The organism is Pseudarthrobacter sp. 1C304 (assembly GCF_052245515.1).
Lineage (GTDB): Bacteria > Actinomycetota > Actinomycetes > Actinomycetales > Micrococcaceae > Arthrobacter.
In genome coordinates this window covers 114,303-212,310 of record NZ_JBQQCH010000007.1, presented here as the reverse complement: position 1 = coordinate 212,310, position 98,008 = coordinate 114,303, and the positions used below count along the sequence as shown (strand labels likewise).

The 98,008-nt window shown below is 68.6% G+C and carries 78 protein-coding genes and 1 pseudogene (1 of these 79 running past the window's edge); 37 read left to right on the top strand and 42 right to left on the bottom strand.

Translation table 11 applies throughout. The annotated features are described in order from the left end of the window. Window positions 1-149: 149 nt before the first annotated feature. Complete coding sequence (locus tag ACTWQD_RS14285) at window positions 150-1,493, bottom strand: alpha/beta hydrolase family protein (protein WP_443196773.1); 1,344 nt, start codon at window positions 1,491-1,493, stop codon at window positions 150-152. Between the two features lie 193 nt (window positions 1,494-1,686). On the opposite strand from ACTWQD_RS14285, the gene ACTWQD_RS14280 reads away from it, so the two are divergent. The 9 genes from ACTWQD_RS14280 (at window position 1,687) to ACTWQD_RS14240 (ending at window position 12,124) form a co-directional block, all read left to right on the top strand. Then, on the top strand, window positions 1,687-2,175 hold the full coding sequence (locus ACTWQD_RS14280; protein WP_443196772.1) for a hypothetical protein: 489 nt from the start codon (window positions 1,687-1,689) through the stop codon (window positions 2,173-2,175). Window positions 2,176-2,189: 14 nt separating this feature from the next. After that, window positions 2,190-2,696 carry a peptide-methionine (R)-S-oxide reductase MsrB gene (gene msrB / locus ACTWQD_RS14275; protein WP_443196771.1) on the top strand — a complete coding sequence of 169 codons (507 nt, stop codon included), beginning with the start codon at window positions 2,190-2,192 and terminating at the stop codon, window positions 2,694-2,696. A gap of 197 nt (window positions 2,697-2,893) precedes the next feature. Further along, window positions 2,894-4,315: a DUF6421 family protein gene (locus ACTWQD_RS14270; RefSeq protein WP_443196770.1), complete on the top strand. Its 1,422-nt coding sequence runs from the start codon at window positions 2,894-2,896 to the stop codon at window positions 4,313-4,315. Then, the gene (locus ACTWQD_RS14265) at window positions 4,312-5,070 is read left to right on the top strand and encodes an SDR family oxidoreductase (RefSeq protein WP_443196769.1); all 759 of its coding nucleotides are present in this window, start codon (window positions 4,312-4,314) and stop codon (window positions 5,068-5,070) included. The genes ACTWQD_RS14270 and ACTWQD_RS14265 overlap by 4 nt, the downstream gene beginning before the upstream one ends. Window positions 5,071-5,166: 96 nt before the next feature. Next, entirely contained in the window at window positions 5,167-6,267 is a 1,101-nt protein-coding gene (locus tag ACTWQD_RS14260; RefSeq protein ID WP_443196768.1) for a threonine aldolase family protein, read from the top strand. 69 nt (window positions 6,268-6,336) lie between these two features. Further along, a complete protein-coding gene (locus ACTWQD_RS14255) occupies window positions 6,337-6,984 on the top strand; it encodes a DUF3000 domain-containing protein (RefSeq protein ID WP_443196784.1) in 648 nt (215 codons plus the stop codon). Between the two features lie 86 nt (window positions 6,985-7,070). After that, window positions 7,071-8,453: an HRDC domain-containing protein gene (locus ACTWQD_RS14250; protein WP_443196767.1), complete on the top strand. Its 1,383-nt coding sequence runs from the start codon at window positions 7,071-7,073 to the stop codon at window positions 8,451-8,453. Between the two features lie 291 nt (window positions 8,454-8,744). Further along, the gene (locus ACTWQD_RS14245; RefSeq protein WP_443196783.1) at window positions 8,745-9,962 is read left to right on the top strand and encodes a thiolase family protein; all 1,218 of its coding nucleotides are present in this window, start codon (window positions 8,745-8,747) and stop codon (window positions 9,960-9,962) included. Next, window positions 9,959-12,124: a 3-hydroxyacyl-CoA dehydrogenase NAD-binding domain-containing protein gene (locus ACTWQD_RS14240; protein ID WP_443196766.1), complete on the top strand. Its 2,166-nt coding sequence runs from the start codon at window positions 9,959-9,961 to the stop codon at window positions 12,122-12,124. Before ACTWQD_RS14245 ends, ACTWQD_RS14240 begins: the two co-directional genes overlap by 4 nt. A 22-nt stretch (window positions 12,125-12,146) precedes the next feature. Here the strand turns inward: ACTWQD_RS14240 and ACTWQD_RS14235 are convergent, their stop codons facing one another. From ACTWQD_RS14235 to ACTWQD_RS14175, 13 genes are all read right to left on the bottom strand, one after another. Further along, window positions 12,147-13,133 carry a hypothetical protein gene (locus ACTWQD_RS14235; protein ID WP_443196765.1) on the bottom strand — a complete coding sequence of 329 codons (987 nt, stop codon included), beginning with the start codon at window positions 13,131-13,133 and terminating at the stop codon, window positions 12,147-12,149. Between the two features lie 63 nt (window positions 13,134-13,196). Further along, window positions 13,197-14,711, bottom strand: a complete 1,515-nt coding sequence (locus ACTWQD_RS14230) for an ABC transporter ATP-binding protein (protein WP_443196764.1) — start codon at window positions 14,709-14,711, stop codon at window positions 13,197-13,199. Further along, window positions 14,708-15,466, bottom strand: a complete 759-nt coding sequence (locus tag ACTWQD_RS14225; protein ID WP_443196763.1) for an energy-coupling factor transporter transmembrane component T — start codon at window positions 15,464-15,466, stop codon at window positions 14,708-14,710. Before ACTWQD_RS14225 ends, ACTWQD_RS14230 begins: the two co-directional genes overlap by 4 nt. Window positions 15,467-15,495: 29 nt before the next feature. Then, entirely contained in the window at window positions 15,496-16,359 is an 864-nt protein-coding gene (locus ACTWQD_RS14220; protein ID WP_443196762.1) for an ECF transporter S component, read from the bottom strand. A 62-nt stretch (window positions 16,360-16,421) separates the two neighbouring features. After that, complete coding sequence (locus ACTWQD_RS14215) at window positions 16,422-17,453, bottom strand: nucleoside hydrolase (protein WP_443196761.1); 1,032 nt, start codon at window positions 17,451-17,453, stop codon at window positions 16,422-16,424. Window positions 17,454-17,497: 44 nt separating this feature from the next. Then, the gene (locus ACTWQD_RS14210; RefSeq protein WP_443196760.1) at window positions 17,498-18,475 is read right to left on the bottom strand and encodes an aldo/keto reductase; all 978 of its coding nucleotides are present in this window, start codon (window positions 18,473-18,475) and stop codon (window positions 17,498-17,500) included. 82 nt (window positions 18,476-18,557) lie between these two features. Next, on the bottom strand, window positions 18,558-18,776 hold the full coding sequence (locus tag ACTWQD_RS14205; RefSeq protein WP_443196759.1) for a hypothetical protein: 219 nt from the start codon (window positions 18,774-18,776) through the stop codon (window positions 18,558-18,560). A 67-nt stretch (window positions 18,777-18,843) separates the two neighbouring features. Then, window positions 18,844-19,401 carry a hypothetical protein gene (locus tag ACTWQD_RS14200; protein WP_443196758.1) on the bottom strand — a complete coding sequence of 186 codons (558 nt, stop codon included), beginning with the start codon at window positions 19,399-19,401 and terminating at the stop codon, window positions 18,844-18,846. Then, window positions 19,398-19,910 carry a DUF402 domain-containing protein gene (locus tag ACTWQD_RS14195; RefSeq protein WP_443196782.1) on the bottom strand — a complete coding sequence of 171 codons (513 nt, stop codon included), beginning with the start codon at window positions 19,908-19,910 and terminating at the stop codon, window positions 19,398-19,400. Before ACTWQD_RS14195 ends, ACTWQD_RS14200 begins: the two co-directional genes overlap by 4 nt. Before the next feature lie 29 nt (window positions 19,911-19,939). Next, the gene (gene dxs / locus ACTWQD_RS14190; protein ID WP_443196757.1) at window positions 19,940-21,913 is read right to left on the bottom strand and encodes a 1-deoxy-D-xylulose-5-phosphate synthase; all 1,974 of its coding nucleotides are present in this window, start codon (window positions 21,911-21,913) and stop codon (window positions 19,940-19,942) included. Window positions 21,914-22,164: 251 nt separating this feature from the next. Next, window positions 22,165-24,975 (bottom strand): aconitate hydratase, encoded by a 2,811-nt coding sequence (locus ACTWQD_RS14185; protein ID WP_443196756.1) that lies wholly within the window; start codon window positions 24,973-24,975, stop codon window positions 22,165-22,167. Window positions 24,976-25,146: 171 nt separating this feature from the next. Next, a complete protein-coding gene (locus ACTWQD_RS14180; RefSeq protein WP_443196755.1) occupies window positions 25,147-26,490 on the bottom strand; it encodes a class I SAM-dependent RNA methyltransferase in 1,344 nt (447 codons plus the stop codon). Next, entirely contained in the window at window positions 26,487-28,463 is a 1,977-nt protein-coding gene (locus ACTWQD_RS14175; RefSeq protein ID WP_443196754.1) for an APC family permease, read from the bottom strand. The genes ACTWQD_RS14180 and ACTWQD_RS14175 overlap by 4 nt, the downstream gene beginning before the upstream one ends. Window positions 28,464-28,638: 175 nt before the next feature. Between ACTWQD_RS14175 and ACTWQD_RS14170 the strand changes: the two genes are divergently transcribed. Both ACTWQD_RS14170 and ACTWQD_RS14165 read left to right on the top strand, forming a co-directional pair. Beyond that, the gene (locus ACTWQD_RS14170; protein ID WP_066435791.1) at window positions 28,639-29,310 is read left to right on the top strand and encodes a potassium channel family protein; all 672 of its coding nucleotides are present in this window, start codon (window positions 28,639-28,641) and stop codon (window positions 29,308-29,310) included. Then, on the top strand, window positions 29,311-30,069 hold the full coding sequence (locus tag ACTWQD_RS14165; RefSeq protein WP_443196753.1) for a potassium channel family protein: 759 nt from the start codon (window positions 29,311-29,313) through the stop codon (window positions 30,067-30,069). A 28-nt stretch (window positions 30,070-30,097) separates the two neighbouring features. On the opposite strand, the gene ACTWQD_RS14160 is transcribed toward ACTWQD_RS14165, so the two are convergent. The 4 genes from ACTWQD_RS14160 to dut all read right to left on the bottom strand — a co-directional run bounded on the left by ACTWQD_RS14160 (window position 30,098) and on the right by dut (window position 32,692). Beyond that, window positions 30,098-30,856, bottom strand: a complete 759-nt coding sequence (locus ACTWQD_RS14160; RefSeq protein ID WP_443196752.1) for a DUF3159 domain-containing protein — start codon at window positions 30,854-30,856, stop codon at window positions 30,098-30,100. Beyond that, a complete protein-coding gene (locus ACTWQD_RS14155; protein WP_443196751.1) occupies window positions 30,853-31,269 on the bottom strand; it encodes a hypothetical protein in 417 nt (138 codons plus the stop codon). The genes ACTWQD_RS14160 and ACTWQD_RS14155 overlap by 4 nt, the downstream gene beginning before the upstream one ends. Further along, on the bottom strand, window positions 31,262-32,008 hold the full coding sequence (locus ACTWQD_RS14150; protein WP_443196750.1) for a DUF3710 domain-containing protein: 747 nt from the start codon (window positions 32,006-32,008) through the stop codon (window positions 31,262-31,264). Before ACTWQD_RS14150 ends, ACTWQD_RS14155 begins: the two co-directional genes overlap by 8 nt. A gap of 186 nt (window positions 32,009-32,194) precedes the next feature. Next, window positions 32,195-32,692 carry a dUTP diphosphatase gene (gene dut / locus ACTWQD_RS14145; protein WP_443196781.1) on the bottom strand — a complete coding sequence of 166 codons (498 nt, stop codon included), beginning with the start codon at window positions 32,690-32,692 and terminating at the stop codon, window positions 32,195-32,197. Window positions 32,693-32,866: 174 nt separating this feature from the next. On the opposite strand from dut, the gene ACTWQD_RS14140 reads away from it, so the two are divergent. Next, entirely contained in the window at window positions 32,867-33,349 is a 483-nt protein-coding gene (locus ACTWQD_RS14140; RefSeq protein ID WP_443196749.1) for a DUF3093 domain-containing protein, read from the top strand. A 32-nt stretch (window positions 33,350-33,381) separates the two neighbouring features. On the opposite strand, the gene ACTWQD_RS14135 is transcribed toward ACTWQD_RS14140, so the two are convergent. Beyond that, a complete protein-coding gene (locus tag ACTWQD_RS14135; RefSeq protein WP_443196748.1) occupies window positions 33,382-33,681 on the bottom strand; it encodes a DUF4193 domain-containing protein in 300 nt (99 codons plus the stop codon). 321 nt (window positions 33,682-34,002) lie between these two features. Here ACTWQD_RS14135 and sepH point away from each other — a divergent pair, with 321 nt between their 5' ends. Continuing rightward, the gene (gene sepH, locus ACTWQD_RS14130; RefSeq protein ID WP_443196747.1) at window positions 34,003-35,448 is read left to right on the top strand and encodes a septation protein SepH; all 1,446 of its coding nucleotides are present in this window, start codon (window positions 34,003-34,005) and stop codon (window positions 35,446-35,448) included. Window positions 35,449-35,514: 66 nt separating this feature from the next. Here the strand turns inward: sepH and ACTWQD_RS14125 are convergent, their stop codons facing one another. The 3 genes from ACTWQD_RS14125 to ACTWQD_RS14115 all read right to left on the bottom strand — a co-directional run bounded on the left by ACTWQD_RS14125 (window position 35,515) and on the right by ACTWQD_RS14115 (window position 40,306). Then, window positions 35,515-36,765: an alkaline phosphatase family protein gene (locus ACTWQD_RS14125; protein WP_443196746.1), complete on the bottom strand. Its 1,251-nt coding sequence runs from the start codon at window positions 36,763-36,765 to the stop codon at window positions 35,515-35,517. A 1-nt stretch (window position 36,766) separates the two neighbouring features. Next, entirely contained in the window at window positions 36,767-37,510 is a 744-nt protein-coding gene (locus ACTWQD_RS14120; RefSeq protein ID WP_443196745.1) for a DUF5998 family protein, read from the bottom strand. A gap of 111 nt (window positions 37,511-37,621) precedes the next feature. Further along, on the bottom strand, window positions 37,622-40,306 hold the full coding sequence (locus ACTWQD_RS14115; protein WP_443196744.1) for a bifunctional acetate--CoA ligase family protein/GNAT family N-acetyltransferase: 2,685 nt from the start codon (window positions 40,304-40,306) through the stop codon (window positions 37,622-37,624). A gap of 67 nt (window positions 40,307-40,373) precedes the next feature. Here ACTWQD_RS14115 and ACTWQD_RS14110 point away from each other — a divergent pair, with 67 nt between their 5' ends. Together ACTWQD_RS14110 and ACTWQD_RS14105 are read left to right on the top strand one after the other, a co-directional pair. Further along, window positions 40,374-42,905, top strand: a complete 2,532-nt coding sequence (locus ACTWQD_RS14110; protein ID WP_443196743.1) for a DNA gyrase/topoisomerase IV subunit A — start codon at window positions 40,374-40,376, stop codon at window positions 42,903-42,905. Window positions 42,906-42,967: 62 nt separating this feature from the next. Continuing rightward, window positions 42,968-43,486, top strand: a complete 519-nt coding sequence (locus ACTWQD_RS14105; RefSeq protein WP_443196742.1) for a DinB family protein — start codon at window positions 42,968-42,970, stop codon at window positions 43,484-43,486. Window positions 43,487-43,501: 15 nt separating this feature from the next. Here ACTWQD_RS14105 and ACTWQD_RS14100 read toward each other — a convergent pair whose 3' ends face one another. The 4 genes from ACTWQD_RS14100 to ACTWQD_RS14085 are packed head-to-tail and all read right to left on the bottom strand — an operon-like array spanning window position 43,502 to window position 50,807. Next, window positions 43,502-44,497 (bottom strand): GNAT family N-acetyltransferase, encoded by a 996-nt coding sequence (locus ACTWQD_RS14100; RefSeq protein ID WP_443196741.1) that lies wholly within the window; start codon window positions 44,495-44,497, stop codon window positions 43,502-43,504. A gap of 21 nt (window positions 44,498-44,518) precedes the next feature. Further along, a complete protein-coding gene (gene cydD / locus ACTWQD_RS14095; protein WP_443196740.1) occupies window positions 44,519-48,118 on the bottom strand; it encodes a thiol reductant ABC exporter subunit CydD in 3,600 nt (1,199 codons plus the stop codon). Further along, entirely contained in the window at window positions 48,118-49,173 is a 1,056-nt protein-coding gene (cydB, locus tag ACTWQD_RS14090) for a cytochrome d ubiquinol oxidase subunit II (RefSeq protein ID WP_443196739.1), read from the bottom strand. The genes cydD and cydB overlap by 1 nt, the downstream gene beginning before the upstream one ends. A gap of 38 nt (window positions 49,174-49,211) precedes the next feature. Then, window positions 49,212-50,807 (bottom strand): cytochrome ubiquinol oxidase subunit I, encoded by a 1,596-nt coding sequence (locus tag ACTWQD_RS14085; protein ID WP_443196738.1) that lies wholly within the window; start codon window positions 50,805-50,807, stop codon window positions 49,212-49,214. A gap of 264 nt (window positions 50,808-51,071) precedes the next feature. On the opposite strand from ACTWQD_RS14085, the gene ACTWQD_RS14080 reads away from it, so the two are divergent. Next, complete coding sequence (locus ACTWQD_RS14080) at window positions 51,072-51,458, top strand: BlaI/MecI/CopY family transcriptional regulator (RefSeq protein WP_443196737.1); 387 nt, start codon at window positions 51,072-51,074, stop codon at window positions 51,456-51,458. A gap of 6 nt (window positions 51,459-51,464) precedes the next feature. After that, a complete protein-coding gene (locus tag ACTWQD_RS14075) occupies window positions 51,465-52,454 on the top strand; it encodes a M56 family metallopeptidase (RefSeq protein WP_443196736.1) in 990 nt (329 codons plus the stop codon). Between the two features lie 129 nt (window positions 52,455-52,583). Here ACTWQD_RS14075 and ACTWQD_RS14070 read toward each other — a convergent pair whose 3' ends face one another. Together ACTWQD_RS14070 and ACTWQD_RS14065 are read right to left on the bottom strand one after the other, a co-directional pair. After that, window positions 52,584-54,107 carry a M20/M25/M40 family metallo-hydrolase gene (locus tag ACTWQD_RS14070; protein ID WP_443196735.1) on the bottom strand — a complete coding sequence of 508 codons (1,524 nt, stop codon included), beginning with the start codon at window positions 54,105-54,107 and terminating at the stop codon, window positions 52,584-52,586. Between the two features lie 189 nt (window positions 54,108-54,296). Further along, window positions 54,297-56,405 carry a DNA gyrase/topoisomerase IV subunit B gene (locus tag ACTWQD_RS14065; RefSeq protein WP_443196734.1) on the bottom strand — a complete coding sequence of 703 codons (2,109 nt, stop codon included), beginning with the start codon at window positions 56,403-56,405 and terminating at the stop codon, window positions 54,297-54,299. Window positions 56,406-56,643: 238 nt separating this feature from the next. Here ACTWQD_RS14065 and ACTWQD_RS14060 point away from each other — a divergent pair, with 238 nt between their 5' ends. After that, the gene (locus ACTWQD_RS14060) at window positions 56,644-56,865 is read left to right on the top strand and encodes a DUF7455 domain-containing protein (protein ID WP_443196733.1); all 222 of its coding nucleotides are present in this window, start codon (window positions 56,644-56,646) and stop codon (window positions 56,863-56,865) included. Window positions 56,866-57,034: 169 nt separating this feature from the next. Here ACTWQD_RS14060 and ACTWQD_RS14055 read toward each other — a convergent pair whose 3' ends face one another. The 5 genes from ACTWQD_RS14055 to ACTWQD_RS14035 form a co-directional block, all read right to left on the bottom strand. After that, window positions 57,035-58,372: an RNA polymerase sigma factor gene (locus ACTWQD_RS14055; RefSeq protein WP_443196732.1), complete on the bottom strand. Its 1,338-nt coding sequence runs from the start codon at window positions 58,370-58,372 to the stop codon at window positions 57,035-57,037. 272 nt (window positions 58,373-58,644) lie between these two features. Then, the gene (locus tag ACTWQD_RS14050) at window positions 58,645-59,511 is read right to left on the bottom strand and encodes a DUF4192 family protein (RefSeq protein WP_443196731.1); all 867 of its coding nucleotides are present in this window, start codon (window positions 59,509-59,511) and stop codon (window positions 58,645-58,647) included. A gap of 60 nt (window positions 59,512-59,571) precedes the next feature. After that, window positions 59,572-60,039: a DUF4192 family protein gene (locus ACTWQD_RS14045; protein ID WP_443196730.1), complete on the bottom strand. Its 468-nt coding sequence runs from the start codon at window positions 60,037-60,039 to the stop codon at window positions 59,572-59,574. 236 nt (window positions 60,040-60,275) lie between these two features. Beyond that, window positions 60,276-61,607 (bottom strand): MFS transporter, encoded by a 1,332-nt coding sequence (locus tag ACTWQD_RS14040; RefSeq protein WP_443196729.1) that lies wholly within the window; start codon window positions 61,605-61,607, stop codon window positions 60,276-60,278. Window positions 61,608-61,642: 35 nt separating this feature from the next. Next, complete coding sequence (locus ACTWQD_RS14035) at window positions 61,643-62,581, bottom strand: proteasome assembly chaperone family protein (protein WP_443196728.1); 939 nt, start codon at window positions 62,579-62,581, stop codon at window positions 61,643-61,645. 318 nt (window positions 62,582-62,899) lie between these two features. On the opposite strand from ACTWQD_RS14035, the gene ACTWQD_RS14030 reads away from it, so the two are divergent. From ACTWQD_RS14030 to ACTWQD_RS14010, 5 genes are all read left to right on the top strand, one after another. Then, on the top strand, window positions 62,900-64,426 hold the full coding sequence (locus ACTWQD_RS14030) for a leucyl aminopeptidase (protein WP_443196727.1): 1,527 nt from the start codon (window positions 62,900-62,902) through the stop codon (window positions 64,424-64,426). Between the two features lie 247 nt (window positions 64,427-64,673). Further along, the gene (gene lpdA / locus ACTWQD_RS14025) at window positions 64,674-66,059 is read left to right on the top strand and encodes a dihydrolipoyl dehydrogenase (protein ID WP_443196726.1); all 1,386 of its coding nucleotides are present in this window, start codon (window positions 64,674-64,676) and stop codon (window positions 66,057-66,059) included. A 127-nt stretch (window positions 66,060-66,186) separates the two neighbouring features. Beyond that, window positions 66,187-67,941, top strand: a complete 1,755-nt coding sequence (gene sucB / locus ACTWQD_RS14020; protein ID WP_443196725.1) for a 2-oxoglutarate dehydrogenase, E2 component, dihydrolipoamide succinyltransferase — start codon at window positions 66,187-66,189, stop codon at window positions 67,939-67,941. A 172-nt stretch (window positions 67,942-68,113) separates the two neighbouring features. After that, on the top strand, window positions 68,114-68,464 hold the full coding sequence (locus ACTWQD_RS14015; protein ID WP_443196724.1) for a hypothetical protein: 351 nt from the start codon (window positions 68,114-68,116) through the stop codon (window positions 68,462-68,464). 230 nt (window positions 68,465-68,694) lie between these two features. After that, window positions 68,695-69,123 (top strand): OsmC family protein, encoded by a 429-nt coding sequence (locus tag ACTWQD_RS14010; RefSeq protein WP_443196723.1) that lies wholly within the window; start codon window positions 68,695-68,697, stop codon window positions 69,121-69,123. A gap of 122 nt (window positions 69,124-69,245) precedes the next feature. On the opposite strand, the gene ACTWQD_RS14005 is transcribed toward ACTWQD_RS14010, so the two are convergent. After that, the gene (locus ACTWQD_RS14005; RefSeq protein ID WP_443196722.1) at window positions 69,246-72,824 is read right to left on the bottom strand and encodes a S41 family peptidase; all 3,579 of its coding nucleotides are present in this window, start codon (window positions 72,822-72,824) and stop codon (window positions 69,246-69,248) included. A gap of 74 nt (window positions 72,825-72,898) precedes the next feature. Between ACTWQD_RS14005 and ACTWQD_RS14000 the strand changes: the two genes are divergently transcribed. Beyond that, window positions 72,899-73,801: a TIGR01777 family oxidoreductase gene (locus ACTWQD_RS14000; protein WP_443196721.1), complete on the top strand. Its 903-nt coding sequence runs from the start codon at window positions 72,899-72,901 to the stop codon at window positions 73,799-73,801. Between the two features lie 41 nt (window positions 73,802-73,842). Here ACTWQD_RS14000 and ACTWQD_RS13995 read toward each other — a convergent pair whose 3' ends face one another. Next, a complete protein-coding gene (locus ACTWQD_RS13995) occupies window positions 73,843-75,918 on the bottom strand; it encodes a protein kinase domain-containing protein (protein WP_443196720.1) in 2,076 nt (691 codons plus the stop codon). Between the two features lie 100 nt (window positions 75,919-76,018). Between ACTWQD_RS13995 and lipB the strand changes: the two genes are divergently transcribed. From lipB to ACTWQD_RS13975, 4 genes are all read left to right on the top strand, one after another. Next, the gene (lipB, locus tag ACTWQD_RS13990) at window positions 76,019-76,696 is read left to right on the top strand and encodes a lipoyl(octanoyl) transferase LipB (RefSeq protein WP_443196780.1); all 678 of its coding nucleotides are present in this window, start codon (window positions 76,019-76,021) and stop codon (window positions 76,694-76,696) included. Then, window positions 76,693-77,700 carry a lipoyl synthase gene (gene lipA, locus ACTWQD_RS13985; RefSeq protein WP_443196719.1) on the top strand — a complete coding sequence of 336 codons (1,008 nt, stop codon included), beginning with the start codon at window positions 76,693-76,695 and terminating at the stop codon, window positions 77,698-77,700. Before lipB ends, lipA begins: the two co-directional genes overlap by 4 nt. Window positions 77,701-77,788: 88 nt before the next feature. Further along, window positions 77,789-78,550, top strand: coding sequence for a DUF4191 domain-containing protein (locus ACTWQD_RS13980; RefSeq protein ID WP_443196718.1), 762 nt, complete (start codon window positions 77,789-77,791; stop codon window positions 78,548-78,550). 134 nt (window positions 78,551-78,684) lie between these two features. After that, window positions 78,685-79,047 carry a DUF3817 domain-containing protein gene (locus tag ACTWQD_RS13975; RefSeq protein ID WP_443196717.1) on the top strand — a complete coding sequence of 121 codons (363 nt, stop codon included), beginning with the start codon at window positions 78,685-78,687 and terminating at the stop codon, window positions 79,045-79,047. A gap of 232 nt (window positions 79,048-79,279) precedes the next feature. Here ACTWQD_RS13975 and ACTWQD_RS13970 read toward each other — a convergent pair whose 3' ends face one another. Continuing rightward, window positions 79,280-79,717 carry an RDD family protein gene (locus tag ACTWQD_RS13970; protein ID WP_443196716.1) on the bottom strand — a complete coding sequence of 146 codons (438 nt, stop codon included), beginning with the start codon at window positions 79,715-79,717 and terminating at the stop codon, window positions 79,280-79,282. Window positions 79,718-80,014: 297 nt separating this feature from the next. Here ACTWQD_RS13970 and glnA point away from each other — a divergent pair, with 297 nt between their 5' ends. After that, on the top strand, window positions 80,015-81,439 hold the full coding sequence (gene glnA, locus ACTWQD_RS13965; RefSeq protein WP_066435685.1) for a type I glutamate--ammonia ligase: 1,425 nt from the start codon (window positions 80,015-80,017) through the stop codon (window positions 81,437-81,439). Between the two features lie 110 nt (window positions 81,440-81,549). Here glnA and ACTWQD_RS13960 read toward each other — a convergent pair whose 3' ends face one another. Genes ACTWQD_RS13960 through ACTWQD_RS13950 form a run of 3 tightly spaced genes read right to left on the bottom strand, consistent with a single transcriptional unit; the run spans window position 81,550 to window position 85,604 of the window. Next, window positions 81,550-82,911, bottom strand: coding sequence for a glucose-6-phosphate dehydrogenase (locus ACTWQD_RS13960; protein WP_443196715.1), 1,362 nt, complete (start codon window positions 82,909-82,911; stop codon window positions 81,550-81,552). Further along, window positions 82,908-83,837, bottom strand: coding sequence for an SMP-30/gluconolactonase/LRE family protein (locus tag ACTWQD_RS13955; RefSeq protein ID WP_443196714.1), 930 nt, complete (start codon window positions 83,835-83,837; stop codon window positions 82,908-82,910). Before ACTWQD_RS13955 ends, ACTWQD_RS13960 begins: the two co-directional genes overlap by 4 nt. A 33-nt stretch (window positions 83,838-83,870) precedes the next feature. Further along, the gene (locus ACTWQD_RS13950) at window positions 83,871-85,604 is read right to left on the bottom strand and encodes an FAD-dependent oxidoreductase (RefSeq protein WP_443196713.1); all 1,734 of its coding nucleotides are present in this window, start codon (window positions 85,602-85,604) and stop codon (window positions 83,871-83,873) included. A gap of 650 nt (window positions 85,605-86,254) precedes the next feature. Here ACTWQD_RS13950 and ACTWQD_RS13945 point away from each other — a divergent pair. The 7 genes from ACTWQD_RS13945 (at window position 86,255) to ACTWQD_RS13915 (ending at window position 96,280) form a co-directional block, all read left to right on the top strand. Further along, the gene (locus ACTWQD_RS13945) at window positions 86,255-88,129 is read left to right on the top strand and encodes a glycoside hydrolase family 15 protein (RefSeq protein WP_443196712.1); all 1,875 of its coding nucleotides are present in this window, start codon (window positions 86,255-86,257) and stop codon (window positions 88,127-88,129) included. Between the two features lie 134 nt (window positions 88,130-88,263). Continuing rightward, a complete protein-coding gene (locus ACTWQD_RS13940; protein ID WP_443196711.1) occupies window positions 88,264-89,430 on the top strand; it encodes an AI-2E family transporter in 1,167 nt (388 codons plus the stop codon). An 826-nt stretch (window positions 89,431-90,256) separates the two neighbouring features. Further along, window positions 90,257-90,706, top strand: coding sequence for a peptidase inhibitor family I36 protein (locus ACTWQD_RS13935; protein ID WP_443196710.1), 450 nt, complete (start codon window positions 90,257-90,259; stop codon window positions 90,704-90,706). A gap of 242 nt (window positions 90,707-90,948) precedes the next feature. Then, complete coding sequence (locus tag ACTWQD_RS13930; protein WP_443196709.1) at window positions 90,949-92,166, top strand: sensor histidine kinase; 1,218 nt, start codon at window positions 90,949-90,951, stop codon at window positions 92,164-92,166. A gap of 2 nt (window positions 92,167-92,168) precedes the next feature. After that, window positions 92,169-92,909 carry a response regulator gene (locus ACTWQD_RS13925; RefSeq protein ID WP_443196708.1) on the top strand — a complete coding sequence of 247 codons (741 nt, stop codon included), beginning with the start codon at window positions 92,169-92,171 and terminating at the stop codon, window positions 92,907-92,909. A 90-nt stretch (window positions 92,910-92,999) separates the two neighbouring features. Continuing rightward, a complete protein-coding gene (locus tag ACTWQD_RS13920) occupies window positions 93,000-93,770 on the top strand; it encodes an ABC transporter ATP-binding protein (protein ID WP_443196707.1) in 771 nt (256 codons plus the stop codon). Window positions 93,771-93,772: 2 nt separating this feature from the next. Then, the gene (locus ACTWQD_RS13915; protein WP_443196706.1) at window positions 93,773-96,280 is read left to right on the top strand and encodes an ABC transporter permease; all 2,508 of its coding nucleotides are present in this window, start codon (window positions 93,773-93,775) and stop codon (window positions 96,278-96,280) included. Window positions 96,281-96,513: 233 nt separating this feature from the next. Here ACTWQD_RS13915 and ACTWQD_RS13910 read toward each other — a convergent pair whose 3' ends face one another. Both ACTWQD_RS13910 and ACTWQD_RS13905 read right to left on the bottom strand, forming a co-directional pair. After that, window positions 96,514-97,326 (bottom strand): cation diffusion facilitator family transporter, encoded by an 813-nt coding sequence (locus ACTWQD_RS13910; protein ID WP_443196705.1) that lies wholly within the window; start codon window positions 97,324-97,326, stop codon window positions 96,514-96,516. Then, window positions 97,323-97,649 carry an ArsR/SmtB family transcription factor gene (locus ACTWQD_RS13905; RefSeq protein ID WP_443196704.1) on the bottom strand — a complete coding sequence of 109 codons (327 nt, stop codon included), beginning with the start codon at window positions 97,647-97,649 and terminating at the stop codon, window positions 97,323-97,325. The genes ACTWQD_RS13910 and ACTWQD_RS13905 overlap by 4 nt, the downstream gene beginning before the upstream one ends. Window positions 97,650-97,766: 117 nt before the next feature. Here ACTWQD_RS13905 and ACTWQD_RS13900 point away from each other — a divergent pair. Then, window positions 97,767-97,853, top strand: a pseudogene (locus ACTWQD_RS13900) (ATP-binding protein); the annotation flags it as partial. A 111-nt stretch (window positions 97,854-97,964) separates the two neighbouring features. Here ACTWQD_RS13900 and ACTWQD_RS13895 read toward each other — a convergent pair. Beyond that, window positions 97,965-98,008 carry the 3' end of a hypothetical protein gene (locus tag ACTWQD_RS13895; RefSeq protein WP_443196703.1) on the bottom strand. Its footprint extends 649 nt past the window's final position, so only the last 44 of its 693 coding nucleotides appear in the window; its start codon lies beyond the right edge, outside the window; the stop codon is at window positions 97,965-97,967.

Below are 98,008 nucleotides of genomic sequence, written 5' to 3'. Positions count from 1 at the left end.
GAAGCAGCGAGAATCGACATCCCGCCACACACCGAGTCAACGAACTCAGTGCGGGCATTCGAAGGAAACAACTTGACCATGAAACGCTCCATCCATCAGAGCGTTGCAACGACCATATGACTTTGCCCGGGCCACACTGCCGCGAAGTGTCAACTCGGCGGGGCCTGCGCCTCCGGAGTGGGCTGGGAGTCGGGAGTGGGCTGGCCGGGGTTCAGCCTGGGTGCGAGCTGCTGCCCCAGCCACGCAGTGACCAGGCGCTCCCAGCGCTCCGGATCCACATTCCACTCCTTGGTGTGCCGGGCCCGGTCGAAGCTCTCGAAGGTAACCATCTCCGGATTCTTCTCGGCCAGGGCCGCGGACGGGCCGTAGGGGACGTATTCGTCGTCGACGCTGTGGATGATCAGCGTGGGGGTCCGCAGTTCCACCGCACGGGACACCCAGTCCATTGCCTTGAGGTCCACCGGAGCCGCGAGGCCGGTCAGCCGGCGGCCGAGCTTGTGGCTCATCATCAGCTGACCGTACCTGCCCACCGCGGACGGGATCCGGTTGAGCTCGGCGTGGTGGGCCAGCACGTTCACCCAGTTGATGACCGGGGCGTCCAGCACCATGGCCCGGATCAGGGGGTGGTAGCGGGACAGGTCGGCGGTCTGGAGGCAGATGGCGCCGCCCATGGACCAGCCGAACAGCACCACTTCGCGGGCGCCGTGCGCCAGCGCAAACGTGATGGCCGCCTCCACATCGCGCCATTCCGTGGACCCCAGGCCGTAGCGCCCGTCCTGCGCCGAGGGCGCCAGCCCGTCATTGCGGTACGTGATCAGCAGGCTGGACATGCCCAGTTCCCGGGCGGTCCGGACCGCGCGCAGGCATTCCTGCCGGCTCGCGCCGCGCCCGTGCACCATGATCGCCCAGACGCCGGACTCCTGCGGGGCCCGGACCAGCCACGCCGGCGCGGTCCCGCCGTCGACGTCGATGTCCACGTCCTCCGCGGGCAGGCCGATGCCGGCCGGGTCGGGGTAGGCGGCGCCGCTCCAGTAACCCCGGCGCGCCGTGCTGAGGTCGCCGCTGTAGACGGCTTCGACTTCACGCTGGACCGTCCGCTCTGCCGGCGAATAGGACACAATCCGGCCGATCCGGGCGTGACCGCGGCCGCCGTCGAAGAACAGCCCGTAGACACCCTCAACGGTGGCATCAGGCGTTGCCGCGAGGATCACCTGCAGCCCTCCGTCGCGCCGGATCACCGCGAGCACTTCCTGGTCCTCTTCCCGGACACGCGCGGGAGTGATCACCCGGCGGGCGAAATACAGGGCCAGGGCGGAGGAACCTGCGGCGAGCACGCCGGCCGCGGCGCTGCCGCCGATGACGCCGGCCAGGGCCCACTTGGCGGAGCCTGGAACGGACGTCTCCGGCGCAGGGCCCGCGACGGCGCGCGCGGCCCTGCCGCGGACAGCAGAGGTCCGCTGCGGGCCCGGCAAGAGGGGTGAGGATGAAGCCATGGCACCATTCTTACCGAACTGCCCGCCCAACATGGCATCCCGGCGCGGCGGGCCACCGGTCCGGCCAGGTGGCGCGGCCGCCCGCTCCGGCCCGCGGGGCCGCCCGCCGGTCCCCTCAGGGTCGCCCGCTCTTCCCCCAAGGGTCACTGCGCCAATCCGTGCGGGCATACCGGAGCGAGACTAGGCTGGGGGCATGAGTGAACCAATCGTCATTTTGACAGAAGAGCCCCTCGGCGCAGACGACCGTGTGAACATCGAAAGACTGCTGGCCGGAGGTGACGCCCCGCTGGTGGTCCTGGTTCCCGCCAGCACGGAGCGGCATCTGCTGGTGGATTTCCTGGAGAACCTGTCCCTGCTGGAAATCTCCAAGGCCTTCCGCGAACTGACGTCCCATCCCGACCCCGCCGGGGAACGCGCGGAAGCGGCAGAGACCCTGGCGGCCTCGCTCGCGGCACTGGCCGGGCTGGGCAGCGGCGTGACCGGCGAAATCGTCGCGGGCAAGGCCGTCGACAGCATGGTTGCCAAAGTCCGCGAAGTGGGCGCCGGGCAGGCCGTGGTGATCACGCGCCCGCACGCCGTCGCGGACACCTTCCACACCGACTGGGCCACCAAAGCCCAGGACAAACTGGGCCTGCCGGTGCTGCATCTGTACGCCGGATCGGGATTTATCGGGGACTCCTGAGCGTTGTTCATGCTATGAGCATCTTTAGCAACAGGCCCAAGACCCCTCCCGTCGCCGTACCCGGGGGCTCCGCTGCCGGACAGTCCGGTGCCGCGTCCGGTGAACAGGCCCTCGTGGAAAAACCCGACGAGCAGTGGCGCCAGGAGCTGTCGCCCGAGGAGTACCGGGTGCTGCGCCAGGCCGGGACCGAGCGGCCGTACACCGGCGAGTACTGGGACACCCACACCGCGGGCGTCTACCAGTGCCGGGCGTGCGGCACCGAGCTGTTCACGTCCAGGGAGAAGTTCGATTCGCACTGCGGCTGGCCTTCCTTCTGGGCCCCGCTCGCCGAGGGCACGGTCCGGTACATCCACGACCGCACCTTAGGCATGGACCGCGTCGAGGTCCGCTGCGCCACCTGTGACTCCCACCTCGGCCATGTGTTCGAGGGCGAGGGCTACGGCACCCCCACCGACCAGCGCTACTGCATCAATTCGGTGTCCCTCAAGCTGGTCACGGACGACGGCGGCACCGGGCAGTAGCCCGGGACAAACAGCAGTTCCTGCAACGGGCCCGCCAGCAACCAGGCAACTGGAGCTGGCGGGCCTTGCGCAGGTCGTTAGCAATAGTATTTCTTATGCTCGAGCATATTTTGCATTAGGGATCCTGACTCCTTGCTACGCTCGAAGACGACGCTGAAGAGCGACGCTTCCAGCACATAGAAAGGCGCCTGCTGACGATGACTACCACCGCTATCACCACCACTGCCCCGATCTCCGCCAGCTCCCCGGAGTGGCTGCAGCTCAAGGCCGCCGCCGCGGCCCTGCAGCAGCTCCAGGTCAAGGACGGTTCCGTCCCGGAAGCGGCCGATCATGCCGCTGCCGCCGGTCATGTCCGCACCATCACGGCAGCCATCTCAGCCCTCGCTCCGGCGCTGCCGCACGACGCCGAGTACCTCTCCCTGCTCGTTGCGGACTTCGGCCGCTGGGCCGACGGCGGCTTCGGCGTGCCGGACTTCCTCGACTCACTGCAGGCGTTCCAGCCGCAGCAGCACCGGGTCAACGGCCTGCAGCACCTCGTGGTCTTCCCGATGTACACGCAGAACGGCAGCAGCAACCGCCTGGTCGAAGCCGTGCTGATCGAGGTCATCTGGCCCGAGTTCATCGAGGGGCTGGAGGCGGGCGAATACTCCAACAAGCTCTTTGTTCCCATCCGCTTCCTGGACTTCACGCCGGGTTACGACACCAACTCCGCGGTGCTCTTCCCGGAGACCGTGGCCGTCCGCGAAACCCCCACCTTCACGTGGGGCGCCATCTTCGCCGACCGTGAGGCCGCCCGCTTCCGCCGCGTCCTCCGCGCCGCCGCGGACATCACGTCGCTGCAGCTTCCCGAAGACGCGGCCGCACTCCTTGAGGACCAGGGACTGGCCGAGGAAACCTTTGTCATGTGGGACCTCATCCACGACCGCACCCACATGCGCGGCGACCTGCCTTTCGACCCCTTTATGATCAAGCAGCGGATGCCCTTCTTCCTGTATTCGCTGGAGGAACTCCGCTGTGACCTCACGGCATTCCGCGAGTCCGTGAAGATCGAAAAGGACGAAGAGGCAGACCCGGAGGCCCGCCGGCACGCCAAGCTGGTCCAGTACGCCGTCATCTTCGACCGGATCTTCCGCTTCGCCATCACCGGCAGCCGCGTCCGCAACTACGACGGGCTTGGCGGCCAGCTGCTCTTCGCCTGGATGCACCAGCACCACGTCCTGCACTGGACCGACAGCAAGCTCAGCATCGACTGGGACGAGGTGGCCGACGTCGTGGTTGAACTCGGCGCCAGGATCGAGGAGCTGTACTGGCGTTCGATCGACCGCCCCAAGATGGCGCACTGGCTGGCAGCCTACGAGCTGATCTCCGGCACCGTCACGCCCAACCCGGCCTCGGTCTGGGCCAAGGGTCCGGACGCGCTGCCCCTGGCCGGCCCGCCGCGCGGCCTCACCGACCAGGTGCTCGACGACGAGTTCCCGCTGTCCATGTTCTACGAGGCACTCGAGAAGAAGATGCGCCCCGTCATTGAATCCACGGCCGGCATCACGGGCACGTCCGACACGGGCGCGCCGAGCTCGGCAATAAACGCTGCCACAAACGCTGCCATGAACGCCGGATGAGCACCGGTCGTCCCCTGAACGTGCTGGTCACGGGCGGCAGCGGCCCTTCCGGAATCGCCGCCGCCCGTGCCCTGCACCATGCCGGGCACACCGTCTTCACCGTCGGCTCGGATAAGGCCCGGATCGAGGCGGCAGCAGCAGAAGCCGGCGACGGCGTCACGCCCCTGGTGTGCGACCTCGCCGACCTCGCTGAGGTGCGGGCGCTGCACAGCACCGTCCATGCGAGGCTGGCCGGAACCGGCACAACTGTCGACGGGGTCATCCACCTGGTGGGCGGCTGGCGGGGCGCCAAGGGCATTCCGGACCAAAGCGACGAGGACTGGGAGTTCCTGGAACGCGGCGCCATCACCACGGTGCGGAACGTCACCCGGGTCTTCTACGCGGACCTTGCGGCGTCGGAGGCAGGGCGCTTCGCCCTGGTCTCCTCCACCGCCGTGGACAAGCCGACGGCGGGCGGCGCGAGTTACGTCGCCGCCAAGGCCGCCGCCGAAGCCTGGACCCTGGCCGTTGCCGACGGCTTTCACCGCGACCAGTCCGGCCGCAAGCAGGACCCGGTGGAACAGCGCAGCGCCGCGGTGATTTTCGTGGTCAAGGCACTGGTGGACCCGGCAATGCGGGCGAAGTCGCCGGAACGCACCTTCCCGGGCTTCACCGACGTGGAGGACCTGGCAGCTGCCGCCGTCGGGCTTTTCACCTCCCCCGCAGCGGACCTGAACGGCCGGCGGCTGCCCCTCGGCAGCGGCCCCCAGCGCTGACCCCAAGCACTGACCCCGGTCCCGCACTGGCGCCGCAGCACCCCGGGCTTAGCCGTGGGGCCGGGACCTCCTTAGACTGAAAGTGTGAGCAAATCCATGACAAGCACAGTTGACACTGCCCCCGCCACCGCCCCTGCGGCTAACGCAGTGCGGCTCCATGACCCTTCCGTCCGCGGCTTCGCCTCGGACAACTACTCAGGCGTCCACCCGGAGGTGCTGGCAGCCCTGGCCGCTGCCAACGAGGGCCACCAGGTCTCCTACGGCGAGGACGACTACACCGCCCGGCTGCAGCAGCTGATGGAGGAGCACTTCGGGACCGGCATCGAATGCTTCCCGGTCTTCAACGGCACCGGAGCCAACGTGCTCTCGCTGCAGTCCCTGCTGCCGCGCTGGGGCGCCGTGGTGTGCGCCTCCACGGCGCACATCAACATGGACGAGAACGGCGCCCCGGAGCGGATCGGCGGCATCAAGCTGCTCCAGGTCCCTACGGAGGACGGCAAGCTCACCCCCGAGCTGATCGACAGGGAGGCCTGGGGCTGGGGCGATGAGCACCGCGCCCAGCCGCTGGCCGTCTCTATCACCCAGACCACCGAGCTGGGCACCTGCTACACGCCGGAGGAAGTCCGGGCCATCGCGGAGCATGTCCACGCCAAGGGCATGAAGCTGCACATGGACGGCGCCCGGCTGGCCAACGCCGCAGCGCATTTGAATGTGCCGCTGCGGGCCTTCACCCGCGACGCCGGTGTGGACATCCTGTCCTTCGGGGGGACCAAGAACGGCCTGCTCTTCGGCGAGGTGGTCATCGCCCTGAACCCCGCCGCGGCGCAGGGGCTGGTCTACCTGCGCAAGATGAACATGCAGCTGGCCTCCAAGATGCGGTTCATGTCCGCCCAGTTCATTGCCCTCCTGGAGGGCGACCTGTGGCTGCGCTCCGCCGCGCACGCCAACGCCATGGCGTCCCGGCTGCGCGCCGGCGTCGAATCCATTCCGGGCATCGAACTGAGCCAGAAGACCGAGTCCAACGGCGTGTTCGCCATCCTTCCGGCCGGGGTGGCCGACCGGCTGCGGCAGTCCTTCCGCTTCTACGACTGGAACGAGGCGGCCCGGGAGGTCCGCTGGATGTGCTCCTTCGACACCACCGAGGATGATGTTGACTCCTTTATCGCGGCCATCAAGCGCGAGCTCGCTGCCGGCTGATCCATCGACGGCGTCCCCGGCCCGGCGGCGAGCCTGCCGGACCGGGGGCTGCCCCGTGCATAACCTTCCATTGTGAACGCACTCGATCAGGTTCCGGCAGATTTCCTTTTTGCCTTGGGGACCCTTCGGCAGGCACGGACCCGCAGTGAGCTGCGCCTCGAGGAGATCCCGGCACCGGCACGCCTGGCACCGTTCGCCGTCGCCCTCGGGGCAGAGGTTGTGGCTCCCGGCGAACCGGCCTCCGGCGCCGTCCACGGACCCGCCGCCGCAGCCCTGGCCCGTGCAACCGGCGGCGACGACGTCGAACTGGCCACAGGCCGTTTCATCCTGCTGCACGATCCCGATGGCTCGGCCGTCTGGGAGGGCGAGTTCCGGATTGTCACCTACATCCGCGCACAGCTGGAACCGGAAATGGGCAACGACCAGATGCTCGGCCCGGTCGCATGGACCTGGCTGGTGGAGGCACTGCAGGACCATGCAGCCCCCTACCGTTCGGCCGGCGGCACCGCCACACGGGTCCTGTCCGAAAGCTTCGGGACCCTCTCCGACCGGCCCGATTCCATCGACATCGAGCTCCGGGCGTCCTGGACTCCCGCCACCCCGGACATCACCTCACACCTCGAAGCCTGGTCGGACATGGTCTGCACCTTCGCCGGCCTTCCGCCGCTGCCCGACGGCGTCACTCCCCTGCCGCGCTGGCGCCGCGGGCAGGCCTGAGCCGGGACCGGTGTGCCGAACCTCCCGGCCCGGTTTTGGCCATTGCGCGGCCCGCAACACCGTGTTGTCGCTAAACTGAAGTCATCATGAGCCCTCATATTCCGGAAATCACCACCGCGGGCGCGGCCGCCACCACAGTGCCAACCACGCCGGAGGCCGCAGACACCACCGCCCACATCGCAGTGGACGGGTTCGACAGCCTGGTCCCCGAGGTGATCGACCTCGATGCCCCGCGCGACGGTGTGCCGCTCGTCATTGAAACCCAGTCCGGCCTGGAACGCTGCGCCGCGGCCCTCGCCGCAGGGCACGGACCCGCCGGCGTGGACGCCGAACGCGCCTCCGGCTTCCGCTACGGCCAGCGCGCCTTCCTGGTCCAGATCCGCCGTGAAGGATCCGGCACCTGGCTGATCGATCCCGAGCCCTTCGGCAACCTGGCCATCATCAACGACGCCCTGCGCGGGGTGGAATGGATCCTCCACGCAGCCAGCCAGGACCTGCCGTGCCTGTCCGAACTCGGCATGTGGCCGGACAAACTCTTCGACACCGAACTGGCGGCCCGGCTTGCCGGCCTTCCGCGGGTGGGCCTCGCCGCCGTCATCGAACAGCTCCTCGGCTTCGGCCTCGCCAAGGAACATTCCGCGGCAGACTGGTCCACCCGGCCCCTGCCGGAACCCTGGCTGCGCTACGCCGCCCTCGACGTCGAGGTCCTCACCGAGCTGCGCGAGGAGCTCATTGAACTCCTCGTCGCCGACGGCAAGCTGGACTATGCGGAACAGGAGTTCGCCGCGCTCCTCGAGGCCGGGCAGGCGCCGCCGCGCGTCGACCCGTGGCGCAAGACGTCCGGCCTGCACCAGATCCGCGACCGGCGCCAGCTGGCCGCGGTCCGCGAGCTGTGGCTGGAGCGGGACTCGCTGGCGCAGAAGCGCGACGTCGCGCCCGGCCGGCTGATCCCCGATTCGGCGCTGGTGGCCGCCGCCAAGGCCATGCCCACCACCGTGCCGCAACTGCTGGGTACCAAGGGCTTCCACGGCCGCGCCGCCCAGCGGGAGGCGCCCCGCTGGCTGCGCTGCATCAGCACCGCCCGAACCCTTGAGGACCTCCCGCCCCTCCACCTGCCCACCAACGCTCCCCCGCCGCCGCGCGTCTGGGCGGACCGGGACCCGGACGCCGCAGCCCGGCTCGCAACCGCCCGGCCGCTCCTGCAGGCCAAGGCGGAGGAACTCAACATGCCGGTGGAGAACCTGCTGACACCCGACTACCTCCGCCGCGTCGCCTGGCGGCCGCCGGCCGAGACCAGCGAGGAAGGCATCGCGGAGGAACTGGCCAACCTGGGTGCCCGGCAGTGGCAGATAGAGCTCGCCGCTCCCCTGATCGCCGAGGCCTTCCGGAACCCCCAGCCGCTGCCCGCCAAGGAAACGAAGGCGGCCCCCGCCGCCCCCGCAGCCCCCGCCGCGGATACGGCCCACTAGCCGCCACCCGGCGCCCTCGACCTGCGCCCGTCTCCTTCCGCGACGCGGCCGGGCTGATCCTTCCGGGCACTCCTTGCCAGCTATGTTACCGGCGAGTAACATGTTGTTTGATGTCGCCCGGATCCGTGCTGCCCGGCGCGCTTGCGCCCCCGGACAGCACGGCCCCGGCACCCATGTCTCGATGAGGAGTACGACGTGAGCCAGCAGCCCAGTAGCGGAAATCCCAGTGGCGGGACGACCAGCCGCCCCAACCCCCGCAGCGCGGGTCCCCGCACCACAAGTCCCCGCGCCGTGCGCGAGGTCGTCTTCGTAGACGGCGTCCGCACCCCGTTCGGCCGCGCCGGCGAGAAGGGCATCTACGCGGGAACCCGCGCCGATGACCTCGTGGTCAAGTGCATCCGCGAACTGATGCGCCGCAACCCGTCACTCCCCGCCGAAAGGATCGACGAGGTGGCCATCGCGGCCACCACCCAGAGCGGGGACCAGGGCCTCACCATCGGCCGCACCGCCGCCCTGCTGGCCGGGCTGCCGCGGACTGTTCCCGGCTTCGCGATCGACCGGATGTGCGCCGGCGCCATGACGGCCGTGACCACGACGGCGAGCGGCATCGGCTTCGGCGCCTACGACGTCGTCATCGCCGGCGGCGTGGAGCACATGGGCAACCACCCCATGGGAGCCGGCGCGGACCCCAACCCGCGTTTTATGTCCGAACGGATCGTTGACCCGGCCGCCCTCAACATGGGCAACACCGCAGAGAACCTGCACGACCGCTTCCCGGCCATCACCAAGGACCGCACCGACGCCTACGCCGTGGCCTCCCAGGACAAGCTGGCCGCCGCTTACGCCAAGGACCAGATCCAGCCGGACCTGGTGCCCGTCGCCACCATGAAGCCAGGGCAGGGCTGGACGGTGAACACGGTGGACGAACCGCCGCGGCCGGGCACTTCGGTCGACGACCTCGCCGGGCTGAAGACCCCCTTCCGGGCCCACGGCCGGGTCACGGCGGGCAACGCCGCGGGCCTCAACGACGGCGCCACCGCGGCGCTGCTGGCCTCCGCCGACGCCGCCGAAGAACTCGGCCTGCCGGTCAAGATGCGCCTGGTCAGCTACGCGTTCGCCGGCGTCGAGCCCGAAGTCATGGGCATCGGCCCGGTCCCGGCCACCGAAAAGGCCTTGGCGAACGCTGGCCTCGGCATCGACGATATCGGCCTGTTCGAGATCAACGAGGCCTTCGCCGTGCAGGTGCTCAGCTTCCTGGACCACTTCGGCATCGCCGACGACGACCCCCGGGTGAACCGCTATGGCGGGGCGATCGCCGTCGGGCACCCGCTCGCGTCCTCCGGGGTGCGGCTGATGAACCAGCTGGCCCGCCAGTTCGAGGAGGACCCCAGCGTCCGCTATGGCATGACCACGATGTGCATCGGCCTGGGCATGGGCGCCACGGTCATCTGGGAAAACCCGCACCACGCCGACTACACCACCATCACCGAGACTGGAGCCGCAGCATGAGCGCCGCCGATTTCCACAAACTTGCCGAACTGTTTCCGACCGAAACGGTGACCCACTCCTACGTCCAGGACATCCAGCTCCCCGCTGTTAACGGCACCAGCCCGGGCACCTTCGCCCTGGTGACGCTGGACAACGGCCTGGACCACTCCAAACCGACCACGCTGGGCCCCAACACCCTGATCGAGCTCGGCACCGTGCTCGAAGGCCTGCGGGACCGCGCGGCGCGCGGCGAAATCGTGGGCGTCGGTGTCACCGGCAAGCCGTACTTCCTGGTGGCCGGCGCAGACCTGTCCACGGTGAAGTCGGTCAGCGGCCGCGAGCAGGGCCTCTGGATGGCCCAGCTCGGCCACGACGTGTACTCCACCCTGGCCAACCTGGGTGTGCCCAGCTTCGCGTTCATCAACGGCCTGGCCCTGGGCGGCGGCCTCGAGATCGCCCTGCAGTCCACGTACCGCACCGTCTCCACCGGCGCCGGGGCACTGGCCCTGCCGGAGGCCTTCATCGGGCTGATCCCGGGCTGGGGCGGCGTCTACATCCTGCCGCGGCTGATCGGGCCCGAGAACGCCGTCAAGGTGATGATCGAGAACCCGCTGAGCAACAACCGCACCCTGACCGGCCCGCAGGCCTACGAACTCGGCGTCGCTGATGCCATCTTCGAGCCGGCCGACTTCGTCGAGCAGTCCGTCGCGTGGGCGGCCCGGGTGATCGCGGGCGCGGTCACCCCGGAGCGCGCCAACGCCGTCGACGCCGCCGCTGCGGACGTCGCCGACCGCTGGGCCGGGGCCGTCGCCGCGGGCCGTGCCTTCGTCGAGGCCAAGACCTCCAACGCGTCCCCCGCACCGGCCAAGGTGCTGGAGGTGATGGAGGCCAACCGGACCCTGACGCAGGCCCAGTCCGCGGAACTGGAATGCGAGACCCTCGCGGACCTCATGCAGACCGACGAGTTCCGATCCACCGTCTACGCCTTCCTGGACCTGGTGCAGCGCCGGTCCAAGCGCCCAGCGGGCGCCCCGGACCGCAAGCTCGCACGGCCGGTGACCAAGATCGGCGTTGTGGGCGCCGGCCTGATGGCCAGCCAGCTGGCCCTCCTCTTCGCCCGCCAGCTCAAGGTCCCGGTGGTGATGACGGACATCGACGAGGCGCGCGTGGAGAAGGGCGTGGGCTACGTGCACGCCGAGGTGGACAAGCTGCTGGCGAAGAAGCGCATCAGCGCGGACGCCGCCAACCGGACCAAGGCCCTGGTCACCGGCTCGGTCTCCAAGGAAGCCTTCGCGGACGCGGACTTCGTGATCGAGGCTGTGTTCGAGGAGCTCAACGTCAAGAAGCAGGTGTTCAAGGAGGTCGAGGCGATCGTTTCCCCCGAGTGCATCCTGGCCACCAACACGTCCTCCCTGTCCGTCACGGCCATGGCCGCGGACCTGCAGTACCCCGAGCGCCTGGTGGGCTTCCACCTCTTCAACCCGGTGGCCGTGATGCCGCTGCTGGAAATCGTCCGTGCGCCCAGGACCGACGACTCCGTGCTGGCCACCGCGTTCGAGCTGGCCAAGGGACTCAAGAAGTCCTCTGTGCTGGTGAAGGACGCCCCCGCGTTTGTGGTGAACCGGCTCCTGCTGCGGCTCATGGGCGAAGTGACGGCGGCGTTCGATGAGGGCACCCCGGCCGACGTGGCGGACAACGCGCTGCGCCCGATGGGCCTGCCGATGACGCCGTTCACGCTCGGCGCCATGGTGGGGCTGCCGGTAGCCCAGCATGTCCAGGAATCCCTGCACGCCGCCTTCGGCGACCGCTTCCCGGTGTCCGCGAACCTGCAGGCCCTGATCGACAACGGCGTGAGGTCCATCTGGGATCCGGCGTCGGTCAAGGCCGGCCGTCCGGAGATCCCGGCCGAAACGCTGGCGCTGATGTCCTTCGGTGATTCGCCGTCCACGGGCGGGGAGGTGCTGCGCCGCACGCAGGACGCCCTGGCCGAGGAGATCGGCCTGATGCTCGAGGAGGGCGTCGTGGCCGGGCCGGAGGACATCGACCTGTGCATGATCCTCGGCGCGGGCTGGCCGATGTTCCTCGGCGGCATCACCCCCTACCTTGACCGGGTGGGGGCCTCCGAACGGGTCAACGGCAAGAAGTTCCTGGCCCCCGGGGTTGCGTCCGAACCTGCCGCCTGAGCCTGCTCCTGCCGCCCGCGCCCTACCCGGGTGCGGGCGGCAGCGCTGCCTGGCCAGGTCCTGCCGGCGCGGCCGGAACGGCGTCGCCGGCCCTGCGGAAGTGCGGTCCTGACGCGGGAAGCCAGACGAGGACAGCGGCCACCAGGCCGGCGATGAGCGGAAGCCCCTGCGACAGAATCGCGAGAAGAACGGCCGCACCCAGCCCGCCCGGGGCCGGCGGATTGCCCGGGTCCAATGACAAAGTGCCGGCGACCGCGGCAAGCGCGATGAGGCCCAGGCCCGCCGGCGGGATGATCGTCACCAGGGGCCGGACGAACGGCTTTCCCCGCCGGACTTCCCGGGCGCAGGCGATGTCGGCAGCCGCCACGGCCGCCAGGGTAAGCCACAGCACCAGCGCCGGAGTGACGTTCGCGGCCGGATCCCAAAATCCGGCAAGGAGCGCCAGCCCCAGCGCGGCCTGCAGGGTGGCGACGACTCCGGCCACCACCAGGATCCAGGCCGCTGCCGCCACGGACTGTGGCATGCGGCCGGACCCGGAGTCCGCCGGTTTTTCGGCCAGGTTCACCGCCCGCCGGGCAAAAAATCTGTTGGACGGCGGCAGCCACATCAGCACCGTCGCGGCCACAGCGGCAACACCCACTCCTCCCACAGGCGACAGCAGGACCTGCTGCCAGGGAACCTCACCCACGAACGGCCCGCCGCGGACGAACAAGAGCGCCGGAAGAATCACCGCAAGTGCCGTCAGGACAATGCGCGCCCACCGCGCCCCGCGCCGCAGGAGCACCACCAGGACAATACCCATGACGAAAACGGCTCCGCTGGCCAGGTAAAGCGCCAGCGCCGGGAGGTACGTGGCCGGGGCGACCATACCGCCGAAGGCCAGCACCAGCAGCAGACCCAGAAGCGTCCACACTGTCCCGATCCCCCCGAGAATCAGCCAGATGCCGGCTGCAATCTTCAGGACGGCCGGCATGGCGGCAGGTCCGGTGGCGTCTGCTGGGGTGTTCATGGCCCCATGCTGGGCCTCCGGGGAGGCGGGCCGGTAGGGCCGCAAGCCCCCGGCACGCCAGAATCAGGGCTCCCGCAGCGCCCCGCCCTCCAGCACCAGGATGCGATGTGCCGTGGCCCGGGCGAAGACGGGGTCGTGGGTGACCAGCACCACGGCCGCGCCCCGCCCGGCCTCGGCGTCGATGGCCCGGTGCAGGACTTCCAGGGCGTGCCGGTCCAGCCCCACCGTGGGTTCGTCGAGCGCGAGGACGGCCGGGCGGCGGGCCAGAACCGTGGCGAGGGCCAGCAGCCGCTGTTTCGACGCCGGCAGCTCCGCCGGGTGCGTGCCCGCTTCCCCGGCCAGCCCGACGGCGTCGAGGGCGGCGTCAGCGGCGGAGCCCGCTTCCCTGCCCCACAACTTCCGCAGGCCGAAGCCCACCTCCCGCAGCACCGTCCGTTCGAAGAGCTGGTCCCGGGGATGCTGGAAGAGCAGCCCCACCGCTGCGGCCACCCGGCCCGCGGGAAGGCCGGCAATGCTCCGTCCCTGGACGCGGACCTCTCCGGCCAGCGGCTGCAGCAGCCCGTTGACGTGGCGCAGCAGTGTGGACTTGCCGGCCCCGTTGGGACCGGTGATCGCCACAATCTCCCCCGGCCGCACCCGCAGGTGCAGATCCCGCAGCAGCAGCGGCTCCCCCGCGGCGCCGCCTGCCCCGGTATAGCCGAAGCCCAGCCCGTCCAGCTCCAGCACCGGCGCGGCACCGGCGGGCAGGCCTGCCCGGACGGCCGGCACGGTGTGGGTGACCGTGTGGAGCACGGCTCCGCTCCGGGCGAGCTCCGGTGACCGTAGGAGTTCCCGGGGCCGGCCGCCGGCGGTGGCGGTGCCGCCGTCGAGGACCAGCCAGCGCGCTGCGGAACGGGCCAGCCCGTCGGCTGACTGGCTGAGCACCACCACGGCGGTCCCCGCCGCCATGAGCCGGGCCATGAGGTCCCGGACCACGATCACCCCGGCGGCGTCGAGGGAAGCCAGCGGTTCGTCCAGCACCAGCACCTGCGGTTCGGTGATGACGGCGCAGGCGATGGCCAGCCGGCGCAGCTCCCCGCCCGACAGGGTCGCGGGGTCGCGGTCCAGGAACGCCGCAAGGCCGGTCAGCTCCGCGGCACGCTGGACCATCCGCTGCATGTCGGGCCGCGGTGTGCCGCGGTTTTCGAGGCCGAAGGCGAGTTCCTCCGCCACGGTGGAGCGCACCGTGCTGAGCATGGCGGCCGCATCCTGCGGCACGTAGCCCACCCGGTCCGACCAGCCGGCGGGATTGATCCGTGGGTCATCCCCGCCGCCGCGGAACTCCAGCCGCTCCCCGGCCAGCTCGAGCCGCCCGGTCAGCGCTCCGGAGTGTCCGGGCCGGTGCCAGCCGGCCAGCAGCTTGCCGAGGGTGGTCTTGCCGCTGCCGGACCCGCCCAGGACGGCGGTCAGTGTGCCGGCACGGACGCCGAGCTCCACATTCCGCAGCGCGGGGGCCGCGTCGCCATGGAAGGTGAAGCTGCCGATCCGGGCGGCCAGCACATCGCGGGTCCCGACGGCGGCGGGGCCTGTGCCTGTCACAACAGCCCCGGGGCCGGCCACGAGGCTCCGAGCCGGAGGGCCACGGCCGCGGCGGCGAGCACCAGCAGCACGGCCCGGAGCCGGCGCTGCGCGGGCGGATCCGCCACCTGGCGGTAGCTGGTCCGGGGGCCCGGGCGGCCAAAGCCACGGGCTTCCAGGGCCTGGGTCCGGTGCCCGGACTCTTCGAGCAGGCCGAGGACCAGCGGCACCATCTGCACCCGCACCGCGGCCAGCCGGGCCGGCGCTCCGCCGCCGAGCACCAGGCCGCGGGACTCCTGTGCCGCCCGGATGGCGCCGAGCCTGCCGGCCACGGCCGGCAGCAGTGTCAGCGCGGACGCGAGGACGAAGCTGAACTGCGGAGGCAGCCGGCGGGCGGCCAGCGCGGCAGTGAGGTCCGGGGCGTTGACGGTGAAGGAGAAGAGGAGCAGCACCAGCACGCACGCGCCTGTACGGGTGCCCGCCTCCAGGGCGAAGGCCAGGCCCTCCGCCGTCACCCGGGCCGGGCCCCAGGCTGCCAGGACGGTGCGGCCCTCCGGGAAGAACAGGCCGTGCACTAACAGCAGCGACAAACCCAGCGGCAGCAGGACCGCGGCCGCCGCGGTGAGGACGCGGCGGCCGGCGCCGGCCCGCGCGGCCAGCGCCACGGCCGCGGCGGAGACCGCCACGGACAGCGGCCAGCTGCCCGCCGCCGTCGTGATCACGGCGGTGCAGCAGGCGGCCGTGAGCGACGTCAGCGGGTGGAGGGGTGCGGGCATGCGGACAGGCTTTCTGTTCGGTGTACGGATCAGGTGTCCGGCTCCGTTGCTGCCGGGGACTTGCCGGCCAGCACCCGGAAGCGCCGGACGAACGCGAACTGGAAGGTGGTGCGGCGCGGCAGGGCGTAGACCAGCAGGGCGGCGATGGCAAAGACGATGGCCTTGTCCATGGGGTCCGAGATCAGTGCCTGCTTGGTGATGGCAGCGAGGAGGGTGTCGCCCATGGCGCGGAAGGCGCTGACCACCGCGCCGGTGCCGAGGCCCGCGGTGCCGCCGAAGACGAACGCCGCGATCGGGGCGGACACGACGCCTGCGAGGATGCCGGTGATGAAGCCGGCCACGGGAGCGAGGTAGAACCGGCGGAACAGGCCGCTCCGGGCGGCAAGGCCGGCGAGGAAGCCGATCAGCGCGGCCCCGGCCGCGAAGGGCAGCACGGTCGGGTTGAAAAAGGACCAGACGATGGTGCTAAGGGCGCCTGTGGCGGCGCCCGCGGCGGGCCCGGCAAGGACGGCGATCAGGACGGTGCCGATGGCGTCGAGGTAGAACGGCAGCCCCGTGGTGCCCATCAGCTGGCCCAGGACCACGTTCAGGACCAGGGCCACCGGCATCAGCACCAGCGTGGAGGTGGGGAGGACCGGAAGCGCCGCGGCGACCAGCAGGACGGCGCCGAGGAGGAACCCGCCGAGGGCCACCAGCGCCGCCGCGCTGGCGGGACCGTTGGCGATGTCCGCTGGCTGGGTGAGGACCAGGAAGAGGTAGGTGGCCGCGATCGCGGCGGCACCGGCGAGTTCCAGCAGGCAGCGGTTCCGCTGGGCTGTAGTTCTGCCGGCGGCGCTGCCGGCGGAGCCGTCGCCCGGGCCGGTGGCAGGGAGGGTCAGGGACTGCTGTGACATGGGGATGGTCCTTTGGTGGGGGCTGCAACATCCGCCTATGTCACCTCGGCGCAGCTACCATCCTAACCAGTGGCAGGAGTCCCGGCGGACATACGCTCCCGGGCCAATGCCCCCACCGAGGAAATCAGCTCCGCGAAGCACTGCTCCGGGTCGTTGGACGCGACGATCCGGGCGTTGGGCGGCAGTCCCCAAAGGCCACGGAAGTCCGCCACCGTGGTGCCGGTCAGCAGCGGGGACCCGGTTTCGACGTCGACCGTGGCCGGGCGGGCCGTGAACGGCGTGCGTCCGGCGGCGGCGCAGGCCGCGAAGGCGTCATGCATATGGGCGACGTAGCCCTGGTCGTAGAGCCGGTGGAATTCCATGTAGAACCTGATCGCATCCGACAGGCAGGCCACGAGCGGGCTGGCAGAGGTGCTGGGGAGGCCCTCGGGCTGCTCCGGCAGGACCAGTTCGGGCCCGACCCCCGCGGCGTCGCCGAGGCGGCGGAAGTGTTCGGGGCGCATCTCGATCCGCTCGGTCGTCTCCAGCGCGCACACCAGCGGCAGTTTGTCCTCCGGCAGGCCGCGGTACGCGGCGAAGACTTCCTTGGCCGCGTGCGGGTCCACCGAGACGTTCCACTCCGCGGTGGGCGTGGTGTTGCCCTGGTAGAAGAAACTCCCGCCCATGATCACGAGGCCCTTGAGCAGCCGCGGCAGTTCCGGTTCGCGGCGCAGGGCCAGGGCAAAGTTGGTCAGCGGCCCGGTGATCAGCCCGGTGATCTCCCCCGGTTGCGCCCGGACTTCCTCCACCCAGACGTCGACGGCGTGGCGCGGCGAGACCTGCTGCGCGGGCGCCGGCAGCTCCGCGTAGCCGATCCCCTGCGGACCGTGGGTCTCCTCGGTGGTGACCAGCGGGATTTCCAGCGGCACCTCGGCGCCGATGGCCACCTCAATGCCGGCCCTGCCGCACAGTTCCAGCAGCGCCAGGTTGTTGAGCGCCACCTGGCGGGCACCGACATTACCGGCCGTGCAGGTGATGGCCTGCAGGTGGACCTCCGGCCGGGACAGCAGGTAGACGAGGGCCAGGGCGTCGTCGATCCCGGTGTCGACGTCCATCAGGATCCGGTGTCCGGCTGCCGGAGCTCCGGGTGTGTCGGCGCTCAGAACAGTGCGACCTTCGGCGTGCGCGGGAAGAGGTCGTCCAGCTCGGCACGTTCCGCGGCGGTGGGGATCCAGGCGACGGCGGCGGCGTTCTGGCGGACCTGTTCCGGCCGGGTGGCGCCGGCGATGACGCTGCTGACGGAGGGCTGGGCCGCGAGCCAGGAGAACGCCACCTGGATCTCGTTGAGGCCACGGTCGACGGCGAACGTGCTGAACGCGCCCAGCTGGTCCCAGTCGGCGTCGTGGACCAGGTTGGTGCGGGTGTGGCTGAGGCGCGACCCCGCGGGGGCGGTGTCCTTGGCGTACTTGCCGGTGAGCAGGCCGTTGGCCAGCGGGAAGTACGGCAGGACACCGAGCCCGTAGGCTTCGGCGGCCGGCGTGACCTCCTGTTCGGCGCGGCGGTCCAGCAGGTTGTAGTGGTTCTGGCTGGAGATGAAGCGCGCTCCCCCGCGGGCGCGGGCCACGAACTCGGCTTCGGCGATCTGCCACCCGGCGCGGTTGGAGTGGCCGATGTAGCGGACCTTGCCGCTGGTAACCAGTTCGTCGAGGGCGTCCAAGGTCTCCTCGATCGGCGTGAGCGGGTCGGGGGTGTGGAACTGGTAGAGGTCGATCCAGTCCGTTCCCAGGCGACGCAGCGAGGCCTCGGCGGCCTTGATGATGTACCGGCGGGAGCCGCGGGCGCCGAAGTCGTTGCCGTTGGCCCCGCGCATGTCCATTCCGAACTTGGTGCCGATCACGGCGTCGTCGCGGCGGCCCTGAAGGGCTTTGCCCAGCATGGTCTCGCTGAGGCCCGGCTCCTTGCCGTACGTGTCGGCGACGTCGAAGAAGGTGATTCCGGAGTCCAGGGCGGCATGGACGACGGCGTCGGTCCCCTCCTGCGACTCGGTGGCCGTATTGGACCGGCCAAGGTTGTTGCAGCCCAGCCCGACGACGGAGACGGTCAGTCCGGAATTTCCTATGCGGCGGTATTCAGTCATGGGGTTCAGCCTATAACGCCCGGCAGCCGCTTCCGGCTGCGGGCCGGGGCCGCCGGTCTGCCCGCAGGTCTGCCCGCGCGGGTCAGCCCGCGGGCAGTTCCAGGCCGCGTTCGTCGAGGGCATCCTCGAGCTGGGCCAGAGTCCGCGGGCAGATCCCGTGCATCCCGGCAAGCCGGCGCCGGCCGAGCTGCACGAGGTGTTCGAGGGTTTCCACCCCCGCGTGGGCGAGGGACCTGCGTGCCGGGGCCGCCAGGCCGGCCGGGAGCGGTGTGCTGCCTGGGTGAGGGGATTTGCGCGTCATGGCGTTGCCTTCCAGTCGGTTGCCCCCAAACTGATGTGAGCCGTGCCCGGCTCCTTGCAGGTGGTACCTAAAGCGTGAAGCTGTTCGCTTGCTTCGGGGAGTGCTTGAGCTTGAAGGTGTCCTCGCCGAAGGCTGCGGCCCCGATGCTCAGCTTGGTGAAGTCCAGGTCCTCGCCACGGATGCAGACCTTGACGGCGTTCACCGTTTTGTTCACGTCCGGGGTGAGGATGAAGATGTTGAGCTTGGCGTCGGAGAATTCGGAGCGGTCCACGATTCCGAGGCCCCGCCATGCCAGGTGGCTGATCAGGGCGTCCTTGGCTTTTTCCTCGAGGTACCGGTCGCGGCTGGTCCCGTCCTTGGTTTTGAGGGCGTACTGCGCCACCACCCAGAACTGTTCCTCGTCCGGAATTTCGGCGTACCCGTCCTCGGCGCACTGCCCGGCGAAGGCGTCCATGAGCCGCTCCGCGGCCTCGGCGTCGACGGCGTCCGTCTCCTCCGTGGTGCTCTGGTGCCCCACGACGCCGTGGTTCATGACGAATTCGTTGAAGTCCTCGTCAATCCAGGCTTCCCTGAACCGCAGGGTGCCGTCGTCGTCCCGTTTGTAGACCCTGATAATTCCGCTCATGCCCGTCCTCTCCTGAACCATTCGCGGTCTGAGCCGTCGAATGGTGGCTGTTGTGCCTTGACGGCCTGGTACAGCTGATCCGACGCAGCGGTGATCCGGTCCACCACGTCTGCGGGGTAGTCCATCTCGATCCGGTGCTCGGCAAACTCGTCCTCATCGTCGACGTAGACGCCGCGGTCCGCGGTCCGGATGACGTCCAGGTCCATGTCGATCAGGTGGAACTCGGTGACGCCGGGCCGGATGGTGGCCCAGCCGTGGTCCGTCGCCAGGTCCACGTAGACCTGTACGCCGGCGGGGTGGGCGTCGTCGTAGAAGGTGGCCACGTACTCGCCCGTGCGCGGGACCAGCAGCACGGCGTCGGATTCGGCGTAGAACGCCGCGCCCGGGCGGGAGCAGAACTCGTTGGTGCCTTGGAAGATCCACCAGCCGTGGGCGTCCTCGCCCAGATACGTCCCGGGCACCACCCAGTGGGCCTTGCCGTTCCATTTCCGGTTCCGGGCGACCACCATGTCGCCCGGGGTCAGGCCGTCGGGGGTCCTCACAGAATCGGCAGGCTGCCGGTGGTGGGGTGTTCCTGGCCCGGGAGGGGCCGGGCGAAAGGCACCTTGGTCCCCAGGACCTGCGCCACGACGTCGTGGGTGATCTGCTGGGCCGTCAAACCGACCCGTTCGAGTACCTGGCTGCGGGAGCCGTGGACCAGGAACTCCACGGGGAGGCCCACCTCGTTGAGGGCGGTATCCACCCCGGCGGCGCGCATTTCCTGCCGGATCCGGGAGCCGACGCCGCCGGCGCGGACCCCGTCCTCGATGCAGATGACAAGGCGGTGGTGCGAGGCGAGGGCGACCACGGACTGGGGCACCGGAAGGACCCAGCGCGGGTCCACCACCGTGGAGCTGATGCCTTGGGCGCCAAGCCGGTTCGAGACGTCGAGGGCGAGTTCGGACATCGCGCCGACGCTGACGATCAGCACGTCGTTGTCGCTGGCGCCGGCCGGGCGGCGGGCCAGCACGTCCACCCCGTCACTGAGCCGTTCGATGGCCTCCACTTCGGCCCCTACGGTGCCCTTGGAGTAACGGATCACGCTGGGGGCGTCCTCGATGGCGACCGCTTCGCGGAGTTCCTCGCGCAGCCGGCTGGCGTCGCGCGGCGCGGCCAGGTGCAGGCCGGGCACGATCTGCACCATGGCCATGTCCCACATGCCGTGATGGCTGGCGCCGTCGGGCCCGGTGACACCGGCACGGTCCAGGACGATGGTGACCCCGGCCTTGTGCAGGGCGACGTCCATCAGCAGCTGGTCGAAGGCGCGGTTGAGGAAGGTTGCATAGACCGCGACGACGGGGTGCAGCCCGCCGAAGGCCATGCCGGCGGCGGAGGTAAGGGCATGCTGTTCGGCGATGCCGACGTCGAACACCCGCTCCGGGTGCCGTGCGGCGAACTTGTGCAGCCCCACGGGGATCAGCATGGCGCCGGTGATGCCGACGATGTCCTGGCGCTCGTCCGCGATGTCGGCGATCTCGTCGGCGAACACCGACGTCCAGGACTTGGCGCCGCCGGCCTCGGTGGGTTCACCGGTCTCCGGATCGATGATCCCGACGGCGTGGAACTGGTCCGCCTCATGGGCGCGGGCCGGCGCGTAACCGTGGCCCTTCTCGGTCATGGCATGCACAATCACCGGACCGGCGTAGTTCTTGGCCGTGGACAGGGCGTGCTCCATGGCCTGGAGGTCGTGGCCGTCCACCGGCCCGATGTATTTCATGCCGAGGTCCTCGAACATGCCCTGCGGCGCCCACCAGTCCTTGACGCCCTTCTTCATGGCGTGCAGGCTGCGGTACGTGAACTGGCCGGCGGGCCCGCCGTTCTGCAGTTTCCGCCGCCACCAGTCCAGGGTGCCCTCGTAGCCGGGAGCGGCGCGGAAGGAATCGATCGTAGGGCGCAGCGAGGCGAGGTAGTCGGCGAACCCGCCCACGGTGGGGGCGTAGGAGCGGCCGTTGTCGTTGACGACGATCACGACGCGGCGCTTCTTGTCCGCGGCAATGTTGTTGATGGCCTCCCAGGCCATACCGCCGGTGAGGGCGCCGTCACCCACGACGGCGATCACGTACCGGTCGCCGTCGCCGGTCAGCTGCCGGGCGCGGGAGATCCCGTCCGCCCAGGACAGCGAGGAGGAGGCGTGCGAGCTCTCCACGATGTCATGCTCGGACTCGGCGCGGTCCGGGTAGCCGGACAGGCCGCCCTGCTGGCGCAGGGTGCTGAAGTCCTGCCGGCCGGTGAGGAGCTTGTGGACATACGACTGGTGGCCGGTGTCGAAGACGATGCTGTCGCGGGGGGAATCAAAGATCCGGTGCACCGCGATGGTGAGCTCGACGACGCCGAGGTTCGGGCCCAGGTGCCCGCCCGTCTGGGACACGTTGCCGATCAGGAATTCCCTGACCTCGGCTGCCAGCTGATCCAGCTGCGCCTCGGACAACTTGCTCAGGTCCTGCGGATTCCGGATGGTCTCCAAGATTCCCAACGGCCCCTCCTTCGGGTGGTAGACATGCCTTTTAACTCTAACGCCTCCGGAGTGGCCCTGCTGCCGGGACGCGGACGGACTGCGCCGGGCACGGGAAAGCCCCGGACGGTCTGGGACCGGCCGGGGCTTTCGCGTTGTACTGCTGGTTCTCCGCTGGCGCGCGGAGACAACTTCCGCTAGTTCGCGGAGACGATCTCCGCGCCCCCGCGGTAAACCCGGCGGAAAAGCGTTGCCAGGTTCACCACGGGTCCCTACGCGGAGATCTGGCGCAGCACGTACTGCAGGATGCCGCCGTTGCGGTAGTAGTCCGCCTCGCCCGGGGTATCGATGCGCAGGACCGCGTCGAAGGAGACAACCTTGCCGTCTTCGGCGGTGGCGGTGACCTTGAGCGTCTTCGGTGTGGTGCCTTCGTTCAGGGCGGTGACGCCCTCAACCGCGAAGGTCTCCGTGCCGGTGAGCCCGAGGCTGGCCGCGTTCTGGCCGGCCGGGTACTGCAGGGGCAGGACGCCCATGCCGATCAGGTTGGAGCGGTGGATGCGCTCGTAGCTCTCGGCCACAACTGCCTTGACGCCCAGGAGCGCGGTGCCCTTGGCAGCCCAGTCACGGGACGAGCCGGAGCCGTACTCCTTGCCGGCCAGGACCACCAGCGGGGTGCCGGCTGCCTGGTAGTTCTGCGCGGCGTCGTAGACGTAAGCCTGCGGGCCGTCAGCCTGGGTGAAGTCGCGGGTGAAGCCGCCCTCAACGCCGTCCAGGAGCTGGTTCTTGATGCGGATGTTCGCGAACGTGCCGCGGATCATGACCTCGTGGTTGCCACGGCGCGAGCCGTAGGAGTTGAAGTCCTTGCGCTCCACACCGTTGGCCAGCAGGTACTGCCCGGCCGGGGTGTCCGACTTGAAGGAGCCGGCGGGCGAGATGTGGTCCGTGGTGACGGAATCGCCGAGCTTCAGCAGCACGCGTGCGCCGGTGATGTCCTTGACGGGCTCCGGCTGCGCCTTCATGCCCTCGAAGTACGGGGGCTTCCGGACGTACGTGGACTTCTCGTCCCAGGCGAAGGTGTCGCCGGCGGGGGTGTCGAGTGCCTTCCAGCGGTCGTCGCCTTCGAAGACGCCCTCGTAGCCGCGGGCGAACATGTCCTTGTCGATCGAGGAATCGATAACCTGCTGGACCTCGACCGGGTTCGGCCAGATGTCCTTCAGGAAGACGTCGTTGCCGGCTTCGTCCTGGCCCAGCGGGTCGGCGTCGAAGTCGAAGTCCATGGTTCCGGCCAGGGCGTAGGCGATGACCAGCGGCGGGGAGGCCAGGTAGTTCATCTTGACGTCCGGGTTGATCCGGCCCTCGAAGTTGCGGTTGCCGGACAGCACGGCGGTGACGGAAAGGTCGTTGGCCTGGATGGCCTCCGAGATTTCGGCGTCGAGCGGTCCGGAGTTGCCGATGCAGGTGGCGCAGCCGTAGCCGACGATGTAGAAGCCGAGCTTCTCCAGGTACGGGGTGAGGCCCGACTTGTTGTAGTAGTCGGTGACCACCTTGGAGCCCGGAGCCACGGAGGTCTTGACCCACGGCTTCGAGGTGAGGCCCTTGTCGACGGCGTTGCGGGCCAGCAGTGCGGCGGCCAGCATAACGGACGGGTTGGACGTGTTGGTGCAGGAGGTGATCGAGGCGATCGACACCGCGCCGTGGTCCAGCTCAAACTCGCGGCCGTCGGCGGTGGTGACGCTGACCTTGTTGGACGGACGTCCGTTGGACGCCGGGCCGTGCGCGTGCGGCGCATCGTCGGTCAGGTGCGTTCCCGAGGCCGCGAAGGACGGGGCGTCCGACGCCGGGAAGCTCTCGTCGATTGCCTCGTCGACGCTGCCGTTGGCGAGGTCTTCCTTGACGTAGTTGCGCAGGTCCTGGCGGAACTGGTCCTTGGACTCGGTGAGGATGATGCGGTCCTGCGGGCGCTTCGGGCCGGAGATCGACGGAACAACCGTGGACAGGTCCAGCTCGAGGTACTCGGAGAACTTGATCTCGCGGGACGGATCGTGCCAGAGGCCCTGTTCCTTCGCGTAGGACTCCACGAGGGCGACGTTCTCTTCGGACCGGCCGGTGAGGCGCAGGTAGTCGAGGGTGACGTCGTCGATCGGGAACATCGCGGCGGTGGAGCCGAATTCCGGGCTCATGTTGCCGATGGTGGCGCGGTTGGCCAGCGGCACAGCCGCGACGCCTTCGCCGTAGAACTCGACGAACTTGCCGACCACACCGTGCTGGCGAAGCTGCTCGGTGATGGTGAGCACAACGTCGGTGGCGGTGGCGCCGGCCGGGATGGAGCCGGTGAGCTTGAAGCCCACGACGCGCGGGATGAGCATGGAGACGGGCTGGCCCAGCATGGCCGCCTCGGCTTCGATGCCGCCGACGCCCCAGCCCAGCACGCCCAGGCCGTTGACCATGGTGGTGTGCGAGTCGGTGCCGACGCAGGTGTCCGGGTACGCCCGGAGGGCGCCGTCCACCTCGCGGGTCATCACGGTGCGTGCCAGGTACTCGATGTTGACCTGGTGCACGATGCCGGTGCCCGGCGGGACAACCTTGAAGTCATCGAACGCCGTCTGGCCCCACCGCAGGAACTGGTACCGCTCGCCGTTGCGCTGGTATTCGATCTCCATGTTGCGCTCCAGTGCGCCGGAGTTGCCGAAGGCGTCGATCTGCACCGAGTGGTCGATCACCATTTCGGCAGGTGCCAGGGGGTTGACCCGCTTGGGGTCCCCGCCGAGTTCCTTGACTGCTTCACGCATGGTGGCAAGGTCCACAACGCAGGGCACGCCAGTGAAGTCCTGCATGATCACGCGCGCCGGCGTGAACTGGATTTCAGTGTCGGGCTCGGCGCTGGGGTCCCAGCCGGCCAGTGCTCGGACGTGATCGGCCGTGATGTTGGCGCCGTCCTCGGTCCTCAACAGGTTTTCAAGCAATACCTTGAGGCTGAACGGAAGGTTTTCTGCACCTTCAACGGAGTTCAACCGGAAAATTTCGTATTCGGTACCGGCTACATTAAGTTTGCCTTTTGAACCGAAGCTGTCCACAATGCTCATCGCAGGACTCCTCTCGCAACAGTTTCATCTTTGTCGCGCCGCAGACCCCTTGCTAGTTAGGTCATCCTAACTAGTGCCTCGCCTTGTTCGCACAAGGATCAGTACAGGGTGCAGGAGGTCAGCCGTGATTACGGAGCGCGACGTCGGACTACTCCGCCCATCCTAATGGCCTCAGGCCCGGGGAGTCAGCAGCGCCACAGTCTCCATGTGGTGGGTGTGCGGATACAGGTCAAAGGCGCGCAGGCCCAACAGATCCCAGCCGGCCTGCTGGAAGTAGCCCAGGTCCCGGGCGAAGGACGCCGGATCGCAGGACACATAGGCGACGGCGCGGGGGCCGGCGCCGGCCAGCTGGTTCACCACCGCCTTGCCTGCACCGGCCCGGGGCGGGTCCAGCAGGATCGCATCGAACCTGCGTGCCTTCTCCCGCAGCACCCGTTCCACCCGGCCCTGGACGATCTCCACCTGCGGCGCGTCATGGAGGTTCTTGCGGGCGTCCCTGCTGGTGCCCGGCGATCCTTCCACGGACAGGACGGACCCGGTGACGCCCACGGCAGCTGCGAGCGGCGCGGTGAACAGGCCCGCCCCGGCGTAGAGGTCCGCCACCACGGAGCCGGCGTCGAGGAATCCGCCGTCGTGCAGGAATCCGGTGACGGCCCCCACCAGGGTGTCCGGCGCGTCCCGGTGGATCTGCCAGAACCCGTCGCCGGTGACGCGGTAGTCGTGGCCGGCGGCCGTCTCCTGCACGTAGGTGCGGCCCCGAAGGCGCAGGATTTCGCCCTTGACGGGGTCGACGCTGGCCACCGAGACGTCGTCGGGCAGTTGCGCGAGGACCGCGCTGAGCCGCTTCGCCCGGGTTCCGGCGGCGGGGTACAGCAGCACCAGCGGGCGGGAACCGTTGGCCGGGGCGGCCACCTCAACCCGCTCGATGCCCTGCAGGTCGATGTCCCAGAGCCGGAAGGCGTTGATCGCATCGACGGCCAACGGCATTTCCCGGACCGGGAGGACCGTGTCGGAGCGGTGCGCGTGCATCCCCAGCTTCCCGGCCGGGGTCATCGCGAACCCGGCGCGGGTCCGCCAGGCGAGGCCGGCCGCCGCGTCGCCGGGCTCCCCCACGGCTTCCACCGTTACGGGGACGTCGACGCCGGCGAGGCGGCGCAGCTGTTCGGCGAGCACCTCGGCTTTGAGTGTGCGCTGGCGCGGCAGGGAGATGTGGCCGAGTTCCGCACCGCCCACCGGCGGGTGGCGGTGAGACCAGGAGCGTGCGGAATCGGCGAGGTCCCAGAAGTGCGGCACCCGGTCGGGGGACGCCTCCAGGACCTCCACGACGTCGCCGCGCCAGAACTTGGCGTCCGGGCCGGATTCCGTGAGCCGGACCCGGACCTTCTCGCCGGGGATGCCGTGGCGGACGAACACCACACGGCCCTCGTGCCGGGCCACACAGTGCCCGCCGTGGGCCACCGGGCCGACGTCGACGGTCAGTTCAGCGGGGGCTTGCGTCTGGGTGTCGGAGCTCATTGGATGTCCTGCAGTCTCTTGGCTTCTTCGGATGATTTCAGCTGCCACGGCACACTGGCCACCATCACGCCGGGCTCGAAGTGCAGCCGGGTCTTGATGCGCAGCGCGGTCTGGTTGTGCACCAGCTGCTCCCACCATTTGCCCACGACGTATTCGGGGATGTAGACCACAATCAGGTCGCGGGGCGAATCGCGCCGCATGTTCTTGATGTACTCCATGATGGGCGTCACCGTTTCGCGGAACGGGCTGGCCAGCACGGTCAACGGTACCGGTATTTCCAGCTTCTCCCAGTCCGCGACCGTCTGTTCGGTCTCCTCGCTGCTGATGTCCACGGTGATGGCGTCCAGCCGGGAGGGACGCGACGCGCGGGCGTAGGCCAGCGCCCGGAGCACCGGCTTGCGGACATGCGAGACAAGCAGCACGGCGTGCACGCGGGTGGGAAGGGCCCGCGGCGAGGAGTCCTCATCCACAGCGAGTTCCTTGGCCACGTTGTCGTAGTGCGCCCGGATGCTCCACATGATCAGGAACAGCACGAACATGGCCAGCAATGCGATCCACGCGCCCTGTTCGAACTTGGTGATCAGCACGATCAGCAGGACGGTGGCGGTCATGCCGAAGCCGATGCCGTTGATGATGCGTGACTTGAGCATCCGCCGCTTCACGCCGGGGTCCTTGGCCAGTTTCAGCTCCCGGCCCCAGTGCCGGACCATGCCGAGCTGGCTGATCGTGAAGGAAATGAAGACGCCCACAATGTAGAGCTGGATGAGCTTGGTGACATCCGCATTGAACGCGATGATCAGCACCAGCGCGCCGGCGGCCAGCGCCAGCACGCCGTTGCTGAAGGCCAGCCGGTCCCCGCGGGTGCGCAGCTGGCGGGGCAGGTAACCGTCCTGGGCCAGGATCGAGCCCAGCACCGGGAAGCCGTTGAACGCGGTGTTGGACGCGAAGACGAGGATCACGCCGGTGGCGGCCACCACGATGAAGAACAGGACGGACCCGGCGCCGAAGATCGTCTGCGCAATCTGGCTGATCGCCGGACTCTGGATATAGCCCTCCGGCAACGGCTCGCCGTCCAGCAGGAACTCGGTGGCCGGGTCCAGCACGATGTGCACCTTGGTGGCATTGGCCAGGAAGATGATGCCGGCCAGCATGGTGGACGCAATGATGCCGAGCAGCAGCAGGGTGGTCGCGGCGTTCTTGCTCTTGGGCTTCTTGAAGTTCGGCACGCCGTTGCTGATGGCCTCAATCCCGGTCAGCGCGGCGGCGCCCGAGGAGAAGGCCCGCAGCAGCAGGAACGCGCCGGCGAGTCCGACCAGTCCTTCGTCGAAGCCCGGCGCGGGAACGATCGTGAAGGCCGCCGACGGTGCCTCGCCCAGCTGGCCGGTGGCGGCCTGGAAGACGCCTATGGCGGTCATGCCGAGGATGGAGGCCATGAAGATGTAGGTCGGCAAGGCGAACAGCGTGCCAGCTTCCTTGACGCCGCGCAGGTTGACCAGGGCCAGGATCACAACGCCGATCGTCGCGATGGCGGCCTGCTGGCCGTGCAGCGAAGGCACTGCGGTGGTCAGGTAGGTGGCGGCGGAGGACATCGACACGGCGACGGTCAGCACGTAGTCGACCAGCAGCGCGGAGGCTACGGTGAGCCCGGCATATTTGCCCAGGTTCTCGTTGGCGATCTGGTAGTCGCCGCCGCCGGAGGGGTAGGCGTGGACGTTCTGGCGGTAGGAGGCGACGACGGTCAGCAGCACCACCATGACTGCCAGGCCCACCCAGGGCGAAAACGCCACGGCACTGATGCCGGCCAGCGCCAGCGTCAGGAGGATTTCGTCCGGCGCGTACGCCACGGAAGACAGCGCGTCGGAGGCGAAAACGGGCAGGGCGATCCGCTTGGGAAGCAGGGTGTGAGCCAGGTTGTCGTTCCGGAACGGCCTGCCTACCAGCACCCGCTTCACGGCATTGAAAATTGTCGGCACCACACAAAGCTAGTCCGATTCGGACGTGATGTCATGACGGCGGCACTCCCCCCCGCCGCGCCTGTCCCTGCCACGCCTGTCCCTGCCACGCCTGTCCCTGCCGCAAGCGGGGGGGGTGCCGCGGTGGCCGGTAGAGTTTTACCCAGCAGCAGGTCGGGAACAACAGGAGGAACGGTTGGCGCACTTCGTGATTATGGGTTGCGGCCGCGTGGGGGCGACCCTGGCGCACACCCTCGAGGACGCGGGCCACTCCGTGGCCATCATCGACCAGGACGACCGCGCCTTCCGGCGGCTCCGGGCGGGGTTTACCGGACGCAAGGTCACCGGCGTCGGCTTTGACCGGGAAACCCTGAAGCAGGCCGGCGTCGCGGAGGCCTACGCCTTCGCCGCCGTCTCCAGCGGCGACAACTCCAACATCCTTGCCACCCGGGTGGCCCGCGAAACGTTCCATGTCCCGCACGTCGTCGCCCGGATCTACGACCCGGGCCGCGCGGAGATCTACCAGCGCCTGGGCATCCCCACGGTGGCCGCCGTCCGCTGGAGCGCGGATCAGGTGCTCCGCCGGATCCTGCCCGAGCAGCACCTGGCCGGCGACTTCCGGGACCCGTCCGGTCGTCTGGTGCTCGCCGAGGTGGACCTGAATCCCGAGTGGATCGGCCACCCGGTGACCTCGATCGAGAAAGCCGCCGGGATCCGGGTGGCCTACCTGACCCGGTTCGGTGAGGGCATGCTGCCCGTGGCCGGCACCCTGTACCAGGACGGCGACACCGTCCACGCCATGCTGGGTGTGGACCGCAGCACCGAAGTCGCGCACATTCTTGCCAAGTCCCCCGCCAAGGAGTCCTAAGTGAAAGTCGTTATTGTCGGGGCGGGAAGCGTCGGTTCCTCGATCGCGCGCGAGCTGCTGGCCCACAAACACGAAATCCTGCTGATCGATCTCAAGCCCGAGGTGATTGGCCGCAGCGGACTGCGCGGCGCCCACTGGCTGGTCGGGGACGCCTGCGAACTCAGCACCCTGCAGGACGCAAAACTGGAGGACGCCGACGTCGTGGTCTCCGCGACCGGCGACGACAAGGTGAACCTGGTGGTGTCACTGCTCGCGAAGACCGAATTCGGCGTCGGCCGGACGGTGGGCCGGGTCAACAACCCGAAAAACGACTGGATGTTCGATGACTCCTGGGGCGTGGACGTCGCCGTCAACACGCCGCAGCTGATGACCGCGCTGGTTGAGGAGGCCGTGGAGATCGGCGACCTCGTCCGCCTGCTGACGCTGCAGACCGGGGTGTCATCCCTGGTCGAGTTCACGGTCCCCCACGATTCACACGTGATCGGCCTGACGGTGGGCGGCATCGACTGGCCGGAGGATTCCACGCTCGTTGCGATCCTCCGCGACCAGGCGCCCATCACGCCGAGCCGCGATGACGTGCTGGACGGCGGGGACGAGCTGTTCTTCGTGACCACCATCGCGGCCGAGGACCAGCTGCGGGCCCTGCTGTCGCCCGAGTCCCCCGGCGACGGCGAGGACGCTGACGAGGCGTTGCCCGTCACCGCGGACCGGCAGGGCGCCGGCGGGCAGGCGCCCGAGGACGACGGTTTCGACGGCTGACCCCGCCGGGGTCAGCCGTCGGCGGGGGTCAGGTGGCGGCGGAGGCCGGGCGGGTCAGCAGCCAGGCGATCCAGATGCCGAGGATGTACAGCGGCGCCCCCATCAGGAGCCGCGTCGTGGCGAGGGCCGCGAAGCCGTCCTCGCCCATGAAATACAACGGCACTTGGACCAGCAGCCGCAGGGCCAGCACGCCGATGATCACCCACGTGCCGATCTGGTACGCCTTGACCCTGGCGGGGTCTTTCCGCCAGTCCAGGCCCTCATTGCGGATAAAGCCGAAGATCAGCCCGGCGAAGGGCCAGCGCACGGCGATGGAAATGCCCATTGCCACGATGTAGCCGAAATTGGTGAAGAAGCCGGGAACGTAGAAATCTTCGGCCTTGCCCGTGGTGTTGGCCAGCCACGCGGAGACCCCGACGCCGGCAATTCCGGCCAGTGCCTGCGTCAGCGGTTTGCGCTGGATCAGCCGGGCCACGGTAAACGCAGCGGCTATGGCCAGTGCGAACACCAGCGCCAGGGTCAGCTCCCGGGTGATGGTGAACGCGACCAGGAACACCAGGCCGGGAAGGATGCTCTCCGCGATGCCCTGGACCCCGCCGGCGCTCTTGAGCACGTCAATGTTGCCGTTGTGGGACCGGTGCAGCCCGGCCTTGGCCGCGTAGCCTTCGGCGAGCTGCGCCACCGTGGGCTGGGCGTCCGCCGGCTGGACTTCTCCCCGCTGCGCGGCGGCGGGCCGGGCGTCCGCCGCTTCGGGTTTCTCCGGTTCGGGTTTCCGGGGCACAGTCATTGCTCCTCCTGGTGGGAGAGAATCTCATAGCGGGGGTTGAACATGGTGGGCAGGCCGTCGCGGACAGTGACCATGCCCTGCAGGCGCAGTTCGGTGCCGGCCTCGATGCCGGGGATGTGGCGGCGGCCCAGCCACACCACACGCAGCCGGCCCTTGGCCCCGGCGGGCCGCTGGCGCCGGCCATTGGCGGCAGGGCGGGCTGCAGCGGGCTGGGCCGCGGGCTGGGCGGTGACCCTTCGGGTCGGGGCCTGCGGTGCGTTGTGGTCGATGACCACCGCCGTGAACGCCGCCACCTGGTTTGCCGGCGGGTAGGTCACGGACTCGATGAAGCCGTGGCACAGCACGCGGCCGCGGTCCGGCAGCTCCCCCACGGAGACGGAGGAAGCCGGGTCCTTGCGGGGGGCATCAACCAATCTGGGTAGTCTCCGGTCCACGTTCCGGCCGGCTAAGGTCGGGGGCCGACTGCGGCGCGGGTACGGCGTTCTCCTTCGGCAGGCGAAGCTGCAGCAGGTCGCGGGGCGGCATGGGGTTTTCGCCGCGGACCACCACGATCTGCCGGAACAGGCCCTCCAGCCCGGCAGCCGCCTCGCGGTCGACGGCGGCCTCGCCGCCGAGCACGCCGCGCAGGAACCAGCGCGGACCGTCGACGCCGATAAAGCGGGCCACACGGTAACCGTGGCTTCCATCGGCGCTGCTGGCCGGGAGCTTGGCGAGCAACTCAGTACCGAAACCGCCCTGGATCTCCTCGACCTGGCCGCCCTGGCTGCCGACCGACTGGCCGATCTGTTCACGGATTTCGTCCCAGAGGCCCTCGGAGCGGGGAGCCGCGAAGGCCTGGAGCTGGAGGCTGGAGCCGTTCAGGTCCATGGTGACGGCCACGACGCGCTGCGTGGCCTCTTCGACCTCAAGGCGGAGCTGCAGGCCTTCCGAGGGGGCAATCAGCAGTGCGCCAAGGTCCACGTAGCCGTCCTGGTCCTCGATTTCCGAGACATCGAAGGGACCGGTGGCGGCACGGCCGGACGCAGCGGAGGACACTCCGGCAGCGCCGGATGATGCAGTGCCGTCGGCGGCAGCATCAGCAGCTGCCTCCCGGGTCTCCCCGGAATCTGTCGGCTGCTCCTGCTTTGCTTTCCTGCCACGCCCAAAAACCATGGGGTCGTCTCCTTAGTTGTGTTCTCCTGCCGGCCGCGCGCACGTGGCGGCGGCCGCCCGGTGCGCTTCCGCGCACCGGCAGGCGGCCGGTGCGGCCGCGGACGGGTCCTGCTTCAAAATTTCACTGCGTACATTTCCCTGCGTACATTTACCTGCCCAAATACTGCAGGTGTTCAGCGCCGGCGCTTAGACCGGCGCGCCGAACCCGCCGGTGGAGCCAAAGCCTCCGCCGCCGCGCACCGAGCCGCTGAGCTCCTGGACCGGCAGGAACCGGGCGTATTCGACGCGTTGAATAACCATTTGTGCAATTCTATCGCCGCGCTTAAGTTCGATCGCGTGCCGGCTGTCAGTGTTGAGCAGCGTCACCGCAATCTCGCCGCGGTAGCCGGCGTCGACCGTTCCGGGGGCGTTGACCACGGTGAGGCCGTGCTTGGTGGCGAGTCCGGACCTCGGGTGGATCAGGGCCACAAAACCGTCCGGGAGGGCGATGGAGACGCCCGTGGGGACCAGCCTGCGCTCCCCCGGTTCCAGCCGGACGTCCTCACGGGCGCGCAGGTCCGCGCCGGCGTCGCCCGGGTGGGCATACGACGGCGGTTCCAGGCCGTCGTCGAGCATCTTCAGCTGGACCGTCAGTGTGGGCGTTCCGTACTCTGCCGTTTGTGGTGCATCCGGCTCTGTCTCCAGCTCTGCCTCAGGCTGTGCTTCTGCTGCTGTCACAGTCGTCGTTTCATCAGTCACAGTCCCTCACTCTAACGGCAGCGGCGAAGTTCGTCCTAGCCGCAGCCGCCGGGCCGGGCCGCCGCGGCTGCCGCTTTATGCCAAGGTGAAATAGCCCGGAAAAAGTGGAAAGCTGGGCACATGCCCGAATCCAGCGCAGCCGTTCCTGCCCCCAACAGCACCCCTGACGACGCCGTCGTGTACACCGAGAAACTGTGGCCGAACTTCTGGATCTGGCTGGTGGCGGCGGGACTGTCGGGCGCCGGGATTTTCGTGTTCGCGCCGATCAGCCTGACTACCGGCCTTGTCGCGGCCGTGGTGCTGTTCACGATCCTCGCCGTGCTGCTGGTCCTCTCGACCCCCACCATTACCGTCACAGGCTCCACCCTGCGCGTCGGCCGGGCCACCATCGAACGCCGCTTCCTGGGCGCCGCAGCAGCCTTCGACGGCGCGGAGGCCACGGCCGAACGCGGCACCCGCCTCAACGGCCTCGCCTTCCTGTGCATCCGCGGCTGGATCAGCCCGGTGGTCCGTATCGAAATCACGGACCCCTCGGACCGCACCCCCTACTGGCTCACGTCCACCCGCCACCCGGATCAGTTGCTTGCCGCGCTGAGGTCCTAGCCTTCGCCGAGGGCTTAGCCCCCGGAACGGCTTTAGCCTTCGCAGTCCCTGCAGTATTTGAGCCCGTCCTTTTCGCGGGCTACCTGGGAACGGTGGCGGACCAGGAAGCACGAGGCACACGTGAATTCGTCGGCCTGGGCGGGAAGGACCTGGACCATGAGCTCCTCGCCGGACAGGTCCGCGCCGGGGAGCTCGTAGCTTTCCGCAAGGTCAGATTCGTCCTCGTCAACCACTGCGGACGGCTTTTCCGTGCGCCGGGCCTTCAACGCCTCTAGGGAGTCCTCACTGAGGTCCTCCTCGGTCTTGCGAGGCGCATCGTAGTCTGTCGCCATGGTCGGTTGCTCACACTCCGCAGTCGTTCGGTGGGATCGCCGTCCCCGGGAGTCCTGCCGGGCTGTGGCCCTGGGCTTCCGGAGCGGCTCTTCCGATGTCAACGCCGGCCACGCGGTTTTTGTGCCCGATGTCGGGTCATTTTTGCTTAAGCCCCGGATGAAAACCAGAGGCCACCGGTCCGGGCTCCCGGGAGGTCCGCCCGGGGGCCGGAAACCGGCGTCAATTCGCGGAAAATCACGGCGCGCCCGGCGTCCTCTCGGGAAATGACGCACATCGGTGGCAGAGTTTCGATTGTTAGTAATGCCAGGGTGGAGGATTGTATGCAGGATCTACGGCTTGTAGGCGTCCACGACGACGGGGAGCATCTCCTGTTGAGCGGCACCGGCGGCGCGATGTTCCAGTTGCCAATCGACGAAGCACTGCGGGTTGCAGCCAGCCGGACGATGTCCAAAGCGGCAGCCGCGTCCGTTGCGGCCGCTGCCCCGATTGCCATGTCCCCGCGGGACATCCAGGCGCGCATCCGCGCCGGCTCGACGGCGGCAGAAGTGGCGGAGCTTTCCGGAATTCCGCTGGCGAAGGTGCAGCGCTACGAGGGCCCGGTCCTCGCCGAGCGCGAGTACGTCGCCCAGCAGGCCCGCAAGGTGGAGGTCGCCGCACCCGCCCCCGGCCACGACGTCTACCGCTCTGTCTTCGGCGACCAGCCGGCCTCGCTCGGCGAGATGGTGGCCCACCGGTTGAGCGCGCACGGGATTGAGTCGTCCACCGTGGAGTGGGACTCCTGGCGGCGCCCGGACGGCAGCTGGACCGTGGTGGCCCGCTTTGAGGCCAAGGCAGGCGGCCCGGCAGGCATCGGCGAGGAACCTCCCGCCATGTGGACGTTCAGCCCGTCCCGGAGATCGCTGCAGAACGCGAACCGCTGGGCACAGCAGCTCAGCGAGCTGGAACCCCTTGACGGCCCTGTCCCCGCCCGGCGGCTCACCGCCGTCACGGACCGGCCCTTCGACTTCGAAACCGATGCCGAGGCCGCCGCGCGCACGGCGACCTCCCAGCTCCAGGTGGTTCAGCAGCTGCACGGGCAGCACGACCAGGAGTCCGACGGCCTGCTCGACATGCTCCGTTCCCGCCGCGGGCAGCGCCTGGGCGTGGACGAAGACGCCGACGACGCCCTCGCGAAGCTGCTGACCAACGGTGTCCCCGCAGCCCACCCCAGGCCCTCGGAGGTGCTCGCGGAAGCTCCCGCCCACAGCGGGGAACCTAGCAGCGTGGAACCTAGCAGCGGGGAACCCGGCGGCGAACAGTCCGCCGGCGACGAAACTCCCGGCGACGAAACTCCCGGTGACGAAACAGCCGTCGAGTCCGCGGACACGGCCTCCCGTCCCGGCACCAACCCGTGGGAACGCCGCCGCGACGGGAGGCCGTCCATCATGTCCCGGCTGACCCTGGCCCCGCGCCACGACGAGGATCCGGACGACGCCCTGAAGCTGCACGACGGCGTCAGCACGGACACCCGGGAAATAACCATCGCGGCGTCGCAGCTGCGGCCCGTCGGCCAGCAGGGGTCCACCTCCAGCCCGGGGCTGGACGAGCTTCTGGGCGGCGGTTCCACCCGCCGGCAGCAGCGGGAGTCCGGCGCCGCGGCTGCACGGAACCACGGCGACGACCGCGACAACCAAGACCCGCTGCAGCCGGAGCGGCAGCCTGCAAAGCCCAAGCGTTCCAGCATTCCCAGCTGGGATGAGATCGTGTTTGGCGCCCGCGGCGACTAGCCGCCAGCGGGAGGGCCGGAGTTCCGCAGGTCAGGACCCCCGGGGTGGCATGGCCGCAGCACGCGGTCAGGCGCGCGGTGCCCTGGCGCCGTCGGCCTGGAAACAGAGCAGCGGGACTTCGCGTTCGGCTTTGGTGAGTGAGCCGTGCTGCCCCACCACTTCCATGGCCGCGGGCCGGATGCGCCGGATGTCGTAGAAGGCCAGCTGCTCCCGCGCAGCGATCATCACGTCGCCGATCCGCGGGGCCACCTCTGGCCGGATGTCGCCGAAAAGCCCCGCTGCGGCGGCCTCCTCCCGGGTGAAGGCCCAGATCCGGTCGGCGAAGCGCGCCCGCCAGGCATCAAGGAGCCGTTCGCGGCCGGCGTCGCCCTCCCCTTCCTCCAGGTACAGGTGGACCATGCGCGGTTCGCCTGCCGTGTGGCGCACGCCGGCGATGAGGGCCGGGTCCGCCGAGTAGTCGATCCGCTGGGATTCCGGCACGTCCAGCATGCCGTGGTCCGCGGTGAGGAGGATGGTGGTGCCTGCCGGCAGCGTGGCGCTGAGCCGTTTCACGGTGGCGTCGAGTTCCTCGAGCTGGTGCTCCCACTGCGGCGACTGGCAGCCGTGACGGTGCCCGGCCTTGTCCAGTTCGTTGACGTAGAAGTACATCAGCGACCTGCCGGACCCGGCCATGGCCTGGGCCGCGGCGGCCGTCCTGGCGTGCGAGGTGGTGGCGGTGACATAGCGGCCTCCCCGGAGGGCGGCCCGGGTCATGGCGGAGTCGCTGAACTGCGGGAGGCTGACGGTGGTGACCTCCACGTGCTCCGCCGCCCGCTCAAGGACGGTGGGGAACGGCTGCCACTGCTGCGGGTCGACGCCGGCATCCCAGCCGCCGAGCATGTTGACCACCCGGTCCTGGTCCGGGTCCAGCACGTCGTACCCCACCATGCCGTGCTGTCCGGCTGCGAGGCCGGTGCCGAAGCTGGCCAGCGACGCCGCGGTGGTGGACGGAAAAGCCGAGTCAAGGGACACCGGCACCTGCCCCTGGCCTGCCTGCATCACAGCGCGAAGGAACGGGGTGTGCGCGGATTTCTGCTTCAGCAGGTTCCGTCCCAGCCCGTCCGCGAGGACGACGCACACACGCTTGGCCGCGGGCAGGCGAAGGCTGTTGTCGAAGCCGGGCACGCCGAGGCTCGCCGCGGCGCTCGTGAGGACCTCGGCGACGGAGCGGTGGCCGAAGGCAGGGGGCGGCGGCATGCTGCCGGCGGCCCGGTGGGCCGGAGCCTGCAGGAGGGCCGGGGCGGAAGAGACGGGTTCAGGCACGCGGTCCGGGGCCATTTCAGCGCTGGTGGCCGCGGCTGGCGCGGTTTCCGAAAACGCCCATCCGGGGGCGGGGCGGGAGCCCGGGGCCGGTGTGGGGCACCGGAGCCGTGGATCCGGTGTTCACGGCGCGGAGCGCGCGGGCAAAGAGCTTGGCGTCCTGGACGGCCTGCAGGCCGTCCGCCTCGGCGCTGATCCGGAGCACGATGTCCTCCTGGGCGATGGTGCCGCTGTAGCCGTGGTCGGCTTCGCACTGCGGGTCACCGCAGCTGGCCGGGCCCATGTCGAGGCGCTGGCCGCCGGACCAGGCAATGGACAGCGTCAGTTCGCGGACGGGGTCCGAGGGTTTGTAGTCCTGGGGCTGGGCGTAGACGTAGCTGAGCACCACGGAGCCGATCTGCGTGACGGGCACGGACTCGGTGGAGACCTGTGCAACGGTCTGCTCCCCCGCCTCGTCCAGCTGCTGGTCGTCGACGTGGGTGATGACCAGCATGTCCTCGGTGAGGACCAGCACGGTGATGTGGCGGCGGACCTCGGCGCGGTCGAAGTGGGTCTCGAGGTGCACCAGGTGGGCCACGCAGTCGCGGCCGTCCAGGGCGTCCGCAACGACGTCGGCGACCAGCCGCGGGTAGAACCCTGCCTGCTGGAGCGCCCCTTCCAGGCTTTGACCCTGCGCACTGTGGTCATGCAGGCCGTTGTGGTGCGCGCCCGGGCGTCCGGTGACGGTCGCCTGGGGCCTGGGTGTCGGAGACTGAAAGCTCATGGTCTCCATTTTCACAGATCGGCTGGGGACATGCTAACCATTCCCCGTCCCGGTTCCGCCGGCGGCGGACACTGTCAGCCCGCGCCGCTCAGCTTCCGCCCCGCGCGGGTGTCAGCTGCGCATGGCGCGGCGGGCACTGTCGGTGCGCTGGGCGGCGTTCGCGATCCGGACGTCGGCGGCGAGGATGGATGCCCCGTCAGGGCCGGCGAGCACGGGGTTGAAATCGACCAGGACGATTTCCGGGTGGTTGTCCTTGAGCCTGGTCAGCCGTGCCGCGAGGTCCTCCAGCGCCGCCGCATCCACGGGCGGCAGGCCCTGGTACCCGAACAGCTTCCGGGAGGCCCGGGGGGCCCGGATGAAGTCGCGCACATCGGTGCCGGACAGCGGCGGCACCCGGTGGGCCCAGTCGTCCAGCAGGTTGACGGCGTCACCGGCCAGCCCGAAGGAGATCACCGGGCCCAGCAGCGGGTCCTCGATGGCGCGGAAGGTGCAGGCCTGCCCCACGGGCGCCATGGTCTGCACCTCCAGGGAGGGCGAGCCGTAGCGTTGCAACGATTTGCGCATTTCCAGCACGTTCCGCCGCAGGGAGTCCGCGTCCTGGATGTCCAGGCGCACCCCGCCGAGGTCCAGGCGGTGCCGCAGCGCCGGGTCGGTGGTCTTCAATGCCACCGGCCAGCCCAGCCGGTTTGCGGCGGCGACGGCCTCTTCGGCCGTCTCAAAGCCGACGGATGGGACCACCCTGATGCCGTAGCGTGCCAGCAGCGCCGCAGCCGTGTCCGGGGCCAGCCGGACCAGCTGCTCGCCGCCCACGCCGGACAGCAGGTGCTCCAGCTCGTCGCGTGTGCCGTCCGGATCGCAGCCCTCGGGTTCGACAAACAGGCCCTGGTCCCGGTCCAGCCACTGGGCGTAGCGGACCACGGCGCCGAGGGCAGACACGGCCGCGCCGGGATTGGAGTAGCAGGGGACAGCGGCCGCCCCGGTGTCGCCGCCCACCATTCCTTCCACATAGATCGACGGGTCCAGGATTCCACTGAACGCTGCCACCACGGGTTTGCCGGCCGCCACCGAACATTCAGCCAGCACACCGGCGATCTTCTCCACGGTGAGCCCGTGCGCGGGCAGCAGCGCCACCACCACGGCGTGGACGGAGTCCGCGGTGAGGACTTCCTGCAGGCTGTGCCGCAGGGCGGGCAGCGCCACGGACATCCCGGCGTCGAGGTCGACGTCGGCGACGATCCGTTCCACGCCGAGCCCCTGCGCCGCCGCACTGTCGGCAACCACTTTGCCGAGCGCCCGGGAGTTGCTGAACACGGCGACCCCCGGCCCTTTCGGCAAGGGCTGTCTGGACACGATCTGGGCGACGTCCATGAGCTGTTCGATCGTCTCGACACGGATGATGCCGGCCTGGCGCATCATGGCGTCGAGCGCCTCCGGCGGCGCTTGGGTGGTCTGGACGGCGTGGCCCGGGGGCAGGCCCAAGGCGTCGGATTTGGCGACGATGACCGGCTTCGTCCGGGCCAGGCGCCGGGCCAGGCGGGAAAATTTGCGGGGGTTGCCGATCGATTCCAGGTAGAGCCCGACGGCGGTCGTGTCGGCGTCGTCCTCCCAGAACTGCATCATGTCGTTGCCGGAGACGTCGGCACGGTTGCCGGCCGAGAGGAACGTGGAGATCCCGACGCGGCGCCGGCTGGAGGCCGCGTAGAGGGAGACGCCGATCGCCGCCGACTGGCTGAACAGGCCGAGGCCGCCGCGGCGGCCGAGCGAGGGCGCCATCGAGGCGTTAAGGGACACGGCCGGGTTGGTGTTCATGATGCCCAGCGACGCCGGGCCGATCACCCGCATGCCGTTGGCGCGGGCCTGCCGCACAAGTTCACGCTGCCGCGCGAGGCCGCGTTCGCCGTCGTCCGCGTAGCCTGCCGTGGCCACTACGATCCCCTTGACCCCGGCGGCACCGCATTCCTCCACGACCTTGGGGACCTCGGCGTAGGGAACGGCGATGATGGCGAGGTTGACGGGGCCCGGTACCTCGGAGAGCCGCGCGAAGGACAGCATGCCGGCGAGCTCGAACGCCTCCGGGTTGATCGCATAGACGGGCCCGGTGAAGCCCCCCTCGATGATGTGCTCCAGCAGCTGGTAGCCCACAGTCCCCCATTTGCGGCTGGCCCCGATCACGGCCACGGAGGACGGTGCCAGCAGCTCCTGGATGCTGCGGGCCTCCGCGCGGTGTTCCCGGGACTCCATCACGGCGCGGGATTTGTCCGTGGGGTCGATGTTGAACTCAAGGCTGACCACACCGTCGTCGAAGTGGCGTTTGACGTCGTACCCGGCGTCGGAGAACACCATGAGCATCTTCCGGTTCTCCGGGAGGACCTCGGCGCTGAACTTGCGGATCCCGTTTTCCCGGGCGGCGGCGGCCAGGTGTTCGAGCAGGATGGATCCAATGCCGCGGCCCTGGTGCGCGTCGGCGATGTTGAACGCGACTTCGGCCTCTTCGGGGTCGTCGAGCCGGTCGTAGCGGCCGATGCCGATGATGTCGCCGCCGATGGTGATGACCAGCGCCACCCGGTCCTTGTAGTCCACCTCGGTGAACCGTTTGAGTTCCTTGGCGGAGAGCTTGGATTTGAAGGCGAAGAAGCGCATGTAGATGGACTTCTGCGACTGGCCGCCGTGGAAGGCCTGCACCGCGTCCGCGTCGGACGGGTGGATCGGGCGCAGATGCGCCGTCCCGCCGTCGCGCAGGACAACATCGGCTTCCCAATATTCCGGATATACACCGTCCGCGGGCTGATCCACCATAGGCTTAGCCTAGTCATAAACGTGCCCAGCACACGTTCAGCACCCCTCAGAAGGACCCACCAGCCCCATGGCACGCCGCCAAACCCCGTCCCCGGCAGGGGAATCCAGCAAGGATTCCGCAGGAACATTCACAGAGAACATCGTCGACATCGACGTCACGTCGGAGATGGAAGGATCGTTCCTCGAGTACGCCTATTCGGTGATCTACTCGCGGGCGCTTCCGGACGCCCGCGACGGGCTGAAACCGGTGCAGCGGCGCATCCTCTACATGATGAGTGAGATGGGCCTCCGCCCGGACCGCGGGCACGTCAAGAGCGCCCGTGTGGTGGGCGAGGTCATGGGCAAGCTGCACCCGCACGGCGACACGGCGATCTACGACGCGATGGTGCGCATGGCGCAGGACTTCTCGCTGCGGCTGCCGCTGATCGACGGGCACGGTAACTTCGGCTCGCTCGACGACGGACCCGCGGCTCCGCGGTACACCGAGGCGCGCCTTGCGGCCGCGGCGCTGACCCTGACGGACCACCTCGACGAGGACGTGGTCGATTTCGTCCCCAACTACGACAACCAGCTGACCCAGCCGGACGTGCTGCCGGCCGCATTCCCGAACCTGCTGGTCAACGGCGCCACCGGCATCGCCGTCGGCATGGCCACGAACATGGCCCCGCACAACCTGGTGGAGGTGATCTCCGCCGCGCGGCACCTGATCGAGCACCCTGACGCCACGCTTGAGGACATCATGAAGTTCGTCCCCGGCCCGGACCTGCCCACGGGCGGGCGGATCGTGGGCCTGGACGGGATCCGCGACGCGTACGCCACCGGCCGCGGCTCGTTCAAGACGCGCGCCAAGGTGGAGGTGGAGCAGCTCTCGGCGCGGCGCACCGGCCTGGTGGTCACGGAACTGCCGTACATGGTGGGCCCGGAGAAGGTGATCGAGAAGATCAAGGACGCCGTCAACGGCAAGAAGCTGACCGGGATCAGCGACATTGTGGACCTTACGGACCGCAAGCACGGCCTGCGCCTCGTGATCGAGCTGAAGAACGGCTTCAACCCCAACGCCGTGCTCCAGCAGCTCTACCGCTACTCGCCGATGGAAGACTCCTTCGGCATCAACAACGTCACCCTCGTGGACGGCCAGCCGCAGACCCTCGGGCTGCTGCAGCTGCTCTCGGTCTACGTGGAGCACCGGATCGACGTCGTCCGCCGCCGCACCGTTTTCCGCCTCGGCAAGAAGAAGGACCGCCTGCACCTGGTGGAGGGCCTCCTGGTGGCGATCATGGACATCGACGAGGTCATCCAGATCATCCGTTCCTCGGATGAGGCGGCCGCGGCCCGGACCCGGCTGATGTCCATCTACGACCTCTCCGAGATCCAGGCCAACTACATCCTGGAGCTCCGGCTCCGGCAGCTGACCAAGTACTCCCGGATCGAGCTGGAGAAGGAACAGGACGAGCTGCGCCGCGAGATCGCTGAACTCGAAGCCATCCTCGGTTCCAGCGAGCGGCTCCGCGCCCTGGTCTCGGCCGAACTGGCCGAGGTCGCCGAGAAGTACGGCACCCCGCGCCGCACCGTGCTGCTCGAGTCAGAGGCGGTCTCCCCCACCGTGGCCGCCCTCACGGCCGCGCCGGGCACCAAGGGCAGGGCAGCCCCGCTGGCGCTCGAGATCGCGGATGACCCCTGCTGGGCGATCCTGACAGCGTCCGGCCAGATCGCGCGCACCGCCAACCAGGACAGCCTCGCCGAGTCCGGCCCCCGCGCCAGGCACGACGTGTTCACCTCCGTGATCAAGACGTCGGCGCGCGGCGAGATCGCCGCCGTCACCTCGCAGGGCCGCATGCTGCGGCTCCAGGTGATGGACATGCCGGTGCTGCCGCCGACGTCGGGCACGCCGAACCTGGCCGGCGGGGTGCCGGCCAAGGACTTCATCACGCTGCTCAAGGGCGAATCGCTGGTGGCGTTCGCACCGCTGGATGAGGTGCTGGCCATCGGCACCGCCCAGGGCGTGGTCAAGCGGGTCCAGCCCGACTATCCGCTGAACCGCGAGGACTGGGACGTCATTGCGCTCAAGGACAAGGACACCGTGGTGGGCGTCGCTCCCGCGGGTTCCGAGGACGTCGACCTCGTCTTCGTGACCCGGCAGTCGCAGCTGCTGCGCTTCCCCGCCTCGGCCGTCCGCCCGCAGGGCCGGACCGCCGGCGGCATGGCCGGCATCAAGCTCGCCGCCGGGGACCGCGTGATGTTCTTCGGCGCCGCCAGCCCGGCTGATCCTGACGCTGTGGTGGTGACCATCGCCGGCACCGAGGGTGCGCTGCCCGGCACAGCACCGGGGGCAGCCAAGGTCACGGCCCTCGCCGAATACCCCGCCAAGGGCCGCGCCACCGCGGGCGTTCGGGCGCACCGCTTCCTCAAGGGCGAGGACACGCTGCTGCTCGCCTGGGCCGGCCACGGACCCGCGAAGGCATCCTCCCTGGCCGGTGTGGCCCGGTCCCTGCCCGGGGAACACGGGCGGCGCGACGGCTCCGGCATCCCGCTCTCCCAGGCCATTGACGCGATCGGCCCGAGCATGGCCTGGCCGACGGCACCCGGGACCGACGCCTAGGCCCGCCGGGGCGCCGCGCCGCATCCGGGCTTCGGCGGCTGGTTTCCGCTTAGACTTCTGGCATGCCTATCATCCCGGATACCAAGGACTGGACCTGGGTCCTGCAGCGGCCCTGCCAGGAATGCGGTTTCGACGTCCGGGGCTGCACGCCGGCCACCGTGCCGGGGAAGCTGGCCAACATGCTGCCGCGCTGGCGGGCGGCACTGCGCCGGCCGGACGCGGCCGAACGCCCGGATGAGAACACCTGGTCGGTCCTCGAATACGCCTGCCACGTCCGCGACGTGTTCACGCTGTTCGACCACCGGCTCAGCCTGATGATGACCGAGGACGACGCCCGCTTCGAGGACTGGGACCAGGACCTCTCGGCGGTCGAACTGGACTATGCCAACGCCGACCCGTCGCGGGTGAGCACCGAGTTGACCACCGAAGGCGAGCTGATCGCCGCGTCGTTCGGGCGCATCCCGGAGGACCAGTGGGGCCGCAAGGGCACCCGCAGCAACGGGTCGGAGTTCACAGTGCTGACGTTCGCGCAGTATTTCCTGCACGACGTTGTCCACCACCTCCACGATGTGGACGGATAGCGCGTGCACTGCTGACTACAGTTCCTTGTCCCACGCCATGCTGCTGTTGACGGCGACGTAGCCCATCTTGCGGTAGAGGGCCAGCGCCCCGGTGGGGTTCTCCGAGTCGACGTCGAGCGAGGCTTTGTCCATACCGGCGGCGGCAAAGCGGCGCATAGCATCGGCCAGCAGGGCCTGCGCCACCCCGCGGCCGCGGAACTCGCGGCGCACGCCCAGCAGGTCCGTGTAGCCCTCCTTGTAGCCCCGCGACGCGGCGCTGACCTCGTCGTAGCTCGCCAGCTGGTACCCGGCCACGTTCCCGGTGGCCTGCTCCACGACGACGGCGCTCAGGTCCGGGCGGGCCAGCGGGTCGTTCACCACAAAGCCCCAGCCCTCCTCGTCCCGGGGCTCGCTGCCCCAGTGGTCCCGGAAGGCCTCGTTGTGCGCCAGCCGCACGGGTTCGTGCAGCTCCGGCCCGAAGCCCACGATTTCCAGCCCGTCGGCCAGCACCGGCTCGGGAAACCCGTCCTTGAGCGGCCGGTGCATCTCGTTGTAGTAGCGGACAATCCGGTAGCCGGCGTCCCGGAACAGGGCGGCCTGGTGCGTGTGCTGCTGCTCCATATGGAACCGCAGCCTGGCCGGCACCGGAGCCCCGTCACCGGCAAAGCGCTGCCGGGTCCTCTCCTCCATCCAGCCCAGCAGCCCGGTACCGACGCCGGTGCCCTGCCACTCAGGCTCGACGCAGCCATATCCGATGGCCTTGTCGCCGTCGGGGTTCTTCGTGATCCGGCCGTAGGCCCGGGCCACGCCCTGCGCGTCGAAACCGAGGATGGTGTTGGCGGCAGCCGGGTTCTTTTTTGACTCGAGGATCTGTTCGAGGTCGGCCCGGCGTTCAAACCAGACGGGCTGTTCGACGGCGGCGGTCCGGGCGATGAGCCCGGCCCAGGCGTCCAGGTCCCCGGTGTCCGCGGCCCGCCACGTCAGGCGGGGGTCCAGGCTGGCCAGCGGATCTGCGTCGGCGTGTCCGTTCATGGGAACAGGCTAACGTCCGGCCTACCCCCGCGCCAGCAAGGCCGGGGGCTCCGCCGGCCGTGCCGCGGCCGCGGCACGGTCCAGGTCCAGCCGGGCGTCCTCTGGGGAAATGTCGTCCGGGTTGTGCGTCACAATGACCACGGTGCGGTCCCGCAGGCCGTGCCGGAGCTCGGCGATCAGCGCCCGGCCGGACTCTGCGTCCAGATGCGCCGTGGGTTCGTCCAGCAGGATCACGTCCGCCCCGGTCAGGAGGGTGCGGGCGACGGCGAGGCGCTGCCGTTCTCCACCGCTGAGGAAAGCCCCGCCGGGTCCGATCCGCGTGTCCAGGCCATGCTCCAGCCGCCCGATCAGCGGTCCCAGGCCCACTGCGGCCAGGGCTTGCCGGATCCGCGGGTCCGTGTCGGCCCCGCGGCTGCTGTCCGGAAGGCCCAGCAGCAGGTTGCCGCGGATGGTCGAGTCGAAGAGGTGCGCCTCCTGCGGGCACCAGGCCGCACGCCCGGTGAGGAGGATCTGGCCGCGTGCTGCCGGAAGGAAACCCAGGATGACCGCGAGCAGCGTCGATTTGCCGGACCCGGAGGCCCCGGTGACGGCGAGCCAGCGCCCGGGCGCCGCGGCGGCGGACAACCCGGTGAAGACCGCGGGGCCGCCGGGCCACGCGGCGGCCAGGTTCCGGAGTTCAATCCCGGGTGCACCGCCGGGCCGGCCGGCCACGGGGACGAGGCCGCCGGCGGCGTCTTCACTGCTGTCGGCGTTGGTGCCTGTACCATCGCTGTCGCCCGGGCCGTCCAGGACGCCGGCTTCACCGATGCGCCGCAGCACCGACCGCAGGGCCGGGTACTGGCGGACCGCCGTCGTGATGGCGGCGTAGGGTTCCACGAGCGCCAGCTGCAGCAGCACCACCACCGCGACCGTCGCGGGTTCCACGGCTCCGCTGAGCGCCAGCGGGGCGGCCAGCACAGCGCTGGCCAGGGCGGCGGTACCGCAGGCGAGGACGGTCAGCCCCTGGCCCAGCCCTTCGGCCCACGCCGAGCGCTGGGAGGCTGAGGTTGCGGAGCGGTCGGCACCGGTGATGGCGGCCAGCACCGGGGCGGAGACGCTGTTGGCGTGGAGCTCGGCGCGGGCGTCGAGGGCGGCCGCGACCTGGCGGAGGACGCCGGAACGCAGCCTCTGTTCGGTACCGGCCGACATCCGGTCCGCCGCCAGCGCCAGGGCGGGGGCCGCCAGGAGGCTCACCAGCGCGGCCGCGATGACGGCAGGAAGCGCTGCGGGCAGCAGCAGGGCGGTGCTGATGACGGCGGCGGCTCCGACGGCCACGGACGTCAGCGGCGGCAGGACCACGCGGGGCAGCAGCTCCCGGACCGTGTCGACGTCGTCCACCACGGTGCCCAGGACATTCCCGCCCTGCAGCAGCCGGCGCAGCGAGAGGGCGCGGCGGCTCAGCGATTCCCAGAGCCTGCCGCGGAGCCGGGTCAGGGCGGAGAAGACGGCGTCGTGCAGCAGGAGGCGTTCGAGGTAGCGCAGGGCCGCCCGGCCGATCCCGAAGAAACGGACGCCGACGATCGCGGTGAGCAGGTACAGAATGGGCGGCTGCTCGCTGGCGCGGATGATCAGCCATCCGGACAGCCCGGCCAGTGCGACGGCGAAGAGGGCCGCCAACGTGCCGACGGCGCCGGCGGCGGTGAATTTCCCGCCGACTGGTGCGAGCAGGCGGCGGAGCCGGGCTGCCGTGGACGCGCCCCGGTAGTAACCCTCGGCGTGGGGCACGCTCGGGTCTGCCGTGCCTGCCGCGAGGGGCTCATCCGGCCCGGCGACGGAGAGGGCCGGGGCCCGGGGGGCCGTCCGGGGTTCCGGCGTTTCTGCCGGGGCTGCCGCCCGGGCGGGGCTGGAGGCAGCGGCAGCGGAGACGGCTGTGGCAGCGGCGGTGCCGGTGAGGGCCGGGGCCGCGGCGCCCGGTGCCACTGCGACGAGCTGGTCGGCCAGTTCCCGGGTCTGCCGGTCGTGGGCCACCAGCAGGACGGTGACCTTGCCGCGGAGCCCGGTGATGGCGTCGCTGACGGCGGTGGCGGATTCGCGGTCCAGGTGGGCGGTGGGTTCATCGAGGAGCAACACCGTGGCTCCCGCTTCGATCCGGGCCAGGCCGCGGGCCAAGGCCACGCGGCGCAGCTCCCCCGGGCTCAGTTCGGCGGGATGTCTGGCGGCGAGGTGCTCGGCGGCGCAGGCTGCCAGGCAGCGCAGGGCGGCGGCGTCGGCGGCGCGGTCGGTCTCGGCGTCGGCGTCAGCGGCGTCAGCGGACGCGGCAGGGCGCTGGGCCGGTTCCGGCGCGGACCCGAGGTAGAGCCGGACTTCCGCCAGCACGGTGGGCGCGACCATCACCGGGTGCTGCGGCACCCAGGCGAGGTCCGCCGTCGTAAATCCTTCCAGCCGTCCGCTGACGGCCGTCTGCCGGTCCGCGGCGCCGCCGCTCCCAATGGTTCCGGCGAGGACACCCAGCACAGTGCTCTTGCCGGCGCCGCTGGGCCCGTCGAGCGCGGTGATCCGGCCCGGGGCCGCGGTGAAGCTCAGCGGCCCGACGGCGGCACCGGACCGGCCGCCGTAACGGACGGTCAGTCCCGTCACGGCCACGGCGGGCGGGCCGGAAGTCACTGCGTCCGACGCACCAGCAGGAGCGGCCGGTTGCAGCGGCACGGACTCGGGCGAATCGAGGACGTCGGTGGTTTCGGCGAGCGCGGCACGGCCTTCGTCACTGGCGTGGTGGGCGGTGCCGAGCTCACGGAGCGGCAAGTAGCAGTCGGGGGCGAGGATCAGGGCCAGCAGCCCGGCTTCGAGGGCCATGTCTCCGTGGACCAGCCGGACGCCAATGAAGACCGCGACGACGGCCACGGAGATCGTTGCGATGAGTTCCAGTGCCAGGGCGGAGAGGAAAGCCGTCCGCAGGGTTCCCATGGTCCGGTGCCGGTATTCCTCGGAGAGGTCTTCGAGGGCCTTGCGCTGGGCGGCGGCGCGGCCCAGCCCCACCAGGACCGGCAGCCCCTTGGCGAGTTCCAGCATGTGGCCGGAGAGGCGCGAGAGGGCGGACTGCGCCTCCCGGACCCGGTCTTCGGTGTAGCGGCCGATCAGGACCATAAAGAGCGGCACCAGCGGGACGGTCAGCACAATCACGGCGGCGCTGATCCAGTCGGCGTAGAGGATGCGGGCGCCTAGGAGCAGCGGGATCACGGCGCAGTTCACCAGGGCGGGCAGGAACTGGGTGTAGTAGTTGTCCAGGGCGTCCAGCCCCCGGGTCGCGAGGATGGCCAGGCCCCCGTCGGCAGGACCGGCGGACCGGGCGCCGTTGCGCAGCGCGCGCTCGAGGAGGCGCGACCGGAGCTCCTCCTTCACGCCCAGCGCCGCCCGGCGCGACGCCACGGCCTGCGCCCAGACGGTGATCGAGCGCAGCACCACTCCCGCGGCGCCCCAGTACAGCTGCGCGGTCCAGCCGGGGTCCCCGGCCATCAGTCCCGCAAGCATGGACGCAACGGCCTGCGCCATCAGCACCAGGGACAGTGCCTTCAGGGCAGCGAGCAGGCCCAGGAGGTAGAGGGCGGCGCGGTTCGCCGGGCCGTCGGGGAACTGCGGTCTCATCAGGGCTGGTCCTTGGGTACCAGGGCTTTGGCGGCGATGGCGGGGAGGAAGCTGTGGGCCTCGGGGATGTGGTCCCCGCTCACGCGCCGCCGGAAGACCCAGTAGGTCCATGCCTGGTAGGCGAGGACCAGCGGCAGCCCGATGCAGGCGACCACCGTCATGAGCCCCAGGGTGTAGTCCGAGGACGAGGCGTTGGAAACCGTCAGGTTGAACCCGGGGTTCAGGGTGGACGGCAGCACCACGGGGAAGGCTGCGCCGAAGATCGAGGCGCTGCCGAGCAGCAGGAATGTCCCCAGGGACATGAAGGCGCGGCCCTCGGCTCCCGTGCGGGCGAAGTTCCAGGCCAGGACGGCGGCCACGACGGCGGCGGCGACGGCTGCCACGGTCCATGCCTCCCCGCTGAGCAGCTGCAGGCTGACGGCCCAGCCGGCGATCGGCAGCAGGAGTACAGGCAGGAGCCTGACGAACCACTGGCGGGCCCGGTGCCGGACGTCGCCGTCCGTCTTCAGTGCCAGGAAGGCGAGGCCGTGCAGCAGCGAGAATCCGACGACGGCGAGGCCGCCCAGTACTGCGTAGGCGCTGAACCACGCGAAGGGGCCGCCTTCGCGGTCGCCGTTGGCGTTCAGCGGCAGTCCCGTGGTGGTCAGCCCCAGCGCGGCTCCCACGCCGAAGGCCGCCACGAGGGAGCCGAGGGAGATGGCCCAGTCCCAGCGGGCACGCCACCGCGGGTTGTCCACCTTGCCGCGGTATTCAAAGGCCACGGCGCGGAAGATGAGGGCGACGAGGACCAGCAGCAGCGGCAGGTAGAGGGCCGAGAACAGAGAGGCGTACCAGAGGGGGAAGGCCGCGAAGGTGGCGCCGCCCGCGGTCAGGAGCCAGACCTCGTTGCCGTCCCAGACCGGGCCGATCGTGTTGAGCAGCACGCGGCGTTCGGTGTTGTTCCGGGCGAAGCCCTTCATCAGCATGCCGACACCGAGGTCGAAGCCCTCGAGAAAGAGATAGCCCGTCCACAGCACCGCGATGGCGATGAACCAGATGGTGGGAAGCAGTTCCATGCTGAGTATCCTCTGCGTTTTCTTGTGGGAGCGGCGGCTTAGTAGGCGAAGGCGAGGACGTCGTCGCCGGGCTTGCCGGGACCGCCGCCCTTGGGGGTGGCATCCTCGTTCTCATCGACCGGGGCGTGCGCGAGTTCGGGCATGGCAGCCGCCACCCCGCCGCGGATGTACTTGACCAGCAGCTTGACCTCGACCACCAGCAACACCGCGTACACGGCCGTGAGCACCACCAGGGACGTCAGGAGCTCGCCGGCCGAGACGCCGGGAGAGACGGCCGCGGCCGTGAACATAAATACCTGGTCGATGCCGCTGGGGTCCGGGTTGGGGGCGACGACGAACGGCTGCCGGCCCATCTCGGTGAAGATCCAGCCGGCGGCGTTGGCCCCGAACGGAGCCAGGATGCCGAACACGGCGAGGCGCATGAGGCCGCGCGACGCGGGAACAGTTCCCTTCCGGGCCAGCCACAGGGCCGCCAGGGCCGCGACGGCCGCCAGCCCGCCGAAGCCGATCATCATCCGGAAGCCCCAGTAGGTGACCTCCATGACCGGAACGTACTGGATTTCCTGCCCGGCCCGCTCCCCGTAGATGGGGTTGTCCGGCAGGTGCGTGCCGTAGTCGGCCTTGTACTGGTCAATGAGGCTGTTGACGCCCTTGACCTCGGTGGTGAAGTCCCCCTTAGCGAGGAAGGACAGGATGCCGGGGACCTCGATGACGGCCACGATGTCGTCGCAGTTCTTGGTGCCGAGGTTGCCGATGCTCAGGATGGAGAAGCCGGTGCCGTCGTGGCAGGCCGCTTCGGCCGCCGCCATCTTCATGGGCTGCTGTTCGAACATGAGTTTGCCCTGCAGGTCACCGGTGATGGCGGTCCCGGCGAAGGAGATCATGGCGACGACGGCCCCGATCCGGAGCGAGCGGATCCAGACGGCGTGGTCGGTGCGGTCCCGGCCCGGGATGGCGGACTCGCCGGGGATGACCTTGCCGTCCGCGCCGATCGTGTCGATCCCGTCGTGGCGGCGGCGCCACAGGTGGTACCAGGCGATGCCCAGCAGGAAGGCGCCGGCGACGGCGAGGGCGCCGAAGATGGTGTGCGGGACGGCCACCAGGGCGGTGTTGTTGGTAAAGACCGCCCAGGCGTCCGTCATCACGGGCCGGCCGTCGATCATCTCGACGCCGACCGGGTGCTGCATCCAGCTGTTCGCGACGATGATGAAGTAGGCGGAGAAGACCGAGCCGATCACGGCGATCCAGAGGCAGGCCAGGTGGACGGCAGGCTTGAGCTGCTTCCAGCCGAAGATCCACAGGCCCAGGAAGGTGGACTCCACGAAGAACGCCAGCAGCGCCTCCATGGCCAGCGGAGCCCCGAACACGTCGCCGACAAACCGGCTGTACTCGCTCCAGGCCATGCCGAACTGGAACTCCTGCACGATGCCCGTGGCGACGCCCATGATGAAGTTGATCAGAAAGAGCTTGCCCCAGAACTTGGTCATCCGGAGGTATTCCGGCCTGCCGGTGCGGTACCACATGGTCTGGATCACGGCTACCACCAGGCCCAGGCCGATGGTGAGCGGCACCATCATGAAGTGGTAGACGGTGGTGATTCCGAATTGCCAGCGTGCGATTTCCAAGGCGTCCAAGGCAGTCCCTACTTTGCTCGGCAAACAATTTCTACGTCACGTAGAAAGCTTCTTCTACAGAGTGTAGAACACATTGATGGTCTCCTGCACTTCAGGCTCCCACGCGTGGCGGACGCCCGCAATGGACTGCCCGACACGCCAGGGCCGGGCAGTTCTACCTCATGTAGAAACTCTGCGCAAAACACGGTAAATTTATTGCAGAAGTATCTAACGACCGCCCGGCAGAGTCGATGCGCCGGGCGGCCCTCACGAAGGACGTACGGAATGGCGAGTCTCGGCGAACTCGAACGGGCAGTGATGGACCTGCTCTGGGCAGGCCATGAGGCTGCAACAGCGAACACCCTGCGGGACATGCTCGCGCAGAACACGCGCGCTGAAAACGGCGCCGCGGGGCACGAGGGCAAGGACCTGGCCGTCACGACGGTGCTGACGGTGCTCTCCCGGCTGGAGCGCAAGGGCCTTGTGGAGCGGGAACGCGGCACGCGCCCGCACCGCTACCAGGCGGTCTCCAGCCGCGAGGACCACACGGCCGAACTGATGCACGAGGTCCTGGGGTCCGCACCGGACCGCGAAGCGGTCCTGGCCCGCTTCATTGGGTCCGTCACCGACACCGAGGCAGAAACGCTGCGCAAGCTACTGGGGCTCAACTAGCGCCCCATGTTCTGGACCTCATGGTTTCTGGCGGTCCTGGCGATAGCACTGGCCTGGCCGGTGCCTATCCTCCTTTCCCGTGCCCAGTGGCCCGCGCGTTCGCCGTTCACGGCCATGCTCCTGTGGCAGACCATCGCTCTGGCCGGCGGCTTGTCCATGATCGGCGCCATGTTGGTCTACGGCCTGGAGCCCGTGGGCGACAACCTGCTGGCCGGCCTGCGGGCCCTGGCCGGCATGGTGTTCAACAACGCCCCCACAACGGCGCTGGGCTTCTGGCACATCTTTGCGCTTTCGGCCGCGGCGCTGCTGACGGCCCACCTGGTGTTCACCCTGCTGCTGACCTACTACAAGATCCAGCGCCAGCGGCGGAGGCACCGCGAGCTGCTGGCGTTGCTCGCCTCCCCGTCCGCAGACGGGCCGCAGACCATGGTGATCAACGTCGATTCGCCCGTCGCGTATTGCCTGCCGGGCGGCGCCCGCTCGGTCACTGTCCTCTCCGACGGGCTGATGGCGGCGCTGGAACCGGACGAGCTGCGCGCCGTGCTGAACCATGAAAACGCCCACCTGGACCAGCGCCACCACCTGCTGCTCTGGGCCTTCGCGGCCTGGCGGCAGGCGCTGCCGTGGCTTCCCACCACGCGGCTGTCGCAGGAGGCGGTCAGCTCGCTGATCGAGATGCTGGCCGACGACGTCGCGCTGAAGACCGGGAGCCGGGCCACGCTCATCAAGGCGATCGCGATTGTGGCCAGCGGCTCCCCCGGCATGTCCGGCGCCCGCATGGCGTTCGGCGAACCGGAACTGTCCGACGTCGAGTCCGGCCAGCCGGGTGCCGCCGGCGGCGCCGGGTCGGCCCGGACGACGGCGTCCCGCGTCAGCCGCCTGCTCTCCCCGCAGCCTCCCCTTCCGGAGCCCGTGCGCGCCGCAGTGCTGGCGGCCTGCGTGCTCCTGCTGGCGGTTCCCACGGCCCTGCTGATCGTTCCCGGCCTGCTGGGCTGAACCCGCCCCGGCACGGCGGCCCGGACCCGCGCCCCGGATCGGCGGCCCGGGTGGATGCTCCCGCACGGAGGCCGGGCCGCCCCGCCCGGAGGCAGAGCGGCCCGGCTCCTGTGGCAGTGCGGCCTGAAGCTACTTGAGCAGCTTGTTGGCCTTGTACTCAAGGTCCACGTTGCCGGTCCCGTTGCCCTTGCCCGTGCCGTTGACCGCTGAGGTGGTCATGGCGAAGGTCAGGGTGGCGTGGGCGATGGCGTCTGACATCTCCTCCAGCACGGTGGTGTTGACGTTATTGATGGTGTCGCAGGCAGCGTGGTAGCACGGGTCCAGGGGTGCGCCCGCGGTGCCGCCGAAGACCGCCGCCTCTTCTGCCGTCTTCAGATCCTCCGCGCCGGTGAACAATCCGCCGGCCGGAATACCGTTGTTGATGAAGCCGAAGTAGTCGGACCGTCCGTCGAATGCCGTGGGGGCGACGGGCAGGTTCTGGGACGCAAAGTAGTCCAGGAAGACCTTCTCCACCAGCGCGGAGCCGTTGGGTCCCTTTTCACCGAACGCGGAGCCGTCGCCGTCGTAGACGTAGCGGACGAAGTTGGGCGACCCCACCATGTCGAAGTTGAGGTTGACGGCGTGGTCCTTGAGCTGGCGGGCAGACAGCTGGGAGACGTAGTACTCGGACCCGATCAGCCCGTCCTCCTCGCCTCCCCAGAACGCGAACCTGACCCGGTTGGTCGGCTGGATCTCCAGCTCGGCCATCTGGAGTGCCGTCTCGAGGATGGCTGCTGAACCGGAGCCGTTGTCGTTGATGCCGGGGCCTTCGGCCACGGAGTCCAGGTGCGCGCCCACCACCACGGTGCGGTCGGTCCGGCCAACGGGGGTGTCGGCCAGGAGGTTGTAGGAGTCGATCCGGCTCACGCCGGCGTCGACGGCCAGGTGCATCACGACGCTGCTGAGCCCGGCGAGCTGGGCTCCGGTGGCGTAGCTGGTGCTGACCACCGGGATGGCGGCCTGCGGCAGGTCCAGGGTGCCGCCGAACAGGCCCAGGCGGTCATCCCCCTCGACCACGTTGCCCTGGTTGAAGATGATCACCCCCGCGGCTCCGGCGGCTGCGGCGTTGTCCGCCTTGATCCGGAAGCTGCAGGTGCCGCGCTGGATGAGGGCGATGTTTCCCGCTGCGAAGCCGGCGAAGTCTGCCGCTTCGCAGCCGCTGGTGGAGGCGCGGTCGCCGGCCAGGTTGAGGTCCACGGCGGTCAGGGGTGCGGTGACGTCCCCGGAACCCGAGTAGGACATGTCCAGGAAGCCGGTTCCGTAGGTGTAGGTTTCCGGAGACGGTGATACGCGCTCCAGGGACGCCGACGTGAAGTCGTAGCGGTCGTAGCTGAACGCCTGCCGCTCTGTTGTGTAGCCGGCAGCGTCGAGCAGTTCCTCGACGTAATCGAGCGAGGCCGCATAGCCCGGGCTGTCCGCCGCGCGGTTGCCGCCGTTGGCATCCGCGATGTCCTGGAGGGCGTTGAGGTGGGTCATGACGGTGCCGGCGGACACTGCGTCGCGCAGGGCCGTGGAGCTGGTTCCGGTTGCTGCAACGGCGGGCGGTGCGAAGCTGACCGCCAGGCCGATCGTCGCGGCGATGGCCGCGCGCTGGATATTCCGAGTTTGCCTCATAGGGGTCTCCTGATTTTCTGCGGAATCCGGCCCCGGGCGTCATTGCCCGGGGCCGTGAGACGACACTATCGGAAGGAGGCATCCCCGGTGTGAGGGTATTTTGGCACTGGCGCCGGCCGGCGCTTGTTTGGATAATCCGCACCGCCGGGCCGGATCCGCAGCCGGTCGTCGGGTGTCAGGCGTCGGGTGTCAGGCGTCGATGCGGTCCCGGTCCAGGCTGGCGGCCCCGGCGATGATGAAGTCCTTCCGGGGCGCGACGTCGGAGCCCATCAGCAGGTCAAAGGTCTCCTCGGCCTGCTTGGCGTTCTCGATGCCCACCTTGCGCAGGGTGCGGTGCCGCGGGTCCATGGTGGTCTCCGCCAGCTGCTCCGCATCCATCTCACCCAGGCCCTTGTAGCGCTGGATCGGCTCCTTGTAGCGCTTGCCTTCCTTGGCGAGCCGGGCCAGCAGGACGTGCAGTTCCCCCTCCGAGTACGTGTAGATCATCTCGTTGGCTTTCTGCCCGGCGTTGATGACCTCCACCCGGTGCAGCGGCGGAACGGCAGCGAAGACGCGGCCCTCCTCGATCATCGGGCGCATGTAGCGGAAGAACAGCGTCAGCAGGAGCGTCCGGATGTGGGCACCGTCGACGTCGGCGTCGGTCATCAGGATGACTTTCCCGTACCGGGCCGCGCCGATGTCGAAGCTCCGGCCGGAGCCCGCGCCCACCACCTGGATCAGGGCCGCGCACTCGGCGTTGGAGAGCATGTCGCCCACGGAGGCTTTCTGGACGTTCAGGATCTTGCCGCGGATGGGCAGCAGCGCCTGGAAGTCGGACGAGCGTGCCAGCTTGGCCGTGCCGAGCGCGGAGTCACCTTCGACGATGAACAGTTCGGAGCGCACGACGTCGTCGGTGCGGCAGTCGGCGAGCTTGGTGGGCATGGAGGAGGTCTCGAGGGCGTTCTTGCGGCGCTGGGTCTCCTTGTGGACGCGCGCAGAGATGCGTGACTTCATCTCGCTGACGACCTTTTCCAGCAGCAGCGCCGACTGGGCCTTGTCGTTGCGGTTGGACGAGGTGAGCTTCGCGTTGATCTCCTGCTCCACCACCTTGGCCACGATGGCCCGCACGGCGGAGGTGCCCAGGATCTCCTTGGTCTGGCCTTCGAACTGCGGTTCCGCGAGCCGGACGGTCAGGACGGCCGTGAGCCCCGCGAAGATGTCGTCTTTTTCGATCTTGTCGTTGCCGGCCTTGAGCTTGCGGGCGTTGGTTTCAACCGCTTTGCGGAAGGTCTTCAGGAGCGCCTGCTCGAATCCAGCCTGGTGGGTGCCGCCCTTGGGGGTGGAGATGATGTTGACGAAGGAACGGACCGTGCTGTCGTAGCCGATGCCCCAGCGGAGCGCGACGTCCACCTCGCAGTCACGCTCGACTTCGGTGAGGTGGCTGTGGCCCTTGTCGTCGAGGACCGGCACGGTTTCCTTGAACTTGCCGGCGCCGTGCAGACGCCAGACATCCGTGACGGCGGGGTCGGCGGCGAGGAACTCGACGAACTCGGAGATGCCGCCGTCGTGGTGGAACACTTCCTCGTGCGGTCCGGACTCGCCCGGGGTGCCGGCGAGCCGGCGCTCGTCGCGGACGGTGATTTTCAGGCCTGGGACCAGGAAGGAGGTCTGCCGGGCACGGGCGGCCAGCTCGTCGTAAGAGAACTTCGCATCAGGGGTGAAGATCTGCCGGTCCGCCCAGTAGCGGATCCGGGTGCCCGTCACGCCGCGCTTGGCCTTGCCCACCACGTCCAGGACGGAGCCGTCAACGAAGGGCGAGAAGGCCGACGCCGGGTTCGGCCGGGAGCCGGCATCCTTGAAGCGGCCGGGCTCACCCCGCCGGAAGCTCATCCCGTACGTCTTGCCGCCGCGGTCGACTTCGACGTCGAGGCGGGCCGACAGGGCGTTGACCACCGAGGCGCCCACGCCATGCAGTCCGCCCGAGGCGGTGTAGGAGCCGCCGCCAAACTTGCCGCCGGCGTGGAGTTTGGTGAAAACGACCTCGACGCCGCTCAGCCCGGTCTTCGGTTCGATGTCCACCGGGACGCCGCGGCCGTCGTCGTGGATCTCCACGGAGTTGTCCGCGTGCAGGATGACCTTGATGTCGTGGCCGAAACCGGCCAGGGCCTCATCGACGGAGTTGTCGATGATTTCCCAGAGGCAATGCATCAGGCCGCGGGAGTCCGTGGAACCGATGTACATGCCCGGGCGCTTGCGGACGGCTTCGAGGCCCTCCAGCACGGAGAGATGCCGGGCGGTGTAATCAGAACTTGGTGCCACGGGGCGGAAACTCCTTCAGGAACGGGACCGTCGTTGCGGGACGGGGACAGCTTTTTGGCGCTCTTCCTAGGGTAGTCGGAGTGCCGGGCTGCGGCGCGCCGCCACTCCCCCGCGGCCCCGCCCGCCCGGACCCGTTACCGAGACGTGATACGCGCACAGCGAAAGTGGGCCATCCCAGCCATGGTTTCGCTGCGAATGCTGGTTATATAGGTATACCGATCTACCAAGGAGGCCGAACATGACAACAGCAGTTGCGGACCGCACACTCACCACCGTCGACCGGTGCGATCGTTGCGGAGCACAGGCGTATGTCCGGGTTGTTCTCGGCGCCTCCGGGGGTGAGCTTCTTTTCTGCGGCCACCATGCCCGTGCCGTAGAACCGACGCTCCGGCCGCTGAGCTCCGACTGGCATGACGAGACCGCTCGTCTGCACGAGAAGCCGCCGGTTCCGGCCGACTAGACCACACAAGAACGGGCCCCCTCCGAATTCGGAGGGGGCCCGTTTTGCTTTAAGCCGGCGTTGTGGGGGCCAACGTTGACCGCGGACGACAGCCGCAAACAATGCAGGGCCACTCCCGGCCGTTCCTGAGGGACGGGCCGGGAATGACCCCGCATGGTGTTGGTTCTGCCTAGTCCAGATAGTCCCGGAGGACCTGGGAGCGCGACGGGTGCCGCAGCTTGGACATGGTCTTGGATTCGATCTGGCGGATGCGCTCACGCGTGACGCCGTAGACCTTGCCGATTTCGTCTAAAGTCTTCGGCTGTCCGTCGGTCAGGCCGAACCGCATGGCGACCACGCCGGCTTCGCGCTCCGAGAGCGTGTCCAGGACCGAGTGAAGCTGTTCCTGCAGCAGGGTGAAGCTCACGGCGTCGGCCGGAACGACGGCTTCGGAGTCCTCGATGAGGTCGCCGAATTCGGAGTCGCCGTCCTCGCCGAGCGGGGTGTGCAGCGAGATCGGTTCGCGGCCGTACTTCTGGACCTCGACGACCTTTTCCGGCGTCATGTCCAGTTCGAGGGCCAGCTCTTCCGGGGTGGGTTCCCGGCCGAGGTCCTGGAGCATCTGGCGCTGCACGCGGGCAAGCTTGTTGATGACTTCCACCATGTGCACCGGGATGCGGATGGTGCGGGCCTGGTCGGCCATGGCGCGGGTGATGGCCTGGCGGATCCACCAGGTGGCGTAGGTGGAGAACTTGAAGCCCTTGGTGTAGTCGAACTTCTCGACCGCACGGATCAGGCCCAGGTTGCCTTCCTGGATGAGGTCCAGGAAGAGCATGCCGCGGCCGGTGTAGCGCTTGGCCAGCGAGACGACGAGGCGAAGGTTGGCCTCGAGCAGGTGGTTCTTGGCGCGCTTGCCGTCGTGGATGACGAATTCGAGTTCGCGCTTGAGCTTCGGATCCATGGACCCGTCGTCAGCGGCGATCTTCTCCTCGGCGAAGAGGCCGGCCTCGATCCGCAGGGCGAGGTCGACTTCCTGCTCGGCGTTCAGCAGGGCGACCTTGCCGATCTGCTTCAGGTAGTCCTTGACGGGGTCGGCGGTGGCGCCGGCGGACATCACCTGCTGGACGGGTGCGTCGTCGTCGTCGGCGTCGGAGTAGACGAAACCGGAGCCGGTGGCGGCTGCTGCGGCCTTGCCCGGCACCTCCTCGCCGTCATCACCGATCTCTACGGCGTCCACGATGGCGTCGTCGAGGTCAACCTCGATGTCGTCGTCGGCTTCGTCGTCACCGGTCGCGGCTTTGCCGGCGGCTTCTGCCGCGGCCTTGGCGCCAGGCTTGGGGCCGCGCTTTTTGGGTTCAGGCTTGGCGACTGCCGATGCGGTGTCGTCACCTTCGGCCAAAGCAGCGTCTTTGACAGCCTTGTTGGCAGCACGCGTGGCAGCGCGCTTGGCGCTGGTCGCAGCCTTCTTTTCCTCGGGCGACAATACGGCCTGGTCGGCGGGTTCCTTCTTCGCGGAAGACGGGGTCACAGAAAACCTTTCTAGCGGCGGTCTGTGGAATCACCATACGGGCAACACCACTATGACCCTGTCAAGTCCGTGTTTTCCATCAGGTGCAATCACGACCAGCAGAGCCACTAAGTAGAACTCCTGGGGCGACCGTAATGTTCCCTGTTTCCAGGGCAGACTACAAGCACTTAATACACGGACCCAACCGGGTCTCGGCAACCATTGTCTCACGAATTTTCGAATCGACACCCTTGGCCGGCCCGGCGGGCCCAGCATCCCGCCGCCGGCCGGGGTCACGCCACGTCCGGCTCAAACTTCTGCCACGCCGTCTCCTTCCGCGCCGCCCAGCCGCACAGCGTCCCCCGGCCCGCCAGCTCATCCAGCAGTTCCGCCAGGCGGTAGCCGGGATGTTCCTCCTCCGCGCGGCTGAACAGAGCGTGGGCAAAGGACCCCTTCCCACGGCACCACTCAATCCAGCCCCGACCGGTCAGGGCGGCGGCACCGGCTTCGCCGCCCGCCGCGCCGATCTGCTCGAGGATCCGCTCCAGGCTGGCCATCTTTCCCCAGTCCGGCACGGGCGGCGCCAGCCCCAGCAGAACCTCCCCGTAGCCCGCCACCGCCGGCACGTTGCCCCTTACGCCACTGGCCCCGGCGCCCCTGCCCCCGCAGCTCCCCGCACCACTGTTCCCGGCACCACTACCCGCGAACCTCCCGCTCCCGGAGGAACTCCTCCCGGCACCGCCGCCGGGTGCAGCGCTCCGGGGACGCACGTGCGCGGGAGGAAAGCCATCGAGGGGCGGCAACGGCGTGGGCGGGAGCGCGCCTGGAATCGACCCGGGCAGGGAAACGCCCTGGCCGCTGCCCGCCGCGGCATCCGGTGACCCGGCATCAAAGACGCCAAACTCCTCCGCCCCGCGCTCCGCGGCCTCCGGACCCGCCGCCGTCATCACCAGCACGGCGTCCCGCCACGGAAGGACGCACAGGGAAGCCCTGAGGTACCCGGCAAGCGCCGCCGGCAGTGTGGGCAGCGGCGCCGCGGCGTCCAGCACCCGCGACCAGACCTCCAGCACCTGGCGGAACTGCGCGGCATCCCGGGCGTGCAGGGCGAACAGTTGCTCCCAGTCCCGGTGCGCCTCCAGCACAGCAGGATCCGCGGGCACCGGCGGGGTCCGCAGCGCGGCGCCGGGGGCCGCTCCGACTGTACTGCCACGGAACACCATCTAGGCGTTGAGCCGGCTGTTCCGGATCTCGTCCACGGGCCGGCCAGGCGGCGCGCAGCACGACGGGTCGGTGCAATAGGCGTTCCGCCAGTAGTCGGAGCCGACCAGCCAGGCGTCCCGCACCGGCATGCCGGCGTGGTCCAGTGCCCGTTCGAGCTCGGCCAGGTGACGCGCCCACGGCGCATTGTCCGTACCGGCTTCCGTGAAGAAGGCCAGCAGTGAGCCGTCCGCCTCGTGGTCGGCTGCCAAATAGGACGCCACGGACCGGGCAAAGCCCGCCGGCCCGGCGGGACCGGACCTCGTGGCGGCGGCGCGGTCGGGAAGGTCCACCCGCAGGGTGGCTCCCAGCCGTTTGCCCTGCATTGTCATGGCCACCAGGCTGCCGGCCGGCCAGTAGCCAAGGGAGTGCGGAATGAACCCGAGGATGTCCTCCGGGCCGGTGATTTTCAGGTGATCGGAAGCTGTCATAAAACCAGCTTCGCCGGGCCTGCATCCGCGCGTCAGTGCCGGGCCGGCGTATGTGGATAACCGCGGGGCGGCACCGGCCCCGGGTTCCCCGCCCGGCGGCATCAACGAGGCGGTGGCAACCACGCCCCGGGTATCGCGCGGCGGCACCCGGGCGGGCGGCACCGTTGCGGTGCCAACCACGCCCGGGGGGTCCGCGCAGCGGCATCGAGGCGGCGGCACCGACGCGGCCGGCAGGCTCAGGACGAGCGGCGGCGTTCCGCGCTGAGCCGGCGCTGCGCGGCGAGTGCCGCCAGCAGCGGAGGCACCACAACACCCTGGGCCGCCATCTGCCGGCGTACCTTGCGCCGGATGAACAGAATCGCCGCGGCACCGCCGGCCAGCAGCAGGAACTGCACACTCAGAGCGATCCGGAACGGATCGAGCCCGTACAGTTCCCCTTGGGAAAATCCCGTGGCGTACAGGACGTCGAGGACCAGCCCGATCAGGTAGATGGCGATCAGCGCGGCGATGAAGCCGCCCACGTTCACAATCCCCGTGGCGGTGCCGATGCGGTGCGCCGGGTTGAAGGTGCGGGCAAAGTCGAAGCCGATCATGGAACCGGGCCCGCCGACGGCGAGCACCACCACCAGCGCGGCCAGCAGCCACAGCGGGGACCGCCCCGGGATCAGCAGCACCGCCGCCCAGGCCGCGCCGGTGGCGGCGGAGATCAGCAGCACCATGGTGGAGCGCCGCAGCGGGTGGCGCGACACGAAGCTGCCCATCAACGGGCCGGCGGCAATGGCCGTTGCCACGTACAGCGTCATCAGGCCGGACACGGCGGGGGCATCCAGGCCCTGCGCTGAAATAAGGAACGGGTAGCCCCACGTCATGGCGAAGACGGTGCCGCTGAACTGGACGGTGAAGTGGCTCCACAGGCCCAGCCGCGTTCCCGGCTGGCGCCAGGCGTGGGACAACGAGATCCCGGTGGCGCGGAGGCCGGTGGACGGTTCCGGCGCGGGGTGCCCGGGGGGCAGGTCCTGGAGCAGCACCACCACCAGCACCACAGCCAGGGCCGACATGGCCGCGAGCGTCAGGAAGGCGGGGGTCCAGCCGGCGAGGTGCAGGATCGCAGCGAAGGGCACCACGCTGAAGAGCTGGCCCAGCTGGCCGGACATTCCGGTGAGTTGGGTGAGCAGCGGGACGCGGGCCGGCGCAAACCAGAGGGGAATCAGCCGGATCACGGAGATAAAGGTCATCGCGTCGCCCGCGCCCACCAGCACCCTGCCCAGCACACCGCCGGGAATGTTCTCGGCGAAGGCCAGCTGCAGCTGGCCCAGCCCCATCAGGAGGGCGCCGCCGGCGATCATGGCCCGGGAGCCGAAACGGTCCACCAGGACGCCCACCGGAATCTGCAGCGCGGCGTAGACGAGGAGCTGTAGCACGGTGAAGAAGGAGATTTCGGCGGCGCTGGCATGGAAGCGTTCCGTCGCTTCCAGCCCCACGACGCCGAAAGACGTGCGTTGGCTCACGGCCACGAGGTACGCGAACACCCCGATGATCCAGATCAGCCAGGCGCGGGGTGAAGTCACTCCCCTATTATGCCCAGCCGATGGAAAAATAGTATTTATTCGCCGGGATCTTTACGGGCCAGGTAAGCCTCCACAGCGGCGCCGAGGTCCTCCGCATTGGGCAGCTGGTCGTTCTCGTCCGCGAGCAGGGAGCGCCGCACGGTTCCCTCGGCGTACTCGTCATAGCGCGTTTCGAGCCGGGAGACCACCTGCTGCACATCTTCGGAGGCCGCAACCTGCTCGGCGATCTGGCGAGCGACTTCCCGGCCTGCTTCCCGGAGCCGGTCCGTGGGCAGCATCAGGGAGGTGGCCGCCCCGAGGTACTCGAGCCCGGCGACGGCGGCCGTCGGGTACTCGGCTTCGGCAAGGTAGTGCGGCACATGCATGACATAGCCGGCAACGTTGCGCCCGGCGTCCGCCAGCCGCAGTTCAAGGACGTGGCCGACGGCGGCCGGCACCTCCACGGTGGGTTTCCAGACAGAGATGCCCTCGATGAGGTCCGGACGGTTGCCGTGCACGGTCACGCCTACGGGACGGGTATGGGGCACGGGCATCGGGATCGCATGGATCCACGCCACGAGGTTCACGTCCAGCTCCTCGACGATCCCGACGACGGCGCGCGCAAACCGCTCCCACTGCAGGTCGGGTTCGAACCCCGCCAGGAGCAGGAACGGGTTGCCCAGCCCGTCCACCAGCCGGTACAGGGCCAGGCGCGGCGCCTGGTAGTCCTGCAGGTGGTCCTCGACGAAACTGATCTGCGGGCGCCGGGACCGGTAGTCGATGAGCTGGTCCGCATCGAATTCGGCCACTGTCACCGCGTCCGTGGTCTCCAGCAGCTCGGCGGTGATCTGCCGGACGACGTGCCCTGCATCGGCGAACCCGGTGAAGCCCATCACCAGGTTCAGTCCGCGCAGCTCGGGGTCGTGGAACAGCGCGTCATCACGCACATAGAGTGATCCGGGGTCCAGCAGAGTGCCGGAAATCCGTTCCATCACGGCATGTTCCTTTCCTCGAAGTCGGTGGGGCGCCCGGCCGGCCCTGCGGGGCGGCGGCGCTGCTACCGGGTACAACGCACCGGAGGCGGGGCGCATTCCTCATCACGGTGTGCTCCAGCTCTCATTCAATTGAACACCCGCGCCGGGGAGAGACTACGATCGGAGCTGGCCTTGTGACGGCTTTGCAGACGCCCTGTTTATCTCAGAAGTTGTTGTCAGAAACAGTGACGTCCCAAACCGGCAGTGGCCCAGGTTCCAGGGCAGGGCGCCGAACATGCATCCCTGCCGAAAAAACTCAGAGAATTGAGGACTGTCCTCGTGGTCAAGAATACCGAAGTGAAACTCAGTGCAATCGCCGGGGACCTCAAGAAGTCCCCCAGCGGCGCCCTCGTCATCGGCGTGGGTCAGGGCACGGACGGTCCCGTTCTGCTCGCCAACCCCCTGACGGCCAAAGCCGCCGAGGCGCTGGCTGAATCACTGGTTCTTCTTGGCATCACGGGAGCCGCCGACCAGGCCCACCGCCTCCCGGGACTGCCCGAGGCCGGCGCCGAGGTCCTGGTGCTCGCCGGCGTCGGCAAGGTCTCCGCCTCGCAGCCGCTCACCGAAGAGGCGCTCCGCCGGGCTGCCGGCTCGGCGGTCCGCCAGCTGGCCGGCGTCACCACGGTGAGCCTGGCCCTCCCGACGTCCACACTCGGCGACGTCGCCGCCGTCGCCGAGGGCGCCGCCATGGGCGCGTACTCCTTCACTGAGCACCGCTCCACCAAAGACGGCCTGAAGGACCCGGTAAAGAACGTTGTGATCGTTACGGACTTCGCTGCCGACAAGGGCCTGCCGCCAGTGCTGGAACGCGCCGCGCTCATCGGCAAGGCCGTCAACGCCACCCGCACGCTGGTCAACCAGCCGCCGAGCCACCTCTACCCGGAAACCTTCGCGGACGCGGCCAAGGAACTGTCCAAGGGCCTGCCCGTCAAGGTGACGGTGTGGGACGAGAAGCGCCTGGAAAAGGAAGGCTTCGGCGGGATCCTCGGCGTCGGCAAGGGCTCCACCCGTCAGCCGCGCCTGGTCAAGGTGGAGTACTCCCCCGCCAAGGCCGCCGCCAAGATCGCGCTCGTGGGCAAGGGAATCACCTTCGACACCGGCGGCATCTCCATCAAGCCGGCCCTGGGCATGGGCGACATGAAGTCCGACATGGCGGGCGCCGCCGTCGTCCTTAATACTGTGCTGGCCATCGCCGGCCTGGGCCTGCCCGTCAAGACGACCGCCTGGCTGTGCATCGCCGAGAACATGCCCTCCGGTGCCGCGCAGCGCCCGGCCGACGTGCTGACCATCTTTGGCGGCAAGACCGTTGAGGTGCTCAACACCGACGCCGAGGGCCGCCTGGTCATGGCGGACGGCATCGTCGCCGCCGGCCAGGAGTTCCCGGACGCCATCATCGACGTCGCCACCCTCACCGGGGCGCAGCTGATCGCCCTGGGCGACCGCACCGCCGGCGTGATGGGTTCCGATTCCGTCACCGGCCCGCTCAAGGCGGCCGCCGACCGCGCGGGCGAGCTCGTCTGGCCGATGCCGCTGCCGGAGGAACTGCGCTCCAGCCTCGATTCGCAGGTCGCGGACATCGCCAACATCGGTGAACGCCACGGCGGCATGATGACGGCGGCCGTGTTCCTGCGCGAATTCGTCGGCAAGGGCAAGGACGGCGAGCAGATCCCCTGGGCACACATCGACATCGCCGGCCCGTCCTTCAACAACGGCAGCCCCTACGGCTACAACCACAAGCAGGGCACCGGCTGCACCGTGCGCACGCTGGTGGCCTATGTCGAGGACATCGCAGCCAAATCCGCATAGGACCCGGCGCCCGGCCGCCACGCGGCTTTGCGGAGGGGACGACCCCGGCCGCAAAGCCGCGTGAGACTGGACACAAGCGCTCCACAAACGCCACGGCAAGGTGGAGCATGTATAAGGGGTTCGCTAAGGTGAACTCCGGTAGTCACAAATGAAAGGGAACTCCCCCGCTGGCATAATCACGGCAGGGAAGTTCCAAGACCAGATGATGCGTACTCTCGTGTCATCGTTCACGCGAGGGAGCGTTTTAGTGGCCGATCAGGCAACTGCGCAAGAATTCGACATCCTGGTACTCGGCGGGGGAAGCGGCGGCTACGCCACTGCCCTGCGTGCCGTCCAGCTCGGCCTCACCGTCGGCCTCATCGAAAAGGGCAAACTCGGCGGCACCTGCCTGCACAACGGCTGTATCCCCACCAAGGCCCTCCTGCACTCCGCGGAACTGGCCGACCACGCCCGTGACTCGTCGAAGTACGGCGTCAACGTGACCCTCGACAGCATCGACATCACCGCTGTCAACGCCTACAAAGACGGCATCATCGCCGGCAAGTTCAAGGGCCTCCAGGGCCTCATCAAGGGCAAAAAGGGCATCACCGTCATTGAAGGTGAAGGCAAGCTTCAGGGCACCGACACCGTCGTCGTGAACGGCACCGCGTACAAGGGCAAGAACATCGTCCTCGCGACCGGCTCCTACTCCCGCACCCTTCCGGGCCTGGAAATCGGCGGCAAGGTCATCACCTCCGACGAAGCCCTCACCATGGACTTCATCCCCAAGAGCGCCATCATCCTCGGCGGCGGCGTGATCGGCGTCGAGTTCGCCTCCGTCTGGAAGTCCTTCGGCGTCGACGTCACCGTCATCGAGGGCCTGCCGTCGCTGGTCCCGAACGAGGACGCAACGATCGTCAAGGCCTTTGAGCGTGCCTTCAAGAAGCGCGGCATCAAGTTCTCCACCGGGACCTTCTTCCAGGGCGTCGAGCAGAACGCCGACGGCGTCAAGGTCACCCTCGTGGACGGCAAGACCTTCGAAGCGGACCTCATGCTCGTCGCAGTCGGCCGCGGCCCCGTCACGGCCAACCTCGGCTACGAGGAAGCAGGCCTCACCATCGACCGCGGCTTCGTCATCACCAACGAGCGCCTGCACACCGGCGTCGGCAACGTCTACGCCGTGGGCGACATTGTCCCCGGCGTCCAGCTGGCCCACCGCGGCTACCAGCAGGGCATCTTCGTCGCCGAGGAAATCGCCGGCCTCAAGCCGGTGGTGGTCGAGGACGTCAACATCCCCAAGGTCACCTACGCGGAACCGGAGATCGCGACCGTGGGCTACACCGAGAAGGCCGCCAAGGCCAAGTTCGGTGATGACCAGGTGGAGACCCAGGAATACAACCTTGCCGGCAACGGCAAGAGCTCCATCCTGGGCACCTCCGGCCTCGTGAAGCTGGTCCGCCAGAAGGACGGCCCCGTCGTCGGCGTCCACATGATCGGCTCCCGCATGGGCGAGCAGGTCGGTGAAGCCCAGCTGATCGTGAACTGGGAAGCCTACCCGGAGGACGTGGCGCAGCTGGTCCACGCGCACCCGACCCAGAACGAGTCCCTGGGCGAGGCCCACCTGGCGCTGGCCGGCAAGCCCCTCCACGGCTAGCAGTTCCCGCCCGCACCACAGCAAGACCACCGCGTTTAGTGCACCCGGCCCGAGATGCCGGGTGCACTAAGCTCGACCAAGGCAGCAATCATCCGCACTAAAGATCAATAAGGAGAACGGGGACGACATGTCTGAATCCGTTAACTTGCCCGCCCTCGGTGAGAGTGTCACCGAAGGAACCGTCACCCGCTGGCTCAAGCAGGTAGGTGACCGGGTAGAAGTGGACGAGCCGCTGCTCGAGGTTTCCACCGACAAAGTAGACACCGAGATCCCCTCTCCGATCGCCGGCGTGATCGAGGAAATCCTCGTCGCCGAAGACGAGACCGCTGAAGTTGGAGCCCCGCTGGTCCGCATCGGCGACGGCTCGGACTCCGGCGCAGCCGAGGCCCCCGCGCCCGCCGCCGAGGCACCGGCCGCTGAGGAAGCGCCCGCAGCGGAGTCCCCGTCCGCCGCAGAAGCACCGGCCCCCGAGGCGGAGGCGCCTGCCGCCGAAGCCCCCGCAGCTGAGGCTGCCGCCCCCGCCGGTGAAGGACACGAAGTCACGCTGCCCGCCCTGGGCGAGAGCGTCACCGAAGGCACCGTCACCCGCTGGCTGAAGAGCATTGGCGACACCGTCGAGGTCGATGAGCCGCTGCTCGAGGTCTCCACCGACAAGGTCGACACCGAGATCCCGTCCCCCGTGGCCGGCACCCTGCAGGAAATCCGCGTGGGTGAAGACGAGACCGCTGAGGTGGGCTCCGTCCTGGCTGTCATCGGTTCCGGTGCCGCCGCTCCTGCCGCTGCCCCCGCCCCGGCAGCTCCGAAGGAAGAGGCTCCGAAGGAGGAAGCTCCCAAGCAGGAGGCCCCGAAGGAAGAGGCCCCCAAGCAGGAGGCTCCGAAGCAGGAAGCTCCCAAGGAAGCCGCCGCACCGGCGGAGGAGGCGGCTCCCACAGCCTCCGCTGCGTCCTCCGATTCCGGCTACGTCACGCCGCTGGTCCGCAAGCTCGCCAACCTGCAGGGCGTCGACATCGCGTCCCTGACCGGAACCGGCGTCGGCGGCCGCATCCGCAAGCAGGACGTGCTGGCGGCGGCCGAGGCCAAGGCTGCCCCGGCTCCCGAGGCAGCTGCACCGGCAGCTTCCGCTGGCTCCGCCGCCCGCCCCTCCGCTGACCAGTCCTCCCTGCGCGGCACGGTGCAGAAGGCTCCGCGGATCCGCCAGGTCATCGCCCGCCGCATGCGCGAGTCGCTGGACATCTCCACCCAGCTGACCCAGGTGCACGAGGTGGACATGACCAAGGTCGCCAAACTGCGCGCCCGGGCCAAGAACTCCTTCCAGGCCCAGAACGGCTCCAAGCTGACCTTCCTGCCCTTCATCGCCAAGGCCGTGGCCGAAGCCCTGAAGCAGCACCCGAAGGTCAACGCCTCGTACGACGAGGACAAGCAGGAAATCACCTACCACAACGCCGAGCACCTGGCGATTGCGGTGGACACGGATAAGGGCCTGCTGGTTCCGGTCATCGCCGACGCCGGCAACCTGAACCTGGCCGGCCTGGCCGGGAAGATCGCTGATGTTGCCGGGCGCACCCGCGACGGCAAGATCGGCCCGGACGAGCTCTCCGGCGGAACCTTCAGCATCACCAACATCGGTTCCGTGGGCGCACTGTTCGACACCCCGATCATCAACCAGCCGCAGGTCGCCATCCTGGGAACCGGTGCGATCGTCAAGCGGGCCGTGGTGGTTGCCGATGAGAACGGCGATGACTCGCTGGCCATCCGCTCCATGATGTACCTCTCCCTGACGTACGACCACCGCCTGGTGGACGGCGCCGACGCAGGCCGCTTCCTGCAGACGCTGAAGGCACGCCTTGAGGAAGGCGCCTTCGAAGCCGACCTCGGGCTCTAGCCGCCAGGGGTACACGGAACAACGGGCGACGGCGGCGCGGACGCCGGTGGGAAACCACCGGCACCCGCGCCGCCGTCGCCCTTTTGGTGTGGGCAGGTGCGCGAAGCAGCTCAGCCCGGCGGACGGGCGGGTCCTACTACGGCGCGTAGAAACTTCTGGCTAGACTGATGCCATGAATATCGTCTATAACGTCATGGTTTTCCTGCACATCGTCGGCGCCGCCATGATCGTGGGCATCTGGATCGGCCAGATGAAGAAGCCCACCGTCCACCCCCGCCAGTTCGACGGCGCCATGCTGCAGCTCCTCACCGGCATCGCCATGATGGGACTCATCCCCGCCCTGGACATGGACGCCAACTACGCCAAGCTCGGGCTCAAACTCGCCATCGCCCTGGCCGTCGGCGTCCTGGCCTTTATCGGCCGCCGCAAGTACAAGAAGGGCGAGGACGTCGGCGCCGGCCTCGCGCACGCCGTCGGCGGGCTGGCTCTGCTCAACGTGGCCATCGCCACCCTCTGGCAGTAGTCCCCGGGACTGTTCCTCAGACCGACACGCGGCGGCGCACCCCACACGGGGTGCGCCGCCGCGTGCGTTCCGGCCGAGCGCCGGCCCTGTTCCGCCCCTGTCCCGATGCGTGCGGGTCACAATCCACTGACAGCGGAACCTCCGTGCACCGGCGGCGCGGAATCCCTAGGATGGGACACGGCATCCGGCGCAGGCGCCGGATCACGCATTGACGACGACGAGGAGTGGACATGGCAGCAACACGCACCGCACACACGGTATGGAACGGCGACCTGATGACGGGCGCCGGCAACACCACGCTGGACAGCTCCGGCTTGGGCAACTTCGATGTCACCTGGAAGGCGCGCACCGAGGCCTCCGAGGGCAAGACCAGCCCCGAAGAGCTGATCGCCGCAGCGCACTCTGCCTGCTTCTCCATGGCGTTCAGCCACGCCCTTGCCGGCGCCGGCCACACGCCCGAAGAGGTCAACACCAAGGCGGACGTCACATTCGTGCCGGGCACCGGCATTACGGACAGCCACCTGACCGTCAGCGCGCGGATCCCGGGAATCTCGGAAGAGGACTTCCAGCGGATCGCCGAGGAAGCCAAGGTGGGCTGCCCCGTCTCGGGCGCTCTCACCGGCCTCAAGATCACCTTGGACGCCACGCTGGTCTCCTAAGACGGGCCGCCGCCGGACACGGACAGCCAAAGGCGAAGGCCCCCGCACCCTGCAGAAGGGTGCGGGGGCCTTCGCCGTTGCCGGCTGCGCGCAGCGGCGGCCGCGTGCGGGTCGGCCGGCGGCTAGCTGCCCTGGCGGCGGGCCGGCAGCGGAGCGGGCCGGACCAGGCGGTAGCCTTCGCGCAGCGGCGGCCGGTCGGTGGGCAGCTCCTGGATCATTTCCTTGAGCGCACCGATGCCGTATTCCAGCTGGGGGTCCGTGCCTGCTGCATAGGCGTGCGGCGGGAAGGTGACTTCGATGTCCGGAGCGACGCCGAAGTTCTCCACGCCCCAGCCCACGCCGCCGGAGAACCATGTCGCATAGCGCGGCTGGGTGACGCCGGTCCCGTCGGCGAGGGCGAAGCGGTTGTCGATGCCGACCACACCGCCCCAGGTCCGGGTGCCGATCACCGGCCCGATCCCCCGCAGCTTGGAAACCTGGGTGATGATGTCGCCGTCGGAACCGGCGAATTCGTCGGTCAGGATGATGACGGGACCGCGCGGTGCGTGGTGCGGGTACGTCCGCGGGCGCTCCCCGCGCGGCATGCTCCAGCCGGTGACCTTACGGCCGATGAGCTCCGCCACGAGCTGGGACGTGTGTCCGCCCCGGTTGCGGCGGACGTCGACGATCAGCCCGTCGAGTGCCGTTTCGGTATCAAGGTCGCGGTGCAGCTGCGCCCACCCGTTGGCCATCATGTCCGGGATGTGCAGGTAGCCGAAGGTTCCCTGCGATGCCTGCCGGACCGTCCGGCGGTTGGCCGCCACCCATTCCTGGTACCGCAGCCGTTCCTCGTCCCGGACGGGTACGACGGCGACGCGGCGCTGCCGTCCGGCGTGATCTCCGTGACCGGCGCCGTTGCGGAGGGTCAGCTCCACGGCCCGGCCGGCGGCACCCACCAGCTGCATGGCCGGGGTGCGCGTTTCGGTGAGCTCGACGCCGTCGATCGCCAGCAGCACGTCTCCGGGCTTGGCGTCGGCTCCGGGACGTGTCAGCGGGGAGGTGGCCAGCGGGTCCGAGGACTCCCCCGCCAGGATCTTGGTGATTTCCCAGCCCTCGCCGGTGAAGGCGAGGTCGGCGCCGAGGCGGCCCTGGCCGTTGCTGCCGTTTTCGGTGACGGCGGCGGGCCGGACGTAGGCGTGCGAGGTGCCGAGTTCGCCGTGAAGCTCCCACAGCAGGTCCACGAGGTCATCGTGTGAGCCGAGCCGGTCCACGATCGGACGGTAGCGGGCGTGCACCGAGTCCCAGTCCTGCCCGGCCATGTCTGCGGTCCAGAAGAAGTCCCGCTGGAGCCGCCAGGCTTCATCGAAGGCCTGGCCCCAGACGCTGAGCGGGTCGAGCTGCGTGCGGATGCGGCTGAGATCCACCAAGACCTGCTGGCCGGACTCCTCGTCGGCTTTGGCCCCGGCGGGAGCGACGCGGACCTGCTTGTCGTGCACCGCCACTACCTTCCCGCCGTCGCCGGAGAGCCGGTAGCTGTCCAGGGCGTCCATGATGGTGGTGGTTTTCCGCCGGGCGACGTCGAAGCGGACCAGGCAGGGGGCTGCGTTTTTGTCCTCGAGGCTGGCCCGGCCTTCGCCGGTGACGCCGGAGAGTTCGCTGTCGAGCCAGAGCAGGGCCCCTTCGGTGGCGGTCAAGGCGGAGTAGTTGCCCTGCGGCACGGGAACGCTGATGACGCGGTGCGCCAGGCCTTCTGCGTCCACCCGGACGGCCGGGACGGTGTCCTTGGCATCCGCGGCGTCCTTGGCGTCGTCTGCCGCCGTCCCGGCCTCCGCCTCGGCCGTCAGGTCCACGGTGGGGCCGAACGGGGACGGGGTGTCGGCGGCGAGGGCCACCAGGTAGGGCTTGATCGGGCTGGGAAAGGACAGGTCGAAGGAATGACCGTCGTAGACCGGGTCGAAGCTGCGGTTGGAGAGGAAGGCCAGGTACTTGCCGTCCGGGGTGAACGACGGCGATTCGTCGCGGAAGCGCCCGTCGGTGACCTCGATGATGGCCCGCTGACCGTCCGGCGTACCGGTGTCGTCCGCTGTGGTCAGGCGCAGCCGGCTGCGGGAGCCGAAGGACGTGACCGGCTCCGACCAGCCCAGCCACGCCGAATCCGGGGACCAGGCGAAGCTTTCGATGCTGCCCTCGCCGATGCTGCTCACGAGGCTGAGTGCCCCGGTGCGGGTGTTGGCGAGGTAGATGTCGCCGAATGCGGAGCCGACGGCGAGCCAGTTGCCGTCCGGGCTGGCCTCAATGGCGCTGGTCCGGGTGGCTTTGGGGAAGTCGATCCGGGTGGGCCGGGGGGACGCGGGCTGGCCGGATCCGGCGCTGCCGGCGGCAGCGGAGTCGGCCGTGACGGCGGCGCCGGAGTGGTGGGCCGGCGCGCCGGTGCCGGGCGCCGGGACGGCGGTCACGGCGTCAGGCCGGGTGAGCGCGGCGGCCGACACCGGGCTGGGCAGGGGTGTGCCGGCGTCCTGCGGCTTGGCGGCCTGCTGCGCCGGAGCGGACGGCTGTGCGGCGGGCTGGTCGCCGGAGTTCCGGCCGGAGTCTCCGAAAACTGCTTTTCCGGAGGCCGCTTTTCCGGAAGCCGGGTCACCGGCGATGTCCTTCAGGTACAGGGCCTCGACGCCGCCGTGGTCGGCAACGTAGGCGATCCTGCCCTCGCCGAAGGGCCGGGGCAGGCGGGCACGTACGCCCGGGGTGGCTTCCAGGACACGGGACGGCCCGTCCTTGTGCCGGAGCCAGTGCAGGGTGCCGTGGGCTTCCACGGCGCTGGAGCCGCCGGCGCGGTCCGGGACCACGTCGCCGAGGTGGCGGGAGGGCTTCAACGGCGCGCTGCGGCGGGCCTGGGAGGCCGAGCCCAGCCGGATGTCGAGTTTGACGGCGTCCGCGCCGAGGTCCGGCAGGAGCCACAGCTCGCCGGCGGACTCAAAGACCACGCGCCGGCCGTCGGTGGCCGCGTGCCGGACATAGAAGTCCTCGTGGTCCGTGTGGCGGCGCAGGTCGGACCCGTTGGGCAGCACGGAGTAGAGGTTGCCGTAGCCCTCGTGGTCGGACAGGAAGGCGACCCGTCCGTCGACCCACATGGGGTCGGTCAGGTTGCCGTCCAGCCCGGCCGCGAGGCGCTCGAACTCACCGTTGCCGTCGGCATCGATCCAGAGTTTGCCGGCGGCGCCGCCCCGGTACCGTTTCCACCAGGCGGGTTCACGGGAGAGCACGCTGGCAAGGACCACGGGACGCTCGTCGCCCACCACCGGCCCGAACGCGACGGATTCCACCGGGCCCAGCGGCAGTTCCGCGGCCCAGCCGCCCGCCACGGGCAGGCTGTAGGCGTGCGTGTGCCGGCTGTCGGCCTGGCGGAAGGCGCTGGTGACCAGGATGTCGCCGTCGGGCGTGAATCCCTTGACCTTGGTGGAGGCGTGGCCGAAGTAGCTCAGCTGGCGGTAGCCGCCGCCGTCGACGTCCGCCACGACCACTTCCGGGGCCGTTCCCTGGACCACGGTCCACACCAGCTGCTTGCCGTCCGGCGTAAAGCGGGGGTTGCGGGCGGGCAGCTGCAACGAGGAGACGCGCCAGGCGCGGCCCCCGTCCAGGGGCGCAATCCAGACGTCGTCCTCGGCCACGAAAGTGACCAGATCGCCGTGCAGATGCGGGAAACGGAAGTAACTCGAAGAGGTCATCGTACGATCATAGTCAAGGCGCACCCTCCGGCCCGGGAGGTGCCGCGGCCGTGCCGGGCATGGTGAGATGGATCATGAGAATCATTGTTGCCGGAGCCTCCGGGCTACTCGGAACCGCCATTTCCAGCTCCCTGCGCAGCGCCGGGCACGACGTCGGCACCCTGGTCAGGAGATCGCCCGCGACACCGTCCGAGTTCCGCTGGGACCCTGCGGCGGGCCGGATCGACGAGTCAGCGCTGCGCGGCGCGGACGCCGTCGTCAACCTCTCCGGTGCGGGCATCGGCGACCGGCCCTGGACGCGGGCGCGGATCACGGAACTGCGCACGTCCCGGCTGGACGCGACACGGACCCTGACCGCTGCCATGGGCCGGCAGGACACGCCGCCGGCGGTCCTCCTCAGCCAGTCCGCATCCGGCTACTACGGCAACGCCGGCCCTGCCGTGCTCCGAGAGAATGCCCTCCCCGGCAGCGGTGTCCTCGCCCGCATCTGCGTTGACTGGGAGGCTGCGGCGCACGAGGCTCCTGCCGGCGTCCGGGTGGTCACTCCCCGCACCGGTGTGGTGTTGAGCCGTTCGGGCGGCGCCCTGGGCAGGCTGCTGCCGCTGCTGCGGCTGGGCGTCGGCGGGCCCCTCGGCAACGGGCGGCAGTACTGGCCCTGGATCACGCTGCCCGATGTGGCCGGCGCCTTCACGTTCCTGCTCGATAATCCGTTGTCCGGGCCCGTCAACGTCTGCGCACCCGAGACTGCGGATGTGAACTCGCTGATTGCGCACCTCGCCGCGGCCCTCCACCGGCCAGCGGTGCTCCGCGTCCCCGCTCCGGCGCTCCGGCTGGTGATGGGCCAGCTGGCCGATGAGCTGCTGCTCGCCAGCCAGCGGATGGAGCCGGCCGTGCTGGAAGGCGCCGGTTTCCAGTGGCAGCACCCGTCGCTCGCCCAGGCTGCCGCCTGGGTCGCGGACCGCGGCCCGGACTCCTGAGGCCCCGGCGCCTGCCCGGCGGCGGGTGCCGGCGGGCGCCGCTACCCGGTGCCGGCCGGGAGGATGTCCTGGATCCGCCAGCGCCCCTCGACCGGTGCCAGCACCAGCCGCAGCTGCTGTTCTGGTGCCTCGGCCGCTTCGGCCAGCACCGCCCCGCGGGAATCACTCTCCCGGTAGGCGGTGGTGCCGGCGGTCACCGCCACGACGGCCAGCGGGCCGCCGCCGTCGTCCGTCCGTTCCGCCCGGGCCACGTGGATGGCGAATCCGGCGAGCACCCGCCCGGATTCCTCCAGTCCGGCGGCGATCTGCCGGTCCGCCACCGCGGCAGGCGACGCCGGGACGTTGACGTGGTCCAGCAACCCGAAGTCGCCTGTGCTCAAGGCCAGGGACCGGAGACCTGCCAGTCCACGGACTGCTTCCGCGGGGTCCGGCGAGGCCAGCTGCTCCTGCAGCGCGGGCGGAACTACAGCCCCGACGGCGGGATCCGCTTGGGTCTCGCCAGGGGCCTGGCCGACGTCCGCGTTGGCGGGCTGATCAGCCTCCTCCTCAAAACCGGGCGCGGGGTCTGCAGCGGTGGCCTGTTCCGGGCCGGATTCCTGGACCGCGCCGGCGTCCTGCGCGGCGAACCCGGGAAACGCCGGCGGCAGCGGAGCACCCGCAAATCCCCAGGCCGCGACAAGGACACCCAGCAGGACCAGGCCCCCGGCTGCGGCGCGGACGCCCCGCCGCGCTGCAGGTTGCCGGCGCGCGGCAGGCGGCACCACGGCAGTCCGGCGGACGGCAGGCTGCGGGCCTGCAGCGGCCAACGGAGCGCCGCTGCGGGCATCGGGTTCAGGGCCGGCTGCGGAGGGACGCACGGCACGCCGGCGGCCCGAGGTTGGTGCACCGTCCGGGCCCGACCCAGCGGCGCCCCGCCGGCCCGCATGGCGCCCAGCTGTGCTGCGGGCAGTGGTGCCATGCCCCGCGGCGCCAAGGACTGCAGCGTTCCGGCCAGCGGGGTCAAGGACGTTGGCGTTGAGGCCAGCGGCGTTAAGCGTGCGGCCGTCTTCGCGCTCGGCTGCCGGGCGGCCGCCCGGGACCCCGCGCAACCTGCGGAGGGCACGCGGCAGGGAACGCAGCAGGGAACGCAGCTTTTCGGCCCGCCGCTCCCTCGCCGTGCCGGGCAGGGAACGGCGCGTCAACAGCTGCGGAATCACCGACGGATGGACCGAGACCGAAAGGTCCACCGGCGCGGCCACGGCACTGCGGTGGACGGCGCCCGCGAACTCCGCAGCGGTGGGCCGCAGCCGGCGGTCCTCGGCCAGGCCGGATTCCAGCGCGGCGGCCAGCGCCGGCGGCACCTCCGGAACCAGCAGCGGCAGCGGCGGACGCTGCGCGCCCGGCTCCGGCGGGCTGCCGGTCAGGCAGTACCAGCCCAGTGCCGCCAGGGAATATACATCGCGTTCCGGCTGGAGTCCGGCCCGGACCGCGTCGATCGGTGCCGGGTCGCGGAAGCCGTCAGTGCCGGCGTCGGGCGACGCCGGGGCATCCGCCGCCATCCGGGCCACCCCAAGATCGGCCAGGAGCGGTTTGCCGTGGGCGGTGAACAGCACGTTGCCGGGTGAGACGTCGCCGTGGGTGCAGCCGTTGCCGTGCAGGTATGCGAGGGCCTGGGCTACCGGCGTCAGAACGGTCACGGTCTCCCCCGGCCCCAGCTTTCCCCGGCCCGCCACCAGCTGACCCAGCGAGCCGCCCGCTGCGTAGTCCATGATGAGCCCGAGCGTCGGGTCAAGGCCCTCGCCGCCGCCGTCGTTCGCACCGCTGGTGTCGACGCCGTCACTTTCACCGCTGCCGGACCGGGTGCCCGGCTTTCCCCGCAGGCGCACCACGGAACGGGCACGCACCAGATGGTCGTGGTCCAGGACGGACAGGATCCTCACTTCGCGCCGGACCGCTTCCTCAGCGTCGGCCCCGGCGGCTCCGTCGCCGCCGGTGAAGCACTTGAGGGCGTACTCGTTGCCGCTCGAATGCTCGGACACGAGCCAGACGCTGGCGGTGCCGCCGCGACCAAGGCAACGGACGACGTCGAACCCGGTCACCTCGGGCGCCGCACCGGAACTCCCCGCGTAATCTTCCATAGCCAAGGAATAGCGGATCCGGGAGAATCCCGCAGAAGTTATCCACAGGGCACTGAGAGCTTCGCCACAGAAGCGGCCACGGCGGAAGGCGGGGTCTAAGCTGGATTCCATGACTCTTGAGTTCTCCCAGTTGGGTCTCGCCCCGGAATTCGTCGAATACACCCGCGGCTGGGACATCCAGCGCGAACTCCACGCCGCCGTCGTCGCCGGTACCTCCCCCAGCACGGTCCTGCTGTTGGAACACGCCGCGGTGTATACGGCAGGCAAGCGGACCGAAGACCACGAACGCCCCTTCGACGGCACACCTGTCGTCCCCGTGGACCGCGGCGGCAAGCTCACTTGGCACGGCCCCGGGCAGCTAGTGGGTTACCCCATCATCAAGCTCAAGAACCCGGCCGGCATCCGCGACTACGTGGAGCGGCTCGAAGCGGTGATCATCGCCGTCCTCGCGGACTACGGCATAAAGGCCGTCCGGATCAAGGGCCGCGCCGGCGTCTGGATCGACCAGGACGGGAAGGGACCAGCGCGCAAGATCGCCGCGATCGGCATCCGCGTCCATGAAGGCGTCACGATGCACGGTTTCGCGATCAACTGCAACAACGACCTGGCACCGTACGGCCAGATCATCGCCTGCGGCATCACCGACGCCGGCGTCACCACCATCTCCCATGAGACAGGCCGGAACGTCACCCCCGCTGACCTCGTTTCGCGGATCATCGAAGAACTGCGCAACAATGAAGAAGCGCTAGTTGCAACCCATGAAGGAGCTCTACTGTGACCCTGGCACCAGAAGGCCGGAAAATGCTGCGTATCGAGCAGCGCAATGCGGCCACCCCGGTGGAACGCAAGCCGGAATGGATCAAGGCCAAGGTCCAGATGGGTCCCGAGTTCGTGCAGCTCAAAAACCTCGTCAAAAAAGAAGGACTCCACACCGTGTGTGAAGAGGCCGGCTGCCCCAACATCTTCGAATGCTGGGAAGACAAGGAAGCGACCTTCCTGATCGGCGGATCAGAGTGCACCCGCCGCTGCGACTTCTGCCAGATCGACACCGGCAAGCCCTCCCCCGTGGACGTGTTCGAACCCACCAAGGTGGCCCGCTCCGTCCAGTCCATGCAGCTGCGCTACGCCACCGTCACCGGCGTGGCCCGCGACGACCTCGCCGACGAGGGCGTCTGGCTCTACGCCGAAACGGTCCGCAAGATCCACGAACTCAACCCGGGCACCGGCGTCGAGCTCCTGATCCCGGACTTCTCCGGCAAGCCGGAGCACATCGAGGCGATCTGCGACTCCAAGCCCGAGGTCTTCGCCCACAACGTCGAGACCGTCCCGCGGATCTTCAAGCGCATCCGCCCGGCCTTCCGCTACGAACGCTCCCTCGACGTCATCACGCAGGGCCGCAACCTCGGCATGGTCACCAAGTCCAACCTGATCCTGGGCATGGGCGAGACCCGCGAGGAAATCTCCGAAGCCCTGCGGGACCTGCACGAGGCCGGCTGCGACCTGATCACCATCACCCAGTACCTCCGCCCCTCCGAACGGCACCTGCCCGTGGACCGCTGGGTCAAGCCGCAGGAATTCGTGGACCTGCAGCAGGAAGCCGACGAGATCGGCTTCCTCGGGGTTATGTCGGGGCCGCTGGTGCGTTCCTCGTACCGCGCCGGCCGCCTGTGGGCCACCGCCATGCGCAAGAAGGGCTGGGAAATCCCGGCCCAGCTCGCCCACATCGAAAGCTCCGGCAGCACCCGCCAGGAAGCCAGCTCACTGCTCGCAGCGCACTCCTGAACCGGACGCAATAACCGCAGAGAGAGGCCGGCACCGGATTTTTCCGGCGTCCGGCCCTTTCCTGTCCATCACGTAGAATTAAGGCACTATGGCGACTTCCCCTGACTCCAGCAACTCCACTCCGGCTTCCGACGCTCCCAAGCGCGGCCTCTTTTCCCGTAAGCCCAAGGTGGCCAAGGTCAAGAAGCCGAGCCGCCTGAAGCAGATCCGCGAGGTCTTCCAGATGACCCGCGAGCACGACCCGATGGTGCCGTGGCTGATGCTGCTGGCGTTCCTCGGCGTCATCGCAGTCAGCTTCCTCATCGGATTCCTGCTGGACAACTGGATCACCGGCCTCATCATCGGCATCCCGCTGGGCCTGCTGGCGGCAACGCTGATCCTGTCCCGCCGGGCAGAGCGGGCAGCCTTCGCCCGGATCGAGAACCAGCCGGGTGCCTCCGGCGCCGCACTGGGCACGCTCAAACGCGGCTGGATCGTCGAAGAGCAGCCGGTCGCCGTGAACCCGCGCACCCAGGACGCCGTCTTCCGCGCCATCGGCCGTCCCGGCGTGATCCTCGTCAGCGAGGGCCCCAGCACGCGCGTCAAGCCGCTGCTCGATGCCGAACGCAAGCGGCTCGCACGCATCCTGCCGAACGTCAGCATCCACATCATCGAGACCGGCCGCGGTGAGGGCCAGGTCCCCATCAGCCAGGTCGCCAAGAAGATGACGAAGATGAAGAACGAGCTGACCAAACTCGAGGTCAGCACCGTCTCCAAGCGCATCTCGTCGCTCGGAAGCCGCCTGCCCATCCCCAAGGGCATCGATCCTTACAAGGCGCGCCCCGACCGCAAGGCAGCCCGCGGCCGCTAGGCAGCACTCCAGATGACCAGGACGCCCCGGTAACCGCCTCTCAGGGCTGGCAGCCGGGGCGTTTCCTTTGCCCACGAACGTCTTTACACCCACTACGTCCCTGAGTCCCGCCGGGACAGAACCGGAGGCCACCCATGAAACTGCCATCGACCCCTGCCATGATCCGCATTTTCCGGATCCTCGCCGTCGCCGAAGCCTTCAGTTGGGCCGCCCTGCTGGTGGGCATGTTCCTCAAATGGGTCACGCACACAACAGAGCTCGGCGTGGAAATCGCGGGCCCTATCCACGGGGCGTTCTTCATCGGCTACGGCATCGCGGCCCTCAGCCTGTGGGGCATGCAGCGCTGGCCGTTCCGGGTGGCGCTGTTCGCCGGGCTGTCCGCAGTCTTCCCGTTCGCCACCGTGTGGTTTGAGCGCTGGGCGGACCGCCACGGCTACCTGACGGCGAAGGCCGGCCAGGGCGCTTCCACCCCGGCGCAGGAAACGGCCGGAGTCTAGCCACGCTGGGGGCCGGGGCGCCGCGCTGGCCGTACCAAGTGCTCAGGCCTTTTCTGGCCAGCCACGGGCACCGAACTACCGCGAATGGCCGCTATCCGAGGTGGTTTAGCGGCCATACGTGGTGAATCGACGAGGTTTAGCGGCCACACGAGGTGAATTGACGAGGTCCCCGCTATCCGGGGTGGTTTAGCGGCCATTCGCGGCCAACGGGTGAGGCTCCGGCGCGGCTGGCTTACATCCGGACCAGGACGGTGTTCATGGCCTTGTCGTGCACTCCGCGGTGGTCCGGGTCGAAAATGACAGCGGGGATGACGAGGCACAGCAGCAGGCTGCGGACCAGGGCCGGGACCGGGCCGGCAGGGCCGCCGCCCAACCGGATGACGTGGATCCCCATGACGCGGTGGCCGATGCTGTAGCCCAGCGTGCCCACCAGCAGCGCCTGCTCCACGGCGAAGACAGCCAGAGTGGCCCAGGGGTTCCCGGCGAAGGCGTAGTTGCTGATCAGCAGTGCGATGCCCCAGTCAATGCAGATGGCCACAATGCGGCGGCCGGCACGGGCAATGGATCCCGGACCGGACTCGGGCAGGCCCAGCCGCTCCCCCGGGTACTTCGAGATGCCGGACGTGTCCGGCCCGCTGAGCCATGAGCCTATGTCTTTACGATCAACCACCCATTAAGACTATCGGCAATACCGCCTTCCCGGCGCTGACCAGAGTGTGGACATCCGGAGGCCACACTCTGGTCACGGATAGGCCACGTTGTGGACAACGACTACCGTTTACGTGTCAGGGCATTCTGTAACCTGCCGGAAACAAAGCGGACACCATGGGGAAATCCCGTGTCCTTAGAGTGGTAACAGTTGCTGGCGGCATAGGAGCGGGGCAAACCTTTGTGTTTTCCCCGCTGTCGGACTGCGCTGGACCACACGGCCTGACGGCCAGATCTTTCACATGCATAAGGAGCATAGATGTTCAAGACTGCGGACGAAGTCCTCAAGTTCATCAAAGACGAAGACGTTAAGTTCGTCGATATTCGCTTCACCGACCTTCCCGGCGTTCAGCAGCACTTCAACGTGCCCGCCAAGAGCGTTGACGCGGACTTCTTCGTCCATGGCCAGCTCTTCGACGGTTCGTCGATCCGCGGCTTCCAGGGCATCGCCGAGTCGGACATGCAGCTCATCCCGGACGTTACCACCGCGTTCCTCGACACGTTCCGCATGGAGAAGACCCTTGCGTTGAACTTCTCGATCGTGAACCCCCGCACGGGCGATCCGTACCACCGCGACCCCCGCGGCGTCGCCGAGAAGGCTGAAGCCTACCTCGCCTCCACCGGCATCGCCGACACCGCGTTCTTCGCCCCCGAGGCCGAGTTCTTCGTGTTCGACAACGTCCAGTACCAGTCCTCCCCGCAGGGCAGCTTCTACAAGATCGACTCCGAGGAAGCGCACTGGAACACCGGCCGTGAGGAAGAGGGCGGAAACCTCGGCTACAAGACCCCCGTCAAGGGCGGTTACTTCCCGGTCTCCCCCACCGACAAGCAGGCCGACCTGCGCGACGCCATGTGCATCGCCCTGGACGAGGCCGGCCTTGAGGTCGAGCGCAGCCACCACGAAGTCGGTTCCGCCGGCCAGGCTGAGATCAACTACAAGTTCACCACGCTGACCCACGCCGCTGACGACCTGCAGAAGTTCAAGTACGTCATCAAGAACACTGCGGACGCCTGGGGCAAGTCGGTCACCTTCATGCCGAAGCCGGTCTTCGGCGACAACGGCTCGGGCATGCACTGCCACCAGTCGCTGTGGAACGGCGGCGAGCCGCTGTTCTACGACGAGAAGGGCTACGCCGGTCTCTCCGACACCGCCCGCTGGTACATCGGCGGCCTCCTGAAGCACGCCTCGGCCGTGCTGGCCTTCACCAACCCGACGGTGAACTCCTACCGCCGCCTGGTGAAGGGCTTCGAAGCCCCGGTCAACATGGTGTACTCGCAGGGCAACCGCTCCGCCGGTATCCGCATCCCGATCACGGGCTCCAACCCGAAGGCCAAGCGCATCGAGTTCCGCGCTCCGGACCCCTCCTCCAACCCGTACCTGGCGTTCGCTGCCCAGCTGATGGCCGGCATTGACGGCATCCGTAACCGCATCGAACCCCCGGCTCCGATCGACAAGGACCTTTACGAGCTCCCCGCCGAGGAAGCCAAGGACATCCCCAAGGCTCCGGGCACGCTCGAAGAGGCACTGGATGCCCTGGCTGAGGACAACGAGTTCCTCCAGGCCGGCGGCGTCTTCACCCAGGACCTGATCGATACCTGGATCGAGTACAAGTACGAGAACGAGATCCGTCCGCTCTCGCTGCGCCCGAACCCGTACGAGTTCGAGCTCTACTACGGCGTCTAGCCAGTAGCGGTCTTCCGCACAGGAATTGACGACGGCGGCCCCCACCTTGCGGTGGGGGCCGCCGGTCCTTAAACACCGGTCGTACAGCGTCGGGCCCGGGGGGCTGCACGTCAGGGGGCGGGATCCGGCGGTGCGTGGCCGGCGGCGTATTCCTGCATTGGGACCTGGCCGGCGGCCCACGCCTTCATGACGGGGTCGATGATGCGCCAGGACTCTTCGGCTTCGTCGCCGCGGATGAACAGCATCGGGTCATTGTGCAGCATCTGGAGGATCAGGTGGGCGTAGGCGGTGAACTGCGGAGGCGTCGTGGTTGCGTGAAGCTCACGGACCTCCGCCGTCTTTTCGGGGCCGTTCAGGGTTGTGGAGAGCCGCACGTACGGCTCGTTGAGTCCGATCCTGAGCACATTGGGCTCGACGCCGGGCCACTGGTCCGTGAGGTACGCGGGCAGTGGACGAAAGCGGATGGCGATCTCGGCTGCGTCCTCTGCGAGTGCTTTACCGGAACGCAGGGTGAAGGGCACGCCGGCCCACCGCGGGTAGTCCACCCGGAGGGTCAGGGAGGCATACGTCTCGGTGTTGCGGCCGGGGTCGACGCCGGGTTCGTTCACGTAGGAGGGCACCTGCCTCGAGCCGATGCTGCCTTCGGTATAACGTGCGCGGATGGTGTCGCGGCTCATCCGTTCCGCCGTCGGGGTGGCCACCGTGCGGAGCGCTTCTACCCGGACGTCCCGGAAGGAACGGGCGTCGATCCGGGCGGGCTGTTCCATCAGGACCAGCGCCAGGGCCTCCATAAGGTGGTTCTGCACCATGTCTTTCATGGCCCCTGCCCCGTCATAATATGTGGCCCGGCCCTCGAGCGTCAGGCTCTCCAGCCAGCTGATATCCACGCTCTCGATCTGCGTCGCGTTCCAGACCGGCTCGAAGACCCGGTTGAGGAACCTGAGGGCGACTACCCGGCGGACCAGCTCGCTGGACAGGAAGTGATCGATCCGGAAGATGGTCGGCTCAGGCAATCGGAGGTGCAAAATCTCGTTCAGGTGCCGGGCTGACGCCAGGTCGTTGCCAAAGGGCTTCTCGATGGCCACCGCATCCGACCGCCGCAGCTTGCTTCCCGCCAGCGCCGTCAGCACGGGCTCGAACAGGGACGGGGGCAACGCGAGGTACACGAGGGTGTCGGGGCGGTCATCCCCGAGCAGACGGCTGATGTCCTCGGTCTGCGTGACGTCCGTGGGCTGGAAAGTGAGCATTCCGACAACGGCTTCACGCGTGGACGCCGAGGCCGTGGAGTGCTGCTCCAGTCCGGCCGCAATGTGCTGGCGGAAGTCTTGGGTTGTCCACTCCGCGTTGGACGCGCCGACGATCGCAAACCCCGGCGGCAGGAGACCGGCCTGGGCGAGCTGGGCGATGGCGGGCAGTAGCAACCGGCTGGCGAGGTCGCCTGAAGCTCCGAGCAGAACCATTCTCTCGATCATGGGGTCGCCTCTTTCTCGATGGGTGCGTCCGGATGGTGCGCCGGTGCGGGCAGGTCAGCGAGCCGCGCGGAGGGCCGGCCTGCGACGCCGGGGCGGCACCGGAAGATGGCACCGGCCAAGGGCTGGGCGGTGCGGTTGTGTTCGTCCAAGTCGGTCCATGAGGTGGTGATGTAGAGGTCCTCGCCGTGCGGTCCCCCGAAGGTGACGGAGGTCGGGTTGGTCGTGGGCACATCGACAGCTCCGTCGAGCGCACCGTCCGGACGGAACCGGCGGACCGCGCCTGCCCGCCCCAGCGCGACCCAGAGCATTCCGTCGTCGTCGACGCTCATGCCGTCGGGCCAGACCTGTTCGTCACTGAAATCGAGGAAGCGGCGGCGACCGGACAGCACGCCCGTTTCCGGGTCCAGGTCGAACACGTCAACCACGCACAGGGCGGTATCGGCGAGGTAGAGCCGCCCCTGCACCTCATCGAAGGCCGGTCCGTTGGAGATGGTCAGGCCGTCGACGACGCAATTGGCCTTCCCTCCCTCGACCCGGTACAGCGCGGCACTTCCGGGACGCTTGTCGAAAGCCATCGTGCCGACCCACGCCCTCCCCCGGCTGTCGACCTTGATGTCGTTTGCCCGGTTCTCCGGCCTGTCCCGCTCGATCGGAACCCGGAGATCCAGCGCCCCGGTGGACCGGTCAAGGACGGCCAATCCCTCAGGGGCTGCCACCACCGGCTCCCCCTGAGCGTCGAGGACCACGCCGCCCGGTTGTCCGGCGGTGCTCCAGGAGCTGTCGTTGCTGGACGCCGGGTCGAAGCGGTGTACCCGTTGTCCGGTAATGTCAACCCACCACAATGCGGCCGTTGCGGCGTCCCACAGCGGGCCCTCCGCGTGCTGGGCCCGGATGTTCAATGCGACTTCGACCGGAGCGTCACCCATGGCGCCTACCTGCTCTCCACCTGGTTCGGTTGCTCAAATGTGTTCGAGGGCTCCGGGGAGCCGGGCGAGATCGTCCTCGGCGTGGGCCACCATCGGCATGCCTCCGTGGCCTACGGTCAGGGGTGTCCGGTGGTAGCCGTGGTAGGTCATCATTCCGCCGGAAAGCAGGGCGACGTCGTTGAACCCGTTCTGTTTCAGCACGCAGTAGGCGATGTAGCTGCGGAATCCGGAGCGGCAGTAGGTGTACACGGGCTTGTCGCGGGGCACCTCGTCGAGACGCTCGCGCAGTTCCGTGTAGGGAACCAGGATCGCCCCGGGAATGTGCCAGGCGTCGAACTCCGCCTGGGTCCTGGTATCGAGAATGGTCACCCGGTCGGCGCATTCCGGGAACTCCTCGGGGTAGCAGAGGTCGACGTCGCCGCGCAGCAGGTTGGAGCCGATGAAGCCGGCCATGTTTACGGGGTCTTTCGCCGCACCGTACGGCGGGGCGTAGGCGAGTTCCAGGTGTTCCAGGTCGTAGATCGTCATTCCGGCGCGCAGCGCGACGGCGAGGACGTCGATGCGTTTGTCGACGCCGTCCCAGCCGAGCACCTGCCCGCCCAGGAGCTTCCCGTCGTCGGGGGCGAAGAGTACTTTCAGGAACAGCGGCGAGGTGCCGGGGTAGTAGGCCGCGTGGCCGTTCTGGTGGGTGTAAACCTTGCGGTAGTCCATTCCCGCGGCGCGCAGTTCGGTCTCGGTCATCCCGGTGCCGCCGGCGGTCATTTCGAAGACCTTGACCACGGCCGTGCCCTGGGTGCCGCGGTATGCGGTGTTCCGGCCGGCGATAGTTTCGGCGGCGATCCGGCCCTGCCGGTTCGCCGGGCCAGCCAGCATCGAGAGTACCGGCTGGCCGGTGAGGAAGTGTGCGGTCTCGACGGCGTCACCGGCTGCAAGGACGTCGGGCGCTGACGTTCGCATCTGCGCGTCGACGACGATGCCGCCGCGGGGTCCGATTTTCAGGCCGGCGTCCCGGGCGAGGGCCACGTTCGGCCGGGCCCCGGAGGCCATGACCACGACGTCGGTCACGATGGAAGTGCCGTCGGACAGGTCGACGGCCAGCCGGTCGTCCTCGGTGCGGCGGACCTCGGTGGCGGAGGTGCCAAGTCGAAGGTCCACGTCCTGGGTGCTGACGTGGTAGTCCAGGATTCGGGTCATTTCGGGGTCCAGCCACGGCATCAGCCGTTCGGTCCGTTCGATGACTGTGGTCTGCAGCCCCCGGGCGCGGAACGCCTCCGTGAGCTCCAGCCCGATGTAGCTGCCACCGACGACCACAGCGCTGGAGGCCCCGCGGTCCAGGTGGGCTATGATCCGGTCCATGTCCGGAATGTTGCGCAACACATCGACCCTGGGGTCGTCCGCTCCCGGGATTGGAGGCCGGACCGGCTCAGCCCCGGTGCACAGCACCAGCTTGTCGTAGGGCTCCCGGTAGGTCCGGCCATGTTCCTCGTCGTGCACCTCGACTTCCTTCATGGCCAGGTCGATGCGGACCACGTCCTGTCCTGTCCGGACGTCGAGTGCCAGGCTCTTCGCCAGGCTCTCGGGTGTCTGGAGGAGGAGGCTGCCACGTTCGGGGATCGCCCCGCCGATGTGGTACGGCAAGCCGCAGTTGGCGAATGAGACGTACTGGTCCCGCTCGAGAATGACGATCTCGGCCGACTCATCGAGGCGCCTCAGACGCGCTCCTGTCGACGCACCCGCGGCAACTCCTCCGACAATGACCGTTTTCATCTTCGTCCCTGCTTCCTAAAGGTCCCACTCGCTGTGATCTGCCGGCCGGTGTGCCGGTTCCGGGCGGCAACGAGGCCCGGGCCCGGCCGCGAACCCCGCCCTGCCGGCATTCTGCTGCTGTTGTTCCGGTGGGCGACGGCGTCTGCGTCGAAGTGCCGGCCGTTGGAAAACCAAAACGCCTGCTTCGCGGCGCACCGTACACCGGGTCGGATTTCCGTGACGCCGTGTACCTAACGTCACGCTAGTCGCCGTGCCAGTCAGCTCAACAGGGTCTTAGGTCCGTGGCGTCAACGGCACAGGATGCAGGCTGGGTCGCCGGATCGACGGCGGATCGGGGCCGGAGCGCCCCGCAGGGTTCGGGATCACCCGTTGCGGGTGAGGCAGCTTTGCCGGGCGGAGCCAACACTGGTGGTACCTGCCAGTGTTGTGCTGCCAGGCCCAACGAATGTTCATGCCCGCCAGGTGGCCACGGCGTGCCCGGTCAGGACCGGGCACCGGCAAACCGCTCATGGACGCTGGAACGAACACTGTTCGGGAGGTTAGGCGTCTTATGACCGGAGTGGTCACCTGACCCAGGCCGGCCGTGGCCATTGAGCGCCGCGCACGGTGTTGACGTGGATCTACCCGCCCCAGGTCCGAGGAGGCCCCCGATGAAGGAATACCCGCTAATTGCCGACCACGGACTCATCGGCGACCTTCAAACCGCCGCACTGGTGGCAACAGACGGAACGCTTGACTGGTTCTGCAGCCCGCGCTTCGACTCCCCCAGCATCTTCGCCTCTCTGCTGGACAGGCAACGCGGCGGCCACTTCAGTACCCGCCCGCAGGGCGACGCCTTCGCCACGAAGCAGCTTTACCTGCCGGATACGGCAATCCTGATCACCAGGTTCCTGACCGAAGGCGGGGTTGGTGAACTTATGGACTTCATGCCTGTCGCCAGTTCCTCGCCCAGTGAACAGCACCGCATGGTCCGGATGCTGCGCTGCGTCCGCGGACAGATCTCGTTCGACATCGAAGTGGCGCCGCGCTTCGATTACGGGCGGCGCCCCCACCATCTGAGTGTCGACGGCGACGGCGCACTTTTTGATGCCGGAGAAATACGCCTGGCACTTAGCCTCATCTTTGAGGGAGACAGCGGCCCGCTCACCGGCAAGAACATCACCGAGACGGGTGACTTTCACAACACGCTGCACCTGGAACAGGGCCAGATGCGCGGCGTCGTCCTGGAAACGGGCCCGGATGTGGTGCCCCGGATCATGCATCCCGCTGAGGCCCAGCATCTGGTCGATGACACCGCACGCTTTTGGCATGACTGGGTCAGCCAGTCCACATACGCCGGCCGATGGCGCGAAGAGCTGGAGCGCTCGGCGATCACGCTGAAGCTCCTGACGTACGCCCCCACGGGTGCCCTGGTAGCCTCCCCCACTGCCGGCCTGCCCGAACAGATCGGCGGAGAGCGCAACTGGGATTACCGGTACACGTGGATCCGCGATGCATCCTTTTCGGTTCACACGCTCGTGCGGATGGGATTCGTTGACGAAGCTGTCGCCTTCAGCCACTGGCTCCGGGACCGCATCACGGAGCAGCTGGACAGCGAAACAGGGCCGCTTAACATCATGTACCGGGTTGATGGCAATCCGGAGCTCAATGAGGAAATCGTGACCGACTGGGAGGGGTATCGCGGCTCCTACCCGGTAAGGATCGGCAACGCAGCGTCCGGGCAACTTCAGCTCGATATTTACGGCGAGGCACTCGACGCCATTTACCACCTCGACCGTGTCGGAGTCGAAATCGGACACCCGGGGTGGACCGCCATCTGCGACCTGCTGGAGTGGCTGGCGGACAACTGGGATCAGCCCGAAGAAGGAATCTGGGAGACCCGGGGCGGTCGCAAGGACTTCACCTACGGGCGGTTGATGTGTTGGGTCGCTTTCGACCGGGGTATTCGTCTCGCGACGTCCCACGGCAGGCCTGCACCTATGGACCGGTGGATGACCGAGCGCGACGCGATCTACAACCAGATCATGGAAATGGGCTGGAACCCCGCGCGCCAGGCCTTTGTCCAGCAGTACGGCGACACGGTGCTCGATGCCTCCTTGCTGAAGATGTCGCAGGTCGGGTTCGTCTCGCCGGACGATCCGATGTGGCGCTCGACCCTTGCGGCGATGGACGCCGAACTCGTCTCGGACAGCCTGGTCTATCGCTACGACCCCAGCGCGTCGCCGGATGGTCTCCGCGGCTCCGAGGGCACGTTCTCGCTGTGCACCTTCCTGTACGTCGACGCGCTCGCTCGCGCAGGCCGGGTCGACGAGGCACGGCTGACCTTCGAGAAGATGCTGACGTACGCGAACCACCTCGGCCTGTACTCCGAAGAGATCGCTACCACCGGTGAACAGATCGGCAACTTCGCCCAGGCGTTCACGCACCTCGCGCTCATCGACGCCGCCATCACCCTCAACGAATGCCTGGACGACGCTGAAACTAATACCCGCCACCCCCGGCACCGGCCAAGGAGGGTCCTGTAACACCCGATCCGCAAACCCGGGCCGGGGCTGCCGTCGAGGGGAAACGGCCAAGCAGCAGGGCCTGATCGGCAGACTTCAGCCATCATCAAGCCTCCGCACCTGAAACAGCGCCAGACCGATACAAGGAGGGCATCATGGAGCCGGTGTCATCGGAATCCAGCCCACGCCCCGCCCTCCCCCGCAGCGTCACCATCCTGCTCGCCCTGGCCGGCGGGACCGTAGTGGCGTTTGGCCTTGGCGCGATGAGGGGAATCGTTACCCCGGTATTCCTGGCGTTCGTGCTCACCCTGTGTGTTCATCCCATCCGCCGCTGGATGCAGGCCCGGGGAATTTCCCGGGGCATCGCCACGGGCACCACCATTGCGGCCGTCTTCGGGTTGCTGACGGCCTTCGCCGCAGTCTTCGTTGCCTCCCTCGCCCAATTCTCCGCGCTGCTGCCGCAATACGCTCCCCAGGTGGCCCAACTCGGTTCGTCCATCTCCACGACGCTGGAATCCGTGGGTTTCAGTCCGGAACAAGTCCAGGAGGTCCTGGCGGGCTTTACACCGGGCCGCATCCTCGGATTCCTCGCCGGCCTGCTGGGGAACATCACCAACCTGGTGGGCAGCCTCGTGGTCATTTTGACGATGCTCATTCTCATGGCTGTCGACGGCTCGCGCATGCCCTCGATCCTGACCTATTTGACTGAGCGCAAGCCGGCAGTGGTTACCGCCTTCATCGGTTTCGGAACCGGCGTTCGACGCTATATGGTCGCGACCACGGTCCTCGGAATTGCCCAGGGATTGTTCAACTGGCTGGTTCTGGTCATCCTGCAGGTTCCGGGAGCCCTGCTCTGGGGATTGCTCTCCTTCATCTGCAGCTTCATCCCCAACATCGGCTACTTCATCGCAATCGTCCCGCCGCTGTTCTTTGGGTTCCTCACCGGCGGCTGGCCGACCTTTTGGGCGATCATCATCATCTACGGCGGAATCAACAGCGTGATCCAGTCGATCATCCAACCCAAGTACGTGGGCAACGCAGTGTCTCTCAGCGAGACCCTGACCTTTGCCTCCGTCCTCTTCTGGACTGTGGTCCTGGGCCCTGTCGGCGCCATCCTCGCCGTCCCGCTGACGCTCTTCGTGCGCACGCTCCTGCTCGATTCAGACCCGTCCATCTCATGGTGGCGGCCATTGACGGGCGACACGAAGGACGTGGCACCGCTGCTCAAGCAGGAAGACGAGGCGATCCGCGCCCGTCGCGGACGGCCGCGGCCAGGTCGTCCTGGCACCGACGCCGGCAGCGGCAGCGCACCGAAGGCATGACCTGCCGTCAGTGAGCCGCCCGGACCTGCCACCGCATGTCGAATGCCGGTGAGCTCAGTCCGTCCGGGTGATGCCCGGGCAGCTCCGGGACCCGTCGAGGGCCGCGGGCCCGGGGCCAGTACATCCGAAGGATGACAAACCAAGGGCCATTTGGCGACGTCGGCAGCCAGTTCGGCTCCTACCCGGCCGGAGGCGGGTCCGGCTGCAGGTGGAGTGTCAGCCCGCCGCCGTCATCCATCCGCAGTGCAGCCGCGGGGTCACCGACCGAGTAGCGGTCGACCGGGGCACCAACGGCAACGTTCCCCCTGGCCCGAGACCGGCGCTGCCGTCGCATCTGAAGGAGCGCTCGGGCTTTCTTCAGCAGGGACGACATAGGACGACACAGCGCCACTTCCTTGGGCGAATACGGAACCGCGCCGAGCGGGCTGGCTCCTAAGGCACAGGGGGACTTCGCGGGCCCGTACCGGGCGGTGACAACCACAAGCTGCAGGACGGCGCTAATCACCACCAACTTCCACAGGGCCCGCGTGATCCAACCAATGGCACCATTCGCAGCAAATAGGTTCACAAGAAAGTTGGCCGAGCACGGGAAAAGCCGACACCTGCCATAGGGCTTGCCTTCACCGTTCCTGACAAAGCCGGGTGTGCTCGTCCCCGAGGACCCGCCATCAAAAGACCCTGAGCGAAAAGCTCCAGGGCCAGTCACAGCGACGGGTAGGGCAGACCTGCCCATGGCCACTTGAATGGAAGTACCAGAGAATGATGGAGGCGCCCCCGCCGGGCACCCGGATGACAGATCCGATAACAAAAATGACTGGGGAACTTCGTGAAACTCGCAATGCATAAAGCAGCTACTGCTGCAGCTGTACTGGCTCTGGGCGCCAGCGCATTTCTGGCGGGCGCGCCCGCTGCCAACGCGTCAGGAACAGGAACCGCGTGCCCGTCAGCCCGCGTGTGCTTCTACTTCAACTCCGACTTTCAGGGCGCACGCGCCGACTACGCCAACAGCGACGCCACCATGGGCAACGAGCTCTTCACCGACGGCCCCGTCGGACGGAACGGATGGGGCGTCCAGGTCAACAACAACGCAGCTTCGCTAATCAACAACACGTACGCGTACATCACCATCTACGACAGCCCCGGCTGCGAAGGCTACGCCTGGTACATCCAACCGGGGGAACGTCTCAACCTGGGCGAGATGAAAAACAGGGTCAGCTCAATCCACGTAGCTTACAACGGCTGGGCCTGCCTCAACCGGGACCAGTCCTGGGCCTAGCCCACACTGCCCGCTGGGGTAACGCCGCGGCCGCCGGGCGCCGAATGCCCCAGCAGTCATGCAACGCCAGCCGAATCGGTATGGCCGCAAGGACTTCATTGCCAAAACCATGAATGACCAGCTGGACGCACCCGCCGCGCTCGAATAGGAGCGTGCGCCCGCATAGTTTTGGACCGTCATGCGGGTAATTCAGCCCCTGGTATGACGCGTGTGCTTCGCTGCAGGACCTAAAGTTTGTTTTCATGCTTGTGCACCGCCGAATCCATGCCTGGATGCAGAACAACCCCAGCAGGGTCGACACCTTATTCATGCTGTCCGGAGCCCTGTTTCTCGTGCTCCCGGTCCTGCTCTCCGGAAGCCAGAGGATCTTCCTCGACTTCCTGCTCTCCCTGGGCATCGTTGTTCCGGCGGCCTGGCGGCGGACCCGTCCGGTGCTCGGGGGAAGCCTAACGGCGTTCTTTTGCCTGCTGCAGGTGCTGACCTGCGATACCCCCTTGGCGGCCGATCTGATGGCTCTGCCTGCAGTTTTCGCTCTGGCTGCTTACGCACCACGATGGGCAAGCCTGGGCGGACTGGGCCTGGCCGTCGTTGGCGGCGTGCTGTTCGTCGTGCGCTACTTCGGGTTGCCTCTCACGTCGCCGTCGGTTGAACTTGCCAGATACGCCCTGGCCCTCGTGGCTGTCGAAGCAATGGTCCTGGTGTCGTGGACATTCGGAGACCTTGCCCGCATCCGCCGACTGGCTTTGCAGTCCCTGAAGGACCACACCCGACGGCTGGAGGTGGAACGCCAGCAGGAGCGGGATCTCGCAGCGGCCGATGAGCGAACGCACATCGCCCGGGAAATGCACGACATCGTAGCGCATTCGCTCTCTGTCATCGTCACCCAAGCCGATGGCGCAAGGTATGCGAGTGTTCAGGACCCGGAAATTGCGGCACGGACCCTTGGAACGATCGCGGACACCGGTCGCGGGTCGTTGCGCGAGATGCGGCGGCTGCTCGGCGTGCTCCGCGGTGACGAACTGGCTTCCAGCCGGCCGCTGCCGGCCCTGCAAGACGTCGCAACATTGGTGGACGCGGTACGGGAGACGGGACTAGAGGTGACGCTGGAACGCAGCGGAACCATGCTCCGGCCGCTGCCCGCCGGCGCAGAACTGACGGCTTACCGGGTCATTCAGGAATCCCTGACCAACATCATGAAACACGCCGGTCCCCGCGTGCGGGCCGCAGTTGACCTGGCCTGGACCGTCCAGGGGCTGACGTTGGGAGTGCACGACGACGGCCGCGGGGCCGCCGCCATCCTGCAGCCAGCCGCCCGGAGCGCCGGCCCGGGTGCCGGCATGGGCCAGGGCATCACCGGCATGGCCGAGCGCGTGGCCCTTTACGATGGAAGACTGGACGCCGCCCCGGCGGCCGGCGGTGGATTCCGCGTCACGGCATTCATCCCCTACACGGAGGCCTAACTATGAGCGGAGCCCTCGCCACTGCGACCGTGGCCGGTAGAACACCACCGGCTCCGATTCGGGTTGCTCTGGTCGATGACCAGCAACTGGTGCGGGGAGGTTTCAAAATGCTGATCAACTCCCAGCCTGACCTCACCGTCGTCGCCGAAGCCGGGAACGGTCATGAGGCGCTGCAGGCTTTGTCCGCTGTCAGGGCCGACGTTGTCCTCATGGATGTGCGGATGCCCAGCATGGACGGCCTCGAAGCGACAGCCCGACTCTTGGAGCGGTCCGCCGGACAGCCCGGGGGCCCTGCAGGCGCAGATCTGAAGGTGGTGGTCCTGACCACCTTCGACTTGGATGAGTATGCCCTGTCCGCCATCCGCGCCGGCGCCAGCGGCTTCCTGCTGAAGGACTCACCACCGGAGGAGCTGCTGGAGGCCATCCGCACGGTATACCGCGGCGACGCGGTGATCGCGCCGTCCACCACCCGCCGGCTCCTGGACCATGTGGCTCCCCTCCTCCGCGAGCCCACGGCCGCGGTCAGCCGGCACACTGCCGACGTCGGCCGGCTCACCCCCCGTGAGCGCGAGGTCTTCGGCCTCATCGCCCAGGGTTTGTCGAACCCGGAAATCGCGGCCAGCCTGTACCTCTCGGAGGCGACAGTGAAAACGCACGTGGGTCATATCCTGGCCAAACTCGGCGCCCGGGACCGGGTCCAGGCCGTCGTGATCGCCTACGAGACCGGGGTCGTCGCCCCGTAGCCGCTCTCCACCCGCGGTATGAGACGCCGCGCCTGAATCCCCTCCTCTCCTCCGATGTGCCGGCGCCGGCGACAAAAATAGCGTGGGGATATGACAACCCTTACTGAGCATTCCTCCGCCCCGGGGACCGGCGGAACCACCAACGCTGCGGTCGCCCGGTCCCTCAACAAGACGTACGGCACCGGGGACACCGCCGTCCGTGCCCTGACCAACGTGGACGTGAGTTTTGAGGCAGGGACCTTCACCGCGATCATGGGCCCGTCCGGTTCCGGCAAGTCCACCCTCATGCACTGCCTGGCCGGCTTGGACACGGCAGATTCGGGACGGATCTGGATCGGACAGACAGAGATCACGGCACTCAAAGACGCAGAACTTACCCGCCTGCGTCGTGACAGCGTGGGTTTTGTCTTCCAGTCCTTTAACCTGGTGCCAACACTGACCGCCGAACAGAACATCACGCTGCCGGTTGCCTTGGCCAACGGCACGGTGGACGACGGCTGGCTCGACTACATCACCGGAACCCTCGGCCTCACCGGCCGGCTGAAGCACCGCCCGCACGAGCTCTCCGGCGGACAACAGCAGCGCGTCGCCGTCGCCCGTGCCCTGCTGACCCGCCCGCACGTAGTTTTCGGCGACGAACCCACTGGAAATCTGGACTCCAAGGCGGGCGCCGAAGTGCTCTCGCTGCTGCGCCGTTCCACCCGGGAGCTGGGCCAAAGCATCATCATGGTGACCCACGATCCCTTGGCCGCGTCCTACGCGGACCGCGTCGTGCTGATGAATGACGGCGCCCTGGTGGGCGAGCTGTCCAGCCCGACGCCGGACACTGTGACCGCCGCTCTTACGAAGCTGGGTGCCTGAGCGTGCTGCGGGTAGCCCTGGCGCAAGTGCGCCTGAACGGGCGCCGCTTCATTGCCATCATCCTGGCCGTCACCATCGCCGTCGGGTTCCTGACCAGCACCCTGCTCATCAACTCTTCGTCCAAGGCCTCACTGACCCAGAGCGTGGGGCAGGGGTTCCGCAACGCCCAGCTGGTTCTTAGCGCTGAATCCGACGATCAGCCGGGTGCCCCGGGGGTCTTGAACGACGGCACTGCCGACGTCGTCCGGAAAGTCGCCGGCGTTGACGGCATCTACGCCGTGCGGCAGGCCTACGTCACCCTGGGTGAGGGCAAAACTGCGGTCAGCGCCCAGCTGAGCAACACCCCCGAAGCCGCCGCGCTTTTCCCTGTCGACGTGGTGCAGGGCAGCATTCCCGCTTCCGGCAGCGAGGCGGCTGTGGACCAGGACACGGCCACCCGGCTGGGGCTATCCCCCGGTTCGCGTCTGGCAATCACGGGCGGAGTTGGCCCACCCGCCATCGAACTGACGGTCAGCGCCATCGTCGCCACGTCGAAGGACCCGCGGACGATGGGAACACCGCAGCTCTACGCCACCGACACGACCGCGGAGATGTTCACCGGCCCTGGACAGGGGTTCGACATCATCCAGGTGGCCCTCGCCCGCGGTGCCGGGGTAAGCGATGTCCGGGACGCCCTGGCGAAGAGTTTGGCAGAGGGCGGGTTCGACGGAATAGCTGTCCGCACGGCAGATGAGCAGACGCAAGCGACCGTGGCCGCGTTCACCGGCGGCGATGACGTCCTGACAACCGTCCTCCTGGCCTTCGGCGCCGTCTCGCTGCTCGTCTGCGCACTCGTGGTTTCCAATACGTTCTCCGTGCTGGTGGCACAGCGAACCCGTGAGCTCGCTCTGCTGCGCTGTATCGGCGCCACCCGGTCGCAGATCCGGCGCTCGGTAATGGTTGAAGCCTTGCTGGTGGGATTCGTCGCTTCCGTGGCCGGTGTCGCGGGCGCCGTCGCATTGGTGGGAGCCACCGTGGCGTATCTGAAGGGCATCCCGGAAAGTGGGTTCGCCACCCTGGCAGTGTCTCCGCTGGCCACTGGCGTCGGAGTGGCGGTGGGTGTCCTGATGACCGTGCTGGCGGCACTCGTTCCCGCCAGGGCCGCAACGTCCGTCGCACCGCTGGTCGCTCTGCGCCCGGCCGACGATGTACTTGCCGGCACAAAGCGCGGCCGGCTTCGCCTTTCCATCGGGCTCGCACTGCTTGCCGGCGGCGCGCTGCTGCTCGGCATCGGCGCGTCCGCCGCCGACCTGCTGCTTGCCGTGCCCGGCGGCATGCTGAGCTTCGTCGGCGTGCTGATGTGCGCAACGCTGTTCATCCCGCCGCTGGTCCGGACCGTCGGTTCCTTGGCGGCCCCCTTGGGCGTGCCGGGCAAGCTTGCAGCAGTGAACGCCATCCGCAATCCACAGCGCACCTCGGCCACGTCTTCCGCGCTGCTGATCGGAGTGACCCTGGTGGCCATGATGATGACCGGCGCATCCACCGCGCGTGCCTCGCTGGATGACGTGCTCGCCCGCGAGTACCCGGTGGACATCAGTATCACCGGCGGGCTTCTCGACGATCCGGCTGCGACCGCTGCCGCCGCGGACGCGGCCCGCTCGGTGGACGGTGTGGTGAATGTGGTGCAAGTGCCGGTAGCGGGCGCCGTCCAGCTCAACGGCCGCACGGCACCCGTCTTCGCCCTGGATCCCGTGGACGCCGGCAAGGTCCTGCAGGACCGGGACCTTGAACTGCTTCCCAACACTATTCTGATGCCGCAAGGCACCATGGAGCGGACGGTCACAGTCCGTGGTGCGGGGTCCGACGTCGAGCTTGAGGTTGTGGTTGCCGGCAGTCGTTTACTGCGGCCGGTGATCAGCGCGCCGACCGCCGAGTTCCTCGGTGGTGCCCCCGCGACCGCGGAGAAAGACTTAGGCTCCCTGGGGGAATTCTGGCTCTCGGTCGAGGACAGCTTGTCGGCCAGCGAGCTGATGGACCTGCGCATCGCGTTGGCAGAGGCGGTGGGGGTGGACGAGTCCGCCATCTTCGGCGCCGCAATTGAGCGGGCGGCGTTCGAGCAAGTGATAGACGTACTGCTCTCGGTCGTCACCGGTCTCTTGGCGGTGGCCATCGTGATCGCTCTGGTGGGCGTGGCCAACACGCTGTCGCTGTCCGTGCTGGAGCGGACCCGGGAATCATCCCTGCTGCGGGCACTCGGACTGACCCGGGGCCAGCTGCGCGGCATGCTGGCACTTGAGGCGCTGCTGATCACCGGCGTCGCGGCAACGTTCGGCTGCGTACTGGGCGCCCTGTACGGCTGGCTGGGTGCCGTTACGGTGCTGGGCCGGTTCACCAACGTAACGCCGAGCCTCCCCTGGACACAGTTGGCAGCCGTTCTGGCTGTGGCCCTCGTGGCCGGACTGCTGGCCTCAATACTTCCGGCCCGGAGGGCCGCCCGCCTCTCACCGGTCGCCGGACTTAACGCCGGCTAGCTGAACTGCCCAGGGACGTTGGTTGGGTGAATGTGATGACTCGCTGAAGCCCTTGACGGACGGGTGGGGACCTCCGGTTGCACGGTGGAGTTGCTTAAACAACCGCTGCGGCGACCAGGAGGTCCTCAATGTCCCCACTGGCGCATCCCTGACTCCACGCCAACGTTTACCGGTCGGGCACGGACTCACTCCGCGAGCCTGGCCAGACCGGGTAGCCCGTCAAGACTCCGCGCTCATCGATCGCCCGGTTTCGTTCCGAGGGTCAGAGCCACCGGCGCCGGTTTGGCATCGCCTTGGCATCCGGCGCAGCAGGCTCCTTTTGGCCCAGCAGCACCGGATACTGCCGAGGCCGTGGTGGTGGCTGCGGGTGCGCAGCAGTCATCGTCCTCGTCAGCATGCGTGTCGGCGCCGTCGGTGTGGGGAAGGGTGCAGCAGGACTCTCCCTGCCAGGCGTTAATGCCTTCACGGATGGCGATTCCGGCGATGACCAGGGCAGCACCGGCGTCGGCCCACCACCAGCCCAACGCACTGTTCAGGACCAGCCCGACCAGCAGGACGGCGGAAAGGTACGTGCACAACAGGGTCTGTTTCGAATCCGCGACGGCGGTGCGGGAGCCGAGTTCCCGTCCGGCGCGGCGCTGGGCCCAGGACAGGACAGGCATGATCGCCAGGCTCAGGGCGGCGATGATAATGCCGGGAGTTGAATGCTGTGCTTCTTCCCCGCCAGTCAGGGCGCGGACGGCATCCAGCGTGACGAAGGCGGCGAGGGCGAAGAAGGAGATGGCGATGATCCTCAAAGTCAGGTGCTCGCGCCGCTCCGGGTTTTTGGCGGAGAACTGCCAGGACAACGCCAGCGCGGAAGAAACTTCGATTACCGAGTCCAGGCCGAAGCCGATCAGGGCAGAAGAGTCTGCGACGCCGCCGGCCCACAAAGCAACGACGGCCTCGATGACGTTGTAGGTGATGGTCGCGGCCGCGAAGAGCCGGATCCGCCGGCTGAGGACTGCCCGGCGCTCCGGGCTGGGGGCCTTGGTCAGCAGTGTCATACCAGGCACTCCCCGTCAGGAGCGCAGCAGGACGGATCCACCGCGAGGACAACACCGAGCAGGTCCTTGATCGCGTGCCCCAGCCGCACATCGGCCAGTTCGTACCGGCTCCGCCGCCCGTCGGGGACGGCCACGACCAGGCCGCAGCCACGAAGGCAGGTCAGGTGGTTGGACATGTTCTGCCGGGACACGCCCAGCGCCTCGGCCAGGTCGGAGGGATAGGACGGCGCTTCCGAAAGGGCCAGAAGAACCCGTGCCCGCGTAGGGTCCGAGACCGCATAACCGAACCGGGCCAGGACTGGCGCCTGAGTCAGTGTTTCCATGCCCTCAAAGTACATAGCCTGCTGTATTCATGCAAATGTGTATTAGCGGTAACTAGTGGCCAATCGACGAGCTCAACACCTGCCTCGAACTTACATGTATCAAAACGCTAGGGATTCGCACACCTGGCCAGCGGGGCGTTCCTCACCGAGGCCTCCTACATCGTTCTGCTCGGACCACCCGGAACCGGAAAAACACACCTCGCGGCCCGCGGTCGTGTCGCGTTTAAGGCCGGGCTGGTGTGGTCGAAGCTGAAGTCATCCAGCGATTTACGGGCGGGGAAGCCTGCTGCACGGAGCCTGCCACCCCGCGGTGGCTTAGGCATTGTCGATGCGCTGGTAGTTGTCCTCGTACTCGTCCA

Bases quoted from the DNA above. Each gene is read 5' to 3' on its own strand.
- ACTWQD_RS14285 (WP_443196773.1), bottom strand. From the start codon at position 1,493: ATGGCTTCATCCTCACCCCTCTTGCCGGGCCCGCAGCGGACCTCTGCT.
- ACTWQD_RS14280 (WP_443196772.1), top strand. From the start codon at position 1,687: ATGAGTGAACCAATCGTCATTTTGACAGAAGAGCCCCTCGGCGCAGAC.
- msrB (WP_443196771.1), top strand. From the start codon at position 2,190: ATGAGCATCTTTAGCAACAGGCCCAAGACCCCTCCCGTCGCCGTACCC.
- ACTWQD_RS14270 (WP_443196770.1), top strand. From the start codon at position 2,894: ATGACTACCACCGCTATCACCACCACTGCCCCGATCTCCGCCAGCTCC.
- ACTWQD_RS14265 (WP_443196769.1), top strand. From the start codon at position 4,312: ATGAGCACCGGTCGTCCCCTGAACGTGCTGGTCACGGGCGGCAGCGGC.
- ACTWQD_RS14260 (WP_443196768.1), top strand. From the start codon at position 5,167: ATGACAAGCACAGTTGACACTGCCCCCGCCACCGCCCCTGCGGCTAAC.
- ACTWQD_RS14250 (WP_443196767.1), top strand. From the start codon at position 7,071: ATGAGCCCTCATATTCCGGAAATCACCACCGCGGGCGCGGCCGCCACC.
- ACTWQD_RS14240 (WP_443196766.1), top strand. From the start codon at position 9,959: ATGAGCGCCGCCGATTTCCACAAACTTGCCGAACTGTTTCCGACCGAA.
- ACTWQD_RS14235 (WP_443196765.1), bottom strand. From the start codon at position 13,133: ATGAACACCCCAGCAGACGCCACCGGACCTGCCGCCATGCCGGCCGTC.
- ACTWQD_RS14225 (WP_443196763.1), bottom strand. From the start codon at position 15,466: ATGCCCGCACCCCTCCACCCGCTGACGTCGCTCACGGCCGCCTGCTGC.
- ACTWQD_RS14220 (WP_443196762.1), bottom strand. From the start codon at position 16,359: ATGTCACAGCAGTCCCTGACCCTCCCTGCCACCGGCCCGGGCGACGGC.
- ACTWQD_RS14215 (WP_443196761.1), bottom strand. From the start codon at position 17,453: ATGGACGTCGACACCGGGATCGACGACGCCCTGGCCCTCGTCTACCTG.
- ACTWQD_RS14210 (WP_443196760.1), bottom strand. From the start codon at position 18,475: ATGACTGAATACCGCCGCATAGGAAATTCCGGACTGACCGTCTCCGTC.
- ACTWQD_RS14205 (WP_443196759.1), bottom strand. From the start codon at position 18,776: ATGACGCGCAAATCCCCTCACCCAGGCAGCACACCGCTCCCGGCCGGC.
- ACTWQD_RS14200 (WP_443196758.1), bottom strand. From the start codon at position 19,401: ATGAGCGGAATTATCAGGGTCTACAAACGGGACGACGACGGCACCCTG.
- ACTWQD_RS14195 (WP_443196782.1), bottom strand. From the start codon at position 19,910: ATGGTGGTCGCCCGGAACCGGAAATGGAACGGCAAGGCCCACTGGGTG.
- ACTWQD_RS14185 (WP_443196756.1), bottom strand. From the start codon at position 24,975: ATGAGCATTGTGGACAGCTTCGGTTCAAAAGGCAAACTTAATGTAGCC.
- ACTWQD_RS14180 (WP_443196755.1), bottom strand. From the start codon at position 26,490: ATGAGCTCCGACACCCAGACGCAAGCCCCCGCTGAACTGACCGTCGAC.
- ACTWQD_RS14160 (WP_443196752.1), bottom strand. From the start codon at position 30,856: ATGACTGTGCCCCGGAAACCCGAACCGGAGAAACCCGAAGCGGCGGAC.
- ACTWQD_RS14150 (WP_443196750.1), bottom strand. From the start codon at position 32,008: ATGGTTTTTGGGCGTGGCAGGAAAGCAAAGCAGGAGCAGCCGACAGAT.
- ACTWQD_RS14140 (WP_443196749.1), top strand. From the start codon at position 32,867: ATGCCCGAATCCAGCGCAGCCGTTCCTGCCCCCAACAGCACCCCTGAC.
- ACTWQD_RS14135 (WP_443196748.1), bottom strand. From the start codon at position 33,681: ATGGCGACAGACTACGATGCGCCTCGCAAGACCGAGGAGGACCTCAGT.
- sepH (WP_443196747.1), top strand. From the start codon at position 34,003: ATGCAGGATCTACGGCTTGTAGGCGTCCACGACGACGGGGAGCATCTC.
- ACTWQD_RS14125 (WP_443196746.1), bottom strand. From the start codon at position 36,765: ATGGCCCCGGACCGCGTGCCTGAACCCGTCTCTTCCGCCCCGGCCCTC.
- ACTWQD_RS14120 (WP_443196745.1), bottom strand. From the start codon at position 37,510: ATGAGCTTTCAGTCTCCGACACCCAGGCCCCAGGCGACCGTCACCGGA.
- ACTWQD_RS14115 (WP_443196744.1), bottom strand. From the start codon at position 40,306: ATGGTGGATCAGCCCGCGGACGGTGTATATCCGGAATATTGGGAAGCC.
- ACTWQD_RS14110 (WP_443196743.1), top strand. From the start codon at position 40,374: ATGGCACGCCGCCAAACCCCGTCCCCGGCAGGGGAATCCAGCAAGGAT.
- ACTWQD_RS14105 (WP_443196742.1), top strand. From the start codon at position 42,968: ATGCCTATCATCCCGGATACCAAGGACTGGACCTGGGTCCTGCAGCGG.
- ACTWQD_RS14100 (WP_443196741.1), bottom strand. From the start codon at position 44,497: ATGAACGGACACGCCGACGCAGATCCGCTGGCCAGCCTGGACCCCCGC.
- cydD (WP_443196740.1), bottom strand. From the start codon at position 48,118: ATGAGACCGCAGTTCCCCGACGGCCCGGCGAACCGCGCCGCCCTCTAC.
- cydB (WP_443196739.1), bottom strand. From the start codon at position 49,173: ATGGAACTGCTTCCCACCATCTGGTTCATCGCCATCGCGGTGCTGTGG.
- ACTWQD_RS14080 (WP_443196737.1), top strand. From the start codon at position 51,072: ATGGCGAGTCTCGGCGAACTCGAACGGGCAGTGATGGACCTGCTCTGG.
- ACTWQD_RS14075 (WP_443196736.1), top strand. From the start codon at position 51,465: ATGTTCTGGACCTCATGGTTTCTGGCGGTCCTGGCGATAGCACTGGCC.
- ACTWQD_RS14070 (WP_443196735.1), bottom strand. From the start codon at position 54,107: ATGAGGCAAACTCGGAATATCCAGCGCGCGGCCATCGCCGCGACGATC.
- ACTWQD_RS14060 (WP_443196733.1), top strand. From the start codon at position 56,644: ATGACAACAGCAGTTGCGGACCGCACACTCACCACCGTCGACCGGTGC.
- ACTWQD_RS14045 (WP_443196730.1), bottom strand. From the start codon at position 60,039: ATGACAGCTTCCGATCACCTGAAAATCACCGGCCCGGAGGACATCCTC.
- sucB (WP_443196725.1), top strand. From the start codon at position 66,187: ATGTCTGAATCCGTTAACTTGCCCGCCCTCGGTGAGAGTGTCACCGAA.
- ACTWQD_RS14015 (WP_443196724.1), top strand. From the start codon at position 68,114: ATGAATATCGTCTATAACGTCATGGTTTTCCTGCACATCGTCGGCGCC.
- ACTWQD_RS14010 (WP_443196723.1), top strand. From the start codon at position 68,695: ATGGCAGCAACACGCACCGCACACACGGTATGGAACGGCGACCTGATG.
- ACTWQD_RS14005 (WP_443196722.1), bottom strand. From the start codon at position 72,824: ATGACCTCTTCGAGTTACTTCCGTTTCCCGCATCTGCACGGCGATCTG.
- ACTWQD_RS14000 (WP_443196721.1), top strand. From the start codon at position 72,899: ATGAGAATCATTGTTGCCGGAGCCTCCGGGCTACTCGGAACCGCCATT.
- ACTWQD_RS13995 (WP_443196720.1), bottom strand. From the start codon at position 75,918: ATGGAAGATTACGCGGGGAGTTCCGGTGCGGCGCCCGAGGTGACCGGG.
- ACTWQD_RS13980 (WP_443196718.1), top strand. From the start codon at position 77,789: ATGGCGACTTCCCCTGACTCCAGCAACTCCACTCCGGCTTCCGACGCT.
- ACTWQD_RS13975 (WP_443196717.1), top strand. From the start codon at position 78,685: ATGAAACTGCCATCGACCCCTGCCATGATCCGCATTTTCCGGATCCTC.
- glnA (WP_066435685.1), top strand. From the start codon at position 80,015: ATGTTCAAGACTGCGGACGAAGTCCTCAAGTTCATCAAAGACGAAGAC.
- ACTWQD_RS13960 (WP_443196715.1), bottom strand. From the start codon at position 82,911: ATGATCGAGAGAATGGTTCTGCTCGGAGCTTCAGGCGACCTCGCCAGC.
- ACTWQD_RS13955 (WP_443196714.1), bottom strand. From the start codon at position 83,837: ATGGGTGACGCTCCGGTCGAAGTCGCATTGAACATCCGGGCCCAGCAC.
- ACTWQD_RS13950 (WP_443196713.1), bottom strand. From the start codon at position 85,604: ATGAAAACGGTCATTGTCGGAGGAGTTGCCGCGGGTGCGTCGACAGGA.
- ACTWQD_RS13945 (WP_443196712.1), top strand. From the start codon at position 86,255: ATGAAGGAATACCCGCTAATTGCCGACCACGGACTCATCGGCGACCTT.
- ACTWQD_RS13940 (WP_443196711.1), top strand. From the start codon at position 88,264: ATGGAGCCGGTGTCATCGGAATCCAGCCCACGCCCCGCCCTCCCCCGC.
- ACTWQD_RS13930 (WP_443196709.1), top strand. From the start codon at position 90,949: ATGCTTGTGCACCGCCGAATCCATGCCTGGATGCAGAACAACCCCAGC.
- ACTWQD_RS13925 (WP_443196708.1), top strand. From the start codon at position 92,169: ATGAGCGGAGCCCTCGCCACTGCGACCGTGGCCGGTAGAACACCACCG.
- ACTWQD_RS13920 (WP_443196707.1), top strand. From the start codon at position 93,000: ATGACAACCCTTACTGAGCATTCCTCCGCCCCGGGGACCGGCGGAACC.
- ACTWQD_RS13910 (WP_443196705.1), bottom strand. From the start codon at position 97,326: ATGACACTGCTGACCAAGGCCCCCAGCCCGGAGCGCCGGGCAGTCCTC.
- ACTWQD_RS13905 (WP_443196704.1), bottom strand. From the start codon at position 97,649: ATGGAAACACTGACTCAGGCGCCAGTCCTGGCCCGGTTCGGTTATGCG.